This window comes from Variovorax sp. EL159 (assembly GCF_900100965.1).
Taxonomy (GTDB): Bacteria; Pseudomonadota; Gammaproteobacteria; order Burkholderiales; family Burkholderiaceae_C; genus Variovorax.
Map to the genome: position 1 here is coordinate 496,127 of NZ_FMUJ01000004.1, position 112,478 is coordinate 608,604.

The window sequence follows — 112,478 nt, forward strand, 5'->3', positions numbered from 1 at the left end:
CTGCGTGCCCTCAAGCTGCACGACGGCAAGACGCCGGTGCACCTGGTGCGCACCCATCGCGGCGTGGCCGCCGGCCAGCCCGACAGCCCGCGCCCGATGGCCGAGGCTTTCGACGAACACGCAGCGGTGCTCGCCCCCCGCGTCGTACTGGCCATGGGCCCCCTGGCCGCCCAGAGCCTCATGCAAAGCGGCGACCCGCTCGGCAAGCTGCGCGGCCGCGTCGTGCCGCTGGCATCGGCTGGTGGCGCGGCGGTGGTGGCGACGTATCACCCGGCCTATCTGCTGCGCAACCCCGCCGACAAGGCCCGCGCGTGGGCCGACCTTTGCCTCGCGGCCGAGCAGCACACGCCAACCCCCGGTTGAGGTCCGGGAGCGGCCGCCTAAAATCACGGCCCATGACTTTCCTCGACAAGCTGGCCGCTGCACAGCAAAAAAACAGCTCGTTGCTCTGCGTGGGGCTCGATCCGGAGCCCGCCAAGTTCCCCGGGGGATACAGGGACGACGCCAGCCGCATCTATGACTTCTGCGCGCGCATCGTCGATGCGACGGCCGACCTGGTCATCGCCTTCAAGCCCCAGATCGCCTATTTCGCGGCCCACCGCGCCGAAGCCCAGCTCGAACAGCTGATGGAGCACATGCGCCGCAACGCGCCCCACGTGCCCGTGATCCTCGACGCGAAGCGCGGCGACATCGGCTCCACCGCCGAGCAGTACGCCCTCGAAGCCTTCGAACGCTACGGCGCCGACGCGGTGACGCTGTCGCCCTTCATGGGTTTCGATTCGGTGGCGCCGTACCTCAAGCACGAAGGCAAGGGCGCCTTCCTGCTGTGCCGCACCAGCAACCCCGGCGGCTCCGACCTGCAGGGCCAGCGGCTGGCGGACATCGACGGCCAACCCTTCCTCTACGAGCACGTCGCCAGATTGGCGCAGGGGCCGTGGAACCTCAACGGCCAGCTCGGGCTGGTGGTGGGCGCGACCTACCCGGCCGAGATCGAGCGCGTGCGCGCGCTGGCGCCGACGGTGCCGCTGCTGATCCCGGGCGTCGGCGCCCAGGGCGGCGATGCGGTGGCCACGGTGCGCGCGGGTTGGCGCGCCGATGCACCGATCATCGTGAACTCGTCGCGGGCGATCTGCTACGCGTCGTCCGGCGAAGATTTCGCCGATGCGGCCAAGAACGCCGCACGGGCCACGCGCGACGCCCTGGAGGCAGCCAAGGCCTGAAAAGCCTGAGGGTCAGGCCCGGCGCAGACGGGTGAACGCCTCGAACTCCCAATTGCGCATCCCCAGCAGCAGCGTGTAGCCCTCGCGGTCCTTCGCGGCCAGCTTCTGGTCGGTCTGGTGCTGCTGCGCAAAGTCTTGCGCCACGCGCTGCAGCCGTTCGAGAAAAGCCGGCGCCAGTGAGCGGCTGATCTGGCCGTGCACCAGCAGCAGCCCTTCGGCCGGGCCGTCGAAGCCGCCGTTGTAGTAGTCGAGCACCACGTTCTCGCGGAAGAACTCCATCACCGGCCCGTGCGGCCGCCAGCGGAAGGTCTTGGCTAGCTTCAGGCGATACCGGTTCAGCGGGCGCAGCTCGATGATGCCGATGCGGTCCAGCTGCGCCAGGAAGCCGATGCACTCGGCTTCGCTCACCCGGTAGGCCGCCACGATCTGCTCCAGCGTCCACTGGCTCAGCACGCTGATCGCCACCAGCAGCAATTTCTTGTCCTTGACCACGGCCTTTTCCTGCTCGTGCGTCAGTTCCTTCAGCAGCGGCTGGGCGTCGGCCACGCGGCGGGCCAGTTCGGCGAAATCGATCTTCAGCGCCCGGCAGATGGCATCGACGCGCGACAGCGGCATGTCGCTCTTGGCCAGCATCCGCTTGACGCTGGATTCGGCCATGTCGAGCGACCGGGCCAGATCGGCGTAGGTCATGCGGGCGCTTTTGAGTTCGTTCTTGAGGGCGAGTACGAGGTCGACGGTGGTGCTCATGGTTTGAAGCGTACACGGGCGCGTGGGAGTATCGAAAGCGGATACCGAAAGGAGTGAATTGGTACCTCGTATCGATTTTCGATGCCCATGGGGAGGCCGGCCACTAAATTCCGCCGCTCGTCACCCACCACCGAGGAACGCCATGCTTCTGCCCTCCCTCAGCCGCCGCGAACGCGGGCTGCTTTTCACCTTCGCTCTGCTCACGCTGATCGCCGTCTTCGGCCCCGCCCTGCCGGCGGCCGACGTCGCCATCGCCTCGGTGTTCGCCGACGACCGTGCCTGGCATGGCCTGCCCAACGCCATGGACGTGCTGAGCAACCTGCCCTTCGTGCTGGTCGGCTTCTGGGGCCTGTACCGGCTGAACCGCATCGACCGCTCGCACCAGCAGGCGCTGTCGGTGTTTCCGCTGGCGCCGCCCGCCAGCGACCCGCCCGACAACTCGCTCGACTGCGCCTGGCTGTTCTTCGCAGGGCTGATCGCCACCGCCGCCGGCTCGGCCTTCTATCACCTCGTGCCCGACGCGCCCCGGCTCGCGGCCGACCGCGCCGGCATGGCGGTGGCCTTCGCGGGGCTGATGGGCGTGGCGGTGTGCGAACGCGTCAGCCAGCGCGCCGGCTGGCCTGTCGCCTGGTTCGTGCTGACGGCCGGCCTGCTGGCGGCCGAGGTGTTCCAGGAAACCGGCAACGTCCTGCCCTGGGCGCTGGTGCAGTTCGGCGGCATGGCGCTGGTGGTCACGATGGCGCTGTCCACGCCGATGCGCGGCGGGGTGGGCCTGAAACTCGGCTGGGTGATCGGCTTCTATGTGCTGGCCAAGGTCTTCGAGCTGACCGACCACCAGATCTATGCGTTCACGCAGCACACGATTTCGGGCCACACGCTCAAGCACATCACGGCCGCGCTGGCGGGCCTGCCGGTCTTGTGGGCCCTGCACAAGCTCGAGATGCGCTGGCAGGCGGCGCTGCGGCACAATCCAGCCGCAGCCGCGATGGCGGCCTGAGGAGAATTCTTCGAATGACAACCCCCGCCGCTGCCGCAGCCACCCCCGTGGTCCACGAAGCGAACGCCCACGCCAACCAGTTCGCCCTCCTCAAGCAGCGGCGCTTCGCGCCCTTCTTCTGGACCCAGTTCTCGGGCGCGGCGAACGACAACCTCTTCAAGTTCGCCTTCACCGTCATGGTGACCTACCAGCTGCAGCTGAGCTGGATGCCGCCGGCCATGGCGGGCCTGGTGATCGGCGCGCTGTTCATCCTGCCGTTCCTGCTGTTCTCGGCCACCTCGGGCCAGCTCACCGACAAGTTCGACAAGACGAAGATGATCCGCTTCGTCAAGAACCTCGAGATCGTCATCATGCTGCTCGCGGCCTGGGGCTTCGTGCGGGCCGACGCGGTGATCCTGCTGGGCTGCGTGTTCCTCATGGGGCTGCACTCCACGCTGTTCGGGCCGGTCAAGTTCGCCTACCTGCCGCAGGTGCTCGACGCGCGCGAGCTCACGGGCGGCAACGGCATGGTCGAGATGGGCACCTTCGTCGCCATCCTGCTCGGGCAGGTGGCGGGCGGCCTGCTGGTGGCGGTGCCGCAGATCGGCCACACGAGCGTGGCGGTGGCCTGCGTGCTGCTGGCGCTGGTGGGGCGCGGCGTGGCACAGGCGATTCCGCCGGCACCGGCCACCGACCCCGGCCTGGTCATCAACTGGAACCCCTTCAGCGAAACCTGGCGCAACCTGAAGCTGGCGCACGAGAACGTCGTGGTGTTCCGCTCGCTGTTGGGCATTTCGTGGATGTGGTTCTTCGGCGCGGTGTTCCTGAGCCAGTTCCCCAGCTTCGCCAAGGAAGTGCTGCACGGCGACGAGCAGGTGGCGTCGCTGCTGCTGGTGGTGTTCTCGGTGGGCATCGGCGTCGGCTCGTTGCTGTGCGAGACGCTCAGCCGCCGGCAGGTCGAGATCGGCCTGGTGCCGCTGGGCGCCATCGGCATGAGCGTGTTCGCGATCGACCTGTACTTTGCCTCGCGCGGCCTGCCGAAGGTGGCCGAGATGGGCATCGGCACCTTCGTGCACCAGAGCGCCCACTGGCGCGTGATGGCCGACCTGGCGCTGCTGTCGCTGTTCGCGGGCCTGTACAGCGTGCCCATGTACGCGCTGATCCAATTGCGCAGCCAGCCCACGCACCGCGCGCGCATCATCGCGGCGAACAACATCCTCAATGCGCTGTTCATGATCGGCAGCTCGATCCTGGCGGGCGCGCTGCTCGGCGCGGGCTTCAGCATTCCGCAGATCTTTTTGTTCACCGGCATCGCCAACGCGGTGGTGGCGTTCTACATCTTCATGCTGGTGCCCGAATACATGCTGCGCTTCGTGGCCTGGGTGCTGTCGCGCTTCGTCTACCGCTTCGACATCAAGGGCGACGAGCACATCCCGACCGAGGGCGCCGCCGTGCTGGTGTGCAACCACGTGAGCTTCATCGACGCGGTGCTGCTGATGGCGGCCAGCCCGCGCCCCATCCGCTTCATCATGGACCACCGCATCTTCAAGGTGCCGGTGCTGGGCTGGCTGTTCAAGCTGGCCAAGGCGATCCCGATCGCGCCGCAGAAGGAAGACCCGGCGGCCTACGAAGCGGCCTTTGCCAAGGCACTCGACGTGCTGCGCGAGGGCGACCTGCTCGCGATCTTCCCCGAGGGCTCGATCACCCGCGACGGCGCGCTGCAGCCCTTCAAGGGCGGCGTGATGAAGATCGTGGAGAGCGCCCGCGCCGAGGGCATCGAGCCGCCGGTGATCCCGATGGCGCTGACCAACCTGTGGGGCTCGTACTTCAGCCGCATCGAGCTGCGCGGCGGCGAACAGGTCGCGATGGCCAAGCCCTTCCGCCGCGGCTTCTTCAGCCGCGTGGGCCTGAACGTCGGCCATGCCGTGCCGCCGGCCGAGGTGCAGCCCGAATCGCTGCGCCAGCGCGTGAGCGGCCTGCTCGGCGCCTGACGCGTCTCCCTCTTCCCGGTGCGGTTCGCACCAGGAGGTATCGAATGCAGATACCCGTGGCGCCACAAGTCAGGACTGGTCGAAGCATTCGAGCCTCGCGGTGCGGAAGCGAACCATCATTCGCCCACCTTCACTGCGCCGCGAGGCCTTCATGCAAACCTTCTCCTCCTCGACCGTTTCCATTCACCGCGATTCGCGGTCCTGGAAATTCCGCAAGTCGATGGCCGTGGCCGTGCTGGCCGCCTGCGCCGTCTTCGCGGGCGCCACGCTGCCCTTGCAGGCGCGGGCGCAGAGCGATGCCTCCACCGCGCTGTCGCTGATGCCCGTGGCCTCGGTGCTGGTCGGCGCCTCGGCGGTCGGGGCTTCGGCCAACGCCGTGGTCGAGGTGCCTGCGGCGCTGTCGGTGGGCGGCTCGACGCTCACGGTGATGGCGGTCGAAGCCTCGGCCGATGGCACGGTGTACGTGCTCGAACGCGCCTCCGACGGTGCCCGCGCCAGCATCAAGGCGGCCGGCCGTGCCGCCGATGGCGTGTCCAAGGCCGTGGGCACCAGCGTGCTGGTCAGCGTGATCGGCACCGGTGTCGTGCTGTCGGCCGCCGGCGAGGTGCTGGCCTTCGTGCCCAACGCCGTTGGCCGCGCCCTGCTCCACAACGAGAGGCTGTCGTGAAACTCGCCGCCGTCGTTCCCGCGCTGCTGGCGCTCGCGCTGGCCTTGCCGCTGCAGGCCCAGGCCGGCCGTTCGTGCGAGCAGGTCAAGCCGACGCCCGCGCTGATCGTCAAGGGCATGGAACTGGCCGAGCGCACCTCGCAGGCGCTCGACGCCAGCGGCGCCCGCGTGGTGATCCTGGCGCGTGCCGGGCAGGACCTGAGCAAGTACGGCCTGCGCTATTCGCACCTGGGCATCGCCTACAAGACCGATGAAGGCCCGTGGCGCGTGGTGCACAAGCTCAACGAATGCGGCACGGCGGTGGCCTCGGTCTACCGGCAGGGGCTCGGCGAGTTCTTCCTCGACGACCTGTGGCGCTACGAGGCCGCCTGGGTCGTGCCCACGCCGCAGGTGCAGGCGCAGCTGATGGCCGCGCTCGGCGAGTCGCCCGCGCGCATCACGCGCATGAACGTCGCGCCCTACAGCCTCGTGAGCTACGCCTGGGGCCAGAAGTACCAGCAGTCGAACCAGTGGGCCGTCGAGACCCTGGCCGCGGCCATGGAGCCCGCCACCATCGGCAACCGCGCGCAGGCGCAGGCCTGGATGCAGTTCAAGGGCTACGAGCCGACCACGCTCAAGCTCGGCCCGCTGACCCGCCTGGGCGGGCGCGTGACTTCGGCCAACATCGCCTTCGACGACCATCCGAACGACAAGCGCTTCTCGGACCGCATCGAGACGGTGACGGTCGATTCGGTGTTCGCATGGCTGCCGCGCGCGGGGTTGGGCGCGGCACCGGTACAGCTCAGGCTGCAATGAAAAACAAGGAAGAAATGAAATGAGCAAATCCCTGCGCCTTTCCGAAAAATGGTTCCGCCGCGGCCTCTGGCTCGTGGCGCTGGTGTTCGCGAGCTTTCTCATCGGGCTCGGCAGCACGGTCGTGAATGACCTGCCGCAGGTCGAACGCATGCGCCAGCTCGAGGACTTCATCGACAAGCCCGCAGCCGCGCCGCTGCGCGACACGATCAAGGCCTCGGAGGCGGCCGAGTTGCAGGCCTCGCGCGACCTCGACCAGATCCAGCTGCAGCTCAATGCCGCGCAGCAGGCCAGCGCCAATGCGCGCGAGACCTTCGGCAACTGGATCGCCACCCGCCGCGCCACCGCGCAGCCCGACCAGGACACGGAGCTGGTCGCGCGCACCAAGGCGCTCGATGCGTTCAAGCAGAAGGAAGACGAGGTGCAGCGCCAGGTCAACGCGCAGCGCCAGATCGTGCTGGACGCGCGTCAGGCGGAGCAGCGTGCGCGCGAAGCCATGTCGGTGCTGGAGCGCGACGCGCAGGTCAAGCTCGATGCCGAATACCGCCGCGTGGAGCTGCGCGTGTTCCTCTATCGCCTTGCGCTCACGCTGCCGTTGCTGGTGGTGGCGGGCTGGCTGTTCGCGAAGAAGCGCAAGAGCACCTACTGGCCTTTCGTGTGGGGCTTCATCTTCTTCGCGCTGTTCGCCTTCTTCGTCGAGCTGGTGCCCTACCTGCCGAGCTACGGCGGCTATGTGCGCTACGTGGTGGGCATCGTGCTCACGGTGCTGGTGGGGCGCTATGCCATCGTTGCGCTCAATGCCTACCTGGCGCGCCAGAAGCTGGCCGAGCAGCAGCCCGACCAGGTGCGCCGCGAGGAACTGAGCTACGACGTCGCGCTGGCGCGGCTCGGCAAGAGCGTGTGCCCCGGCTGCGAGCGGCCGGTGGATCTGAAGAACGACGAGATCGACTTCTGCCCGCACTGCGGCATCGGCCTGTTCGACCACTGCGGCCAGTGCGAGACGCGAAAGAGCGCGTTCTCGAAGTTCTGCCATGCCTGCGGCACCTCGGCGCATGCGGCGGAGCCCGGTGGCGCCACGGCGCCGGCCTGAGGGGGCGCGGAGGCACCGTATCTCTCGCATCTCTCTAGTGCAAGCGGGGTATTTCGCACGCTGTGTGGCCATCTTTGATGAAGCTGTCGCCGCAAAGTGTTAGAACCTTGGCCTGCGCTGCATTTCGCACGCAGCCGGCGTTCACTTTCATGCGGCGCCCGGCCCCCACCACACACGACGAGGACCTCCTTCCATGAGCTTTTTCGGCAAGATTTTTTCCAAGATTTTTCCGTCGGCCAACGCCGCTGAAGTCGTCGCCGCACCGCCGGCGGCTGTACCGGACGCATCGGGCGCACCGGCCGTTGCGGCACCGCCGCCCTCGATCCCACTGGGCGACGTGCCTGCCATCCTGGACGCGATGCCTGGTGCCGCCGATCTGAACTGGCGCACCTCGATCGTCGACCTGCTCAAGTTGCTGGGCCTGGACAGCAGCCTTGCCGCGCGCAAGGAACTGGCCGGCGAAATTCTCTTCAGCGACGGCGAGCCGGGTTCGGCCGAATGGAACATCGGCCTGCACAAGCAGGTGATGAGCCGCATCGCCGCCAATGGCGGCACGCTGCCAGCCGAACTGCGCGACTGATCCGGTCTCCGGACCGCGCCAACAAAAAAGCCCGGCCATGCCGGGCTTTTTTGCTTTCCGCCTCTTTCTTGTTTCCTGCCTCGAAGAAGCGACGAAGAAGGGAAAGGAAGGCGAAGACTTTCAGGTCCAGCCCGCGTCCACCACGTAGTCCTGCGCGGTGCACATGCGCGAATCGTCGGCGGCCAGGAACAGCGCCATCGCCGCGATGTCCTCGGCCATCACCCGGCCCGGCAGGCACTGGGCCGCATCGATCTCGGCGCCCGATTCGGGCTTCACCCACAGCTTGATCTGCCGCTCGGTCATCACCCAGCCCGGCACCACCGAATTGACGCGGATGTTCTGCTTGCCCAGGTCGCGCGCCAGCGAACGCGTGAGGCCGCGCGCCGCCGCCTTGCAGGCCTGGTAGACCGGATAGCCCCGGCCCTTGATCATCCAGCTGATCGAGCCGAAGTTGACGATCGAGCCGCCGCCCAGCGCGCGCATGTCGTCGGCCACGGCCTGCGCCGCAAAGAACTGGTGCTTGAAGTTGACGGCCACGAGGCGGTCGAAGTCTTCGCTCGTGACGTCGGCCATCTCGTGGCGTCGGTCGTTGGCGGCGTTGTTCAGCAGCACGCCGATGGGCCCGAAGCGCGCGCGCACCGCGGCGATGGCGGCGGCCAGTGCCTGCGTGTCGGTCACGTCGCATGCCAGGAACAGCGCTGGGTGCTCGCCCTGCAACTGGGCCGCGAGCGCCGTGCCGGCGGCGGTGTCGAGATCGCAAAAGCCGACCTTCGCGCCCTGCGCGTGGAAGGCCCGCACCAGCGCCTCGCCGATGCCGCTGGCCCCGCCGGAAATGAAGACGGTGCGACCCGCCAGGGAAGGGTAGCGGGCGGTGTAGGCCGTGGAGGGAGAAGCGTTGGTCATGAGGATGAAGACAACAGCGACAAAGACAGTCGGCGAGCGTACCGGATATCTGCTTCCGGCGTGAATGGGCCCGCCGACCGGCGTATGGCTTCCGGCCTGTGGGCAGGCGGGCCCGGCAGGGCTACGCTACGTCGTCATGGACCCCTTCCGCCGCCGCGCCACCTTCGGCCTCCTGTTTCTCCCCGCCGCCTTCGTGGCGCGGCGGGTGCGCGCGCAGGCATCGGCGCCGGTACTGCTCTTCAAGGCGGTTTCGCCGCGCGACGACATTGTCGTGGGCATCGAGTCGGCCCAGCTCGGCGCGGGCACGACGCCGCCCGTGCAGCGCTTGGCCGCGATGCTGGCCGAAAAGGGGCAGCTCACGCTCTGGCAGTACGCGTCGCAGCACGACGCGGGTGGGGCGCTGGTGCAGGCGCCGCTCAAGCAGGTCGTGATCTTCAAGAACGAGCTGCTGCGCCTCGAACCCTATGCGACCCCGCTGCCGGTCAAGCCGCCGGGCGCCGCCGCAAAGCCCTAGACGCCGCGCGCGCGCTCGGCCTTGAAGCGCGCACGGAATTCCGTGAACGTGCCCGCATCGAGCGACTCGCGGATCTCGCGCATCAGGTTCAGGTAGTAGTGCAGGTTGTGGATGGTGCACAGCATCGGCCCGAGCATTTCGCCGCAGCGGTCCAGGTGGTGCAGGTAGGCGCGGCTGAAGCCTTCGCGCCCGCCGTCGTTCCAGCTCACGCCCGAGGTGCCCGCGCAGGCGTGGCAGGTGCAGCTCGGGTCCACCGGCTGCGGGTCGGTCTTGTGGCGCGCGTTGCGCATCTTCAGGTCGCCGAAGCGCGTGAACATCGTGCCGTTGCGCGCATTGCGCGTGGGCATCACGCAGTCGAACATGTCCACGCCGTCGGCCACGCCCTGCACCAGGTCTTCGGGCGTGCCCACGCCCATCAGGTAGCGCGGCTTGTTCGCGGGCAGCCGGTGCGGCGTGTGACCCATGATGTGCAGCATCTCTTCTTTCGGCTCGCCCACGCTCACGCCGCCGATGGCGTAGCCGGGGAAGTCCATGTCGACCAGCGCGGCCAGCGACTCTTCGCGCAGATTCTCGAACATGCCGCCCTGCACGATGCCGAACAGCGCGTTCGGGTTTTCGAGCCGCGCGAATTCGCTCTGGCAGCGCTTGGCCCAGCGCAGGCTCAGTTCCATCGAGCTGCGTGCCTCGGCCTCGGTCGTGATGTGGCCGTTGGTGTCGTAGGGCGTGCACTCGTCGAACTGCATCACGATGTCGCTGTTGAGCACCGTCTGGATCTGCATCGACACCTCGGGCGTGAGGAACAGCTTGTCGCCGTTGACGGGCGACGCGAACTTCACGCCCTCTTCGCTGATCTTGCGCATTGCGCCCAGCGACCACACCTGGAAGCCGCCCGAGTCGGTGAGGATGGGCTTGTCCCACTTCTCGAACTGGTGCAGCCCGCCGAAGCTGGCCATCACGTCGAGACCCGGGCGCATCCACAGGTGGAAAGTGTTGCCCAGGATGATCTGCGCGCCCATCTCTTCGAGGCTGCGCGGCATCACGCCCTTGACGGTGCCGTAGGTGCCCACGGGCATGAAGATCGGTGTCTGCACCTTGCCGTGGTTGAGCGTGAGCGTGCCGCGGCGCGCGTGGCTGTCGGGGTCGGTCTTGAGGAGGTCGAAGTTCAGCATGTCGTTCAGTCCTTGGTCCGTGCGAGCAGCATGGCGTCGCCGTAGCTGAAGAAGCGGTATTGATGGGCGATGGCGTGGGCATACAGCGCCATCACGCGCTCGTAGCCCGCGAAGGCCGAGACCAGCATCATCAGCGTGCTCTTGGGCAAATGGAAGTTGGTCACCAGCAGGTCGACGTGCTCGAACACAAAGCCCGGCGTGATGAAGATGCGCGTGTCGCCCGTGGCCTCGCCGCTCTTGGCCCACGACTCGAGCGTGCGCACGGTGGTCGTGCCGACCGCGACCACGCGGCCGCCGCGCGCCTTGCATTCGGCAATCGCGCGCTGCGTGGCTTCGGGCACTTCATAACGCTCGGCGTGCATCGTGTGCTCTGAAATGTTCTCGGTCTTCACCGGCTGGAAGGTGCCGGCGCCCACGTGCAGCGTGACGCTGGCACGCTGCACGCCGCGCGCTTCGAGTTCGGCCAGCAGGCCTTCGTCGAAATGCAGTGCGGCGGTCGGTGCGGCCACGGCGCCGGGCACGCGCGCGAACACCGTCTGGTAGCGGCTCTCGTCGTCGGCCGAGTCGGTGTGCGTGATGTAGGGCGGCAGCGGCACGTGGCCGCAGCGGGACATCAGCGCGTACGGGTCTTCGCCGGCGTCGCTCTCGAAGCCAAAGCGGAACAGCGCGCCGTCTTCCTCGGGCCAGCGGCCCAGCAGCGTGGCGCGAAAGCCGCCGACCATCTGCAGCGTGGTGCCCACCGGCGGCTTCTTGCTCACCTTCATGTGCGCGACCACCTCCTGGCCCTGCAGCACGCGCTCGACCAGCAGCTCGAGCTTGCCGCCGGTCGGCTTCTCGCCGAACAGGCGCGCCTTGACCACGCGCGTGTCGTTGAAGACCAGCAGGTCGCCCGCGCGCAGCAGCGAAGGCAGGTTCTTGAAGATGCGGTCGACCGGGGCGTCGCCTGTGCCGTCGAGCAGACGGGAGGATGTGCGTTCGGTGGCCGGGTGTTGTGCCACCAGCTCGGGTGGCAGGACGAAATCGAAATCGGAAAGCGTGAAGGCGCGCATGGTGCTTGAGGGCCGGACGGGCCCGTGCCAAGGAGGCGTGGGGAAAGGGACAGAGAAAACCGGAAGCGGGCGGGATTGTCCCATGGCCGGAAAACAGGGCATCGACACGGGGGTATCGGGGCCGTGTTGCCAAGGCAGAATCGACGGATGCCTGATTCACATGCCGCGCGCATCGCACCCCAGCCCGGCCCCTCCGAAGGCGAGCTCTTCAAGAAGATCCTGGGGAGCAAGTGGCAGGGCCTGCACCCCGACATCCGCCGGCGCTTCGACAAGAACCCGCTGCCGGGCAAGGCGCTGCATTACCTCGGCGCGCTCAGCGAGCTGCGCTGCTCGCGCTTCGGCAAGCTGCTGGGGCACCTGACGCAGCCGATGATCCAGGGCGCGCTCATTCCCTACAGCGACGCCAACTTTCCGGTGGAGATCCAGGTCTATGCCAAGCCGCAGGACCCGGCCATCTACAAGCAGCGCATCTACCGCCTGCATGGCCGCAAGCCGATCCAGTTCACCAGTTTCATGCGCGAGAGCGAGCGCGGCGAGGTGCTGGAGTACGTGGGCATGGGCCTGGGCATGAAGCTGGTGCTGAGCGTGGAACCCAGCGGCAACCTGCACTTTCAGAGCGACGGCTATTTCTGGGACGTGCTGGGCTGGCGCATTCCGCTGCCCGGCCTGTTCACGCCCGGCAAGACTTTTCTTTGGCACCACAACGAGACGCCGGAGCGCTTCAACATCCGCATCGAGATCCGGCACTGGCTGATGGGCACCACCTTCACCCAGGTCGGCGTGTTCGAGGAAGTCGCCGAGCCGAAGGCGGTGGCCGCATGACGATCGACACTCACCTGCTGGCGCTGCAGCTCATGGCCGCGCAGGGGCTGATGGGCGCGTTCGACACGCTCTATCACCACGAAGGCACCGAGGCGCTGGCGCAGCGCAACACCGCGCGGCGCGAGCTGTCCATCCATGCGGTGCGCTCGTCGATCTACTGCGCCATGTTCATCGGGCTGTCGTCGTGGGCCTGGCATGGCGTGTGGGCCTGGGTGCTGCTCGCGGTGTTCGGCGTCGAGATCGTGCTCACGCTGTGGGACTTCGTGGTGGAAGACGGCAGCCGCCTGTTGCCGCCCACCGAGCGCGTCACGCACACGGTGCTGGCCATCAATGCCGGCGCGTTCATCGCGCTGCTCGCCATGAACGCGGTGGACTGGGCCGCGCAGCCGACGGCGCTGGTGTGGCAGCCGCAAGGCTGGCTCGGTGCTTTCCTTGCGCTGTGCGGCGTGGGCGTGGGCATCTCGGGGTTGCGAGACGGGCTGGCGGCGCGTGCGCTGTTCCGCCGCACTGCGCAGGAAGAACAGCGCGCGGTCGACGCGCCGGTGCGCTTCGGCGGCAAGCCGCAGCGCGTGCTGGTGACGGGCGGCACCGGCTTCATCGGCCAGCTCCTGGTGCGCCATCTTGTGGCCGACGGCCATGCGGTCACGGTGTGGACGCGCGATGCGCGCTCGGCCGCCTGGGGCTTCGGCGGCGCGGTGCGCTGCGTGCAGGCGCTCGAACAGATCCCGGCGACGGACGATGTCGATGTGGTCATCAACCTGGCCGGTGCGCGCATCCTCGGCCAGCGCTGGAGCGAGCGGCGCCAGCGCCAGTTGATGCAAAGCCGCGCGGGCCTGACGAACACGCTGGTCGCATGGATCGCCACCCGACCGCGCAAGCCATGGCTGCTGCTGTCGGGCTCGGCCATCGGCTACTACGGCGTGCAGCCGCAGGGCGACACCGCCGAGCTGGCCGAAGACGCGCCGCCGCAGGACATCTTCATGTCGACGCTGTGCCAGGGCTGGGAGCAGGCGGCCCGTGGCGCCGTGGCGCACGGCGTGCACGTGGCCTGCATGCGCTTCGGCTTCGTGCTGGGCCACCAGGGGTCGCTGCCGCAACTGCTGCTGCCCGTGGCGCTCGGCATGGGCGGGCGCCTGGGCAGCGGGCGGCAGTGGCTGTCGTGGGTGCATGTGCATGACGTGATCCGCGCAATGGCGCACGTGTGGACGCTGACCGAACAGGCCGGCGACGGTGCGGCCGCGCAGGTCTTCAACTTCACCGCGCCCGGTGCGCTCACGCAGGAAGAATTCACCCGCGTGGCCGCCAGCGTGATGCACCGCCCCTGCTGGATGCCGACGCCCGCTGCGCCGGTCAAGCTGCTGCTGGGCGAGCAGGCCGACCTGCTGCTCGAAGGGCAGCGCGTGGTGCCCGCGCGTCTGCTGCAGACCGGGTTCCGCTTCGCGTTCCCCGATGCGCGCAGCGCCTTGACGGACCTTTGCCGCCCGCGCTAGAAACCCTGCCAGTGCCGCCCAAGAAAGCCCCGTCCCCCTCTGCAGCAGGCGCAGCCCCCGCAACGCCTGCTGCAACGCCGCCGCCGCAACCACCTGGCACCGGCCTGAGCCTGGTGCAGCGCGCATTGCGCAAGCTCGGCCTGGTGCGCGACATCGACTTCGCGCTCTACCTGCCGATGCGCTATGAGGACGAGACGCGCATCGTGCGGCTGGCCGACACGCGCGACGGCGACATGGCGCAGGTCGAGGGCGTGGTCACCGAATGCGAGGTGGTGTACCGCCCGCGCCGCCAGCTCATCGCGACCATCGACGACGGCAGCGACACCTGCCAGCTGCGCTTCTTCAACTTCTATCCGTCGCAGCAAAAGCAATTGGCGGTCGGCGCGCGGGTGCGCGTGCGCGGCGAGATGCGCGGCGGCTTCGTGGGGCGGCAGATCATGCATCCCACGGTGAAGGCGGCCGGCACTGCGCTGCCCAACGCGCTCACGCCGGTCTACTCGACCGTTGCCGGCCTGGCGCAACCGGTGCTGCGGCGCGAAGTGCGCTCGGGCCTGGCGCGCGCCGTGCTCGACGAAACGATCCCTGTGCAGATCGGCCTGCGCGGCGCGTGGGACCTGCGCGCCTCGCTCACCTTCCTGCACTACCCCACGCCCGACGTGGCGATGGCCACGCTCGAAGACCATAGCCATCCGGCGTGGCAGCGCATCAAGGCCGAAGAGCTGCTGGCGCAGCAGCTCTCGCAGCTGCAGGCCCGACTGGAACGCGCGGCACAGCGCGCGCCGGTGTTGCCTGCATCCGCCGAGCCGGTGGCGAGTTCGCTGCATGCGCAGTTGCTCGCGGTGCTGCCCTTCGGCTTGACCGGCGCGCAGCAACGCGTGGGCGAAGAGATCACGCGGGACCTCGGCCGCGAGATCCCGATGCACCGTTTGCTGCAAGGCGACGTGGGCTCGGGCAAGACGGTGGTGGCCGCGCTGGCGGCAGCACGCGCCATCGACGCGGGCTTCCAGTGCGCGCTGATGGCGCCGACCGAAATCCTCGCGGCCCAGCATTTCGGCAAGCTGGTCGGCTGGCTCGATCCGCTGCTGGCCGCGCGTGGCCTGCGCGTGGCGTGGCTCACCGGCAGCCAGAAGAAGAAAGAGCGCGATGCGATGTCGGCCGCCGTCGAAAGCGGCGAGGCCGCGCTGGTCATCGGCACGCACGCGGTCATCTCCGAGAAGGTGCGCTTCAAGAATCTCGCGCTGGCGATCATCGACGAGCAGCATCGCTTCGGTGTCGCGCAGCGCCTGGCGCTTCGAGGCAAGGCCGGCGGGCACCTCGAACCACACCTGCTGATGATGAGCGCCACGCCCATCCCGCGCACGCTGGCGATGAGCTACTACGCCGACCTCGACGTGTCCACGCTCGACGAGCTGCCGCCGGGCCGCACGCCCATCGTCACCAAGCTGGTGGCCGACCATCGGCGCGACGAGGTGATCGACCGCATCCAGGCGCAGATCTCGCAAGGCCGGCAGGTCTACTGGGTCTGTCCGCTGATCGAGGAAAGCGAGGCGGTCGATCTGCGCAACGCCACCGAGACGCGCGACGAACTGGCCGACACGCTGGGCGAAGCCATCCACGTCGACCTGCTGCATTCGCGCATGCCCACGGCCGAGAAGCAGGCGGTGATGGCGGCCTTTACCGCGAATGAAATCCAGGTGCTGGTGAGCACCACGGTGATCGAAGTGGGGGTCGACGTGCCCAACGCCTCGCTGATGGTGATCGAGCACGCCGAGCGCTTCGGCCTGTCGCAGTTGCACCAGTTGCGCGGTCGCGTGGGCCGTGGCGCGGCGGCCTCGGCCTGCGTGCTGCTCTATGCGCCGGGCGACAGCGGGCGCGTGGGCGAGGCGGCACGCGCGCGCCTCAAGGCCATGGCCGAGACCGGCGACGGCTTCGAGATTGCGCGGCGCGACCTGGAGATTCGCGGGCCCGGCGAGTTTCTCGGCGCCCGCCAGTCGGGTGCGCCACTGCTGCGCTTTGCCGACCTGACGACCGACACGCTGCTGCTCGACTGGGCACGCGAACTGGCGCCCGTGATGCTCAAGAAGCACCCCGACCTGGCCCAGCGCCACATCGACCGCTGGCTCGGCACCAAGGCCGAGTACCTCAAGGCCTGAGGACGGTCGTCAGCCTGCCGGGCGGCGCGTGAAAGCCAGGATCAGCCCGAAGCCGACCATCATGCTGCCGCTGACGCGGTTGAACCAGCGCATGGCGCGGCTGCCGTTGGCCATGCGGCGCATGCGCGCACCGAGCAGCGCATAGAGCGCAATGGCAACCAGCTCGAACACCAGGAAGGTCAGGCCCAGCAGCATGTAGCTCGATGCGTAAGCGCCAGGCACCACGAACTGCGGAAAGAAGGCGGTGAACACCAGGATGGCCTTCGGGTTGCCCGCCGCCACGGTGAACTCCTGGCGCGCCAGCGCGCGCAGCGAAGGCGGCGCGGACGCATCGCGCGCCTGCACCTCGGCCGTGGGGGCCGGGGCGCGCAGCAGGCGGATGCCGATCCACACGAGGTACGCGGCGCCGATGTACTTGATGATGTCGAAGGCCATCTCCGACGCCACCAGCACCGCGCCCATGCCCAGGCCCGCGATGGCGATCATGATCGCGAAGGCCAGCAGGCGCCCGCCGGCCGCGAGCACGGCAGGCGACACGCCATGCTTTGCGCCGTTGGTCACCGACAGCAGGTTGTTGGGGCCGAACGCCATGTTGATGGCGAAGCAGGCGGGCAGGAAGAGCAGGTAGGCAGACAGGGTCATGGCACGTATCCGTCGGCGTGGCGTGGCAGGGTCGGTCATTATTTCAGTTCACCCGAGGCACGCAATGACAACGAACCCACCCCTGAACATCCGCACCGCCGTGCGGGCGGACCTGCCCGCCATCGCCGCCATGCTGGCCGACGACGTGCTCGGCGCGTCGCGCGAGCGCCCCGGCGATCTCTCGGTCTACGAAAGCGCCTGGCGGCAGATGCAGGCGCAGGCCGGCAACGAGGTGCTGGTCGCGGTGGTGGGGTCGCAGGTCGTGGGCTGCCTGCAGCTCATCGTCATTCCGGGGCTGGCGCGGCAGGGCGCGCTGCGGGCGCAGATCGAGGGCGTGCGGGTGGCGTCCACCCATCGCGGGCAGGACATCGGCGAGCGCATGTTCGTCCACGCCATCGAGCGTGCCCGCGCGGCGGGCTGCCACCTCGTGCAGCTCACCACCGACAAGCGCCGCACCGACGCGCACCGCTTCTACGAGCGCCTGGGCTTCGAGGCCACGCACGAAGGCATGAAGCTGGAACTGGGCGCCGCGGCCGGGGCCCGCTAGCGCGCACAGTCAGCCGTCGATGCCGCCTTCGGGCATCTGGCGGGCGTAGACCGCGAGCACGATCCGCTCGGAGTGGATCAGGTAGTCGTTCAGCGCCACCGAGCCTTCGGCGAACTTGCCGGCCTCGATGAGCTCGAGCAGCTTGGTGTTCATGTCCACGTAGGGCGCGTGCAGGAACTCCGGGTCTTTCAGCAGGCCGAAGGCCAGCCGCAGCTCGACCAGGATGTGCGCGAACAGGGTGTTCAGCCGTTCGCTGTCGGCCAGTTCCACGATGGCCATGTGGAACTCCATGTTGGCCGTGCCCACGCCCAGCCAGTCGCCCGCTTCGCGGCACCGGTGCGCCATTTCGACCGCGTCGCGCATGTGCTTCTTGGCGGGGTGGCGCGGGTAGGCCTGCGCCAGCGCCTGGCATTCGATGAGGCGCCGCACGCGGTAGATGTCGATGATCGACGCGATGCTCGGCACCGCCACGAACACGCCGCGGTTGGGCGCGTGCTTGAGCAGCCCTTCCTTGGTCAGCGTGCGGAACACCTCGCGCAGGGTGTTGCGCGAAATCTCCAGGCTGTCGGCCAGCGCGGCCTCCGACAGCCGCTGCCCCGGCGAAAACTCGCCCTTGACGATCTTCTGGCGGATGAGCTCGGCCACCCGGTCGTTGAGTGTCAGCGCGCCGGCGGCCGGCGCGGCAGGGGAAGTGGGAGAGACCAGTCGGTTCATGCCGGGAGGGGGTGGAAAGGGAGCGTGGATGCCGCGCGCTCACCGGCCATGCCGACTGGGCGACACCGTCCCACAGGGCGCGGCGAGCCTGCTTTCTAACAGATTTCCGCGGCGCCAAGCCGCGCGCGGCGGGGCGCCGGCATGTGCACCAAAGGATGCTTTTTTCAGGGTTTCCATGGGGGCGTCCGGGCACCGTTGTTGGGCACACTACCGTAAATTGTTCAACAACTTGTTTGAAATGAGTGATTCATTGGAATTGAATTGCTCATTCATTGGCACGGGGTTTGCATCAATAGCTTCGCCGGCGCGCCCCGCGCAGGGTGGTTTCCGAATCCAAACGAAAGACCAACATGACTCCTGACATCCCTCTGTGGCCGCTGATCGGCGTGGCCGTGATCATTGCGGGGTTCATCCTGCGCTTCAATCCGATGCTGGTGGTGATCGTCACGGCCATCGTGACGGCGGTCGCCGCCGGCTTCGGCCCGATGGCGGTGCTGACGGCCATCGGCACCGGCTTCATCAAGACGCGCAACCTGCCGCTGATCATTCTTCTGCCGCTGGCGGTGATCGGGCTGCTGGAGCGGCACGGCCTGCGCCAGCACGCGCAGAACTGGATCAGCCGCATCAAGTCGGCCACCGCCGGCCGCCTGCTGATCGTCTACCTCGCCGCGCGCGAACTCACCGCGGCCATGGGTTTGACCAGCCTGGGCGGCCATCCGCAGATGGTGCGTCCGCTGCTCGCGCCGATGGCCGAAGGCGCCACCGAGACCCGCTACGGCAAGCTGCCCGACCGCATCCGCCACAAGCTGCGCGCCTACGCGGCGGCCACCGACAACGTGGGCCTGTTCTTCGGCGAAGACATCTTCGTGGCCTTCGGCGCCATCGTGCTGATGACCACCTTCCTGCACGAGGCCGGCATCGACGTCGAGCCGCTGCACATCGCGATGTGGGGCATTCCGACCGCCATCGCCGCCTTCGTCATCCACTCGTGGCGCCTGCGCCGGCTGGACCAGGCGCTGGCCCGCGAGCTGGGCGGTGACGCCGCCACCGCACCCTCGGCCGCCGTGCCCGCCAACGAAGGACGCTGATCATGATCCTGTCGATCCAGCACCTGTACATCCTGGTCGGCCTCATCCTCGCCATCACGGCGATCATGACGCTGACCGACACCAAGCACCCCAAGCGCTACACGAGCGCGCTGTTCTGGGGCCTCTATTCGCTGGTCTTCCTGATCGGCGACAAGCTGCCGCCCGCATGGGTCGGCGTCGGCGCCATCGCCATGGCCGTCATTGCCGGCATGCGCGGCGTGGGCGCGGGCAAGCACCGCGAGCCCACGCCCGAGCAATACCAGGCCAGCGCCACGCGCCTGGGCAACAAGCTGTTCATGCCCGCGCTGGCGATCCCGCTGGTCACCGTCATCGGCACCGTGCTGATGAGCAAGGTCAAGATCGGCGACGCCTTCCTGCTCGACCCCAAGAACACCACGCTGGTGAGCCTGGGCGTGGGCTGCGTGGTGGCGCTGGCGCTGGCCTGCTGGCTGACGCGCGAAACCCCGGTGCAGGGCATGCGCGAATCGCGCCGCCTGACCGACGCGCTCGGCTGGGCCGTGGTGCTGCCGCAGATGCTGGGCATGCTGGGCCTGGTGTTCTCCGACGCCGGCGTGGGCAAGGCGGTGGCGTACATCACCACCAGCTACATCAACATGGACATCCGCTTCGTGGCGGTGGTGGTCTACGTGCTGGGCATGGCGCTGTTCACCATCATCATGGGCAACGGCTTCGCGGCCTTCCCGGTGATGACGGGCGGCGTCGGCGTGCCGGTGCTGGTGGGCGTGTACCACGGCGACCCGGCCGTGATGGCGGCCATCGGCATGTTCTCGGGCTACTGCGGCACGCTCATGACGCCGATGGCGGCCAACTTCAACATCGTGCCTGCGGCGCTGCTGGAGCTGCCCGACAAGAACGCGGTGATCAAGGTGCAGATACCGACCGCGGCAGCCCTGCTGGTGGTCAACATCTTCCTGCTGTACTTCCTGATGTTCCGCTGATGGACCTGCGCAAGACGACAGACGGTTCGGCCCCGCGCGTGCTGGTCGCGGGCTTCGAGCCCTTCGAGAACGATCCCGTCAACCCCGCCTGGGAAATCGCGCGCGCGCTCGACGGCTGGACCTGCGAAGGCGCCACTGTGCAGGCGCTGCAGTTGCCCTGCGTGTTCGGCCGCGCCATCGACACGCTCGACGCCGCGTTGACAGGCCCGCCTCCGCAGCTGGTGCTGTGCCTCGGCGCGGCGGGCGGGCGCACTGAAATTTCGATGGAACGCGCCGCGCTGAACATCGACGACGCGCGCATCCCCGACAACGTCGGACAGCAGCCCATCGATCTTCCCGTGGTCAAGGACGGCCCGGCGGCCTACTTCACGACGCTGCCGATCAAGGCCATGGTGCGCGACATGCGCGCGGCGGGCCTGCCCGCGGCCGTGTCGAACAGTGCCGGCACTTTCGTGTGCAACCACATCTTCTACGCGCTGATGCATCGGCTCGCGACGCGTCCGGCGCTGGCGCACGCGCGCGGCGGCTTCATCCACGTGCCCTACCTGCCCGAGCAGGCGGCGTCCAAGCCGGGCGTGGCGAGCATGGCGCTGTCCACGCAGGTGGACGCGATGCGCGTGGCGATCCGCACCGCGCTCACGGTGCGCCATGACGTGCGCGAGACCGCAGGCCGCCTGCATTGACCCCAGGGCGTGCGCCGCACGCCGGAGACCAACGATGAACATCGACTTGAACAGCGACCTCGGCGAAAGCCTGGGGGTCTGGCGCATGGGCGACGACGCCGCCATGCTGGGTATCGTGAGCAGCGCCAACGTGGCCTGCGGCTTCCATGCGGGCGACCCCGCGGGCATCCTGCGCACGCTGCGCCAGGCGAAGGAGCGCGGCGTCGCGGTCGGCGCCCACGTGGCCTACCGCGACCTGGTGGGTTTCGGTCGCCGCAACATGGACGTGGACAGCGCCGACCTGCGCGCCGACGTGATCTACCAGATCGGCGCGCTGAAGGGCCTGGCCGCGGCGGCCGGCACCACCGTGCGCTACGTGAAGCCGCACGGCGCGCTCTACAACACCATCGCGCACGACGAGCGCCAGGCGCGCGACGTCATCGCGGCCATCCGCGAGATCGATCCCAACCTGTGCCTCGTGGCGCTGGCGGGTTCGCCGCTGCTGGGCTGGGCCGAGGCGCAGGGCCTGCGCGCGGTGGCCGAGGCTTTTGCCGACCGCGCCTACACGCCGCAGGGCACGCTGGTGTCGCGCCGCGAACCCGGCGCCGTGCTGCACGACGCGCAGGACGTGGCCGAGCGCATGCTGCGGCTGGCCAGCGAGGGCGTGGTCACCGCCATCGACGGCAGCGTGGTGCGCATCCAGGCCGATTCGGTCTGCGTGCATGGCGACAGCCCGGGCGCGGTCGAGATGGCGCGCCGGGTGCGCGAGCGGCTCGAGGCGGCCGGCGTGACGATCCAGCCCTTCGTTGCATCCACGGAAGCGGCCGCCGCATGACGATGCGCTTCCTGCCGGTCAACCTGAATGCGGTGCTGGTCGAACTCGACGACCTGGCCCAGACGCTCGCGCTGCTGGCGTCGCTGCGCGCCGAGCCCATCGCGGGCGTCGAAGAACTGGTGCCCGCCGCGCGCACCATCCTCGTCAGCTTTCGGCCCGCCGCGATTTCGGCAGCGGCGCTCGCACGCGAGATCGGGCAGCGCAGCCTGGACGCCCGCGAGACGCGCGTCGACAAGCGCATCGAGATTCCCGTGCGCTACACGGGCGAGGACCTGGTCGAAGTGGCCGGCCTGCTCGGCATCACGCCCGACGAAGTGGTGCGCCGCCACACGGGCAGCGACTACACCGTCGCCTTCACCGGCTTTGCGCCCGGCTTCGCTTACCTCGCCGGTGGCCACCCCAGCCTGAACGTGCCGCGGCGCGCGGTGCCGCGCACCCGCATTCCCGCGGGCGCGGTCGGGCTCGCGGGCAGCTTCAGCGGCGTGTACCCGCAGGCCAGCCCGGGCGGCTGGCAGATCATCGGTGTGACCGAGGCGCCGATGTGGGACCTGGCGCGTGAAACGCCGGCGCTGCTGCAGCCCGGCGATACGGTGCGCTTCGTGGATGTCACGGCGTCGCAGGTGTCGTTGCCTGTGGTTCAGCAAGCCGCGGTGGCGCCCGTGCCCGCCGTTGCCGAAGGTGGCTGTGCCTTCGAAGTGCGCGCCACCGGGCTGCAGGCGCTGTGGCAGGACCGTGGCCGCCACGGACAGGCGAAGCAGGGCGTGTCCGCCTCCGGCGCGATGGACCAGCAGGCGCTGCAGGCGGCGAATCGGCTGGTCGGCAATGCGTCCGACACGGCCTGCGTCGAGATCGCCTACGGCGGCTTCCAGTTCGCCTGCCGTGGCGAGGCCGTGATCGCCATCACCGGCGCCGACGGGCCGCTCACGCTGACCCGCGCCGATGGCGCGCAGTGGCCGTTGCCGCACCACCAGCCCGTCGCATTGGCCGATGGCGATGTCGTGACGCTGGGCGAGCCCAGCGCCGGCATCCGCAGCTACCTGGCGGTGCGGGGCGGCTTCGCCATTGCGCCCGTGCTCGGCAGTTGCGCCACCGACACGCTGGCCCGCATCGGCCCGCCCGCGTTGGCCACGGGCGACGTGCTGCCGGTGCGCGCGGTCGCATCCGGCGCCGTCGTCGGTGCACCTGAAGCAGCGCCGGTCGACCTGCCCACCGTGCACGAAGAGGTCGTGCTCGACATCGTGCTCGGCCCGCGTACCGACTGGTTCACGGCCGATGCGGTCGAGCGCCTGTGCGGCCAGCCGTGGCTGGTCACGCCGCAGTCGAACCGCGTGGGCATCCGGCTGGCGGGCGAGCAGGCACTGGTGCGCGCGAATGCGTCCGAGCTGCCCAGCGAGGGCACGGCCCGGGGCTCGATCCAGGTGCCGCCGAGCGGCCAGCCCGTGCTGTTCCTGGCCGATCACCCGCTGACCGGTGGCTACCCCGTGATCGCCTCCGTCGCCACCCACCACCTGGACCGGGCGGGGCAGATCCCCGTGAACGCGCGCGTCCGCTTCCAACCCATTGCGGGCCAGGGCTGCGGCCTCGACCCCGTCGAACCTTGAGATCGAGAGTCTTCCGATGAAAAAAGTCCTGATCGCCAACCGTGGCGAAATCGCCGTGCGCATCGCGCGTGCCTGTGCCGACTACGGCGTGCCATCGGTCGCCGTCTACGCCGACGCCGATCTGGATGCGCTGCACGCGCGCATGGCCGACGAGGCCTACGGCCTGGACGGCAACCGCCCCGCCGACACCTACCTGAACATCGGCAAGCTGCTCGCGGTCGCCAAGCGCAGCGGCGCCGACGCGGTGCACCCCGGCTACGGCTTTCTCTCCGAAAGCGCGGCCTTCGCGCAGGCGGTCATCGATGCCGGCCTGGTCTGGATCGGCCCGTCGCCGTCCGCCATCGCCCGCCTGGGCGACAAGGTGCAGGCGCGCAAGCTCGCGATGCAGGTCGGCGCGCCGCTGGTGGCCGGTACCGCCGATCCGGTGAAGGACGCGAGCGAGGTGCTCGCCTTCGCAGAGAAGCACGGCCTGCCGGTGGCCATCAAGGCCGCATTCGGCGGTGGTGGCCGCGGCATCAAGGTCGCGTGGCGCATGGACGAAGTGGCGGGGCTGTACGAGTCGGCCGTGCGCGAGGCCGTGACCGCCTTCGGTCGCGGCGAATGCTATGTCGAGCAGTTTCTCGACCGGCCGCGCCATGTCGAGGCGCAGGTCATCGCCGACACGCACGGCAACGTGGTGGTGCTCGGCACGCGCGACTGCTCGCTGCAGCGGCGCAACCAGAAGCTGGTGGAAGAGGCGCCCGCGCCCTTCCTCAGCGATGCGCAGCGCGAGCGCATCCACCAGTCGGCGCGCGACATCTGCGCGGAGGCTGGCTACACCGGTGCGGGCACGGTCGAGTTCATGCTCAGCGCGAGCGGTGCGATCTCGTTCCTCGAAGTCAACACGCGGCTGCAGGTCGAGCATCCGGTGACCGAGGAAACCACCGGCATCGACCTCGTGATCGAGCAGCTGCGCATTGCCGACGGCCTGCCGTTGTCGATCACGCAGACGCCGGCGCCGCGCGGCCATTCCTTCGAGTTCCGCATCAACGCCGAAGACGTGGGCCGTGGCTTTTTGCCTTCGCCGGGGCCGGTCAAGGTTTTCGACGCGCCCTCGGGTCCTGGCGTTCGCGTCGACACGGGCGTGGTGGCCGGCTCGACCGTGCCGGGCACTTTCGATTCGCTGATGGCCAAGCTGATCGTGACCGGCGCCACGCGTGCGCAGGCGATTGCGCGGGCGCGCCGTGCGCTCAAGGAATTCCGCATCGAGGGCCTGGCGACGGTGCTGCCGTTTCACCGCGCGGCCATGGCGCACCCGGACTTCGTTTCGGAAGACGCCTTCAAGGTGCACACGCGCTGGATCGAAACCGATTTTGCGAACACCGAGATCGCGGCCGAGCGGCCCGAGCCCATGTCGGACACCACGCTGCACCGCACGGCCATCGAGGTGGGCGGGCGCCGCATGTCGCTGGGTTTGCCGCCTGAGTTGCTGCGTGGGTTGTCGTCGGCCGCTGTTGGCGCTGCGGGTGCTGTGCCTTCGGCTGCGGCGCCGGTGGTGGATGCAGCCGCCGTGCCCGCGCCGGTCTCGGGCACCCTGCAGGGATGGAAGGTCGCCGATGGCGAGGAGGTCGCGCAAGGCACCGTCATCGCCGTGATGGAAGCGATGAAGATGGAGATGCAGGTCGTGGCGCATCGCGCGGGGCGCATCGCGATGTCGGCCGCGGCGGGGGCCTACGTGGCGGCGGGTGTGGCGATCGCGACCATCGGCTGAGGGCGCCCGGGGCCGGCGGCTTAAACCTAGTGGCTCCTAACAGAGTGTTAAAAAATATCGACGCATTTATTGGGGTTGGCGCCCATTCGTGCAGCGGATCTCGATTGCAGAGTGTTAAATCTCAAAACTAGATTTGATTCTGCCGTGCCCCGCTCCTAACAGAGTGTTAAAAATAGAGTGCAGATTGAAGCCAAACCTCTCTGTGCCGGAGCCATTCCTCTTGGAGGTGAGCCGCGGCGGTGTTGAGGTAGACAAACTGCCGCTAGGGCTGCTCGTTCAAGGCCGATTCCGGAATTTCCGCGTCAGACTGATTGCGGAAGTTTCGACGCCTGAAAGCTATGTCTGAGCTAAAGCTAATAGCAGTCATCTGCGACCGGATCAGCTCAGGCAAGCGTACGTACCGACGCTTAGACGTTATCCGCAGCGGCACAACACGCATTCTGGTCATCAAGTCAATTTACGACTTGATCAGATGTTTCCAAGGGGATGGTTTAGCGAGCCCACCATAGGATTCCGCACACGCTAATGAATCCTGCAGCGGCTGGCAAGATCACATGCAGCCGACAAATTAGGAGTGCTGCGAGCTTCCAACCCGGACCATGAGGTTGGAAGTGCTTCAGGTGATCTGGGAACTTTTGGTGCGGGCGTGTTGGGAGCGGCATCACAGCGTCAGGCATGAGTGAACATCACCTGATTGAACCAGCTTCGCCCAGGAGAAGGTGACGGCAGCAGACTTGCCGATACGGTAAGAGCCTAGCCGTAACGGTAGCGCCTAGCCGGACTACCGCTTTGAGTTCCCCGATCGCCTGCCCTTTTGCTCGACGCGCTTTGCGCGGATCGCGTCGTAAATAAGTCGGCTCGGATCCTCGGAGACTTGCGTGAACTTCGGCGGGAGGCGAGCGGCTAGGTCACGTGCGATAGATCGGTCCGAACCTGTCATCCGCTCCGCCTCCGCGAGCGCCCAGTCTTTGAGCGCTCGTGTGTGTCTGTGCCTTTCCAAGCCCCCCTTCCGTCCCCAATCTTCAGGGCCCTCCTCAGTAGCGTCGTCTTCACTGGAAGACTGAAGCGCCAAGAAGAGGGCTTGCCCGGCGGCCGCGGTGAGTTGAACCGCTTCTCTCGCGCTAACTCCCTGGACTAGAGCGTAGTCTTGCCAAGTGAATGCGGCGGCCGCGAGAACGATGGTTCGATCGACGTCAATAGGTGACAGCTCGGGATCTGCCTCCGAATCCCGGTAACGTGGGTCAATGCTAACGGGGCATTGCAGCGTGTCATATCGAAACCTTAGCCAATCTAAAAGCCATGTCGCGCTCCCACGATTTATGGTGCCAGCAGGCTCAGTGAATCCGCGAAAGTAGGCTTCGTCTGCGTAACCGATTCGATCACTCCCAATCGCCGCCAGCCACTCCCTCACCCGCGACGCATACTCAACGTCAGTGGACTCTGTTGCGGCCCAGAACACGTGATGGGCAACACAGAACATTCGAGACTTAACGATTTCAACGCGCGCGGCTCTCAAAGTCGCAGAGAATGCTTGAAGCGTCTCGCTGCCCGCCATTCCTTCTAGCGCAGTTTGCGCAAATGCAATCGACTCCCAGTGTTCTTCAAGACCTGCCGCCGGGAGCGCAAACAGCTTCGCTGGAGGCTCGGCGAGTTCTTCGAAGCTGCGAATCTCAAAGCAGTAGTTGTCACCCGTCGCGTATATCGGGAGGGACTCAATCACCGATCCCACGTTCGACCAGTAGTCAGAATGACTGCTTCCCCTGAGCAGATCCCTCAGGTGATTGGCAAGGTCTTCTACTTTGGAAAACATCGTTGAATCCGAGCTGCGTGGACGATGCCGTCTACTTCTGATCGGTAGATTCTGACCGAACTCAGAAGCGAATGGCTCTTTTCGCCCCAGACCTCGCACTTGGCGTCCTCCGCTGACCGACCGCAATCGCTGGATTGTGTTGAAAAACTCGGTCGTAGCGTTCGCGGATGCCCCGCGGCAAGAATCGACCTCTCAGATCGCCCCAGGATCGACGATCGCAACCCTCGGAATGGTTTGACCACCCCCACGAACGGGCCAAAGGGAGCACTACCCGAGTTTTTCAACAGAATCGCTGCGTAGCCGCCCTTCAGGATTGCCCGATCCAGACTGGCTGCTGACCTTGAGATCTCATAGCTGAGTGACTGCCGCGCGCGAAACCTGCCACTCAGTGGGTCGCCACACGCCTGTAGACACTATTCAGAGCCATGCATCATCCTCGCAACACGCCATCGCAAACGTCGACGGTGAGTTTCGAAGGGTCTTGTTCAAACGTACTTGCGGCGCCGGTTCTCGAACGCCGGCTTCGTGCCTTCCAGGATATTCACCACCGATTGGTTCAGGTTCAGCTCTTCGATGGCGCCAGCCTCATAGGAAATCTTGTTTGAGCCGTCGCGCTCCATGCTGCAGACAATGACCTGCTCGGCGTCACAGGCCACGGCGAGGTTGGCGTTGTGGGTGACCACTACAACTTGACGGTGTTGCTTGGCCCGCGTGATGACGCCGACCAGTAGGTTGTAGACGGTCTCGTTGTCCAGGTTTTCTTCAGGCTGGTCGAGGATGATGGGGATGCGGTCCAGGTCAACCAGCAGATAGAAGATGAGCAGCAACGCGCCTCGCTGACCGGGCGAGAGCCGCTCCAGTTCGACGCTTCCAAGCATCAAGCCATAACTCAGACCAGCGTACTCAAGCCCAAAGAGGAAGTCGTATAGCTGTGCTGCTGTCCTATCGGACTTGAGAATCGTTGCCGTGGCGACGGCACGGCGTTGACCGCCACGAACAGTGAAGGTCAATGCATCGTCTACGTCGGCGAGAAACGCCGTCAGGCCCGCATCGGTAGTGAGGTCATGCGCCGCAAGCAACTTGCTGGCGAGAGCCTTGGACTCCTCAAATCCTACGAACGACCCTGCGCTCTGCTTGATGAAGTCGAAGAGTCGCGCGACGAAGGCATCGAACGACAAGCGCACCGAGAACTGGACGCCCAGTGCTTCACGAATCTGCGGCTCGTCGTCTACCAGCGCCTGCACGGGGGCGAAGAGGCTCTTGAGCACGTCACCGCGCTTGCGCAATGTCCCCAGTATGGCCAGCGAAAGCTGAACTCGCTGTTTGCGCAGCTGAACCAGTTCGGCGCGCAGAGCCGGGATGTTCTTCAGCCTATGCCATTTGCCACGGAAGGACTCTTCTTTGTCAGCAGCACCAGTCGCTGCCGCCCACTCCTCCTCCCAGACCCGCAGAGCAAACAGAGCCTCCTGGTGCGCTTTCATCGGACCGTCGAGCTTGGACTGCTCTGTGGCTAACTCCGCCTTAAATTTGGCCAACTGTGTCGGGTGCGTCCCTTCAACATCCGGTTGAAGCAATGCTTCCTGTTCGGACAGCTTGGCTTTTGACGCTGTCTGCAGTTCACTCAAGGACACCGTATTGACGGTAAGCTGAATGACGTCTTCCAGCTTCAGGCCGAGTACTGTGAGGCGCTTCGACAGGTCTGCTTTGCTGTCCTCGAGTACCTTCTGAAGGGCGGCGACACGCTGAAGCACGTCGTCTATGGCGCGAATGCGCGTCCGCTGCAGGTCGGCTTCAGTCTGGGCCGCCGTCTGCTGCGTCTCGACTGCCGCGATGCGAGCGTTCAAGTCCGCGATGGCAGCCGCCGCAACTTTCGCGGGCTCGTCATCGGCCTGCGGTGCCGGCGGAACCGCGGGCCTCTTGTCGCGCAAGGCATGGAGACCGATGAGCGAAAGACGAACCGATTCCCGCGCACGGTCCTGCGCAGGCTGGTCCACATGCTCGATGAGCTGGATGATGCGAGCGTTTTTCGCTTTCAGGTCGGCTCGAATGGCCAATGCCTCTCGCTCGATAACGTCAGTGCGAAGCGCTATCAGTTCATCCAACGAGTCAGCCCCATCTCGTTCACTGACGGGGATGTGGGAAAAGATGACGGCGCGGAGCTCCCCCTGCAGCAAGCGGTCGTCGCCTTTGACGTGGTCGTTGCACAGCTCTTCGAAGTACCGCTGCGGCAGATACTTGACTCGCGGCACAGAACTGCTGGATCGACTGTCAGACAGGGCGCGCCACTCTGGATCCTTGGAGTCCTTAATCCATTCGAGTTGTGCCTCGAACGAGCTAGCCTTATTGTCCTTCGCCAACCGAAATCGCTGGTCGGAGAGGAAAGAGAAGTACCTTTCGTTCGGCGTGTCACCGAGTACCCCTATGACGTCAGCAAGGGCGCTTTTGCCGCTGCCCTTTCTGCCAATTAGCGCTACAAGGTCTTGATTCAGGGGAAGCGTGGTGTTGTCGAACCACGCGCCGGGCTCGGGGGCGCCAGCACGCTTGCGCACTTGGACGTTCTTGATGAAGAGCTGGGGGTTCTTCTGGACGAAGTCGACTTTGGGCGGCAACGCTCCGACGTGCGACCGGTTTGCCGGTTCCCGGCAAGCCTGCAGAAGCCCCGCGAACGTCGGAAGCGCCTTAATCCACGTGGGATTGCCTCCATGGAATTTTCCGTAGTCCGCGACGCGATGCGCATCACTGCCGCGAACGGCAAGCTTTGGGTGCTTGATAGCCGCTTGGAAATCGTTGAAGAAGCTGTCGTTGTCCGCAGTCTTGACCCCATTGAAGGCGCTCCGGGTTGCCTGGTTGGCGACCTCGAAGACTGCCTCCATCGCGAGCACCTCGCGCGGGAAAGAGTAGTGTTCCCGGAAGCGGATTTTGTTCACTCCGTCACTGGTGTCGAATGGCACGAACAGAATTGCATCACGCTCGCCAAAAGTACGCAAAGCCTCCCCAACCGATTCGGCAGTCACCTCTGCGCACTTTGAACCAGCCTGAAGCGCCGCCGCTTCATCGCTGTTGAGGATCGCGCGAGAAATCCCAAGCGTAGACAAGCGCTCGTCACTCAAGTTCTGGCGCGCCCATTCCACAAGGTAGCTGTCGGTCAACGGCTTCCCGCCCATGCTTAGCTTCAACTGGGTCTTGAAGGCGTTCAGCTTGTCGTCCGGCAACTCGGGGTTGAGCAGCACATGCATATTGAGCCGGAAGCTCCCTGGAGAAACCATCCTCAGCTCAATGCCTGGGAATAGGGTCGCCTTGCACTTCGTCGCTCCCGGCCGGCCGAGGTATTCACGCAGGGCGAGGACGCCGTCGAAGGTCCAGTAGTCCATGACCGCAACGGCGGCGCAGCCACTGTCATTGATGCCGGCAACGACTTGCTTCAGCAAATCGTCTCGGTCGGCAGCTGTGGCGGCATCGCGCAAGCGTTTGCCGCTCCATTGGTACGAGGCAGGCGTGTGGATGTGCAGATCCCACTTGCCCCAGGTTGCGCCCTGGTTCACGTCGTCTTCTCCCCCGGAAGTGATTAAACCAGCCAGGTGGACGAGCATTCTCGGCTTCGTCTTCCAGGCATCCCCGCGCCTTTCGAGTCGCGATGTTTCAAAGTGTAGCGGCTGCAAGAAGGGATCAGCCCCGTTTGCTGCATCGGCTGCCAGCTTAGCCACCATGCGAGCTACAGAGGCATCAGCGACCGCAACCTGGCCCAGACCGATCGCTCGCCCTATACGTCGCATCGGCGGCAACCGCTGCATACCTGCCTATCAGTCGGCCTCCAGGAGGTTTGATCGCCGTGAACGTCAAGAGCCGCTGGTGCCGTTGAAGTTCATCGGCCTTGCTCGACATCTCCGGATCCGCTTGAGGTCGCATTGGGCGGCTTTCTTCTGCTGGGGCGAGGAAAAATCTGACGGGGTTCGCCGGCGTTGATCAGTCGATGTGGTTCGGCTTGCTGTTCCAGCCAGTCGCGGTCATACCTCGTAAGCCACGCATAGGCCGCCCTCGGAATCTTCGGATAGCCATGTGGTGTTACGCGACGCTCTTTGTAAGCTTCTTCGGCGAGCGTGCGGTAGCGGGGGCCGTTTGGAGTGGCGCGCAGACCTGCTTCAGGAAACTGTTCTTTCAACCACATAAAGTCATACTGTTTTAGCCAATTCCAAATAGAGCGGTCGATATCAATTGCTGAGGATGAATTCCCTTTTTTCTTTCGCTTCGCTGCAACGGCTAGCTTGCGGTAGGCGGCTCTTTTCGTGGAGACTGCATGTCTCTCATTCTTTCGCGCGGTTGGAAAATGCCGAAGGAGCCACTCTCGGTCATATTGGAGCAGGAGCTCATAGACCGAACGGGCATGTAGTGCCAGTTGTTTCCTGCGCTTGATCCCCCCCTCACGGGCTGTCAATGCTGCTGCACGCATTTCAGGCAGCTTCGCGATACGCTGGTCACGGCGCCCGTTGCGCGGTGTGGAAGGTCGCTCGGTCTTCTTAGCCTTTTTCTTCGGGCTCTGTTTGCGCGCTTCCTCAAGCGCTGATGCGCACTCGACGGGAAGACGACATTCGAGTGCGTACAGAAGTGCAGCAGATACGCCCAAGACTGCCGCTGCGTCTCTGCGAGTTCCACCTTCGAAAAGAAGCTGCAATGTACCTGCAGGAAATCCTTCTTCTTCAACACATACGGCAGCGGCAACGATCCGTTCTTCGGCTACGTGTAGAGGGGGGGTGAAGAGGCCAAATGACTGAGCACGGTTTGGGATCGCGGCCTTCTCCCAGTCCTGCGGAGCTCTGCGAAGTGCGAAAGCGATCGATGCCACCCTGAGCGAGTGTGTGACGAAGCTGGGATAGCCCTCGAGACAGGCCGATATCGTGCTGGCACTCTTGTGACTTCTGAAGAATTCCTGCAGCGATTCAAGGTCTTTGAATCCCCATGCTGACATGAACTGTTCCAGCAGTTCCATCCGCCGGAATACCATGGAGTCGCGAGGGAACGCAATACTCACGAGGAGTTGTCTGTCTCGCGGGCGGAGTTCGGGGGCTTCGCCTCGATACATCTCTTGGATCAACCTTGCGGTCCAAGTGTATTCTTCACTCTGCTCGTAGGGGGAAATGTCGAGCAGCGGAAGAGGTGAAAACGTGCAGCGAGCACATCGCGAATGCGCTGGGCATAGCCTTTGTGAAGGTTGACAAGCAGGGCAGCAAGACCGCAGCCGTACTTCGTGCTTGGTGCAGTGACGAAGCAGAGGAACTTGGTGCAGCACGTGATAGTGACCGAAGCCGAATAGAGCGAAATCCTCCTCGAGGCATTCAAGGCATATCCGGTTCAGCTTCGGTCTGATCAGCCCGGAAGTCCCTCTTGGAACATGTGCGTTCGCGGCTCGCGCATCGCCGTTGATCAAGGCTTGGCGCCAGCGAACTTCGTCCTCTTCCTTCAAGAGCTTTCCCCAAATTCCCGCCTGAGAGTGTTTCGAAAGAAGCTCATCTGGAGTAACTGCGCTTTCGAAAATCTTCGCTGAAAAACTTCCTGCGTGCATGGCGTATGCGTTCTCCATCTTTACTGCCACACCGATCGATTCGTCCAGGTAGTCCGAATCTCGGTAGTGCCCGCAGGACTTGAACGCGATCAAGAGCGAGCGCAGCGTTGCGTCTTCAGGGAAGGATGGAATCACGGCGCCTCAACTAGCAGCTGGAAGATGACGGCTATGGAGCAAGAGGGCGAGATTTTCCTTGCGAACCCGACTTCTGTGCGCTTTTCCCTTTACCTGTTTTCTTGTTGGTCTTGCTCTCTGAAGCATCTGCTGGGCCGTCGCTCGTCGACTGAGCCTTGGTACTAGTGCTTTTGAACAAAGAGTACAAAGGCGACCCCTTCAGCAACTCGAGCGGTGGCCACCTCAGCTTCTGTGGAATCAGCGCCCAGCGCTCGCGAAAATATTCAACGGGCTGGTCCTTGAACTTGCCCAACGCCGCGTCGTTGCGTGCGACCAATGCAAGAATCAGGGGGCGAACACCTCGCATGACAGCGCCGCTGGCGGCTAGAAGGAGTACCTCCTTGTCGACGTAGTCTTTCCCCATCGCTATCGCCTTCATCAAAGCCTCCTTCCGAAGTCGAGCCAAATATGAGGGCGAACCTCCAGTCAAGATCCAAAGCAGAACGTGCAGGTGCTTGATCGGCTTGTCCTTGTTGGAATCAAAGACTGTGAAGCCCCACACATAAGTGACTAGATCCTTCCAACGCTCCGTTGCCCATGTGAGCTCGGGGTAGTACTCCCAAAGGCCTGCGGAAGTCAGGCGGCTCATGTTTTGACTGTTCGCTTCGAGCCCGGAGAACGCAAGCGGGTTGCCTACCAGGGCAACCGGAACGCCACTGTTCAGCAGACGCAAGAAGAAGCGCTGGAAAGCTTCACCAAGCACCGGGGTGTCCAGATTTCCCTCTTGTGCTTCTTCCACAAAAAGAAAGCTGCAGCGATGAAGCAGAAGCCAGTGAATAATCCAAACGAACTTGCTCTCAAGTTTTGTCACCTTTCCGAGTTGCGCCAAGTAGTTCTTCCCGAGGGCCTGGTCCATTGCGTGTGCAATCGACTCCAGCAATCCTCCGCGAGATGGATCAGGGGGCATCTCGGCCACCAACCAAACCAATTGCTTCAGTTCCAGGTAGCCCAGACTTTCATCGCCGTCTCGATGTATTACTTGAGGGAAGTGGGATAAGAATCTGGATAGGAACGATGACTTCCCGCCGCCAGTGGGACCTCGAATGATTGCGCCTTGAGCAGCGACCTTTGCGAATGGGATGTCATCCATCGTCTCGTGTGTTGCTGGATCCGCCGCGTACACCATGATCTTGTTGGCCTCGATGCGCGGGTCGCGATTTCGGATGCTCGAAAGCATGGCCATCTGCATCCGTGGCGCGGCCTCTGTTTCCTCGAGCTTCGGGACGAAAAAGCTTTCGATCTGAGTCACAGCTTCCAATCTCTGCCAGTCCTCAACTTCGGTCCCCACCGGAGTCTTCGGCCTATGCATCAGCAAGCGGCCCCACTCGCGTTCCGTGCGCATGCGAGGAAGGCCGAGCAAGAGTGGGTTATCGCCTGAGGCGCTGAACAAATCCTCCGCGCGTGATTTCGCTACTGCAGCCATGAGTCTCTGAGCTCCTGATATCGTTTGTTCTGCGATGAAGAGTCATCCCCAAGATCGACGAGGTCGTCGATGCTTGGTTCTGGGTCCGGGGGAACTGCATCCAGTCCGAGGGCGCGATTCCTTTTGGCATCGAGTTCGCTCTTGAGCGCCGCTCGCTTGTTGCCGGAGATGGTTTTCTTGCTTGGACGCGTGGGCAACTTTCCCTGTTCTTCTTGCTTGGCGCGCCGAGCTTGTTGATTGGTCTTTTCGTTCGAAACGACGCGCTCAGCTTCGACTTCATCACGAAGTCGGGCGGTGATGTATGCGGAGTACTTGTCAATACTGCAGATGGTCAGCCAGTCGACGAGAGAGAGCTCCTTGAGTTGCGGATCGTGTGTCTTCAGCGAGAGCTCCTTCATGCCATTCAGCTGAACATAGGCACAGCCAAGTCGCCCAGGGCTGAGCGCAAGATCAATGGGGATCACCTTCTTTCTTGCGCGAACGAGGATGTCAGTCTCATAGAGCCAGTCGGCTGAGTAGACGAGGCCAGGGATGAGTTCGCCAGTGGTCGATCGCGGATCGCGCAGATGAATGCCATCACCATGTACCACCGCGGAAAGCCTCGGCAAGCAGTGCGCTCTGAGAAGATCAAGATTCGCCGGGCTGCTGGCAAGGTAACCTTTCTCGATCTTCCAGAGCACGATCGCCTTGCGTGTAGGCAGGACTCCGTCCTGCCGCATCTCCATCGTCAGCAGATGGGGAACTGGTTCATGGTTGTTGTGCTGAAGAATGGCTTTGACAATGTGAATCAGATTCTGTCGATGTGTGCGGCATGCATCTTCCTCGCGTCGGCGCTCGCCGCGCTTTCGCCGCCGGCCCCGCGTGCTGCCATCGTTCCGATGGTCGACCTTGCGCTGAAGGTACCGGTGCTTTTTCTCAACCTTGTCCTTGGAAAGCGGAGAGAAGATCTTTGCGTAGGCATTCGAGATCTCTGACGCTTCCAGCGTCATGATGCTGTCGTCCTGCTTGATGTCCCCGTTGTCCCCCTTGACCTTCTTCGGCATGAAGGAGATCCAGTCGTCCTGCTCTATGGAGACGCCGATCTCCGAACAGAACGCAACATGGTCTTCGACACAGTTGAGCAACGCGAGCAGTCCGGTCAGGCTGCTGGACGATTCATGTCCCGAGTAGAACCCCAGGATGTACTCAGTGGAATCCTCTACAACCAGTGTTCGGTTGCTACTTGGGAGTGTCTGCAGGAGAGAGGCTGCACTCACCAGCGTCTGGTCCTCGGAACTGCTGTCGATGAAGGCTCTCAGTCCGAATACGTTTGCCCGTTCGAAGCCAGCATGGCGAATTGGCCGTTGGTGCCCGTCGAAGTGGGTCTGGCCAAGATTGATACGGCTTGGCTGGTCGGCGCGAGATATCGGTCCGTGAGTTTCGAACTGCGTCTGTGTGGGGCGCTCGCTTGCCCTCTTCAGCACGATTTTGGGTTTTCTGGAGTTGACGTATTCGACCTTGGCGGGGTAGTACTTTTCCATCGTGAGGTGGAATGCCTCCTCCATGGATACATCGGGTTTCTTGTATGTCTTGTAACCCTCGCGAAGCCATTGGCGATCGATGGGCTTGAGGTTGTAGCCGCGTAGCTTGATACGTTTGGCCCCTTCCTCGTTTTTCGCGGCCAGGTTGGATCTGCCAGGCTTGGTCGCGCAATACTTCTCTGCCCCCAGTTCGCCGCAGACGTCGAGATGCGGAAGGAGTGCGTTGCGATGCCCGAGTCCGAGCATGTGACGACGCAGGAGCTGCCGAATCTTGTCAGCGGGGACCTTCTTTAAACGAGCTTGTTTTTCGGCTTGTTCCCGTTCGAGACCACCTTCGGTGAGGGCGAAGATGTCATAGTCGGCAACGATGTCCTGTATGAGTGCATCGAGAGCGACGCGTTGTTCGAGCCACTTGGATGGCTTTGCGCGAGAGTAGGTGCGAACCAGTCGATCGGGTCGAACGTTTGCTTTCAGTTCATCGTCTGTGAGGCTCCAGTAAGGCGGAAAGCCAGCTTCGATCACGCTCAGGCAGCCGCTACTGATGTCGTTGCGAAAGTCTGCTGCTGCCTTTCGCAGGGGCGCTTTGATATAGAACTTGACCGCCTTGGATTCGACGAGGGCCTTGGCTTTTCCTTTTGATTTTGATCGTCCGGATTTCGTCGGAGGCCGGCTCTCTGGATAGCCGATCCACCAAATCGCGCTTCCATCCGGAACAACGCAGACGATGCGGCCTATCGGACGCCATCCGTCGGAAGTGCGCGACCGAATTTCCCGTCCACACCATTCGATCGGGATCTTTACGCGGGACATAAAAGCTCCTGCGCGACATGGGCTCGCAGGCGTCCACCATCGCGCTGCAGCAGCCTCGTCATCTGTATGGGTTTCAGCAGGTCCGCATCGATCAGGCCAGCCCAGGCCGCCATCCGAAAGCTCGCATGCCCAGTGACGAGATCCATGCCCGTGGACGATGCTGCGTGTTCGACGCAAGCATCTATCGGGTCACTGTCGCATCGACGCATGAAAGCGTGCGCGTAGTCGAAGATCCGCTGCGAAGTCCGAGCGCTCAGGATTTCTGATCGAAGAGGCTCGAGCCAGATAAGATTCTCGTGAAAGACGCTCGGCAGATAGTCTTCGTGAATGACGACCGAGTAGGCGCCGATGGCCTTCGCATACAGAGTTTCCAGGATGAGTCGTTCGCGCGTCCTGCCGTTCTTCGGTGCCTCGGCGATCTTTCTGGGCTTGCACTGGCAAAGGACGAGGCGGTCATCGGGCGGGATACCGAACCGAACCATCAAGTCGGTGGTGGCAATGAATGGAATCTTCGTGGCGTAGTAGCGGCCATGGCTGATGCCAGCTGCCTTCGCAATTTCCAACAGACCTGGTGCTTCTCCGAGGTCTCGGTCTCTGTCCGGATGCCATCCGGACAACGGAAGTCGATGCGGATCCGGCCACATCGGCATCTGCTCTCGCACTTCGGTGGCGCCGAGCCAGACGAAAATCCTGGCCACGCGATCCTCGTCGTCCGAGAGCAGGTGCAAGCCACGATGCGAGTACAGCGGCGTGTGTTCGACGTGCAGTGTGCTGACCGGCGAAGAGAGGTGACGCCGAATTCGCATCCATGCACAGTAGTTCTCACCGACACTCCCACCAACGCCAGCGTCGATCATGTCGTAGAGACGGTCCCATGTAACCTTGGTGTTCCGAGGTAGCACTAGCCCAATGGGCGCAGATGTCCGCCTGAGACCGCTCCAGTTCTTTTCTGGTATGTATGGGGAACCGAGCAGTGGATGTATGAACGGGGTCGCGGAATCAGGTTGGGGTACCGATCCAGAGGCTGGCGCTTGGGCGAAGCGCTTGGGGGCAACCTCGTACGGAGGGAAAGTTCGATAGCCCCCTTGGGGTGTTTCGCCCCGAGCGTTTTGTTTTCTTCGGCGCCGCGGGGCAGAATCGACGGGCGGTTCTTCCCCTGGCTCAGCTGTTCGCATTGCCATATCAAGTCCTTTGGCGCGCGCGCATCGCGCGCAGCGCATGGCCACGGGCTTGACTCAAGGCAGCGTAGTGGCGAAACTACGCCCAAGCTCCCCAGCTTGTTCCTCAAGCGAAGCCGAGTTCAAAAGCCAAGCGCTGCAACGCTTGGCTTTTGGCTTTTTGGTGCTGACTTAGCGGAGTCCCTCCTTCCTCATGGAGGGTGGCGAAGCGAACGATGGGAGTTCCGAGGGTGGCGGCTTCAGGCCCAATGCCACTGCGATGTGGTGCGACTCGCCTCGGCGTGCCCGGGACTGCCCATTCAACACCCTGTAGACGCTGGCTGCGCTGAATCCATTCGCGCGTGCCCACGTCGTGACCTCAAGACCCCTCGCAAAAAAGTCTTTACGGACCTGCTCGAGCGCAACCGAGTTGATGTGCGGGCTATCCATTGATTCGACGAAAAGTTGAGTAAATCCTAGCGAAACACTCAAATGTGAAGATGGGTGTTTACCCTTAGAGTTACGCATCTACGCCGATTACAAGAGAAGTACGCGCAAACATTTATTTTTTGCTAGTACTACGGCGCGAAGGAAATGGCGGCGACGGGAGTGCTGATCTCAACAGTCCGACAGATCGCCCTTTGGGCGACGGCGCGTTACCCTGCCTCGGAGAGGCCGGTGCCTCAGCTTGACACTTGGGCGTTTCTCCCTTGAAGGAGCCCGCGCTAATGTGGATCGTCGACTCCCCCCGTGCAGGGCGTTCGCTCCCGCAGTCACAGTCATGATGCTGGAGGTACGCAATGCCTTTTCGGACTCACGCGCCTTGCCGGCGTGCGAGCCGCCGCCGAAGTAGTGTCTGTCTAGATCGCGCGTAAGGCCCGCATCAAAAAAATGGAGAGTGTCAGACGCCTGATACTCAAGAGCCGGATGCCGAGGTCATTTCATCGTTCGAATATCAGTATTGATGAAGTTGAGCTGAATCCCTGCGATCACAGTTAAAGAGATCCCTGAACGAAAAACACCGAAGCGAGACCGCTTCGGTGTCGAGCTGGATCATCGTCCCCAGATGGGACCTGTGCGCTCGCCCTACGCGAGCTCCTTCTTGTAGGCGATCATTTCGATCTTCATGTTTTCATTCTTCGACGGCAGCGCGGCCACCCCCACGCAACACCGCGCCGGCTTGTGCCCGTTCATCGCCTTCAGATACACCTCGTTCACCGCGTCATAGTCGTCGACGTTCACGAGATAGACATTGACCTTAACTACATCCGCAAACGTCGCGTCGCACTCTTTAAGAATGTTGGCGAGATTTTTCATGCATTGAGACGTCTGATCGCGAATGTACAAAGGGAATTGACCGGTCTCTGGGTTATAGCCGGCTGTTCCCTTGGTGAAAATCCAGGGACCAACAATCGATGCGTGCGAGAATGGCCGGTCATGAGTGTGAGAATCTACTAGGCGAACGTCATTTTTCATGAAGGATCTCCGGTTGGTTGTGGTGTGTCATTTCCTGAGGCGCATGGTCCGTCGTTCGATCCATCGAATCGTTAGCGTCAATGGCCAACAGATGACGAAATAGGCTACTGCGACCGCAGTGAAAATCTCCAGCGGTCTGAACGTGGAAGATGACAGCTCAGTCGCCCTGCGGGTGATCTCAGGCACCGACAAAACGGACGCAAGCGAGGAGTACTTGATAAGCATCACGAAGTTCGATGCCAGTGGCGGAAGACTGGCCCAGAATGCTTGGGGCAATACGATGCGAGTGAACGTTTGGAGTCTGCTCAGCCCGAGAACTCTGGCCGCTTCCACGTGTCCTTTGGGTATGCCTTGAATACCCGCTCGATACACTTCGCCGATAAAGGCGGATGAGTAAATCGAAAGCCCGAGGATTGCAGCAAACATCGGTGAGATGTCGACTCCGAACGATATCGGAAGGACGTAGTAGTACCACAGCAGCTGAATCAGGATCGGGGTGTTGCGCACCAACTCCCCCAACATGATGCTGACAGATCGCACTAGCCTCCATCTGGACAGATCGAGTGATACCAGCACCAAGCCTCCCAGCATCGCCATCATGAGAGTGATCGCCGATATGACCAGAGTGCTCTGTAGGCCCGACAGCAGGAATGGGAGGTTGTCTCGGACAACATCCCATCTGAACGTGTACGTGCTCATACCCGATTGAGTGGCAGTGCCAAGGGTTACTTGGTGACCATGGGGCCAAGATTATGCTTCTCTGCATACTTCTTGAGCCGGCCATCGTTGCGGATCGTTCGCACGAACAGGTTGATGTAATTCAACCAAATCTGATCACCCGGAGCCACGACATAAGAATACGGTGTTACGGCGAGAGGTTCGGACGGAGCAATCAGCTTCGCCCAATCGAATTCCTTTCTGATTCTGACGCTGGCGGGATAGTCACTGATGTAGACATCCGCCTTGTTGGCCGCAAGTTCACTCAACATATCAGCCGGAGGCACCACACTTCGTTGTGTGGCCTTCTTCAGGTAGGTCTTCATGATGTCGTCCATGAAGCTCCCCAGCCCGGTGACAACCCGCACACCAGGTTGATCAACGTCAGCCCACTTCTGGATCTTGCTTCCGTCCTTCACGATGGCATACAGCCCAGACTCGAGGTAAGGATTGGAGAACTCGACAGCTTTGGCCCGCTTCAGAGTGGCGGCGACGGCAAACATTCCGATGTCGCACTTGTCGGCTTGAAGATCGGCAACGAAGGTCGAGAAATTCGTTTCGACGATTTCCAATTGAACGCCGAGTTCCTTCGCTAGTTCCTTGGAGAGATCGACATCTATTCCTTCAAGATCTCCAGTCTTGGGGTTTCGAAACGAAATGGCGTAATAGTTGGGAACTTGGCAGACTCGAACCTTCCCCTTTTGCGGGATCGAGGTCAGCTTCGAGACTTTCTGCTGTGCTTGGGCAGATGCTGGTCCAAAGATTGTGCAGGCGCTAATCGCGGTGGCGGCGAGGGCAGAAAGAATTTTCATTGGAGTCTCCTGTTTTATTGGTCAGAACATCATTTCAAGGAACTGCTTGGCTCTTTCGGTTTTGGGGGATTCAAAGAACTCGTCAGATCCACCTTCTTCGATCAGCTTCCCACCATCGAGAAATGCGATGCGCGTGCTTACGCTTCTGGCGAAGCCCATCTCATGGGTGACCACGATCATGGTCTGGCCTTCCTCGGCGAGCTTCTTTAATACGGCCAGAACTTCGTGACGAAGCTCGGGGTCGAGAGCAGACGTTGGTTCATCAAAGAGAATGACCTTCGGGTTCATTGCCAAAGCACGAGAGATCGCCACTCGCTGCTGCTGACCGCCTGAGAGCTGCGCCGGATATACGTCTCGCTTGCTCGCAATGCCGACTTTGTTCAGGATCTCAAGAGCGGATGAGATCGCGGCATCTCGCGGTATGCCGCGAACGCGAATCGGCGCTTCGATGACGTTCTGCAGAACGGTCATGTGCGGCCACAGATTGAATTGCTGAAACACCATCCCGATGTCCCATCTCATCAGTTTGGTGGCCGCCTGCGAATGGCTGCCGGAAGCTGCGCCAGCGACAGTCGTTCCGTTGACGCGAATCTCTCCAGAAGAAATTTCCTCAAGTAGCGCCAGGCATCTCAGAAAAGTTGTTTTGCCTGAGCCGGAAGGACCTATGAGACTGACGATCTCGCCTTCTTCGACGTTCAATGAAACGTCGTTGAGCACGGAAAGCGCGCCAAAACTCTTCTTGATATGACTCGCTTCGAGAATGGTTTTTCTAAATGCCGACACTTTGAAGTTCCGCAGTTTTGGTGATAGCCCCGTTGCAACAGATTAGGAGGGGATATCAGCCGGAGTGGAAGGTGCCAGATTGCGAACGCCGTGTTGCCTCAAATAGATCACCCAGCTGCTCGAACAAAAGAAAGCAGGAGCGGCCGCGAGCTTCCGCACAGCTCTTTACGCTTGGTGGTCGCAATTCGAAACCCGGAGCGTGCAGCCATCCAACGAGGCCCCGCCAGCGTGAGCCATCGACGCTGCTCAAACTCCTCGGGCGATTGCTGTCGCGCCGTGAACACGTTGACAGAGTTCGCCACGTGCTATCCGACCCGAGCGCGAGTTGACGCGCGAGCCGCAGCCAAAGCCGGACACGAGCGGGACGCGTACAAAACCAGCGTCATCAAGACGGCGCGACTACTTTCGGGAAAAAACCGGAACAATGGTTACGGTCTTGACCGTCACCCCGTTGGGAGACAACGAAGCGCCAACGGCTGCACATGGATGCGTTTCCACTTCGCCGAAATCGTTGACCGATACATTCCCCAGGCGCGGCCGATCGAGCCACGGGGGTACGGCTTGGACACGATGAACCACCCGGCGGCGTGTTCCGAACGATCTGTGCTCGTCTGATTGCAGCAAGATTGTGGCTGTACTGATTGCCCTTGATTCGCTAGCATGATTTCGCATTGCACGTCACGTGGTGTGCACGCTTGCACTTTGCACTGCGCCGCGATCAGAACAAATCGTGATGAGTGCTGGATGGTCTAGCGTTTTCGATATTGGACTTGGTGCGTGACAAGAAGATAAGCGCCCTTCGCCAGAGGCTGCAGGGCGAATTGCACGACGAATCCTGATGATCCTGCCGCTGCCACTCAAGTACTTTGCTGAAATCGCCAAGAGTGGGTCGGTGCGTCAGGCGTCAGAGGCGTTGTTCGTGGTACCCAGTGCGATCAGCCGGCAGATCGCCAATCTCGAGCGAGAGTTCGGCGCCGAGTTGTTTGAACGATCGCCGCGCGGCATGGTGCTGACAGCGGCAGGCCGCCTTCTTCTGGACTATGTCACCCAGAGCGAGGTTCAAGGACTGCTGGTTCGATCGGCCATTGATGACCTCGGCAATTTGCGCTGCGGCTTGGTACGGCTGGCAATCGTGGAGGCCGCCTCCATGAGCTTCATGCCCGATTTGCTAGTCGGCTTCGCGCGCGAGCATCCGAACATCGCGTTCCAACTGAGCGTGTGCGGAACGGCGCAGATCGTGGAATCGGTGGTGGATCACACGGTGGACATCGGCCTGGCTTTCAACGTACTCAACCGCGACGATGTCACGCTGCATGGGCGAATTTCGCAGCCACTGCAGGTCATCTGCGCGCCCACCCATGCACTCGCCGCGCGCTCTAGGGTTTCGATAAGCGACCTGATCGACTTCCGAGCTGCGGTGCCTGATCGTACGTTCGGTGTGCGATACCTTATTGATAGAGCGGCAGAAGAGGCCAAGGTCGAACTTCGAATAGCCTACGAGATGAATTCGCTGCAAGCGATCAAGAGCATCGTTCGGCGCTCCGACGTGATTGGCTTCATGCCTCCCATGACCTTTGCTCACGAACTCGAGGAAGGTTGGTTGCACGCGGTAGCGCTATCTGAACGGGCTTGCGAGGCTGCAACCATCGACGTGGTCACCTCGCGTCAGCGTAAGCTCCCGCTCGCCGCCACCGCCTTCTTGCAGTATCTCCTGACCTCAGTGCGAACACCCTCGCCTTGAGGCGCTGTAACGAACGTACCGCCGCCTCCTGCGGGGCGCCGCAAGTCAACCGCAGCGCGGGCCTTCACTTCCTTTGCCAAAGGGCTAACCCGGTGTTCTGTTTACCGCACCGCAGCGATCTCCTTTACATGACTTCCCGGGCGATTCAGTCGTAGGCCTAATCCGTCCGCCGCCCGAATGGAGGCGTGAAGGAGACAGGATGAAGACTGCGATTATTGGTTGCGGAGCCATCGGGCAACGCCTTTGCGAACTGGTGCCTCAACTGGTCCCCGAGGCCGGGCTGGCTGTGGTTGCCGAACGCCAGGAAGCACACGCCGCGCTTCGCGAACGTCTCGATTCGCGGGTACTGCTCGTGAGTTCCCCCGATGCGCTCATCGAAGCCGGCGTGACATTGGCCATCGAATGCGCGGGCCACGCGGCACTACGCGGGTACGGCCCGACGCTTCTGCGCCGTGGCATTGATCTGATGGTGGTGTCGGTGGGGGCGTTGGCCGATGCACCGACCGAGACGCTACTGCATCGCGCGGCCGTGGACGGCGGCTCGCAGATTCGAATTCCCTCTGGTGCGGCTGGTGGCCTGGACGTGCTCACCTCCGCCCGTTTGGCGGGTCTGGAGAGTGTGGCCTACCGCTGTGTCAAGCCGCCAGCCGCCTGGCAAGGAACACCCGCTCAGACCATGGTGGCTCTGGAGAGTCTGAGCGAATCAACGGTCTTTTACTCAGCCTCCGCTCGCGAAGCGGCGCGCCTGTTCCCACAGAACGCCAACTTCGCGGCGTCGGTCGCGCTGGCAGGTGTCGGATTCGACAACACCACCGTCGAGTTGTGTGCGGATCCGAAGGCCACGCGCAACACACACAGCGTGCACGCAAAGGGTGTGTTTGGCGACATCGCGTTTCAGATCAACGGCATTTCGTTGGCCACCAATGCGAAGACGTCGCTCCTCACGCCTTACAGCGTGGTGCGAATGCTCATGAACCTCTGCCGGCCGGTAGCGCTGGCCTAAACCCCCCGAACTTTTAGACAAGGTAGATCAAATGACAAAGAAATCTGACTCCATCATCAATCCGTTCAATGGGCAGATCGTGGGCGAAATGCCCGTGTCTGACGCCGACGATATCGAGCTCAGCATCGTGCGCGCTCAGAAGGCGTTCCAGGTGATGCGCAAGCTGCCGCGCTTCGTTCGCGCCGATATCCTGATGAAGGCTGCCGAGCTCGTCGCGAGTCGTCGCGACGAGTTCGCTCGAACCATCGCCGCGGAAGCAGGTAAGCCGCTGTATGACGCGCGCGGCGAGGTTGCGCGCAGTATCTTCAATCTCAAGAACGCCGCACAGGAGGCCCGTCACTCGGCCGGTGAGGAAATTCCGCTGGACCTGGACGCGGGAGTCTTCGAGTACCAGACGACCGATGCGCGAGGCGTGTCGACCAAGCTGGCTGACCTGGACCACAACGCGCTGGCCCAGATGCGCCGCCGCGTCGGTATCGCCCGTCGCTTCCCGATCGGCACGATCCTCGCCATCGCACCCTTCAACTTCCCGCTGAACTTAGTTCTGCACAAGGTCGCGCCGGCGATTGCCGCCGGCAACTCGGTGGTGCTCAAGCCGGCGCCGCAGACTCCGCTGACCAGCAAGCTGTTGCAGGAGGTGTTTCGTGATGCTGGCCTGCCCGATGGTGCTCTCGAGGTCTGCCACTGCTCCGTGCCGCTGGCCGAAGGCATGGTCAAGGACGAGCGCTTCGCGATGGTCACGTTCACTGGCAGCGCCAAGGTGGGCTGGCACATCAAATCCATCGCCGGTCGCAAGAAGGTCGCGCTCGAGCTTGGAGGCAACGGCGCCGTGATCGTTGCTGAGGACGCCGACCTGGATCTGGCGGCGACGCGTTGCGTGCGCGGCGGAATGGTGTACGGCGGCCAGTACTGCATCGGTGTCCAACGCATCCTCGTACATGCCTCGGTGCGCGAGGCCTTCGAGAAGAAGCTCGTGGAGAAGGTGCGCGCATGCCGTGTCGGCAACCCGATGGAAGAAGGCATCGATGTCGGCCCGGTCATCGACGAGAACTCGGCAAAACGCATCCAGGGATGGATCGACGAAGCGGTGGCTCAAGGCGCCCGCGAACTCGTGGGTGGACCGCGCGCGGGCGCCGTCGTTCAGCCGACCGTCCTGACAGATACGGTCAAGGGCATGAAGGTGGAAGACGAGGAGATCTTCGGCCCCGTCGTGACGCTCAACAGTTTCCGGACATTCGAGGAAGCAGTCGAGCGTGCGAACGACTCGCGCTACGGGCTGCAGGGTGGCATTTTCACCAACGACATCCGCCGAGCCTTCCAGGCCGTGGAGGACTGGGATGTGGGCGGTCTGATGATCAACGACGTTTCGATCTACCGCATCGACAACATGCCGTTCGGCGGCTGGAAGGAATCGGGTGTGGGGCGCGAGGGCACGCGCTACGCGATGGACGAGATGTCCGAGATCAAGTTGATGGTCATCAACTACGTGTGAAGCACCGCGCGAGCGGCCCTACTTAGAACCAGGAGACAACGAAATGTTTAAACGATCGAATTACTCGAGCAGCTGCGCCTGCGCAGCAACAGCTGCTATCTCTCGGGCTGCTCTGCGCGGTCTTCTGCTTGCGACCGCGGTACTTGGCCTCGGCCTCGGGCAAGTCAGCCACGCCCAGTCGCAGGTTATTCGCATCGGCGCGCCACTGCCGATGACGGGCGCGCTCTCGCCCGAGGGACTCCGCATGAAGCAGGGCAATGATCTGTGGGCTGAGACGGTCAACAAGGCCGGAGGAATCAAGGTGGGGAGCGGCCGCGCCAAGGTCGAGATGATCTATGTCGACTATCAGTCCAACACACCGAAGGCTGTGCAACTGGTGGACAAACTGATCACGCAGGACAAGGTCGACTTCATCTTCTCCCCGTTCGGGTCGGGAGCGACCAAGGCTTCGAGCGCAGTGACCGAGAAGAACGGCGTGCCCAACATCGCAGCCACAGCCTCGTCAGTTGAGGTCTTCGACCAGGGGCACAAGTACATCTTCGGTCTGCTCACACCGAACAACACGCTGATCGAGCCGACGGCCGAACTCGCCGCGACTCGCCTTCCGGCCAACGCCAGGGTGGCGATTCTCGCTCGCAACGATCTTTTTCCTACAGCGGTCGCCAACGAGCTTGAGAAGGTCGCGAAGAAGCGCAACTACGAAGTCGTCTACAACGAGAAGTACGCGATCGGTGCACTGGACCATGCGGGCGCGCTGGTTCAGATCAAGGCGGCCAAGCCGGACTGGATCTTCGTTTCGGGCTACACCAACGATCTGATACTCGTGCGTAAGCAGATGAAGGATGCGGGTCTGAACGCGCCCGTCGTGACGATGATCACCGGTCCGAGCTATCGAGAGTTCGTCGAGTCACTCGGCCCTCTCGCCGAGAACGTCAGCAGCGCGGTATGGTGGCACCCGGCGTCCAAGTACACCGGCACCGACATCTTCGGCTCGACTGCCAAGTACGTCGAAGCGTTCAAGGCGCGCTTCGGTACCGAACCGGACTATGCCAACGCGGTCGCTTCGCTCTCAGGCGTGGTGCTGCAGGCCGCCATCGAGAAGGTCGGATCAGTGGATCGCGCCGCAGTCCGCGACCAGCTCGCCAAACTGAAGATGGACACCTTCTATGGGCCCGTGGCCTTCGACCAGAAGGGAATGGTCAATTCGTACCTCCCGCCTGTGTTCCAGATTCAGGGCGGTAAGTCGGCGGTCCTGTATCCGCCAGCCATCGCCACCGGCAAGCTGCGCTGAGCGCACGCTGAGGGCTGTCATGGTACTTCTTCAAGTTCTGCTCAACGGTCTGCTGCTGGGCGGTATCTACGCATGCATCGGCGCAGGCTTCTCGCTCGTGTGGGGTGTGGTGAACATCATCAACATCTTGCACGGCTCGTTCATCGTGCTGGGCGGCTACGGGGCCTGGTACGCGTACGCGCACTGGGGCGTCCATCCGTTCATCGCGATGTTGCCGATCGGCCTACTCGGTTACGCCGGCGGATGGCTGCTGCAGCAATACGTCATACGTCACGTGATGGCCGCCAAGGTGCTCGTCACGCTGACGCTTACTTTCGGTCTGAACCTGCTCCTCAACAACTTGATGACCTTCGGTTTTTCCGCTGACTTCCGCAAGGTCGTGCTGCCGAGCCAGGAGCCCATCACATGGGCTGCGCTCACGTTGCCGGCGGATCGAACCCTAAGCATGCTTGCCGCGGTGGCAGTTGTCATGCTCACGCACGTTCTCATGACGCGCACGATGCTGGGGCGCTCGATCGTCGCGGTGCGCATGGATCCGCAGGCGGCGCAGTTGATGGGCGTCGACGTGCCGCGAACTTTTGCCGCAACGTTCGGCATCGGCACCGGGCTCGCATTGATCGCGGGCGCGATTCTTTCGCCGATCTTCCCGATATCGCCCGTTGCTGCGGACGGCTATCTGGGCAAGGCCTTCATCGTCTGCGTGCTCGGTGGTCTTGGCAGTCTGCCGGGCGTGCTCGCCGGCGGCGTGTTGTTGGGTGTGGTGGAAAGCGTGGGCAGCTATTTCCTTGGCTCGAGTCACGCGCTCACGCTGTCCTATGTGCTGCTGCTTGCATTCCTGCTTCTGCGGCCGCAAGGCCTGATGGGCAAGAAAGGGTTCGAATGAAACTGAACAATACCGTGTTCTGGGCGATCTTCGCCGGCAGCGTCATGCTGCTGACGATCGTCGGTGACAACTATTGGCTGCGCTTCGGCACCACGGTGGCGCTGTACGCCGCCCTTGCCAGCGCTTGGAACATCATCGGCGGCTTCACCGGCTACCCGTCGTTCGCGACCGCTGCCTTTTTCGGTCTGGGTGCCTACGCGTCGGCCATCGGCCAGATGCACGGCATCCCGATGCCGCTCGCATGGGCTCTGGCTGCGCTGATCGGCGGTGTGTTCGCGCTGCTGCTCGGGTTGGGCTTGCTGCGCTTGCGTGGCCACTACTTCGCCGTCGCGAGCCTGGTGGTTGCCGAGGTGTTCCGCGAGGTGATTACCGCCGGTGGTGACTTCACAGGCGGCGGGATGGGGCTCAACCTCGCGCTTCTGCCGATCTCGTCGTTGGCGCAGGCGCGACTCTTCCTGATCGTCTTCAGCACGCTCGCGGCGCTCTCCGCGTTGCTCTCCTTCTGGATCGTCGGCTCGCGCTTCGGCGTAGCCTTGCGCTGTATCGAGCAGAACGAAGACGCCGCGGCGATGATTGGCGTGGCCGTCACCCGCCACAAGGCGTTCGCGCTGGCGCTGTCGGCCGTGTTCGCTTCGGCCGGGGGGGCGGTGTACGCCAACTGGCTCAACTACATCGATCCGAGCGACGTCTTCAGCGTGCTCCTGTCGGTCAAGCCCATCGTGATCGCGCTAATCGGAGGTGTCGGCACCGTGGTTGGACCGTTTGCGGGCGCTGTCGCGCTGGCAGGCCTGGAAGAGCTGGTTATCAAGGGTGCGCTGGACCTCAACGGAGTCTTCCTCGGATTGGCGATCATTCTGCTGGTCCTGTTCATGCCGCGTGGCGTCATGGGCATTCTGTCGCCTGCTCGGCGTGCGAGAAAGGCATCCACGTGAAGGCGCCGCTTCTGCAGCTAGACGAGGTGTCGCTGTCATTCGGCGGCCTCAAGGCACTATCGAACGTGACTTTTCGGATCGATGCTGGCGAGATCGTGGGCCTGATCGGACCGAACGGTGCGGGCAAGACAACTCTCGTGAACGTGTGCAGCGGCGTTTTTCGCCCGTCACATGGCACCGTGCGATTCGAAGACCACGTGATCTCGGGAATGCGGCAAGACCAGGTGGCGCAGCGCGGGATGGCGCGAACCTTCCAGGTTGTCCAGCCATTTCCGGCGATGACCGTGCGCGAGAACGTGACGGCCGCCGCCCTCTTCGGAGGTGGAATTCGTCACGTGCCCGAGGCGCGCAAGTTCGCCGATGAGCAGCTCGAATTCGTCGGGCTGGCACCGCACGCCGACAAGAGTGCAGCGAATCTCTCGCTGGCTCATCGCAAACGCCTGGAACTGGCCAAGAGTCTTGCAATAAAGCCACGCCTGATCTGGCTCGACGAGGTGAATGCGGGACTCAACTCCGACGATCTGGAGAAGACGCTTCACCTGATCCGCAGCATCGCCGCACGCGGCATCACGATCGTGATGATCGAGCACCTCATGAAAGTCGTCATGGGTGTCAGCACGCGCATCCTGGTCCTCAAGAGCGGAACGCTGATCGCCGACGGACTGCCCATGGACGTGATCCGCGATCCGACCGTGGTCGAGGCCTATCTGGGAGGGCACTATGCTGAAGACGGGAGCCGCCGTGATGTCTGAACTGTTGCACGTCTCGAACTTGCACGCCGGCTATGGGGCGGTCAAGGTACTCCACGGTGTCGATCTGCGGGTTGACGCCGGTGAGGTGGTGGCGCTGATTGGCTCCAACGGAGCCGGTAAGTCGACACTGATGCGCGCGCTATCCGGTCTGACGAACTCTGGTCAGGGCACGGTACAGCTGGGCCAGGCTGCGCTGCATGCCATGCCTGCCCAGCGTCGCGTGGCTTCGGGCCTCATCCATGTGCCAGAAGGCCGACGCCTCTTTCGGTCGATGAGCGTCGAAGACAACCTGTTGATGGGTGCATACCTGCGTCGTGATCGTGCCGAGGTGCGAAGGACACTCGACACGGTCTACGGGATCTTCCCGAAGCTTCGCGAGCGCGCTCGACAGGACGCGACCACGATGTCCGGCGGCGAACAGCAGATGTGCGCGATCGGACGCGGCCTGATGGCCGATCCGCGCCTGTTGATGATCGACGAACTCTCGCTCGGCCTGTCCCCGCGGCTTGTCGGAGAACTTGCCGAGGCACTGCGTCGTGTCAATCAGCTGGGCGTCGCCATCTTGCTGGTCGAACAGGACGTCGGTACGGCGTTGAGTCTGTCGTCACGTGCCTACGTAATGGACCAGGGGCGCATTGCCCACTCTGGTCCTTCGCACTCGCTTGCGGGAGATCCAGCCGTTCGAGCCGCGTACATGGGCGGGGTGTAACTCCGCCCGCCGCGTGTTTCGCGTGGCCATTCTTCTCAATCTCATGAACTTGTTGGAGGTATGTTCAATGTTCAAGCGTTCCCTTTCAATCTCGGCACTGGCTGTCTCCGCTGCGTTCAACCTGCCGGCAATGGCCCATGAAGAAGTCACTTTCGCATACATCGAAGAGCCGCCGTTCGCGACAACGATCAACGGTCAGCCGGCCGGCTCGGACGTCGATGTCGCGCGGGCCGTTCTCGCCAGAATGGGCATCAAGAACGTGGAGGTGAAGAAGGTGGAGTTCGCTGAGCTGCTGCCCGGGGTAGCTTCCGGAAAGTGGACGATGAATACCGGTCTCTTCGTGACACCGGAGCGCTGCAGGATGGTCGCGTACTCCAATCCGATCTGGGCCCTGGTCGACGGCATGATCGTGCGCGCAGGCAACCCGAAGCGCGTGTCGAGCTACGCCTCTGTCGCTAAATCGGACGCGCGACTGGGCGTCGTCAAGGGAACCGTGCAGGTAGCCACCGCCAAGGCGGCCGGTGTTCCTGTCGAGCGCATCGTCGAGTTCGGAGCGCAGGAGGAGATCATTGCCGCGATCAAAGCAGGCCGCGTGGACGCCTACTCGAACTCAGCGCTGGGCCAGCGGGCGCTCCTTACTTCGCTGAAGGATTCGGATCTGGCGTTAGCTCAACCGTTCGAACCACCGACGGACAGCAACGGTCGCGCGAAGGCCGGGTTCGGTGCGTACTCGTTCAATCAGGCCAATGGTGCCTTCGTCGCTCGCTTCAATGCGGAGCTTGCGAAGTACCTCGGCTCCGACGAACACCGTGCGCTGCTGGCCAAGTACGGGTTCGTCGCCGACGAGATCACTCCGGCGCTGACGGCAAGGAGCGACGCTCTGTGTAAGTAGCCTGGGAGGCTGGTGAAACCCGCGATTCCCCAGATGTCTATGATCGCGATCTCGCGGGACTTCATATCGCTCAGTGCCTGACGGTATAGCGTTCAGCGATGAACACTACCGGTGTGCTGCACTGCACGCCATCATTCGGATGATGTAAGCCTCATGGACGATCTGCCGCATCTGTTCGAGGAACTCATGGCGTTTGTTGCAGTCGTCGACGCCGGCGGCTTCAACGCAGCGGGTAGCCGCTTCGGCCTGCCCCCTTCGAGCCTGAGTCGATCGGTTGCGGCGCTCGAGAAGCACCTCGGTGTAAGTCTGCTGGTGCGTACGTCGCGTAGATTTGAAGTGACTGCAACAGGCCGGCGCACCTATGACGATGCCGTTGCCACGCGCACAAGGTTGCAGGAGACGGTTGCGGCTGCGCGCGAGTCGCACGGTGTACCTTCAGGTACCCTGCGTGTTTCGTGCCCATTGGCGCTCGCGTCCACGGTCGTGGGACGAATCGCAATAGAGTTCATGGCCCGCCATCCAGGAGTGCGTGTCTCGATCGAGTCCACCGATGGCCGCGGACAACCCTTCAGTGAACCTGCGGACATCGCAATTCAGCCCAGCATCCGACCTCTGCGCGATTCCAGCATGGTCGCCCGCCGTCTCATCGATGTGCGCTATGTAGTGGTCGCCGCGCCGCATCTACAGCACGCCGTTCCAGCGGTGCCTGGTGGGCCCACGGAGTTCCCATGCTTCCCCGCAATCGGTTGGACTTTCTTTCCCAGTCCGGCACTCTGGTCCTTGCGGCATCGCGAACACGGACAGCATGCGATCGAGGTTGACGTGCGATTCACCACGGACAACTTGTTGCTGGTGCGTGAGGCCGCGCTCAAGGGCGTCGGCGTGGCGCAGTTGCCCTACGCCATGTGCAAGGAAGATATTGATCGCGGCGAACTGAACTTGGTCGCGCCTGATTGGCTGCCACTCCAGGTCGGCATCTATGTGCTCTACCCTTCGCGCCGCTCCCTCACGCTGGCGGGCCGGAAGTTCATCGACGCGCTCGTTGACGGAACGGCCTTGCTCGATAGAGGACCGGACTAGCGTTCCATCGTTCCGACGCAGCAACGCTGCATTCCACCCGTGCCCTTACGGGTGGTAGACGTACTTCCTAACATCCGGTTCAGCCGCAGTCCATGCGGCGCCTGAACGGCCCGCGCAACAGGCCGAGGTGTGAGCAACATACCGGAGACAAAATTGAAGAATCAGCGACGCCTTCTATTTCTTGGGCGCGTAGTAGCCCCGATGTTCGGACTCGCCCTGGCGGCTCTCGTGTCCTCTTGCGGAGGCGGAGGCGGAGGCGGAGGCGGAGGTGGTGGAAATGGCGGCAATGCGATACCTGCCTCTGCCTTCAGCTCGCGACCCGTAGCGACATCTTCTGGTGTGTTCCAGGGAATAGATTCGCCCTTGGGACGCGGAACTGAGTTCAGAGGAATCCGTTATGCAACCGCCCCCCGCTGGAACCCTCCCCAGGCGCCGGTCGCGGCAATTGACACCAAGGTTGCCAGCACATTTGGCGCCAACTGCCCCTCGGTCGGCGCTCCCAACGAGGCCGAGGACTGCTTGTTCTTGAACGTCTATGTCCCGCCCCACACGAAGGTCGACGCCCAGCTTCCTGTTCTTGTATTCAGCCATGGCGGCGGGTTTGTCTCCGGAAGCGGCCAACTCTATCCCGCAACGAGCCTGGCTGCCGACAACAACATGATCGTGGTCACGCTCAACTATCGGCTTGGCGCGCTGGGCTGGCTTAGCAACAGCAAGCTGGCAGCGTCTGTTGCCAATGAGTTTGAAGCCGTCGGGGACGCAGGGAACTACGGACTGATGGACCAGCAGTTCGCGCTGCGGTGGGTCAAGGACAACATCGCAGGCTTTGGTGGCGACCCCGCAAAGGTGACGTTCTCCGGAGAGTCCGCAGGCGGGATCAGTGTGCTTGCGACGCTCACATCCACCAATACAGCTCAGAACCTGTTCAGAGCCGCGATTGTCGAAAGCGGGTCGTTCTTCTACTACACATCGCAAAGCGCGTCGTCGCGCCAGGCGACCCTGGGTGCGGCCTTCGAGTCGGATCTCGGCTGCGATTCCGCATCCTGCCTGCGCTCAAAGACCGTGGCACAGGTGCTCGCCTCTCAAGGCCGGGTGTTTGGCCGCTACAACCTCGGTCCCGTACACAGTACAAAGCTCGTACCCATTGCACCGAAAGCGGCGTTCGAAACGGGCCAGTTCATCAAGGTCCCGGTGATGCAAGGCATCACTGCCAGCGAGGGACGCTTCTTCCTCTCGCGCCTGCTTGCGCCGCTGCCCACACCCGCGCAGATGCTAGCCGCAGGCGGACCGGCCAATTACGATTTGCAGAACCCGAACGGCTATTGCGGCACTGCCGGAGCTCCCGCAACGTGCACCTATTCGCAGATCATCGGGAAGGTGATGGCAAGTCCCACGCCGGACACAGTGGATGCCGCCTACCTGCGCATCATGAATCCCGCAGCCATCACATCAGACTTCCTGAGCTTGCTGGCGACTACCTATCCAGCGGCGAATTTCAAGAACACTTTCTTGAACAATGCGCCAAGCGCCGACATGGCCATATCTCAGCTGTGGGGCGACGCGATCGTCGCTTGTCCTGCACGCGCGGCGAACTCGGCCCTTGCTCGTTTCGTCCAGGTCTATGCATTCGAGCTGGATGACCCGGCAGCGCCACAAGCAGGCAACACGGTGGGGTTTCCGCTCGGTTCTCAACACACCGCTGAGTTGAGCTACCTCTACGACCTGGGAGCGGCCCTCAACACGGACCAGCAGCAACTGGCTCTGTCCATGCGGCGGTACTGGGGAAACTTTGTGACCAATCTCGATCCGAACGGCAACTCGTTGCCTTCATTCGATGCCTTCCCCGTCGCACAGATCTTCAGTCCAGGCGTTGGTCAGCTCAGGAGTGCCGCAGACCTTGATCAACGCCACTTCTGCAGCGGCATCTGGGATCGGATCCGCGCGGCGACTCCATAGGCAAGTAGCAAAAGGCGACAGCCCGACCAATCAGGCCAGGCTTGTGGAGCCAGCGATCAAGTTCCGTGAGAGCAGGCCGAGACGTCGAACACCGTCTTCGATCCGATCGCTCCACTCAGAACCAGCGCTCAACCGCAGGCAGTTGCGAAAGCGTCGGCTGGCGGAAAAAACATCACCCGGCGCAAAGCAGATACCTTGCTCCAGTGCTGCATCGAACAGTGCGCGCGAATCGAACCGTCTCGGCAGCTCCACCCAGATCATGAAGCCGCCCGCCGGCCGGCTTACCTTCGTGTCCGAGGGAAAACTCTCCTCGATTGCGCGCGTCATGCGCGAGATGTTCTCTTCAAGGAGACGGCGCAGGCGGCGCAAGTGCGCGTCGTAGGCGCCATTGGCCAAAAAATCCGTGATCGCGATCTGAGGCAGGATGGGATTGCACAGGCTGAACGCGAGCTTGCGCTCCATTACCCGCTGTGTGTAGGCGCCTGGTGCGATCCAGCCGACGCGATAGCCCGGCGCCAGAGTCTTCGAGAATGAGCTGCAGTAGATGGTATTGGCGCCGCCATCGAGCGCAATGAATGGCTTCGGCCGCTCGCGGCCAAAGTGGATGTCTCCGTAGACGTCGTCTTCGATCAGCGGCACGGCGCGCCGAGCAAGCAGCGCGAGGAGTGCCCGCTTGTCTGCCTCGACCATGGCCGAGCCGAGCGGATTGTTGAAAGTGGACGACAACACGCAAGCTGCAACTGGCCCGGTATCCAGCACGCGGGCGAGCGCGGCAATGTTGACGCCGTGCGTTGGATGGGTAGGCAGCTCCAGCGCCTTCAAGCCAAGTACTTCCAGGGTATGCAGGACGCCGAAATAGGTGGGAGCTTCGATTGCTATCGTATCGCCGCGCTTCGAGACAGCCATGAGTGCGAGCATCAGCGCCTCGGTGCACCCATTCGTGATGAAAAGGTCGTCTGGCGAGAGCGCGTGGTCGAAACGAAGGGCCCGCTTAGCGATCTCACGACGCAGGCTCGCCTCACCGCGTGGTGTGCCATATACGTTGTATTGTGAGCCGTGGTCACGCGCGGCACGCGCGAGAGCGAAGTCCAGCCGTTTCGATTGGAGAAGTTCGGAATCGGGAACCGCGCAGCCGAGTGGCACGAACGCCGAGTTCGATGCATGCTCGAGCAACGCGGCAACGGCCCCGCTGATGGAAACCGTGGAAGGTTTCGTGGGTGGTCGTGAGGTTGATGGCAGCGCAAGTGCGCTCCGCCGCGCCGGGGCGACATAGAAACCCGACTGAGGGCGTGCGACAAGGACTCCCCGGTTTTCTAGGAGACGGTATGCCTGAAGCACCGTAGAAACACTGAGGTGGTGCTGTTCGCTAACCGCTCGAACGGACGGCAGACGCGTTCCTGATGCAAGTGCACCATTAGCCACCATGTGCTCAATGAGCTCGGCCAACTGTTCGTAGCGGTGAGGCGCTTGCGTGTCCGGCGATGCGCGTCCGATCAATGGCAACGAAAGCCTGCCGTGCCGTGGAGTTGCAACGTAGAACCCTGACTGAGGACGTACGGTCAAGACGCCTTGTTCTTCGAGAAGGCGGTACGCCTGCAGTGCCGTGGATGTACTGATGCGATGCCGCTGGCTGACGCTGCGCACAGATGGCATACGTGCGCCAGGCGTGAGCTCGCCATTTTCGATCATCCCAGAGAACAGCTGTGCCAGTTGCTCATAGCGATTGGGAGTATGTGTATCCATGGGGTTCTCCTGGAAAGGCCGCGGCAATTGTCACTCCGCCAGCGGTATCGCATCAAGAGGAACTGTGATGGTTCAAATGACTGGTGACTGTGGCTGTTCTGGTTGGTCCGAACACTTTACCCTGCATGGCAATGGAACGAGAAAGTCGCGCGCAGCCATGGCGCAATGTGTGGGGTCCTTTGGCCTTCGCCTGTTCTTTCGAAACTCGATACGACGGAGATGCATATGCCTGGTACAGAACATCTGGAATTGAAAACACCATTCGGCCATCTGCGTGGGCTATGTGCGGATGGGGTGGCTTCTTTTCGCAGAGTGCCTTACAGCGCGGCTCCCGTCGGCGATAGGCGTTTTGAAATGCCGGGTACCGCTCCTCGCTGGCAAGGGGTGCGTGCAGCGACGGAGCCCGGTCCCATACCGCCTCAACTGGCCTCACGTCTCGATGCGGTTATGGGCGCCTACGAGGCCGAACAGAGCGAAGACTGTTTGCACCTGGATATCTGGACGACGCACAAGCCAGGTGACCTTGCGCCAGTGCTGGTGTTTATCCACGGCGGCGCGTTCATGACGGGAGGCGGATCGCTGCCTTGTTACGACGGAAGTGTTCTTGCGAAAGAGAACGGCCTGGTCGTTGTAAACATTTCCTACCGGTTGGGCATCCTCGGCTTCTGGCCTCAGCCAGACTTCGGAGGACTAAATCTTGCCCTTCACGATCAGCTCGCCGCTCTTCGCTGGATCAAGGAAGCGATCAGTTCTTTCGGTGGAGATCCCGAGCGGATCACCGTGATTGGCCAGTCCGCGGGCGCCTTCAGCATCGCCGCGCACCTCGGAACCGATCAAGGATCGCAGCTCTTCAAGCGAGCGATCATGATGAGTGCCCCTGTGGGCCTGATGTGCCCCACCGTGGATCAGGCGCGGCCGACCGCGGAGAAGGTCTTGCAGGTTCTTGGACTTGACTCTAAGAATCTGCAAAAGCTCCGCTCGATGCCGCTCGCGCTGATGTTCGAAGGACTGCGAACCTTAGCCAGCAAGCCGCCGGAAATCAAGGGAGACATCACTCCGTTGTTCATGCCCATCCTGGACGATGGAATTCTTCCCAATCAGCCAGCCGACTCCATTGCAATGGGAAGCGCGAAGTGGTGCGACGTCATGATAGGGGTGACCCGGGAAGAAGGCGCTGCGTTCACCATCACCAATACAGCGCTCGATGAAATGTCGGACGACGAGCTCCGGCAGATGTTTGACATCAGACTGGGAGTCGACGGCGAGGCAGCGCTCACGAAGCTCCGGTCTCAGCGCGTTCCCGCGACATCTCGCGCAATCTTGAATGAGCTCAACACAGACGACTTCTTCATCAGAAAGAGCCTGGACCTCGCAGCCACGCAATCGCATCTCGGTCGGAATGCATTCATCTATTCCTTCGACTGGCAGTCGCCGAACTCGGCGCTGGGCGCCTGTCACTGTATAGACCTTCCGTTCCTGTTCGGAAACATCGACGCCTGGAAGACGTCCCCAATGCTTCGTGGAGCGGATCTGGAGGAAGTCAAGGGGCTCAGCAGGTTGTATCGAAGCGCGATCGCTGCCTTTGCCGCAAACGGTGATCCGAATGGTAGAGGCCTTCCGCAATGGCCTGCCCACAAGTTAGATCGGGCTGTGCTGCATTTCGATCGTCGCATCCAAGCATGGGGCTACATCGGATAGATGCAGCGCTCAAACCGTATCGGTACAACCAAAAGTGCAAGGACATGACATGAAAACTCCCCAGGGCAGGTTTAACGAAAAGCGGCAGTCAGACACGGAAGGAGCCAGCACCTCCGAGTGGCGTGGGCGATTCCCTTACAGCGAGATCATCTCGCTGCTCGACGTGAATCGACCGCTCAATCTGGCGGAAAGTACGTCTCAAGATTTGACGGTTGGCGAGCTTCTCGATCTGGCCGATCTCTCGAGTATCAGGAAGTTGAAATTGGGCTATGGCAAATCTGCCGGTGCGGTTGAACTTCGCGAGGCCATCGCGGCTGTTTGCAAAGTTCCCGCCGAGCAGATCATCACGACGCAAGGCACTGCGCTCGGCCTCTTTCTTCTTGCTTTTGAAGTGTGCCGCCCTGGTGATGAAGCCGTCCTCGCGACACCGTGCTTTCCGCCGAGTCGTGACTGCCTGCTTGGTGCGGGGGTGAGTGTGCGCGAAGTCAAGTTGTCGTTCGAGAACGGCTTTCGGCTGGATCTTGATCGGATTGAGGCTAGCCTGTCGCCGAAGACCAAGTTGGTCAGTATTGCGTCACCGCAGAATCCAAGCGGCGTGCAAACCTCTCGAGCGGACATCGAACGCCTGCTTGGCTTGATGGAGAGGCGATCACCCGAAGCGTTGCTCTTTGTCGATGAAACCTATCGTGAGGCCACCTATGGTAGTGAGGTGGCCATGGAAAGCCTGGCGGGGATCGATCCGCGCGTCGTCACGGGCGCATCGGTATCCAAGGCGCTGGGCGCTCCGGGGCTGCGCACGGGTTGGCTCACTGTGATGGACGCCGATCTTCGGGCTCGTCTGACCATCGCCAAGATGAATACCGTGATTTCTGGGGCTGTGCTGGACGAGGCGCTCGCAGGCGTCCTGCTGCGCAACAGGGAGCAGGTACTCGCCCCGCGGCGTCAGATGCTTGCCGGTGCCCTCAAGGAACTGGCAACGTGGTGCGACGCCGAGAGCCGGCGTATTGAATGGGTACGGCCGAATGCAGGGGCGTTGTGTTGTCTGCGCATGCGCGCAGACGCATTGGACGAAACGGCAGTCTCCCGATTCTGGGATCTGCTGCCGGAGCATGACCTTCAACTCGCTTCCGGCGCATGGTTCGGCGAGAGCAACCGCGTCTTCCGGCTCGGTTTTGGCTATCTACCGCCGGATCGCCTTGGCTCTGCGCTCTCCGCACTTTCTGACGTCCTGGACGCAGTGACTATTTGATCGGGTACAACGATGAAGTTGGTGCGATTTGGGCCACAGGGCAAAGAGCGACCGGGAATTCTCGACTCGGCTGGTGTGGTACGAGACGCCAGCGCCTTGGTTGACGATTGGTCTGGAAAGGCCCTGAATGCGGAGTCCCTGAGCCAGATCTCGCGGCTCGACTTTTCCCGGTTGCCAGTCGCGCCAGAGGGTGCTCGCCTGGGCTGCCCCATTGGCGTGACGGGAAAGATCGTCTGTGTCGGATTGAACTACGCTGACCATGCTGCGGAGACCGGGTTTGAGGTTCCTGCGGAGCCTCTGGTCTTCTTCAAATCTCCAACGGCGTTGAGTGGGCCATTCGACCCTATCGTTGTTCCGAGGACGGCCAACGCCGTTGACTGGGAGGTCGAGCTTGCGGTGGTCATCGGCAGCACGGCTCGGAATGTCCGCCTTGAAGACTCTGCCTCGTACATCGCCGGCTTCGCTGTCGCCAACGATGTGACAGACCGGGGATGGCAGTTCGAGCGAGGTGGGCAGTGGAGCAAGGCCAAGAGCGCGGACACCTTTGCGCCACTCGGACCCTGGCTTGTGACACCAGAAGAGCTTCCCGAGTCCTTGGATCTAAAGATTTGGCTGAAGAAGAACGACGAGATCAGACAGGACAGTCGGACCGGCAAGTTGCTCTTCTCTGTCAACCAGATCATCGCCCACCTGAGCGAGTTCATGACCCTGCTTCCAGGGGATGTTCTCCTGACGGGAACGCCCCATGGCGTTGCTTTCAACAAGCCGCTGCCCGACTATCTGAAAGATGGTGACGTCATCGTGTGTGGCATTGACGGGCTTGGCTCGCAGCGCTGCACGATTCAAGAGGCCGTTGCTTGAAAGACCGGCTCCCACATACATCAAGAGGATCTTATGAAAGTACGTATTGCATACATTGATGAACCGCCCTTCTACTGGACCGGATCGGATCATCGCGCGACTGGTGCGGACATTGAGTTGGCCGATGTCGTGTTGAGGGCGGTCGGCGCCACGTCCATCGAACATCACCTGACCACATTCGAAGAGTTTCTACCCGGCGTGCAGGTCGGTCGCTGGGACATGAATGTTCCGATATTCGTGACACCCGAACGTGCGGAGCGCGTTGCATTCAGCCTGCCGGTCTGGACGCTCGGTGACGGCTTTCTGGTCCACCGGGGAAATTCGAAGGCGTTGACGAGCTACGCAGCACTGGCGGCACGCAGCGATGCACGGTTGGGTGTGATTCCCGGCCAGATTCAGATCAATGCAGCGAAGTCGGCCGGCGTGGCCGACAGCCAGCTCGTGGCGTTCAAGGACCAGCCAGAAGCGGTGGCGGCCCTGCTTGCAGGAAAGATCGACGCGTTTGCTGCAACCGCCATTGGAAACCGGGACACGGCAAGCAAGCACAGTGAGCTGGAGGCCGTCGCGCATGAAGCAGGCAAGGCGGCGAATTCGCCCGTCGGTGCTTTCTCCTTCAGCAAGGGCAATCACGCGCTCCTGCAAGCCGTGAACGATCAGCTTCGTGCGTACCTCGGGTCCGCCGGTCACCGCAAGCTGGTGGCCAAGTACGGGTTTACGGAAACCGAGATCGATGGCGTGGTTGCTCGCAAGGGATAGCTGGCAGCTCATGACTTTCCGTGATGCACAACGCCTTTCGGAAAGCGCCGACCAGAACAACTGTTGACTCGGATGACGTGTTGGAGATGAACATGAAGCGAACCCATGGCTACAAGGTGGTTGATGTCTTTACTCGTCGACCGCTTCTCGGCAATCCGGTTGCAGTGGTGCTGGATGTGCAGGATCTGAAAACTGACCAGATGCAGGCCATCGCGAACTGGACCAACCTATCCGAAACCACGTTCGTGCTGCCGCCTACGGTGGCCGGTGCCGACTATCGGCTACGGATCTTCACGCCGCGCAGCGAGCTGCCCTTTGCAGGCCACCCGACGCTCGGCAGCGCACACGCTGTCCTGGAAAGTGGGTTCGTCACCGCCAGACAAGAGGGACGATTGATTCAGGAATGCGGCATGGGCTTGGTTGAGGTGACTGTCGAGGAGCGGAGTGATGGCCGCCAGCTTGCATTCAGCTTGCCGACGGCGACGATCAATTCGCTCACCGCAGAAGACACAGAGGTGCTGGAAACAATTCTGGGCTGCAAGCTGGATGCGGGGACCGCACCAGGTGTCGTGAATGTCGGCCCCATCTGGGTTGTCGCACGGTTGCGTGATGCGGCCGCCGTGCTCGGTTTGCATCCTGATCTCGCAAGGTTGGCGGAGTTCGAGCGCCGCCTTGGTGTCACAGGCCTCACGGTGTTCGGCGCGCATCAGCATGGAGACGCTGACATCGAGGTGCGCACCTTCGCGCCGTCTTGCGGCGTGAACGAAGACCCCGTCTGTGGGAGCGGGAACGGGAGCGTCGCCGCCTTCCAGTGGGCGCGTGGGTTGCTGCCACCCGCCGGGAGCAGCTACCAGGCGACCCAAGGGCGGCTGGTCGGTCGGGACGGACGCGTGGAAGTGCACATCAGCGCGGACGGGCAAGTACGCGTCGGAGGGGCCTGCATCACCTGTCTGGAAGGCTCGCTTTCGCTCTAGCGGCCAAATCGCGGTCCCCATCTGGATGGGGCGGCACCAGCTGCTTTCCAACATTGTGAGGAATAAGGGGACGACGCGATGAGACAGAACTTCGACATGGGGGCTCTTTTGTTGCCTGCTGACGCAACCGATTTCATCTCGGTGACCAATCCCTTCGATGGAGTCGAAGTGGGAACCGTCGCGAACCTGTCGCCCGAAGATACCCGGCGGCTCGTTGACGCCGCGAAAGAAGGGGCGCGCATTTGCCGCAGCCTGTCTCGGTACGAGCGGGCGCGCATTCTCGAGAGCTGTGCTTCGCTGATTGAACGCGACGGGGAAACGTTCGCGCAGCTTATCGTCGCGGAAGCCGGGAAGACGATCAAGCAGGCCCGAAAGGAGGTACTGCGTTGCGTGAACACACTGAAGCTGTCTGCCGACGAGGCACGCCGTAACGCAGGAGAGGTCGTGCCGTTTGACGCGTACGCGGGGTCGGAAAACCGGCAAGGATGGTTCACTCGAGAGCCGCTGGGGATCATTGTGGCCATCACACCGTACAACGACCCGCTGAACCTGGTCGCGCACAAGCTGGGGCCGGCAATCGCCGGCGGCAATGCCGTGGTCCTGAAGCCGTCGGAGCTCGCTCCTCTCTCCGCCATCAGGCTCGTCGACTATCTCGTCACGGCCGGATTGCCATCGAATGCTGTGTCGATCGCGACAGGCGGAGCCGCGCTGGGCGAAGCACTGGTGTCGGCCAGGGACGTGAGGATGATCTCTTTTACCGGCGGGTTTACTACCGGGGAAAAGATCGCTCGATCCGCCGGCCTCAAGAAGCTCGCGATGGATCTGGGCGGAAATGCGCCGGTCATTGTCTTGAACGATTGTGACTTGGGCGATGCTGTTGCAGCATGTGTGTCCGGCGCCTTCTGGGCTGCGGGCCAGAACTGCGTCAGCACACAGCGCATCCTGATTCAAGCGTCCATCTATGACGAGTTCAAGAGGCGCTTCGTCGCGGCCACCGTGGCACTGAAGGCGGGAGATCCGGCCCAGCCGGACACGGACGTCGGGCCAATGATTTCAGCTCAGGCGGCGACGCGAGCGAGGAGCACTGTGGATGCTGCGATTCGCCTGGGTGCAAATCTGCTCTGCGGCAACACACAGAAAGGTTCGGTGTACTTCCCGACGGTGCTTGAGAACGTCAGCTTCGATTGCGATCTATGGACGCAGGAAGCATTCAGCCCGGTGGTCGTTCTTCAGCGCGTGGAGACACTGGATGAGGCCCTCGCGCTTGCCAACAGCCCCGAGTACAGCCTCCATGCTGGGATCTTCACGAACGACCTGCAGGCTGCTCTCAAGGCGGCCAATCAACTGGAAGCTGGCGGAATCATGATCAATGACTCTTCGGACTATCGATTCGATGGTATGCCATTCGGGGGAGGAAAGTATGGAAGCCTTGGCCGTGAAGGTGTCCGGTTTGCGTACGAGGAGATGACTCAACCGAAAGTGGTTTGCATCAGGAAAACGGAGCGATAGAGCTGACGAACCGAAGGCGGCAACGCCATCGAACAAGCAACCAAGCTGGAACACTCAGTCCCAGATTCTCATGCGAGGAGATACATGACAACGAACACCATTCAGCAGCGGCCCGACAAGAAGCAACCATTGAGCCTGTCATTCGACAGCCAAGCAGTGCATGCGGGGAATGTAGTTGACGCGACGACAGGTGCGATCCGAACGCCGATCGTCATGTCGAATTCTTACAAGTTGCCTGATGACCCATCTTCTCTCGATTGGTCAGACACTCAAACGCTGTTCTACACACGCTGCTCGGGCCACAACCAAATTGGCTTGGAACGCAAGCTGGCGGCGATGGAGCATGGTGAGGCGGCTGCTGCTTTCTGCACAGGCGTTGCTGCATTGCACGCCATCTTCTTCACTTTCCTCAAGAGTGGCGACCATGTGGTCGTGAGCGACGTGACCTATGAAGCGGTCTGGCGCCTCTTCAGTGAGTTGCTACCGCAGCGGTACGCTATTGAAGCGACCTTCGTGGACATCAGTGACCTGGCTGCGGTTCGCGCTGCCATGCGCCCGAACACGAAGCTGATCCACGCTGAAACCATTGCAAATCCGACGACGAAGGTGGCGGATGTGCGAGCACTTGCCGGGATCGCGCGCGAGGGTGGCGCCATGCTGTCGATCGATGCCACCTTTACACCACCACCGATGTTTCGCGGCATAGAGCACGGTGCGGACCTCGTTGTGCACGCGCTGACGAAGTACATCAACGGACACGGCGACGCGATGGGGGGGGCGGTCATTGGGCGGGCCGATCTGATCCATCGGCTAAAGGCCGACGCGCTCGTCGACGTCGGTGGCTCGCTCTCGCCATTCAATGCATGGCTCATCATGCGCGGCTCCGTGACGCTGCCTTTGCGCTTGCCGAGGCAGCTTTCCTCGGCCCAGAAGATCGCCGAATTCCTTGAGGGCGATTCAAGAGTGGCTTTCGTGATGTTCCCGGGCCTTCCCTCCCATCCTCAGCACGAGCTCTCGTTGCGCCAGTTTGGAAGCATGGGGCACGGTGCCGTCATGGCATTCGCCGTCAAGGGGGATCCTGACGCGCAGAATCGTTTCGTGGCGAATCTGCGGCTCATTACCTCGGCGGTGTCGCTTGGTCATGACGAAACTCTGATCGTGCACGTCGGCAAGGATGGGCGAGGCGGTTCGGAATGCTATCCGGATGTATTCCGTGAATACGGTCACCTGCGGTTGTCGGTCGGCCTGGAAGATCCGGCCGATCTGCTTGCCGACATCAAGGCCGCGCTCGACGAGACATTCGCTCGGTCGGCGGCGTGAGGCTAACGCGGGACATGGCGATGCCCTTCCAGAAGGTTTGCCTGGATGCGCAGAAGGTGCTGCTGTGTGAGCTCACGAGCGCGCTCCAGGTCGCGGCGGCGTAGCGCCTCAAGGATCTCGCGATGGTCGCGTTGGTAGCGCAGGCGATTCTCGGGGGTGAGACTACGCTGCTTAAGCTTGCCCCACAGTTGACTGCCTCGCGCGCGGCCAATCAACTCGTACATCTCGCAGACGAGCGGATTGCGGGTGGAATGCGCGAGCGTACGGTGGAAGCCCTCGTCTCCGGCTTCGAATTCGGCGGCGCTGTGTGCGCTTTCGGAGGCATCGAGGTGGGCCTCCATCGTATCGAAGTCGCGGGTCGTGGCGTTGTGCACGATGAGATCAACCATCGCTACCTCGAAGAGCAGTCGGGCTTGCATCACGTCGGATGGGCTGACCTCTTCGGCCTGGATCTCCGAACGGCCAGCGAATGCGTGAGTGATGACCGTGCCGCTGCCGACCGTGCGTTCGATCAGCCCTTGCGCTTTCAGTTCGGCAAGCACCTTCCGCACGGCGCTGCGCGACATGTCTAGTTGCTCTACCCACTCTCGTTCGGTCGGGAGCCGCTCTCAGAGGCCTGACTCGCTGCTGTTCAGGCGTTCGAGGATGAGTTGTCGCATGCGATCGGCAGCTTCGCGGGATTGGGTTCGGGTGCGCATCATGACCAATTCTTGTTATTTGCGACCAATTTAGATATTGGTTGCTCGTGTCTTCCGATTAATTTACATTTCTTTGGTCCTAATTCCCTTTTATTTTAATACCAATCATGAAATTGGTCACATTTATCAAAAACAGGAAAACTTGTATCGGCCGCCTCGATGCTGATGGCCATGCAGTTCAGGACTTGAGCTCCATCGTGCCCGAGCAACCAGGCGACATGCTCGCCTTCATACGCGGCGCGAGCCAGAGCCTGGCCGTCGCGGCGCGCTGTGAAGCTGCGTGGACGCCCATTGAAAGCGTGGAACTGGTTGCGCCGATCAACCGCCCCGCGCGCAATATTTTTTGTGTTGGCAAGAACTATCGCGAGCACGCAAAGGAGTTCAACGCCAGCGGCTTCGATTCCTCTGCGAAGGAGGTCGTGCCAGAGCGACCAGTGATCTTTACCAAAGCTCCGAGCACGGTGATCGGACAGGGGGCAGAGATTCCCTCATACCTCGACTACACCAGCTCGACAGATTACGAGGGAGAACTTGCCGTTGTGATTGGTCTGGGCGGGCGTGGCATTGCCAAGGCAGATGCAATGCAGCACGTCTACGGCTACACGATCGTCAATGATGTCACCGCTCGCACTCTCCAGCAATCGCACCGTCAGTGGTTCGTCGGAAAGAGCATCGACGGCTTCTGTCCGATGGGTCCCACGCTTGTCACGGCTGACGAGATCCCGGACCCTACAGCACTCCGCCTGAGCACGCGTGTCAACGGAGAACTGCGTCAAGACGCCGGCGTATCCGAGCTGATCTTCGACATTCCGACGCTGATTGCAGACATCAGCCGCACCATGACACTGGAGCCGGGCGATCTGATCGCCACGGGTACATGTGCCGGCGTGGGTATTGGCTTCACGCCACCGAGGTTTCTGAAGCCTGGCGATGTGGTCGAAGTCGAGATCCAGCCGATTGGGGTGCTGCGCAACCCGGTGGCGTAAGCAAGTGCCGGTGGATTGATATCACCGCCGCAGGAAAAGAACGCATACCCAGGAGACAAACCATGCGCAGCTTCCTCGTTGCCGGCTTCGTAGCCATTCTCTCCTCGCTTGGCCCTGGTCTCGCAGTTGCCCAAGGAGGCTATCCGGACAGACCCATCACCATGATCGTGCCATTCCCGCCGGGCGGGGTCGCCGACACGGTAGCTCGACCGGTGGCAGAGGCCCTCTCTCGAGAACTCAAGCAACCCGTCGTGATCGAGAACAGGGCGGGTGCTGGCGGGGCGCTAGGCATTGGCATAGCAGCGCGCGCGCAACCCGACGGCCACACCGTGTTGTTCAGCCTGTCCTCGATCTCGATCCTGCCTGAGGCCGACAAGATCCTGGATCGCAAGCCTGCCTACCAACTCAATCAGCTCAAGCCCATTGCGCGCTTCACGGCCGATCCAACCGTGCTTGTCGTGCGTGTCGACGCACCATGGAAGACGCTCGCGGAGTTCGTCGAGGACGTGCGGAAGAATCCGGCCAAGTACAACTACGGCAGTTCGGGAAACTACGGGACGATGCACGTTCCGATGGAGATGCTGAAGTCGGCAGCGCATTTCCGTATGACCCACATTCCCTTCACCGGGGCCGGGCCTGCGGTGGTGGCGTTGCTCAGCGAGCAAGTTGATGCGCTCGCGACGGGCCCCTCAACAGTGGTGCAGCACATCAAGTCCGGCAAGCTGCGCGCCTTGGCGCATTGGGGCGAGCACCCCGTGCAGTCGTTGCCGGGTGTACCGAGCCTTGCTGAACTTGGCTACCCCTCCGCGCAGTTTGCACAGTGGTCAGCGTTGTTCGTACCCGCGGGAGCATCTGACGCGGTGGTGCTGCGCCTGCGCGAGGCATCGCGCAAGATTGCTTCCGATCCCGCGCTACAGCAGACCGTTGAGCGGTCTGGTAGTCCAGTCGCGTATCTGGACGCACCGCAGTTTCAGGCCTACTGGGACAAGGATGCGAGCGTGATGACTGAGGCTGTCAGGCGCATCGGGAAAGTGGAGTAGCTGAGGATGCACAAGTTTCGGCGCAGGAACGCGCTCGGTGTTCTGACTGCTGCGATGGTCGCTGCCGCTATACCGAGCTACCTCGCGGCGCTCCCAACAGGAGGAATCATGAGACCGATTGCAAGTGGTCGTCACCACGCATCGTTTGAGTTTGGGGATCTGAAGATCATCGCCCTGAGGGATGGGTATGTAGACATGCCGCCGACAAGGTTGCGGCAGAAATCCGGAGACACTTTCGACACACTGCCTGCCAACATCCCTCTCGTGGGCGGTCAGCTGCGACTGTCTGTGAACGCCTACCTGATCATTGAGGGCAAGCGGCGTGTCCTGATCGATACCGGCGCCTCCAACAGTTGGCATCCCACCATGGGCGCTTTGCTCGAGGGCCTGCAAGAGGCAGGTATCGACAGGAAAGACGTCACGCATGTTGCGCTGACCCATACGCATGAGGACCATGTGAATGGACTCATCGCGCCAGACGGCTCAGAGGCCTTTTCGCGAGCCGTCCAGATCTTTGTTCCGAAAGAAGAGATGTCGGCGTTCACCGGTCGACTCGCGCAGTTGAAGGATCGCGTTACGCCAATCGACGACAAATTTGCCATCAGCGAGAGGATTACGACGGTCAAGGCGGCGGGGCACTCGGCAGGGCACACAGCCTATGACGTGGTGAGCAGCGCTGGGCACCTGCTGGTGTGGGGAGACATTGTTCATGTTCCCTCAATTCAATTCGAGTACCCGGAAATTGCGTGGGAGTTCGATGACGACCAAGCCAGAGCGCGTGGCGCTCGACAGGTACTCATGGAGCTGGCTGCTCGGCCGAACTACCTCATAGCGGGAGCACACCTGGACTTTCCTGGGATCGGGCATGTGGTGCGTCGCGACGATAAATTCGTCTTCAAGGCGATCTGACTCATGGCGGATCTACTCGGCCACTTGCAGAAAGACCCGGGCTTGGGAATGAGTCCGAGAAGGAAGATCTAGCAATGCAACAGAACAGACCCGCCATCGATGCGATCATGGAGCGCTATCAGGCGTGGATGCAGGCGATTCGCGATGGCGACCTCGAGGCGATCCTCGACATATATGCCGAGGACGCGACCTACATGCCCCCGGGAAAACCTGCTTTCTCAGGCAAACAAGCATTGCGCGAGATCTGGGAAAGTTACCTTCAACGCGAGGAGTTTGTTGCTCACTACTCTCCCACGATCCACATTTCAAAAGCTGGCGACATGGCCTACGACATCGGCCGCTATCGGATCACCATGAAGAAGGACGGTCGCTCCGTGGCGTTCGAAGGAAAATATGTCGTTGTCTGGAAGCTCATTGCGCAACGATGGAAGGCGGTGGTCGACATGGACAACGACAACGGGCCGTCTGCATAGCGCGCGACTCAGCGCGCCGCGACCGCCTGAATCTCGACAAGCAGGTTGTCCTCCGCGAGCCCAGCGACGATGACCATGGTTGTCGCGGCGGCATGACCTGCGAATCGACGTTCGCGCTCCTTGCGGTAGAGGGGCACGAGGTCGGGTCGCGTAATAAATCCGTCGACCTTGACCAAGTCGGTCACTTCCATTCCTGCATCTGCCAGTACCGCGAGCAGGTTGTCCCACGCCAGCTTGATCTGGTCCTGAGGATCACTTGGAACAACGCCGCCAGGTGTGACGCCCACTTGGCCTGAAATGTGAAGCCAGCGCGCGCCGGCGGGTGCCGAAGCGCCGTGGCTATAGCAGGAGAACGGTGGCGCGATGTCGGTGGGGTTGTGCAACTTGATGGTCATAGTCGGTTCTTTCGAATTCAGAGCTTCACCGCAGATCGCGATGCCTACCCATTGGCGACCATCCGCATGGTCACCTCAGGACTTTCTTTGTCAGCGCAAACTCGAACCCCATTGAACCGCTCCAGTGATGGCAGAGTTCGATGCACTTCCTCCATCATTGCAATGGCCGCAGGAGAAAGAGATCGACCCGATCGCGTAAGAACGCCTACCGTACGAAACAGTATGGGCTCCTCGAGCAACCGAAAACTTAAGCAATCCAACGGCGCCCGTCGTGCAGCGAGTGCAGACATTGCGCAAACTCCAGCACAGCGGCTCAACAGTGTCGCTATCGTTGAGGTGTTGGAAACTCGGTATCGCGGATCTCTGATCTCTGCGCTCAGGACACCGGTCTGTGTCAGCTGATGCTGCATTCCAAGATCCGGACTGAATCCAACAATCCGGTAGTGATGCAACTCTTCCCACTGGACCGCGCCGGAACGCTGCGCCAGCGGGTGGTCGGGCGCCATCACCACCCCATAGGTATCCTCAAACAAGGGCTTGAAATCCAATTGTCCGTTGGGCTCCCATGGGCTGCAAATACCGAAATCGACGTCGCCGCTCAAGATGCGTTGCTCAACGGCCTCCGAATTGTCTTCGCGAAGATACAGATCGACGCCAGGGCACCTCTCGATAAAGGCCGCCGATGCCTCCGACAGGAGCAAGGCCATTACCGATGGAACGGCTCCGACACCGAGTTTTCCTCGCTCTCGCTTTCCCAATGCTCGCATCTCCTTGATCGAGGAATCGAAGTCGTGCAGCAGGCGACGAGCCGTGGGAAGGAATTCTTCAGCTGCACCGGTCAGTTCAAGCCGTCGCGTTGACCGGTCAAACATCTTCAGCCCCAGATGCTGCTCCAGATGCTGGATCGTCAAGCTGAGCGCTGACTGGGTGACGAACAGGAGTTCCGCTGCTTGTGTGAGGCTGCGGTGCTCAGCCACCGTCACGAAGGCTCGAAGGTGCCGAATGGAAGGAGGTTTCCCCGGATGGCTATTGCTCATCGTCTAGTCTCATGCGGTACCTGCGATGCGTCTCGGCCGATGAATGAGGCCCTGGAGAAGTACGCGCTCAGATCAGTCGATTCTGAGGAGTCTAGTCATTGCCCTTCGCAGCTTGCGCGAAGAATTGGCATCTGTGACATTGCCTTTCTTCCAAGGCGCTCTGAAGATTTCCAATCGCCCTCAAGCCTCGGCCGGCATCACGGCAGGTACGACAATCGATCCCGTCAGATAGAGCTTGCAGGATCCCGAAAGACGTACGCGATCCGCTCGAACAAAGCAGGCCACCTGCCCACCTCTGTGCGAGAGCTGCCGGGCATCCAAATCGGCCTTGCCAAGACGACGCCCCCAAAAAGGAGCAAGAGTGCAATGGGAGGTCCCGGTGACCGGGTCCTCCGGGACGCCTTTTGCCGGCGCAAAGTATCGGGAGACAAAATCGCAATCACTGCCGGCTGCGGTCACGATGAGCCCCGGGAGTGGAAGCCTCATGACAGCCATCAGGTCCGGCTTGACTGCCGAAACCGCCGCCTCGTCTTCGAGCACGCATACGTAGCGATCAACGCTCTCCCAGACTTCCTGGATGTTCGTCTGCAGTACGGCCTCCAACTGTGCCTTGGATATTGACGTCGAAGTGATTGGTCGGGCCGGCAGATCGAGCACATAGTCGTCCGCGTTGACACTGACATGAAGAGAGCCGCTGGCGGTAGCCAGCTCAACCACCGCGCCGTCGCTAACCAGGCCCAGAGCCTTATGCATCACGGCAATCGTCGCCAGCGTCGCATGCCCGCATAGAGGCACTTCTACGTTCGGAGTGAACCAGCGCAAAGGGACTGGGTATTCCGCGAGGCGAAAGAAAGCCGTTTCCGAAAGGTTGTTCTCGGCTGCGATCGCTTGCAACAAATCATCCGATGGCCATGCGCCATCAATCGCAACTACCGCGGCAGGATTTCCTCGAAACGATACACCAGTGAAAGCGTCGAGCTGCCAGATGGAGAAGGTCGTATCACCAGTCATTTGTGAGATATTTCTTGACGCCAACGGCTTCGAGTCCATGCGTGAGTTGGCTCAGCGCACGAGCACAGGAGTAAGCGCCTCAATGTGCGACGCTACGCCCTCAAGAGCACTTGCGTAAGCACTCGGGCTCGGCACTTCTTGCCTCAACAGAAGGCCAATCGCGATCACACGTTCGCGGGCGACTTTTCCGCGCGCCAGGACCTCAAGTTTTCTCAGCAACTGAGAATCCGTGAACGAGCGGCTCGGATCTCCATCGGCGGTATCTCTTTGCTCCTGGTACGACTGCCCGTCACGCGTTCGGATCAGAACGCAGGTTGGCGTTGCGAATGGATAGAGGTGGTCCAAGTCCGGATCGTGTTCGAGCTCAACGCGTTCTGCCAAGCCGATCACCTGAGGGTCATCGAGTACGAAACTTTCAAGAGGAAGCAAAGCCTCCTTGCCCCGTACGAGCGCTGCAGCAACGGCAAAAGGCAGACTGAACTGAGCAGACTCAAACGAAGTCGGCCTTGCCTCATTCGGCAGTTCAATCGCCGTCCGGAAAGTACGAATCGTGATCTGATCAATATGCTCCGTGGCGATCCCTTCGCGCTGGGCAATGGTCACGGCAGCATCGATCGGTGCGTGCGCAAGGCGGCAGCACGTGTATTGCTTGAAGTAGGTCCTGCCAAAGACAAGCGTGCCGAACGGAGCAAGCTCGAGCTGAAGAACGTCATAGATGCCGGTACTTTCGATGGCGTCCGGATCGCCGCGGTAGCCCTGCGCGGCCAGTAGCGCAGAGGTCACCCCAGATAGCAAGCCGAAGGGCACGCCTTCCTTGATGTGGCCAGTCATCTGCATTCGCGATCCGGCCGGGCCCAGCATAGGGGCACTATGCACGGCGAGCGAGATGGCGTTCTCGAGCATCGCCTCATCCAATCCAAGACACACCCCTGTGGCAACGGCTGCACCAACCCCTGCCCACCGTCCGGATGCGGAGAAAGGCGGAGTCTCCGCCGCACCGAGCCGGGCGCCAATCTCGCATCCGGCCAGAACTGCATGCGTAAACGTCGCGGATGAAACGCCAGCCCGTGCGCCGTAGGCCGCGGCCGCCGGGATCACGGCTGCACCCAGATGGCCACGCGCGGATCGATTTCCGTCGTCGACGTCCAGAGCGGACATTGCGCTCGAGTTCACGAAGGCGGCGCCAAGGGTGTTCAGACCCACCATGCCTCCAAACCACGCCCGCACGCTTCCGGGCCCGAGGGCTTCCGCAGCAAACTGCGTTGCCATGCGGGCGGCGCTGGAATCGCACCCGGCCACCGCGGCCGCGGCAGCGTCGAGGAGACACTGCCTGATCAGCTTCTGATTGGCATCTTCCTCGACCTCCGTCTTCAGCTGGAGCGCCAGGGAAGCCAGTACGCGCGCTACTTTGAACGCCATACGCCGAGATCTGGTTGCATTCGGGATCTCAGTGCGCGCGGATGTCCGCAACGAACTTCTGCGCACGAGGATGAACGGGCGACGCAAAGAATTCCGAGGGTGATGCCCGTTCCAGGACTTCACCATCGGCGATGAACCAGACACGATCCGCGACGTCCCGCGCGAAGCCCATCTCGTGCGTCACGCACATCATCGTCATGCCATCGTTCGCCAGCTGCTTCATCACCTGAAGCACTTCACCAACCATCTCCGGATCAAGAGCGCTAGTCGGCTCATCGAACAACATGACGGGAGGGTTCATCGCCAATGCCCGCGCAATCGCCACCCGTTGCTGTTGTCCGCCCGAAAGCTGCCCTGGGAAGGCGCCAGCCTTGTGTTTCAACCCGACCTTGTCGAGCAACTGCATGGCCCGCTCGTGAGCCTCTTTCTTCGGAATACCAAGGACACTGATGGGGGCCAGCGCGACGTTGTCTCTTGCGCTGAGGTGCGGAAAGAGATTGAACTGCTGGAAGACAAAGCCGATCCCGCTACGAAGCTTGTTCACCGACGTTGCGCTGGCGTTGACATTGACTTCCCCAACAACAATCCGTCCCTTGTCGATGGGTTCCAGGCGATTGACCGTGCGAATCAATGTCGATTTGCCGGACCCAGATGGCCCGCAGATCACCACCACTTCACCACGGCTGACACGCTCGTTCACGTTCTTGAGAACATGGTGCTCACCGTACCACTTGTTGACTTCGGAGAATTCGATCATGACGAGATACCTGCGAGCGAGGGGTTCGTGGGAATTGGGGTAGCTGCCTGACCCATTCGCTTGCGCAACACCCTGCGCTCCAGAAGGCGCGAGATTCGACTCAGGGAGTAGCAGAGGACGAAGTAGATGGCGGCGAGAATGAAATAGACCTCGAATGGACGGGTCAGAAGTTGTGCATTGATACTGTTCGCGGAGAAGGTCACCTCGTGCGCACCGATGATGTGTGCCAGGGACGTGTTCTTCACGATCAGCACGAACTGGTTCATCATGCTCGGCAAGCAGTTGAACAAGGCTTGAGGAAGGATCACCTTCAAGAGCGTCATTGCATAGCTCATCCCCAACGATCGGGCCGCCTCGGTCTGCCCCTTGGGGAGAGCGCCCAGTGCCGCACGAATCGCTTCGCCAAGATAGGCGCCCTCGTAGATCACCAGTGCACAGATCACTGTCACCGTGGCCGATGCCTTCACTCCCGTCAGGAGTGGCAGCATGAAATACGACCAGAAGATGATCAGCAACAGTGGGAGCCCACGAACGGCGGTTACGTAGACCGAAGCCACCCGACGGACGGCAGGGATCGGACTGCTGCGTGCGAGTGCAACGATCACTGCGACCGGAAATGCGAGCAACAGCGCGGCCAGCGACATCGCAAGCGTCAACGCCAATCCGCCCAGAGGGCCATCGGGGTACTGCCCCACGAGGAGCAACTGGCCATATTGCGAAAGTATTTCGATCACGTGTGCTTCCTTCAGCGTCCGGCGTGGGTTGATTTCTCCAACCAGCTACCGATCCCCATCAGCGTCAGGGTGCAGGCCAGGTAGATGACTGTCGGGGTCAGGTAGGAGGGAAAGGTCGCGTACGTCTCGCCATCCAGTTGGCGCGCCACGTACATCAAGTCGTTGACACCGATCACCAACGCCAGGCTCGTTGTTTTCAACAAGCTCAACGACTGGCTGACCAGAGCGGGAGCCGCCCCTCGAACAGCCTGGGGCACAACCACCAGCCGCATCGCCTTGAAAAATCCCATGCCCAACGCGCGGGCAGCTTCGGCTTGCCCGGAGGACACCGCTCGGATGCCACTGCGCAGATCCTCGGAGATGTACGCCGCCGCGTTCAGCGAGAGTGCGACGACGGCGAAGAAGAAGGCGCTTAGATGCGCATTTGTCCAGGCGTGCCAAGAGGCAGGCAAGATCTCGGGGACGCCAAAGTACCAGACGAAGATCTGCACGATGCTGGGAACGTTGCGGTGGTACTCGACGAAAGCGCCAACCAATGTCGATGGAATGCGCCCCGACATCCGCAGCACGACGAGCACGGCACCCAGTGCGTACGCGGCAATTGCAGAGACGATGAACAGTTGCAGCGTCGTGGCGAACCCGCGAAGGAATAGCAACTGGACATCGGGCTCGGCGAGCACCGAGAAGGATTGAAGGTTCATGGTCGACGCCTCCGAGGATCCGGTTGCGTAGGGATCACTGCTGGAATTCGGTCACAGCGGTCACCTTCTTGTCCCGTGTGAGCTTGTATTCCGTGGTGGGGCCGTACCAGCGGTCCCAGATCGTCTGCAGGCGCCCGGAACTCTCAAGCTTGTCCAGGGCGACGTTCACAGCTGAAAGCAGCGCCGGCTCTCCCTTGCGTACGCCAATGCAGTCGTACTCCCAAAACAGCGCCTCGTCCAGGAACTCGGTCTGGCCGTTGGAGCGATTGTGAAAGCCGATGCCCGCGCTCTTGACCATCGACATTCCTTGTACCTTGTCCTGCATGAGCGCGAGGTATGAGGCAGGGCCATTGTCGAGCGCTATCACCTCTGTGCTCTTCAGCTTCTGGCGCGCGAAGACTTCGGATGTCGACCCGCGATTGGCGCTGACCTTCTTGCCAGCCAGGTCGGCGAAGCTCTTGATGCCGGAATCCTTCTTGACCAGAACTGAGACCGGAACAGACATGTAGGCGGACGAGAAGTCGATTTGCTTCGCTCGGGGAACCGTGTAGGCCAGCGAAGCGGTCATCACATCCACGTGTCCGGTCACAAGCGACGGAATGCGTGCATCGACGGACACAGCCTTCAACTCGAGCTTCACACCCAGGTCCTGGGCGATCGCACCACAGATGTCTACATCCAGACCTACAAGACTGCGGGTTTTCGGATCCTCATATCCGAGAGGAACAAGATCACCGAGAACACCGCATATCAGTACGCCGCGCGATTTGACATCCGAGAGTCCGTCAGCCCAGGCAGACGACATTCCGATGGTCAGGCCGAGGATTGCAAAAATCAGTCTTTTCATACATGTCTCCGTTAGAAATAGAATTTATTGGGCGATTGGGTACGCTCTGATCAAGCGGTCTTCTCCATTGCTTGCGAGCTTTTTCTGGAATCTCGCGAGCATCTGGCCGAGCTCTTTATGATCATTTGCGTCCAGGGCCGGGCCGGGGGCACGCACGCGCGCGGTCGCGATGAGCCCACGACGACGAAAGATTTCCTTGCGTATCGCCAAACCGATGCCGGGCTGCTGCTCGTGGCGAATCAGAGGCAACAACAAGTCATACAAGTCCTCTGCCGATTCGGATTGCCCATCGAAGAATCGACGACAAACCTCTATCAACATCTCGGGGAACGCCACGCCCGTATTGGCACCATCGACCCCGCGGTGCAGCTCTTGCGGCAGGTGGATACCGCTGTTACCGACCAGGATGCTCACGCGATCTCGCCCGCCTGCGGCCTCTTGGGCTCTCAGCGCAGAGACCTTCTTGAGCGCGGACCCTTCTTCGTGCTTGACGACCTTGATGCTCCGATGCTCCTTGAGCAGCTTGTCGAGAAGGCTCGCGGAAAGGTAAACACCGGAGTTCTGCGGGTAGTCCTGCAAGACGATGGGAACGTCATCGCCAATGCTTTTGATGAGGCCCTGGAAGAAGTTCGCCACTTGATCGTCGGTCCTCAATCCGCCGGCGGGTGGAAGCATGATCCCGGAGGCGCCGGCATTCATTGCCTCGTGCACAAACTCTCTCAGGTTGTCGAAGCCGACATGGCTCGCTCCAACGATGACTTGTGCTTGCCCATCAATTCGACCGAGTGCACGCCTCAGAATCTGCATGCTTTCCTGTGCGGAGAGCTTTGTCGCTTCACCGAGTACACCGAGATAGGTCACACCCGGAACACCGCAGGAGATGAGGTGATCCGTCAGGCGGTCGAGGCTTGCGAAATCAACCGCTCCGTCGTCCGAGAAAGGAGTGACGGCGATTGGGTAGACCCCACGCGCTTGGGTGGTGAGAAGATTTGTGCTCATGCTGTCCTACGATGGATGAAACTGGCTGTGGAACAGGACTTCAAAGCTTCGACCAAGGCGCCGAGACGACCAGCTGGTTCTCTTGCCGCTGGATGTATTTCCCAGCGGCCGTCTTCTTTTTGTATTCGATCCAATCTGGATCTTTTTCCATGGCGGCACGCCTGCTTTGCCTGTCCGCGGCGTCCTTGTAGCCCCAGAGATGGACTACTTGATTGAGCTCGCCTACTTCGGAGATGAAGTAGCCGAGCGGATCGCCTACATGACGACGCTGCACTGGGAGGCCATGCGATTCATAGACCTCGAGATATGCCTTGAGCAACCCTGGGAAGACCGTATAGGTACGGATATCGACCAACATTCGCTTTTCCTCATCTGCTTGATTCGGAGAACTTTAGGCAGCGGTATGGTTCGAATCAATCGATTAATTTCGCTGGATTCACGAGAAAAAACGATGGTTGCGCCGCCATAAAAAAGCACAGCGGCCATCGTCCCTTTTATCGGTCGATGAATCTTCTGGACGAACAAGTTCTCCGCGATCGCCGCATCGCAGCGGTCACGGGATTCGATACAACGGATGGCCGCTGCTGCGGCTGGCCCGACTCAGGAAACCTGGACGATAGCCTCTACTTCCACAGTCATGCCATTGGGAAGCGACCCCATTCCCACAGCGGATCGGGCGTGCCGGCCTGCCTCTCCGAACACGTCGACGAGCAGCGCGGAACAGCCGTCGATGACCTTGAAATGCTCGGTAAAGGTCGGCTCTGCATTGACCATGCCGAGGAGCTTGACGACCGCACGCACCCGATGCAATTCACCCAATGCTTCCTTCAAGGTTGCGAGCATGTTCAACCCAGTCAGTTGGGCATCTGCATAGGCGCCGGCAATCTGATCTGCGGAGCTGATCCTGCCCACTCGGTACGTGTTGTCGGGCAATCGGGGGCCGTGGCCTGCAAGAAAAATCAGGTCCCCTACACGCCGGTAGGCAATGTAGTTGGCTCGTGGGGGCAGCGGCGCGGGGAGGGTCAAGCCCAACGAGGCCAGGCGTTCTTCGGGTGTCATCGGTCAATCCTTCATTGAAGGTTTCGCGTGATTGCATCGGCGGTGGAGCGCCGCGCTCAAAGCTGAAAACCCCGCGGAAAGATGTCGGAGGAATCGAGCATGAATTCCGAAGTCCCGACAATCCATGCACGTCCGGTGATCTGGGGAATAACGGCCGGGATTCCATCCACGGTGGCAACGCCTATCAATCTCCCCTCGAACCGAGATCTGATGAGTGACTCGCAGACGAGCGGCTCGTCCAATCCAAGCTCGCCTCTCGCGTGCGCCAGGGCCATTCGCACAGACGTGCCGGTCCCGCACGGAGAACGGTCAAAGTATCTTGGCTCCTTCACCATGAGGTTGCGCGCCGGCCGGGGTCCGACGGGAGCCTCGGTGAAGAGCGATGACCGCAAGGCCCCAAGGTCGACGCCCGCCGGTGACTGGAACGGCACCTGCTCGCGCGTTGCGGCAACGATCTGGAGTCCGAGATCGATGAAGCGATTCAGGTTCTCCGGCTCGATGCGCATCCCCAGTTGCGCCACGTCGACCATCGCATACACATTGCCGCCGTATGCCAGGTCGACGGTGATGTCTCCGAAGCCCTGCACCTGCACGCGCGCGTCGCGCGCCAAAATATAGGTGGGAACGTTGGTGAAGGTCACATCGAGCGCCTTGCGCCCTTCCACACGGACCTTCGTCACAATCAGGCCGGCGGCTGTGTCCAACCGGACCTCGGTGAAGGGCGCCCTGGCCTCCACCAATCCACGCTCGACGAGCATGGTAACCAGGCCGATCGTTCCATGACCGCACATCGGCCAGAATCCGCCTCCGCTCATGTAGATCACGCCGAAATCGGCGTCCGCACGGGCCGGCGGCGTGAGGATCGCGTACATCATCGGGCCGTGGCCTCGAGGTTCGCTCACGAGGAGATCGCGCACCCATTCGAGATTTCCCCTGGCCCACGCGAGCCGCTCGGCCATCGAATTGCCAGGAATGGGCGGCAAGCCTTCGACCACGACACGCAGAGGCATGCCCTCGGCATGCGTGTCCACGGTCTTTACATATACGGGTGCAAACATCTAGTGGTCTTTCATTGGAATGCGCGATCGTTGGGGCTTGCGAACGCCTCGCGCAACTGATCGGACAGCGGGAAATTCAAGTTGATGCCCTTGGGGGGTATCGGGGACATGAACCACTTCTTGTACAGTTCTGTCGCCTTGCCCGAGGTCATGAAGGGGGTAAGCGTCTCGTTCACGAAGGCGCGAAACTGCGGATCATCCTTGCGCATTACCAGTGCGTAGGCTTCGAAGGACTGGGGTTTTCCAACGACTTCGTAGTCCTTGGCATTCGGGGACTTGGCGAGCTGCCCGTAGAGGAGCGCGTCGTCGATGAAAAAGCCCGCAGCCCTTCCGGTCTCCAGCGTGAGAAACGACTCGGCATGGTCCTTGGCGCTGATGATGTTCATGCGCATGTTGTTCTTACTGTTCATCTCGCGCAGGATCTGCTCGGGCGTCGTACCTTGGGTCGTTACGACGTTCTTCCCGATGAGATCCGTAAATTCGCGGACGCCCGAATTCTTTTTCACGAGCAATCGTGTGCCAATGACGAACGTGGTGTTGGAGAACGCCACCTGCTTCTGGCGAGCCAGATTGTTCGTGGTCGATCCGCATTCAAGGTCCACGGTTCCATTGCTGATCAACGGCAGCCGGCTCAGCGGTGTCGTCGGAACCTCCTTCACAACCAGATTAGGAAGGTTCAACTTCTGCTTCAGCGCTGCGACCACAAGCCCGCACAACTCGGCGGAGTAGCCGATGATCTTCTGGTTGTCGTCGTAGTACGAGAACGGAACTGCGGATTCGCGGACTCCGAGTGTGAAGACCCCGCTTTTCTTGACCTTTTCCAGTGTCCCGCCCTCCTGTGCAACCGCGGAACCCGCGAGCAGGGACGCAAACAGGATCAGCGAAGGAATAGTGAGCTTCATGGTGATTTCCGGCGTTTGATTGAAGAGATTAGGTCTGCTAGACCGCCTATGACTTCGCGCTGCTTCTTTGCAGAGCCTTGACCCCTGCGGAAGCAAGCAAAGAAATGATGAGATAGACACTTCCCGCGAAAAGAATCATGCCCACCGTCGTGCTGTCACGATCAGCAATGTTTTTCGACGTACGGAAGAAATCGGCGAGCCCGATGACATACACCAAGGAGGTGTCCTGAAACAGGGCGACGCCCTGTGTCAGAAGAGCTGGAACCGTGGCGCGCATCGCCTGTGGGAGCACGATGAGGCGCATGGCCTTGAGATAAGACATGCCCAGCGCCTGCGCCGCGTTGAGCTGGCCGCGCGGGACTGCCTGAATGCCGGCGCGGATGATCTCGGCGAAGTACGCGGCTTCGAAAAGGCAAAAAGCCACCATAGCCGAGACCAGCCGGATATCTGTGCGAGGGGAGAGATCGAAGACGCTTTGAATCAGCTGCGGAACCATCAGGAAAAACCACAGCAGCACCATCACGAGTGGAACGGATCGCATGACCGTCACGTAAGTGTGCGCAAACAAGGCAATGGGCTTAAACGATGAGAGCCGCATGACCGCAAGTACTGCGCCCCACGCGATACCGACGCCCACAGCAACTGCGGTGATCTTGAGCGTCACCACCATTCCCGTTGCCAGCGCGGGCAGCGAGTTGGACAACGCCTGAAGGAAGTCGAGGATGACCATCATTTGCCTCCGATATAGCCGGGAAGCCGCAACGATTTCTCGAGGAAGCGCATGGAGAACATGACGATCATGTTGATCGTCACGTAGATCAGCGTGGCTACGATGAACGACTCATAGGGATGCGCCGTGTATTCGCTCACCTGCTGAGACTGAGCGGAGAGATCGAGCAATCCGATCGTGGAGGCGACGGCCGAGTTCTTGAACACATTGACGAACTCGGAACTCAGTGGTGGGATGGCCACCCGGAACGCGACGGGCAGCAGCACATAGCGGTAGGCCTGGGAGAGCGTCAAACCCATCGCGAGCGCGGCGGCGCGCTGGCCGCGCGGCAGGGTGCCGATGCCCGAGCGAACGTGCTCGCATACGCGGGCCCCCATGTACAGGCCGATGCAAAGCACGGAGGCGGTCAACATCTGCGTGTTGGAGGGCAGTTCCTTGAACCAGGTGCCGAGGCCCGCTGGCACGACTTCCGGCATGACGAAGTACCACGCGAAGAGCTGCACGATGACCGGCACATTGCGGAACACCGCGACGTACACGGTTCCGATGGACGTGAGCCATTTGTTCGGGACCGTACGCAGGATCCCCATCAGAGTGCCGATGGCGAGTGCGATCACGATCGCCAAAAGGCCGAGAACCACGGTGTTGTAGAGGCCGGCAAGAAGCCAGTCGAGATAGTTCGACGGCTCGCCCGTGGAGACGGGCTCCAGAAAGACGCTCCAATTCCATGAATAGGTCTGAGACATAGATCGCCTAGGTGTCCTGCTGTTGCCTGCGCTGTCACATGTAAGGTGCCGTCAACGCCGCACCCTTGAACCGATCGGAGAAGCCTCCCGCGTAGCCATGATCAGTGATGGAGGATTCTGGAGAGGAACAGCTTTGCCCGCTCCGTGCGACCTTCACTGTTGCCGAAGAACTCTTCCGACGGCGTGTCTTCGAGAATCCTGCCTTCGTCCATGAAAATGACCCGGTCGGCCACGCTGCGAGCGAAGCCCATTTCATGGGTTACGCAAATCATCGTCGTCCCCTCGCTCGCGAGCTGCACCATGACGTCCAGCACCTCGCTCACCATTTCGGGGTCGAGTGCCGACGTCGGCTCATCGAAGAGCATGCAGATCGGCCCCATTGACAGCGCGCGTGCGATTGCGGCGCGCTGCTGCTGGCCACCAGACAGCTGGGCGGGATATTTGTATGCATGGCTCTTGAGTCCGACACGCTCGAGCAGCGCGAGTCCCGTTGCCGCCGCCTCATCCTTGCTGCGGCCCAGCACCTTGATCTGCGCAATGGACAAGTTCTCGATGATGGAAAGATGCGGAAAGAGCTCGAAGTTCTGGAAGACCATCCCTACTTGCGAGCGAAGCTTGGACATGTCGGTCTTGCGGTCACCCACGGATATGCCATTGACCGTGATGCTGCCTTGATTGATGGGCTCCAACCCGTTGATGGTCTTGATGAGGGTGGATTTGCCCGAACCTGAAGGTCCGCACACCACCACGACCTCACCTTTTTCCACCCGTGTCGTACAGTCGGTTAGAACTTTGAAGACACCGTATTGCTTCGATACGTGGTTGATGTCGATCATGATGGTCCTGCGTGGAGCGAGAGGGTGATGTGGTCGGGTCAGGACATCGCGAGTTCGTCGCAAGCAAGCAGGATGCGGCGGCATGCCTTCTCAAGCACCTGCATCGGTGCAGCGAACGACAGCCGGATCGCCGGCGACCCGCCGTACGCAGCGCCGTGCACCGTCGCGACGAGATGCTCCTCGAGCAGGTGTGTCGCAAGATCCTCGTCCGACTCGATGCGTCGTCCCTTCTTCGTCGTGGTCCCCATGAGTCCTTGGCACGACACATACACAAAGAATGCGCCTTGCGGGATGGGGCACTGAAGTCCCTTTCCTTTTTGCAGCATGGAGACGACCAGATCCCTTCTTGCCTGGTACTGCTGCAGCCATTCGCCGAAAAAGGCTCTGGTGCCGTTCAGTGCGGCTAGCGCGGCAGCCTGGGTCACCGAGGACGGGTTGCCACTCGTCTGGGATTGAAGCGTGCCGATGGCCTTGATCAACGCAGCAGGGCCGCCGGCATAGCCCAGTCTCCACCCCGTCATCGAGAACGACTTGGAAACCGCGTTGACCGTGACCGTCCGATGCGCGAGTTGCGGATTGGCCTGGGCGAACGATGTGAACCTCGTGCCGTCGAACACGAGGTATTCGTAGACGTCGTCGGTCAATATATGGACGTCAGGAAACTCGGCAAGCACGCGGCCGAGGGCCTGGAGTTCCGCCTCCGTGTAGACGGCCCCTGTCGGGTTGCTTGGGGAATTGATGAGCAGCCACTTCGTTCGTGGCGTGATGGCTTGCCGAAGCTGCACAGGGCTGATCTTGTACCCTTGCTCAGGTGTCGCCAGAACGAATACGGGCGTGCCTCCGTTGAAACGAACGATGTCCGGATACGAAACCCAGTAAGGCGCCGGGATGATGACCTCGTCTCCCTCGTTCACGGTGCAGGTCAGTACATTGAACAGAACCTGCTTTGCACCTGCGCCAACGGTGATCTCGTTCGGCGCGTATGCCAGCCCGTTCTCTCGCCTGAATTTGTCGCTGATGGCCTGTTTCAGTGCGGCAGTTCCGTCGACTGCGGTGTACTTGGTCTCGCCCCCGAGCATCGCCGCATGAGCTGCTTCGATGATGTGAGGCGGTGTCGAGAAATCGGGTTCGCCTGCAGTCAGGTTGCACACGTCCTTGCCCGAGGCGATCAAGTCTCGTGCGCGCCCCAGTGCCACCAGGCTGGGAGAAGGGGCGATACGATCAAGTCGATCCGCGAGGAAGCTCATGGGAAAAGTCCTTGCTCCGTAGTGGAATAGCGGATGTCCAGCGCGCTTCAGCGCGCCTGGAGCGAACGCCGATAGCGCTCTTCGTTTTCTTGGTTCATCGGGTACAACCCCGTCAGCGGCTGCCCACCCTGAACTTCTTGCAGGATCCACGCTTCCAGCAACTCTTGCTCTGCCGCGATCTCGGCGACTTCCTCCACCATCGTCACTGGAATCACGATGGCGCCATCGTCATCGGCCACGATGACGTCTCCCGGGAAGATCGCGACGCCACCACAGGAGATCGGCTGATCCCACCCAACGAATGCGAGTTGCGCAACGGCCGGAGGTGCGGCAATGCCGCTGCACCAGACCGGCAATTCGCTGGAGATGACGCCGACACGATCCCGAACCACGCCATCACTGATGAGTCCCTTGACGCCACGAGCCCGCATGCGGGCGCACAGGATGTCGCCGAAGATGCCAGCGTCCGTGCGTCCCAGCGCATCGGCAATCGCGATGCATCCGGGGGGCATGCTTTCAACGGCGGCGCGGGTCGAAGTGGGAGAAGACCACGCCGCGGGCGTGTTGATGTCTTCACGGCCGGAGATGAATCTCATGGTGAACGCAGGTCCCGCGACTCTCGGCTGGCCTGCGACAAGAGGCGTACTGCCGCGGATCCAGACGTTGCGAATCCCCTTCTTGAAAAGCACCGTGGTCAGAGTAGCCGTCGTGGCACTCGCCAGCTTGGCCAACACTCGATCGTCGTACACCATATTCATCCTTTAGATGCTCGGGATCAGCCCACCGTCCACCCGGACAATGGAACCTGTGACATAAGAGGCCTGCGAGCTGGCGAGGAACGATGCGACGTTTGCATACTCTTCCGGTGTTCCATATCGACCAGTGGGAATGCTTGCAACGCTTTCAGCGGCCACTTCCTCGACCGACCGCCCCTCGCGCCTGGCTTTTTCGGCATCGAGAAACTGGATGCGGCCTGTCGCGATACGGCCTGGAACGATCATGTTCACCGTGATGCCATGTGACGCTACTTCGCGAGCGAGTGTTTTCGACCAGCCCACCAGTGCGCTTCGCAGGGAGTTCGACAAGCCCAGATTGGGAATCGGCGCAATCACGCCCGACGACGCGCTGGTGATCACCCGTCCCCACTGCTTCGAGCGCATGCCGGCAAGCACCTTGTCCGTGATGGCGATCACGGGCTGGACCATCTTTCCGAAGTTGAAAGCCCAGACGTCCTGGTCGATGCCGGAGATCGGCGACGGCGATGGGCCGCCGGTGTTGTTCACCAGGATGTCGATGGGCCCCACGTGCTTGGTGATGACCGCCAAATTTGCATCGATCGCACGCAGGTCCGTGATGTCCCAGACATGCGAGAAAACACCATGGCCGAATTCGCTCAACCGCTTGGCGACGGCGTCGAGCTCGGTTGCATTGATGTCCGCGATGGCAACGTTGCAACCCTCGCGGCCCAGCGACTGAGCGATGGCGGAGCCCAGGCCACCAGCGCCGCCGAGTACCAGTGCCGTCTTTCCATTGATCCCGAAGTCCATCTTGTTTCCCCAAGTTTTCTGCACCAGAGGAGCCGGATGTTAGGAAGCGATTCGACTTTCCACAATGGAATTGTTTTCGATATAAACATTCCAAAAAGGAAAATAATGGACGCAAGTGCAACCGTGTTTCGAAATGCAGTAAGTTGCAAAACTGGAATGTCGGATGCGTTTCAGTTGCCCTTTTGGCAAATTCCGCTATAGAGTCGAGCATTACCTTTTCGGGTCAGCCTGTGGTCACTCTGAAGCAGTTGGAAGCATTCTTCTGGGCGATCGAACTGGGGAGCCTCGAGGAGGCCGCCAGCCGGCTTCACACCACACAGTCCGCGATTTCAAAGCGCGTGCAGGAACTTGAATCCGCGCTCGGCATTCCGCTGTTCGATCGCAGCAAGCGGCGTGTCCATGCCACGGCGTACGGGCAGGAGATCCTCCCGCTCATCGCCGAGATGCTGAATCTGCGAACTCGCCTGATTGATATTGCGACCGCGAAAGAGCATCCGCCACGTACCCTTCGGCTGGGAGTGACAGACCTTACCGCTCTGACCTGGCTCCCACAGTTGATACAGCGCGTTCGATCAAGCCATCCGCATGTCACGCTTGAGCCGATCGTCGATACGAGTACGCTACTAGTGGAACGGCTTCGATCTGCGCAGCTTGACCTCGTTGTGGTTCCTGACGCGTTTCGCGAACCACAGTTTGATACCGTGCCACTGGACTCCGTCGAGTACGCGTGGATGTGCAGCCCGAGCTACCTGCCTGAGCAGACCAGCATGAAGCTCCAGGAGCTTCAGAACTTCACCATCATCAGCCAACTCCATGGTTCGGGTCTGGGCCAGATCATGAAACGTTGGTTGTCGGAAAACCAAGTGAGTACGGAAGGCGGACTCTCAAGCAGTAACCTCACGGCGATTGCCTCGCTCACACTTTCAGGGATGGGAATCAGCTACCTTCCCAGGAAAATCTTCGATGACGTTGTCCAATCGGGTCAGCTTCAAATCATCAAGACTACGCCGGCGATACCACGCATCCCCTACGCGCTGATGTACCGAAAAGGCGCCGCAGATGAGCTTCTGCGCTTCGTAACGTCTGTCGTGACGGATACATGCGACTTCGCACGGATGCTACCCGGCTACTTTACGACCAGCGTGCCGCGATCTTCGACCCGCTGAGGACAACGGCAGCTGTTACATGCCTCGGTGTGTGGGGCGGGCCACCGATTGCGCCGCCGTTTCCGGGATTTGGTGGCCTCGAGCGCAAGCCAGGTCGCGAGTTTCTCGGCGTAGGGATCGAGCTTTCTTGAGCTCATCCGCTTGGCATACCGCGGCGCTTCTTCGCCCGCTCTCAGGTACTTCTGTAACGTGTTGCGAGACAGGCCTGTACACCTTGCAATCTCGCGGATGGATATCCTGGCCTCGAGTCGCGGGCAATCGTGCGCGCGAACCCTCATATTGCAGTGGCATTGCGCTATTGCGTGGCAAGGCGTTCCGCAATCTCACGCGCACTGAGATCTCGGATCGACGCAAGCTTTTCAAGCTGCGCCACCCGCGGACGCGCCTTGCCTTGTTCCCAGTAATAAATCGTTTGCCCGGACACGCCAACCAGTTGTCCATAGATCGCCGCGGACAACCCGAGCTTGGCCCGGTGTGCCGCCAACCTGGTTGCGCTGAATCGGCGCTTCGTGCTCGTTGTCGCCCCATCATCCGAGCCAGGCCCTGCGGCAGGGCGCGTCACGCCCTTCGCAACACGGCGCAATTCCTTCTCGAGCGCATTCACTTGGCGACGTAGCTCAGCAATTGACGCGCGATGCGCGATGGATGCTTTCTTGAGCGTTTCGATCTCAGCGCGCACTTCTTTGCGAGCAACACGGGAGATCTCGGTTTTGAAGATCGAGGCGATATTTGGCATGGGCACATTGTGCCGTCTCGTTGCAACACCTACCCGTTGCTCGCCAGCGCCGAGCCCCCACCAATAGCCAAGAGATCAGGAAACCACAGAGCGGCAGCTACCGCCCATGCCAGAGCGTGATTGCTGACGCCTTTAAGGCTCCTGAAATTTCTTTTCCAGCAGTTCAAGCTCCGAAACATACGCCTCAGACAAGGAGCCCTGTATCGGAGCCACCAGTGGCAGGGGGAACAAAGGGAAACAAGCCGTAGCGACCACTGTGAGGGTTCTTGCCGAACATCTGCACCTGCTCAAGCGCCGCAATTGCTGTTGGAGGATCAGAATTCTCCACAACGATTACTTGTCGGTCCGTTGGGAGCGATTGAAGATAACTGTAAAACTGCTCATTCAAGTCCGTACCAGTTAGATCATCTTCCTTCCCGTCAGGCTTGCGATATGCGAGAAGCGGTGAATCAAGAATGACGAACCCTGGATGCGGCGTACCGTTTTCCCTGCAGTAGTCGAGCAGCCCAAGCGTAAAGGCCGCATGGGTAACGGCCCGCAGGCCTTTTCCTCGCGCAGTGCGTTGTTTACCTGCGATGACAAGGTCACGTGACTTGGCATCGAAGTGAACAGGTCCGACGTCGGGGAAATGCCACGCCTTGAGGATTGCTTCCACGGACTGCGCGAAGCCCTCCGCCACAGCAGTCGGAATGTCGCCTTGAATCGGTGTACTCGCCCCACGCTCTTCTTGGGCATTTTCCAGTTCGGCGCGGCGGCGCTCCATGTCTTGGACCGTTGCATACAAGGCGATCGCCTGTCGGACTTCGCCGCGTTTGTCCGCGAACTCAGAATAGGATGCCCGGAGCTTTGCAAGCTTCGACGAAATGAGGCCATCGACTTGACCGGAGATCTCCTTCAGTTCAGCGACCACTGTAGGCATACGGCGATCAAAGCTTGCCCCCTCCCTGTGTAGCTCTCTGATCGTGTTTGCGAGCTCACCACGCAACAACTCAATCTTGGATATTTCCTTTCGAGCGGCATCGACAATCGCGTCGACATTGCCGTCGCATTCCTCATCGACATGATGATGCGCAGGGTCCGCTCCGCAGAGCGGACAACGAGACGATCCTAAGATTCCAAAAAGAGTTCCACCTTCTTCGATCGCTCTTAGCCGTTCAATATCGGAGTTGTAGTGCCTATCCAGCAAGCTGAACCGCGCCAGAAGCGTCCCGACTTCGTTCCGACGATCTCTGCTTTCTTCGAGCTTCTTGCGAAGTTCGCGGCGACGACCCGCAGCCTCTTGGAACGCTGCTTCTGTGGACTCCAGTTGAACTGCATGCTGGCTGAGTGACGAGTCGATTTTTCGAAGCTGATCTTCTAGTTCTCTTGGGCTCTTCGTCAGCTCTTTCAGCTGGTCGCGATAGTCATCCAGGAGCTGATCCAGAAGCTGCATTTGCGCTTCGCGTGATAGTTCTTCGGGCTCCTGTGGCGCATTTGGAACAAGCGCGGAATCATCCACGCCAGTCAACAGCAACTTGAACGTCGCAGTGTTGGGCGTATTTGCGGTTGGGTTCCCATCATGTAAGGGCGAACGCTGCTGTGTGATCTCTGTTTCAGTGACGATCATCAGCCGCGCGACATTGCGAAAGCTGAGGCTATTGGTTTCGCCACGCACGTTCTTTCGAACGCGCTTTCCCGCCAAGCCACATTGCTGCAGCAAGAACATCGAAAGGTTGCTCTCGCTCTTCTCACTGTGCTTCTCGGCGAGGAGCTTGGGTTGAACCTCGATGCCTGGCGGAGCGTCGTATCGCTCTTCGTACAGATTGAAGCTACCGCCATCGATGCTGCGCACCAGCGTGAACGCTTGCCCCTGCAGGTTTTCAATTCCAAGTAGAACTTGGTTGTACCCGGTGCGTTCAGGAATCTCACGTAGCGCTAGGTTACCCCCCATCATGAAGTCGAGGGCTTCGACGATGAAGGATTTTCCGGTGTCCGATGCCCCATAGAGAACATTTAGCCCCGGACCGAAGGCGATGCTGGAAGGGGGCTTCTGCGGCCCAAAGAAAGCCAGTCGACGTACTTGGAATCCGGGCGAAATTGTGCTCACACGCCTCCTCCAAAGCTACGCTCGACGCTTTGAAATTCCTCGACCCACTCGTCAAAAAACTTGCGCATGACTGCCCGAAACTGTTGATCCGCGTAGCCGCCGAATGATTCGACAAGCCATGCTGCCCGCTCCTTGAGCGAGACCAGATAGGTTGTGGTCAGTGATGCCAGAAACGGTGCGGCGTTTTCGCCTGCACTGTATTTGAAGCCTTCATCTGAAATCTCCCGCACAACCAAGTCACGCGTCATCATGAGGAGAAGCGCTTCTTCGACCAGCTTGCGCCGAACGAGCAATTCGGCAGAGTGCAGCGGCGACGGTGGATGCAAGCTCTCAGGCCCGCCAACGTCCCCTGTGTGAACAAGAAGGTAGTCGAATGCAACGAGTCGTTGCAGATCAAAAGTCTGAGGATAGGCCGCGCCAAGAGTCGCCACTGCACGCATTCCGGCCTCGAGAGGACCATTGAACGTCACGGGATTCCGCTCCTGCTTCATCAGGTGGACCATTTCAGTCGATCCTCATTGGCAAGTTGATGGCAGACGCCATCGCGGTCCTTCGGATTCGAACAAGAGATCAGCGGATTCGCAGTGATCTGCAGTTCACGTGCTGCCTTGGTGACCTCGCATACACGGACGTAGCCATCAGCATGACTGGCATCGTGTATGTCAACAACACCGTTGTAGATGTCGTCCTGAAAAGCTTCGAACGTGCCTGCCGGTACGGAGTCACGGGCAAAGACGCGAAGCGCTTCGGCCTGATAGAAGGCTTCACGCTGGCGAATGAAATGACCGTTCAATTTCGGCCAGGTCTTCAGCGTGCCGGGATCGGAAACTGGCGCCTTCGTGTGATCAGCATAGGCGTCGAGCAGATGCGACACGTATTTGCTCTCTCCGGGAGCAATCATTGAGGGCGCCGAAGATCCTACGGGACGTGGCGGTAGCCCCCCGCCGAACCGAGCGGTATGTACAGGGGTTTCCCGATGATCCTCAATCAGTTCGAGAGCCGTCTTCGCGTCAAAGATCGAAAAATCGAAGGCTTGTACATACGCGAGAAGTTCACCCTCAAGCGATATCTCTTGTGTGCTGGTGATTGCTGCGCGAATGCGCTTTTCCCAGTTCGCTATTACCTCAGCCTTCAACTTCGTAGCATCGCTCAAGAGGGCCAACAGCTTGGTTCCCGCTCCTTTCGGAGCTACAAAGAAGTAATGTCGAGGAACGCGGTAAGCCTTGTTGAACGAATACCAGATGATCTTGCCGAATTCGGCCCAAACATCGCTTGGCCTAAGCGCGTGGTCATAGTGTTTACACTGGTAGTTGTCCCACACACCCTGAAGCTTCTGGGCATCGACAAACCCCGCCACATCGATACCGCGATCTCCTGCCCCCGTAAAGCGTTGTACTTGGACGTAGCGCTTCTTCAAACAGTAGTGCGCCCACTCGTGCACAAAGTCCTCCCACGGGTCTGGTGAATACAGAAGCAACTGCTGCTGCGGTGGAATGAGAGGTCCATGGGTGATGCCCGTAGCCGTGGTCTGCACGGGAGACGGTGCCGGAGCCAGTATGTCCGTCAAACTGCCGGTCATACGGAACGTGTTGTAGCCAGAGGCACGAATACCACGATAGCGGTCTGAGCGTTGGTTCTTTGCCTCGATGGGCAAGCGAGACTTTGGGCCTCGGTGGGGTTTATGGATGCATTCTTGGTCTCAACTACAGCACGAGCGCGTCTGCGGTGGTCAAAAAGCATGCGGGTCTGGATAGGGGCTGGGAGGGCATACCCGAGGCGGATCGCATTGGTACTGGGAGTCACTCCGCCCTGCTCCTTCAGTCGAGCGAAAATTTTGACGTGGGAGAGCGCTTCATTCGGTTCCAGCATCAGTCTCCCGCCTCCGGTAGTTGTGTAAACGTTGTCATCCAGTAGTTCTTCTTTTCCCGCCCGCTATTGCAGAGCTACATCTGACCCCAGGGGCCAACGGCGTGTTGTAAAGCGGGTACGTACATTCCATGGGTCCGTACTTCAATTTTCCCACTAGGCCGCCCCCACCTCGCCGTGAACGCGCGCTCGGAGCGAGACGATAGTCGACCAGGCGAACGTGCACAAGCCTCCTCCTTACGGTTTGTCAAAGTGTCCCGTCTAGGCAGTTAAGACGGACTGCAGCGGCGAACGCACGCTCCGCGCAACTGGGGCAGGGCAAACAGTAACATCACGCAATGCCCAACCGCCCAATCCTTCCGTTCGATGACTACCAGCGTATCTACCAGGTGATCTACAGCGTGCTGCAGGCATCTGGCGTAGCGAACACGCCTCGCGCCTGCTTCTTTTTCACCGTCGTCGGTGTACTTCTGCTACGGGACCACTATCGGATGCCGGCGACAATTTCAGCAGGAGCCGTTGCGATGATGGTCGATGATCGCACCTCTACGATCGCCGTGTACGGCCGGCAGTCCGACGGACTACTCACCAGCGACCTTGAGGCCTTTCACGCTTGGGTCGAGTGCGAGGGTTGGGTAATCGACTTCATGGCACCCATCATGGGTGAAGCCATGCGAGAAGACGGCTTCACGATGAAATTGCCTCGACGCATGCTTCAAAAGCCACTCTCAACTATCAAGCACTCGCCCAGCGAGATCGAGCGTGAGGGAGATATCTGCTTAAGTCACAACCGCGAGCTCACGGAAGCGCTCACCGATGGCCTTTCCACGAGCGCAACAGATCTCATCAAAGTCTGCGAGGCCTGGTTTCGGCGCCCACCACGGTTACTAAAGCCGATGGAGATGGGAGACAGTCACGGCCCTACAAAGAAGCTGATCTTGAGGGCGCCAACAATCGAAGGAGTTTGGTAGAAACGCATCCTCGCCCGGTGTGTTATCGATGGAAGAATCGGCCGTTGAGATCTCTTTCAGATCGAGCGCTTCGCGAATCGCGGACTCCTCACTCCCACTCGTTTGAGATTAATCGTTAATGGACTTTTCTTCCCTACGGGCCCTGCTGCGGCCTTTTGTTGGTGAGTTGAAGGACAACTGCACGAACACGACGATGCCGGAGTACTGCATCCAGTTGGGGCTGCCCACACCACCAGAGGAGCCCGACAAGCGCAGTCGCCTTCATGGAGCGTTCGATGCTCTGTCCAACAGTGCCATACCTGGGTTCGCGCAGCGCCTAATCGACCTTCGCATGCTACAGCCTGAACTGCGCAATCGGGTCCAGGATTTGCTTTGGGTGGACAGCTCGATCATAGAAATTCCTAAGCGCAGCCGACGCGAGCTTGCTCGAGAGCTGCAGGCCTTCGAGTTGTTTCATCATTGGGAAAACTTCCGTCAGCTGATTCAAGACGTCTTCGTTCTTGAAAACAACCTGCGAGCGGTCTTGATGGGGTGGTCAGGCGGCATCTTGGATGAAGTGCACAAGCATTTCGTGAGGAATCCAGAGGACGCCGACGTTGAAGCGCTGTTTGACAACTTGAAGGCATTCGATCTTTCCGACAAACGATTTACTCTTTTTCTAGAAGGGCTCGTCTCCGCCGACGTGCAGGTAGATACCGAGGCCCAAGTCATCATCGTTGCTGCAGCGAACCGAGTGCTGCTCAAATGTGGCGCTGAATTGCGTCAGACCGGGGAGGCCGGTGGCTACCCTGTATTTAGCGTTGTCGCGTTGCGAAGCGCGCGAGGACGACCAAAGAACCTTATCTTTGCCTCGATCAATCAGAAACCCGACATCAGACTTCGCGATGCAGTCAACAACGACATCGAAATCGTGTCGAACCCCGACGATGTCTTGGTCTATGACCGACCGCTCGGAGCCGGCGGCTTATCTTGGCGAGAGCTGCAGAACTGGTGGACAGAGACGATGGGGGAGTTCGATTCCGACCGCGCAAAGAAGAGCCTGTATCGGCGCCTTGTTGAAAGCCTACCAATTTCGTCACCACCGCAGCGGCGCTTGTTCGAATCGTATTTTCGGGAATTTGGTTCGGCGATACCCATCTTGCCGGCCTTATTACCAGAAGTTTGGCTTCACTGGGATCCGAAAACCGTTGAGCAGCGCGGAGCCCACGCGCTATTAACACACCGCATGGACTTCTTGATGCTATTACCCGCAGGCGGGCGCGTGGTCATAGAAGTCGACGGTGTGCAGCACTACGCCCAGTCCGATGGCCAAGCGGACCCACGCTTGTATGCCCATCTGGCGGCCGGCGAGCGCGAACTGAAGCTCGCGGGCTACGAGGTGTACCGCTTCGGAGGTGCAGAGCTTCAGCCTTCCAACGTGGCAGAGGTTGCCAAGTCCTTTTTCCATGCGCTTTTCAAACGCCACGGCATCGCTTGGCACTGAATAAGGTCTTAGTTCAGGGTGCATCCGCGCTCGGCCTTTGAAAATGAAATCACCAAGAGAGTTCAGGCAGCGTCGCGCTGCTCAACAGCGAAGTGCTCAGATTGAGCGGCCCCTACATTGCGAACAGCTCGTTTCCTGGAATACGGGGGCAAGATCGGCCACGAATATCTCGCCAACGTATCATGGTGTTCACACGCTATTGCCGACCAAACGTTGTCGTCAGGAGGAGAGCTCATGGCCCAGATTGCTTGTCTTGGGTGGGGATCGCTGATTTGGGATCGGCGCGGCCTTCCCATTCAATCGGACTGGTTGGATGATGGACCGCTTGTTGCTGTTGACTTCTTACGGCAATCAAAGGATGGTCGGATGACGCTCGTGTTGGATAGCTCTGCCATGTCGGTCCGTTCTCTGTGGGCAAGGATGATTACGACAGATCTGACGCAAGCACGTGAGGACCTGCGCATCCGCGAGAGAGTACCCGTGTCTACAGCTGGAAAATACATCGGAAGCTGGTCGCTTGGCGAACAGTTTCCATCGACCATCACTGACTTAGAGGCATGGGCGCAAAGCCAAAACCTCCAGCATGTGATCTGGACCGCGTTGCCCGCAAAGTTCGGTGGGATTGAAACAACGCCGTCTTCAGACGTTGTGCTTGACTACCTTCACAAGCTGACAGGCCCCGCACGAGACGAGGCGGAGCGCTATGTACGGCGAGCCCCACGCCAGATCGACACTCAGTTGCGTCAACGGATCGATTCGGAACTGAATTGGACTGCAACCGATGCTTGGTAAGCATACAAGGCGAATGTTGATGTCGTTGATGACTGGGCTTGGGAGCATGTATGTCGTGGGATGAAGCGGCGCCGACTTATCGACCCTGCCCATGCGGAGCGGGAAGATATGCAGTCATCTCGCGATTCGACGACTGGAATCGCTCTGATGAGCGCTGGGAGATGCATTGCCCCGCTTGCGCCACGAAATACGACCTGTATGTCCGTAACTACACCGAGCGCAAAGGCATGGCGGCGACATTTCGTGGCTGGGCCTTGCGCAACCTCTTGGGTGAACTCGCCGCTGCCGGTGCGAAGCTTAATGACGCCAAACAGAGCCTGGCCACCTTTGCCAGCGCACAGTTCGGTGACCACTGGCAGGCCTACTTCGCGGGAAAAACAAAAAAGGCCATCTGGAGCGAACTTACCGAAAGTGGAAAGTGCTACCCCAGCTTGAAGACCTTCTACACCCAGACCCGCAAGTCCGGCTTGGAGCATATTCTGACGGAATACTTCAGCTACCAGGGACTTCCCAAGGTTGTTCGCATTCTCGGCTTGTCACCTCAGTCGGAATTGGCTAGGCAGTTAGAGGAAACCGAGCACCTGGAGAGCGAGTTGAAAGAGATGGATGGCAACGTGCGCGAACATGCGCTTGGCTGAGCGCCGCACCGCGAAGTGCTCACTACTCATTCGTCAACCTGGACTCCTTCACCGAGGGTGCGATCCGATCAACTGCGGACCTGGAGCTTGCGGTCAGCAACGTCGAAAATCCGATTGCGAGTATCTACGACTGACGGATTTAGCATCCCGACTCCATACAGAGAGCGATGGAAATAATCTCGAGAGGTTTTGCTGTGACCGCCCCAACTCTTCCTGCGCTGAAGGCCCTGTTCGCCAAATCGCGAAACCTTTGCGCGTTCCCGGGCTGCGCTGCCCCCGTTGTAGAGGAATCGGGAACTGTGACCGCAGAGATTTGCCACATACGAGCGCTCAATACTGGCGGGCCGCGCTACGAAAAATCTCAATCACCGGAAAAGCGCAACGCCGCGTCCAATCTCATCCTCATGTGCGGCCGGCATCACAAGATCATCGACACAGAAACCCGCAAGTACACCGCTGACGTACTTCTTGCGATGAAGCTGCAGCACGAAGAGAGAGGAGTGACGGAGATTTCTCCACAGGTTACCCGCGTGGCCGAGCAACTCTTGGCCAACTACACCCGCATCTCTGTCGTGAACAACAAGGGAAACATTGCCATCCACAGTCCCGGGGCGGTTCAGGCCAACACCATCAACTTCACCACCACCCGGCAGAAGGTTTCGGTAGCTCCGCCGGCGGGGACCATCGGCGCATCGGCATCCATGTCGTCTTACTGTTCCTACCTGATCGACAGGTATCAACAGTATCAAAAGGGCGATCCCACTGGTAAAACCGACTTCAAGTACCAAGCCATCCATCTGGCCTTGAAGCGCCAATTCAAGGGGCCTTGGAAACTCCTGGATGAAGCATTCTTTACTGACCTCGTTGCCTTTCTGCAGGCCCGGATTGACGCAACGTTCATCGGTCGCCTAAACAGATCCAAAGGCATTCGGAACTATCACTCGTTCGACGAGATGCCTCGAAAACCCGGGATGAGCTAGCTGAGCACTGAGGCAAGGATCTTGCAAGAATGTCTGTCCGACAACGAGGCTTCGGCGACAGCCGTTCCACAACCTGCAACACGACCTTGTCCAACGCCCTATGGGACTATCCATTGCAAAGAATGTTCTGTACTACATCTACGTGCTTCGAGTCGAAGGGGGCCGTTGGTACGTCGGCTCGACCCTAAACTTCGAACGAAGGGTGCGCAGCCATTTTGGGAGAGGCGGAGCTGTGGCAACCAAAGAGCTACGAGCGCTGGCGATCGAGGAAGTATTCGAGCTTCGCGACTATCAGATTCGTACGGACTGTGCTCACGAGCGAGCAGAGGTAATCATTGCTCAACGTTACGCGCAGGCGTATGGAATGCACTCGGTTCGTGGTGCAAAGCATGGAAAAGGGGGGGACGACCTGCCATCCCCAGGAAACCTGCGGGACATTGAGCGCTACAACAAGTTTGCAGGCACCGAACAGGGGATTCAGCTTCTGGCTGTTCTGCGCAAAGTGGATCCTCTCGAGCTCTTGCCCAACAAGCTCGATGGTGCGCTGAAACAGCTTGCTCCCAAGGTGGAAATAAGCCTGTAGCGCTCGCAGCAAGTAACGTTCCATGTGGGACTGGAGAGAATAGAGAGTTTCACCAGTTGTTGCCTCCGATGGGTGACTCCAGATTGATGACCAGACAAGGATCGAACGCCTTGTTCTCGATCCTGCCGCTCCAGTTCACGTAGCCGCGCGGATTGCTCACGACTCGGCAAGAGCGAACTCGATAGTCGAACTGCTGATGTGTGTGTCCGTGGACCCAGAGCACGGGCACATCAAAGAATGCATCCGGAAGCTCGGTGACGAAGGCGCCTGAGGCCCAATCATCGGCGTAGCGCTGCGCGAGTGAGCCGCGATGGGGCGCATGGTGCGTCACAACCACCGTCTGTCCAGCGAACGGTTCCGAAAGCTTGTCGCGCAGCCAGGCTCGCTGCGCCTGGTGAATCCGCAGCGTGTCTTGTGCCTGGAGTTTTCGTCCTTGTTTGAAGCGCCAGGTATCAGGTTCTGCCGACTCGTCAGGTGCCCGGATCAGCGTGTAATCGTTCAGCAGATTGGTCGCCGTCTTCATGGCACGGGCCGAGTCACGGATCAGCCCTTCGGGTGTCTCGATGGCGAGCGCGAAATCGGTCCACAGCGTCGCGCCGAGGAACCGTACGGCGCCGATCACCAGTTCGTCACCGTCGAGCAGATGGACATTGCTGCCGTCGGCCGCGCGGCGTGCTTCGGCCAGCGTCGTGTCCAACCGACCGTCGTAGTACTCGTGGTTGCCCAGCAGATATACCACGGGCCTGCCTCGAAAGCGATCCGCCGCCCACTGGACGGCGCGCTTGGCCGGGGAATGAATGTCACCAGCGAGAATGGCGACATCGAATTCGAGATCGGGTGCCGGCTCGAACGGCGCGAATTCAAGGTGAAGGTCTGAAAGGATCAACACTTTCATTGGATCGCTCCTTCGAAGCGCGCGCGAAGCTCGGCACTGGCCTTGTCGTCGAAGCCAGTGAACGAGCCGCACACCACCAGATGGTCCTTGCAGAGACCGAATTGCCAGTAGGCGTCGTCGAGTGCGACCCAGGGCTCGTCGGTCGCATCGTGAAGCTGGAGCCAGGCAAGGATTTCTCCTTCTCGCTTCTTGTACGGAGGGGGAAGCCCAAAGCCCGAATGAGGCGTGGCCCCAAGAATCCGGGCCCGGATGTCGCTGGAGAACGGTTTCAGCAGAGTCTTGTAGAGAAGCTGTTCGCGCCAGGATGAGCTGATCACGATGTTCACATGCGGGAACTCGCGCAGCAACGTCTCCAGGCGTGGCAGGAAGCAGAAGTCGGCGCCGCCGTTGAGGACGTGATCTTCCCCCTCTGGGTGCAGCACGCCGTCGAAGTCGAGGAACAGGATCACCCTGAACCTCTCAAGCCGTTCCTATCGCGCCTCATACGACGCCGCCGTGCTGGATGGCATTGAGCATCAATCGGACCTTTTCCGAGTCGCCTCCAACAGCGAACGCTGCGGGCGTCTGGCCGTCGAGCAGCTCATGAGGTTTGTCCAGCCAGGTTCGGGCCTCTGCGCCAAAGACCTGGGTAGCGAGATCCAACAAGTCTTGTGGAAGACCATCCGACTCAAGCCGCCCCTGCGAGTGCAGCGGCCATGCCAGGTGCGAGCCCATGTCGACCCCGAAGGCACGGAAAGGCGCCGCGGCGGTCATCAGGCCCTCGCCGAGATAGTCGATGTTCTGATGGTGGTGGCCATGGACCACCAGTTCGACGCCAAGCTTTTCGGCGAGCTCGTTGATCACCTGCCAGCCGTGCGGGTGAACCGCCGGCGCCTCGTGCGTCACCAGAATGTCGGCAGATGGGTGCCTGAGCAGCTGTTGGTAGTCGGCCGGGAAGATGGAGGACCGGTGCTTGCGGGAGATGCCGTCGCGCCACCGTTCCTCGCGCTTCATGGTGCGGCGCATGGCGTCGCTCGACTGGAAGGCGGCCTTCTCGATCGGCTGCCGCGGATCCCAGATCTTGCTGCGAAAGATCCCGCCCAGGGCTGCGACCTTGTACCCGGCGATCTCGACGATGCGCCCGTGCAGGTTGCGGTCGGCGAGCTCTGATCCCCACAGGTTATCGTAGTCGGCATCGGAGTCCGTGTCGTGGTTCCCGTGGATGAACCAGATCTCGGTGAGATCCAGGATCGGCCTTAGCTCGACGTGCAGAGGCCGGCGCGCCTGGATGTCGCCTAGCAGCACGGTCGCCTCTGGCCGAAGGCGCTCGACCGCGGCGATCACCGGATCGAGATCGCCGTGCGGGTCGCCGAAGAACATGAGCTTGGGCTTCGACTGGTTGTACTCGGATCGCGCATGGAGGTCCGACGAGAAGAGCGAGTTCATTTCATATGCCGATGGCGATTCATCGTTCAGCCGCGAACCGCAGGAAGTGCGAGCGCAGCTCCTGGAAGCTGTCCTGGTCGAATGCCTGTTTGGGATCGGTGAGCACGAGCCGCGCGAAGCCCGCTTCAAAGCTCTCAGGCCAATCGTCGAGCGCGACCCACTCTGCGACACGGCGGCCATTCCCATCGAGCCAGGCCTGGATTTCCAACTGGCGACGGTAGTGGACGGTCGCATTGGGGTCGATCTGCGGTGTCGCGCCGATGATCCTATGCCGAATGTCAGCACTGAAGTAGCGCTGCAGCTGCTCGATGCTTTCGGCCAGCCGCCAATCCGAGGAAATGACGACATCGACAGACTCGAATTCCCGAAGGAGCGCTTCCAGCCGCGGCAAATGGCTGAAAAACCTGCTGCTGAACGAGTAGTCCACGCCGACAGGATGAAGAACACCATCGATATCTAGGAACAGCAGTTCGCTGGAGTCCCCTGTGCGGCCAAGGGCATCATGGCGCGACGTCGCTTCCGCCATGGATAGATGGCAAGTGCAAGACGTCGTCATCCAACAAACCCCGCTTGGAAGGACTCAAGGAGATTGAGCACATCGGCAACTCGCCCCTCGGCTACCAGCGACCCGGCGGTCCTGTTGTCAAACGGCGCGAGTGGCTCGTTCCTGTACCAGAGGATGGCCGCCTCGGGGTCCGCGCCCGAGACCACAGTCGCGGCAGCCAACACTTGCTGGATCGTGCGGGTAGATGGCTGGATGTCACTCATAGCTCGACCACAAGCTCGGGGTTGAACTGCTTGTTCTCCTGGTCGCGGCCATGCCGCAAGTACCCCCGGGGGTTGCACACCACCCGGCAGTTGCCGGCTTCGTAGTCGAGGCTCGCGTGGACGTGGCCGTGAACCCAGAGCGAGGGCACATCGAAGAAGAAGCTTGGGAGCTCGCTCACAAAGGATGCGGACAGCCAGTCGGACTGGTAGTGCGGCGCGAGAGAATTCCGATGCGGGGCGTGGTGGGTCACGACCACAGTCGGGCCGTCGAAGGGCTCGGCCAACTTCTGGGCCAGCCAGGCGCGGTCACTCTGATGGAGCGTTCGCGTGTCTTCGGGTAGCAGGCGGCGCTTTTTTGACTTGGCTGATGCCGCGGGTGCGTCGGAGGACTCCTGCACCTCGGCCCATCGGATCGATGAGTAGTCGTTGAGATGGACTTTGGCCGCCTTCATGGCCAGCTCGGTGTCTACCAGCAACCCCGTCTTGGTCTGGATCGGCAGTTCGAAGTCCGTCCACAGCGTGCAACCCAAAAACCGGACGTCGGCGATCACAGCCTCGCCGGGCGCCAGGAGGTGCACGTTGCACGATCTCGCGGTGAGCGCCATTTCCTTGAGCGAGGTCTGCAGAATGCCCTCAAAGAATTCGTGATTGCCCGGGACAAAAATGATCGGGACCGTCCCTCCGAAGTTCTCCGCCTGCCGGGCCCAGCGCAAGGCCCTGGAGCCGGGCACGGAGATGTCCCCGGCAAGGATCACGACGTCGTAGTCGACCTTCGGGACGAGAAAGGTGCCGTACTCGAGGTGAAGGTCTGAAAGGATGAGCAGCTTCACATCGGTAGGCCCATTTCTTCAGTAGCGCATTCAAGGCATCAAGATCGAGAGCTTGGCGTTCCATGCCTCGCCATCGGACCTGGAGGGCACGGCGACCCGGATCGTCGGGCGATCGAAGTCACTGGTCTCGAAGAGGAAGTGCACATGCTGAAAGCGAAACCCCGGATTCCCGGGATATTCGGTCCACTTGAGCTGCCATGTCCGGAAGTAGTCGAAATCGACCGTCCGGGCTTTCTTTCCCCGACTGATGATGCAGGCCTTGCGGGCATCCGTATCGAACAGGATGCAGGTTCCGTCCCAATCGCCCAGCATGCGCCGGGGATCGACCGGGAAGAAGCTCGCGCTCGATGCTTGGCCTTGTTCCTGGAGCATCTGCTCGCGCCCGGCCTGGATCGAGCGAGGCGAGGCGATCCAGGCCCAGTAGAAGAGCGCCAGTGCGATGGCGAGCATCGCCAGGAGCGGGAGTGTCACGAGCGAGTCTCCTGATGCCAACGTGAATGAGTGCTTTCTCTCAACGGCAAGCCGGTGGTGTCCTGAAGTGGTGGTTCAAAGCGCGGCGTATCTCGTCGAAAACTTGATCGGTCGTCCGGCATAGCTAAATCACCAAGATCTGCGATCCTGTTATCGATGGGAGGCTGTGTCGGCTCTGCTTTCATTCGTCGTCCTGTGTAGTGCCAGCTGTAAAAAGACGCGGACTTCGCCGGGAGCCGCGATGAGTCGAGGCGCTTCAGCGTGAGATCTGAAGAATAGTCGAATTTCCACTATTTCAAAACGAACTTCAGGGTGCGGGCCACAAGGAAGTGGCTCATGCAGAAGACGATTTACAGCCGGCAAAGTAAGCTGGTGACGACTCTCTTACGAGAGTTCAGGCAAGCGAGGGAAATGACCCAGGAGGAACTGGCCAAGAAACTTGGCATAACCCAAAGTGACCTCAGCAAAGTTGAGCGGGGAGCTCGGCGCATCGACTTTGTTGAACTGAGGCATTGGGCAGCCGCAGTGGGTATTGATATGGGACTTTTCGTCGCCGAGTTTGAGGCGAGGCTTGAAGCCGCGTCTGTGGCAGCGCAGGTGCCCAGGCGCAATCACTAGTGCGTTGACCACGCTCAGTCGAGGCAGAGCGTGGGGCGCCCCGCGATGGGCGCCGGAATACTGCTCTAGTTGAAGGAATGACTTGATTTCATGCGCAGTCTCCGGTGCTGGCTTCGCTGGCAATGCGTGAGAATTTTTCCTTCAATGTGAGTGTCTACTGTGGCATTCGCGCCGAATTTTCCACAGAATTTTTTGACACTCTGTTATTCCGCGTTTTTGCTCGAATTCTCGATTTTTCACACTCTGTTGGGAAATTTGACACTCTGTTAGGAGCCTATAAAACCCCGCTCGTGCCGGGTCACACATGCTTGCGCATAATTGACGCAAGCTATGACTCTCACCGAACTCAAATACATCGTCGCAGTAGCCCGCGAACGGCACTTCGGCAAGGCGGCCGAGGCCTGCTACGTCTCCCAACCGACCCTCTCGGTGGCCATCAAGAAACTCGAGGACGAGCTCGAGGTCAAGCTCTTCGAGCGCAGCGCCGGCGAAGTGACCGTCACGCCGCTCGGCGAGCAGATCGTGCAGCAGGCGCAAAGCGTGCTCGACCAGGCCGCCAGCATCAAGGAAATCGCCAAGCGCGGCAAAGACCCGCTGGCCGGCCCGCTCAATCTGGGCGTTATCTACACCATCGGGCCGTACCTGCTGCCCGACCTGGTACGCCAGGTGATCGCGCGTACACCGCAGATGCCGCTGGTGCTGCAGGAGAACTTCACCGCCAAGCTGCTCGAGATGCTGCGCGCCGGCGAGATCGACTGCGCCATCATGGCCGAGCCCTTTCCCGACACGGGCCTTGCGATGGCGCCGCTGTACGACGAGCCCTTCATGGCGGCGCTGCCGACCAAACACAAGTTTGCCGACCGCGAATCGATCACCTCCGAAGAGCTGCAGAACGAAACGATGCTGCTGCTGGGCACGGGCCATTGCTTTCGCGACCATGTGCTCGAGGTGTGCCCCGAGTTCGCGCGCTTCTCCAGCAATGCCGAAGGCATCCGCAAGAGCTTCGAGGGCTCGTCGCTCGAAACCATCAAGCACATGGTGGCCTCGGGCATGGGCGTGACGCTGGTGCCGCGCCTGTCGGTGCCGGCCGAGGCGCTCAAGCCCAAGGTCAAGGGCCGCAAGGAGCCCGAGCAGATGGTGCGCTACCTGCCGGTGCGCGATGCGCACGACCGCGATCCGCCCACGCGCCGCGTGGTGCTCGCATGGCGCCGCACCTTCACGCGCTATGAAGCCATTGCCGCGCTGCGCAACGCGATCTATGCGTGCGAGCTGCCGGGCGTCAAGCGTCTCTCATAGAGATTCGAGGAATTGGCCTACGCGGCGGCTGTTTTGAATCGCTCATCGCTGGGATAGAGTGAGGCTGTTGCGAAGCCGCAGCGCGGCTTCGAGAATCACTCGTTCACATCCCAACTTGAAGAAAGAGTTCTCGCCATGGCCAAAGCCTCGAAGAAATCGTCGCCCGCTTCCTCCGCCGGCAAGGTGCCCAAGAAGGGCCGCGCCGTGGTCGCGCAGGAGTCGGGCAGCCGCAACGCGCCGATCATCAACATCGGCATCGAACGCCAGGACCGCGCGGCCATTGCCGAAGGCCTGAGCCGCGTGCTGGCCGACACGTACACGCTGTACCTCACCACGCACAACTTCCACTGGAACGTGACGGGCCCGCACTTCAACTCGCTGCACGCGATGTTCATGGGCCAGTACACCGAGCTGTGGAACTCCACCGACGTGCTCGCGGAACGCATCCGCGCCCTTGGCCACTACGCGCCAGGCTCGTACGCCGAGTTCAGCAAGATCGCCACCGTGCCCGACGTGCCGCAAACACCGCCCAAGGCCATGGACATGGTGCGCATCCTGGTGAAGGGCCACGAGACCGTGTCGCGCATCGCACGCGAATTCATCCCCGTGGCCGAAGAAGCCGGCGACGATCCGACGGCCGACATGCTGACCGCGCGTTGCACCGTGCACGACCAGACCGCCTGGATGCTGCGTTCGCTGCTGGAAGACTGAGCGCACCCCGGCGTCTTCGCGAAACCCCAAGAGCGGCACAATGGCCGCTCTTTTTTTGCCCGCCCGTTCGGCCACCCGCATGCTTGCCCGTCGTTTTGCGCTCTACCTCGACCTGATCCGCTGGAACCGCCCCGCCGGCTGGCTGCTGCTGTTGTGGCCCACGCTGGGTGCGCTCTGGTTCGCCGCCGACGGCTGGCCGGGCTTGCACCTGGTCGTGGTGTTCACGCTCGGTACCTTCCTGATGCGCAGCGCGGGCTGCTGCGTGAACGATGTGGCCGACCGCGATTTCGACCGCCACGTGAAGCGCACCGCCCAGCGCCCCGTGACCAGCGGTGCGATGTCGGTCAAGGAAGCGCTGGGCCTCGGCGTGGTGCTGGCGCTGGTGTCTTTCGGGCTCGTGCTCACCACCAACCGCACGACGGTGCTGTGGTCGTTCGCGGCGCTGGCGATCACGCTGATCTATCCCTTCGCCAAGCGCTTCGTGTCGATCCCGCAGGCGGTGCTGGGCATCGCCTTCAGCTTCGGCATTCCGATGGCATTCGCGGCCGTGCAGTCGACGGTGCCGTGGTTTGCCTGGCTGCTGCTCGCGGGCAACCTGTTCTGGGTGCTGGCCTACGACACCGAATACGCGATGGTCGACCGCGACGACGACCTCAAGATCGGCATGAAGACCTCGGCCATCACCTTCGGCCGTTTCGATGTGGCGGCGGTGATGCTGAGCTACGCGATCTTCCTGGCGGTCTGGATCTGGGCCGGCAGCAGCCGTTCTCTAGGCGCGCTGTTCTACGCGGGCATCGCCGCAGCTGTGGCGCAGGCGTTCTGGCATTGGCGCCTGATCCGCGAGCGCACGCGCGAGGGTTGCTTCAAGGCCTTCCGCGAGAACCACTGGCTGGGCTTCGCGGTGTTCGTCGGCATCGTGGCCGGCTACGCGATTCGCTAGCCGCTAGCCGCTAGCCGCGCGGCTGCGCCTGCAGCCGCTCGAGTTCGTCGAGCACGAGCTGGCGCTGCAGCTTCGTCGGCATGGCGCGCGGCCGCAGCGCGTAGGTGGCGCCGATGCCTTCCACCAGTGCGATCAGCCGGGACATGGCAAAGGCAAGGTCGGTTTTCGCGGGGATCTGCCCGTCGGCCTGCAGCTGCACGAGCTCTCGCATCATGTCGTCTTCGTACACGCGGTAGTGGCGCTGCTGCATCTTCGCGATGACGGGTGAACGCAGCGCTTCGCTCTGCAGCACGATCGAGAGCTTCCAGCCGAAGGCGGTGTGGGGCTTGAGCGGCAGGCATGACAGCAGCATGCGTTCGAGCCGCCGGCCGGCCGGCGCGCGCTCGATGGCGGCACGGTAGTCATCGAACAGGCCGCGATAAAGGCGTTCGATCATCTCTTCCAGGATCGCTTCCTTCGTGGGGAAGTGGTGCATCACGATGCCCGTGGTGAACCCGATCTCGCCGGCGATGGAGCGGATCGTGACCGCGGCCAGCCCGCCCGTGGCGGCCATGCGCCAGGCGGCGTGGACGATGGCTTCGCGCCTGTCGGCCTGTGGCTTCGGTGCCTGTGCTTCTGTTGTCTTTCCCAAGGTAACGCTCTCCGGTGTGCGACGACTCTACAGGAGGATGGCGGTCTGTCGAATCCCTATTGCGCATCCACATAACGCTTGTTATATTTTATCGAAAACATAACAAGTGTTATGTGAACGCCGAAAAACCGAAGGAGACGAAGACCCCATGCAGACCGCTGAAACCTCACCATCGACCGCCGCCGCACTGGCCCGAATGCAACAGAAGATCGGCCAGGAGGGCGTGTCCGAGTGGCACCGCATCACCCAGGACATGGTCGACCGCTACGCGGATCTGTCGGGCGACGGCACCGGCGAATGGATTCATCTCGACCCGCAGCGCGCGGCCCGTGAGGCCTCTTACGGCGGCACCATCGTGCAGGGCTTCTTCCAGGTGTCGCACCTCATCAAGCTGAGCGGCGAGGCCATGCGCACGCTGGTGTCCTTCGACATGAACCATGCGCTGAACTACGGCTTCGACCGGCTGCGCTTCGTGCGGCCGATGCCAGTCGGCGCGCGCTTCCGGGCGCGCGTGCGCATCTCGGAGGTCACGTCCAGGCCCAACGACAGCTTCCTGCTGAAGGAAGAGGTGCTGCTCGAGCTGGAAGACGGCACCGTCACGCTGGCCGCCGACTGGTTGTTCTTTCTCGGGCCGCGTGCGCTGACCGAGAGCGGGGAGCCGGACCATGCCGTTGCCTGAACTGCCCCGCGCCGACGCCTGGCTGGCGCACCACGCACGCACCCGCGGCGACACCGACGCATGGGTCGACGGCGATCAACACATCTCGTTCGCCCAGGCGCAAGCGTGGGTCGATGCACTGGCGAGCGCGCTGCTGGCGCACGGGCTCGCGCCGGGCCAGCGCGTGGCCGTCTACGCCAAGCCTTGCCCCGCGTTCATGGCGCTGTTTCTTGCGATCTCCAGCGTCGGTGGCATCTACGTGGGCCTGAACCCCAAGTACACCGAGGCAGAGCTTGCGGTGATCATGGCCGACTGCAAGCCCACGCTGCTGTTCGGCCTGCTCGATGCCGAACCGGCGCATGTGCGCAAGATCGAGGCGCTGGCCGAGCGCGCGGATGGCACCTGCTGGGTCGTGTCGGGCCGCAGGCTCGACGCCTTTGCTAAGACCGGCAAGGACGTGGTGCCCGAGCGCCTGCAGGCGGCGCGCGATGCCGTGCGCGGGCAAGACACGGCGCTGCTGGTCTACACCTCGGGCACGACCGGCACGCCGAAGGGCGCGCAGCTCACGCACCGCGGCATCGTGTTCATCGCGCCGGTCACGAATGACCCGGTGCACTTCGGTGTCGAGGGGCAGGGGCGCACCCTGTGCAACCTGCCGGTCAATCATGTCGGTTGCGTGGTGGACCTGTGCACCAACTGCGTGGTGACGGGAACGACCGTGGTGTTCCAGCCCGACTTCGACCCCGACGCGATGCTGCAGGCCATCGAGACGCATCGCCTGACCATGATCGGCGGCGTGCCCGCGATGTTCCTTGCCATCAGCCGTTCGCCGCGCTTTCGCAGCACCGATTATTCGAGCCTGCAGAAGATCATCCTGGCCGGCAACCAGCCGCCGCTGCCGCTGGTGCGGCTGCTGCAGGAGGTGACGGGCCGGCCCGTGATGAACGGCTACGGGCTGACCGAGGCGATGGGTTTCTCGACCTTCACCGATTTGGACGACGACGCCGAGACCATCGCCGGCACCGTCGGCCGCTTCGATTCGCGCATCGGATGGCGCGTGGCAGATGATGCGGGGCGCCCTTGTCCGAAGGGCACCGCCGGCGAGATCCAGCTGCATGGCGATTGGCTCTTCACGGGCTACTTCCAGCGACCGGACGCCACCGCCGAGGCCTTCGCGGAAGGCGGCTGGTTCCGCACCGGCGACATCGCCGTCGTGACGCCCGAAGGCCGCGTCAGGCTGGTGGGTCGCAGGAAGGAGATGTTCAAGTCGGGCGGCTACAACGTCTACCCGCTCGAGATCGAACAGGCCCTGGAAGCGCTCGCGCCGGTGACGATGGCCGTGGTGGTGCCGGTGCCGGACGACGAGTACGTCGAGGTGGGCTATGCCTTCGTCGTCACGCAGCAGCCGGACGACAGCCCCGGCGCACTGAAGGCCATGCTGCGCGAGCGGCTGGCCAACTACAAACTGCCCAAGCACATCGAGATCGTCCGCGACCTGCCGATGCTGCCCATCGGCAAGGTCGACCGGCTGGCGCTCAAGGCGCGCGCCCGCACCGCCGTGGCAGGGCGCGAGCCGCTTGCCGTGTTCCCCGCCGAACCGAGGCCCGCATGACCATCACCACACCGATCGCGGCCACGCAGCCGCTGGCCTTGCGCGTGCGCGTGGCCTATGGGTTCGCCACGTTGGGCACCGGCAGCTTCCTGGTGGTGCCGCAGCTCTTTCTGCTGTTCTTCATGACCGACCACCTGGGCATCGCGGCCGCGTGGGCGTCGTTCACGCTGCTGCTGCCCAAGCTGTGGGAGTTTTTGACCGACCCGTACATCGGGCTGCGCTCGGACCGCGCCGAAACGCGCTGGGGCCGGCGCCACCCGTTCATGCTGCTGGGCGCGGTGCTGTTGTCGAGCGGCATCGCGCTGGTGTTCAACGTGCCGGCGCTCGATACGCCGCAGGCCCGCTGGGTCTATGTGACGCTCATGTTCGTGTTGGCGACGACGGGCTATGCGCTGTTCAGCGTGCCGTACACCGCGTTGCTCGGTGAGATCACCGGCGACCGGCATGAACGCACGCGCCTCGTCGCGCTGCGCATGGGCTTCCTGGGCCTGAGCCTGCTGATCGCCGCCGTGGGCTGGCCCGAGGTGCTGAAGGCGCTGGGCGGCACGGCAAAAGCCTATGGCGTGGTCGGGTGGGGCGTGGGCGCCCTGTGCCTCATCGCCATGCTGGTCACCGTGCTCGGCACGCGCCGCATGCCGCTGCTGCAGGGCGCGACGGACGCGACGAGCCTGTCGGCGCAGCTGCGCACGGTGCTGGGCGAACGGGCCTTCGTGATGCTGGCGCTGGCCTACGGGCTGCAGATGCTGGCGCAGAGCGCCAACTCGACCATGCTGGCCTACGTGGGCAAGTACCTGAGCCCACTGGGCGGCAACTTCCTCGCGCTGTACTTCGGCGTGATGACGCTGGCGAGCGTGATCGCGATGGTGCTCTGGTCGATGGTGGCGCGGCGCCTGCCCAAGCGCACCTGCTTTGCGCTGGGAACCTGCATCGGCGTGGTCGGCTTCCTGGTGTCGGTGCTGGGCCTGTCGACGTCGATGGCCGTGCTGGTGATCGGCGCGGTGCTGGCGGGTGTCGGCTTTTCGGCGGGGCAGGTCTTCGGCTTCTCGCTGCTGCCGGATGTGATCGACGAGCACCGGCGGCACAGTGGTAAGAACCGCGACGGTGCCTTCACGGGCGTGTGGGTCGGCTGGGAAAAGATCGGGCTGGCGCTGGGCGCCATGCTGTCGGGGCTGGTGCTGGGGTGGAGCGGCTTCATTCCATCGACCGGCGAGGCCGTGGCGCAGCCGGCTTCAGCGCTCGCCGCAATGATGTGGCTGTTCGGCATCGTGCCCGCGCTGCTGATGGCGGCGTCGCTGCTGCCGCTGTTTTCGCGCAGCCTGCGGGTGGTGGAGGCCGTCCCGGTGCCGGCCTGACGAATGTCGGCTTGCGCGTGCGCTCAGCCGCGGCCGAATTCCTCGCCCAACTCGGCCGCGCGCTTCTGCGCCGCGCGGATCGCGGTCTTGAACTGCGCCTTGACGTCCGCGCCCTGCAGCGAGGTGATGGCCGCGTAGGTGGTGCCGCCCTTGGAGGTCACGCGCTCGCGCAGCACCGAGGGCGGCTCGGTCGCGCTGTGTGCGAGTGCCGAGGCGCCGGTGAAGGTGCCGATGGCCAGCCGCTGGGCCTGGTCGGGCGTCAGGCCCATCTCGACGCCGGCTTCGGTCATCGCCTCGATGAAATAGAACACGTAGGCCGGGCCCGAGCCCGACATCGCGGTCACCGCGTCGAGCGCGGGTTCGGCGTCGACCCAGATCAGCTCGCCGGTGGGCGCCAGCAGTTGCGCGACAAGAGCCCTGTCCGCGCTCGCGACGGCCGGGCGCGCAAAAAGGCCGGTCATGCCCTTGCCCACCAGTGCGGGCGTGTTGGGCATGGCGCGCACCACGCGCTCGGTGCCGAGCCAGCGGGCGATGCTGTCTGACGGGATGCCCGCGGCCACGCTCAGGTGCAAGGCGTTCGCGGCAAATGCGCGCACCGACTTGGCCGCCTCGGCGAAGGTCTGGGGTTTCACCGCCCACACCACGACGGCGCAGCGCGAGAGGCTGTCGCCGGCCTCGGCCTTCGCCACGATGCCGAAGGACTGCGCCAGCTTCGTGCGGGCTTCCTCGAAGGGTTCGACCACCTCGAACGCGTCCGCCGGGGCGCCTTGCTGGATCAGCCCGCCGATGATGGCGCTCGCCATGTTGCCGCCGCCGATGAAGGCGACGGGCGGCAGCGGCGCGGGGGCGGTGCGGGGGAGGAAGGTCACGGCGATGGTCATGGTCGGTCGGTGTATTCGAAGGCAGCGAACTGGGTGACTTGCAGGGGATTGAAATTGTCGTCGCTCACGACCACCAGCATGCGCTTGCCATTGGGCAGCGGCGGCCCCCAGCACATGCCCTCGGTGTTGTCGAGGCGGGACAGGCCGAGCGCGGCGAAGTCGGCCACGAGGGTCTTGGCGGCCGGCCTGTGGTTGCCGGCCGCCAATGCATCGACGGCCAGCACGTCGCCGGCCGCGCGGGTGTCTATCTCATAGAGCCGCAGCGAATTGCCGGTGCCTGCCGCATAGGCGCGCTCCAGCACCAGCATGCGGTGGGCGTCGAGCATGAGGATCTCGCTCACGCCGTTGTCGGCGTAGGTGCCCGGAACCAGCGGGCGCAGCGGGATGGCGTCGGGTACATAGGCGATCTGGCGGGTGGCTTTTCCGGTTTCCAGGTCGAGCTGGGTGAAGCGGCAGGGGCCGCCCGGGGCGCCTGTGGTCGGCACGGGGCCGTCCTGGATCAGGGCGTTTTCCATCCCCAGCCAGGCGAACCGGCCGTCGGGGGTGAGGGCCAGGCCCTCGAAAGTCAGGTTGTCGCGCGGACCGCGGCGCTCCGTCGGGTCGGCGGCGAACATCGCGGGCAGGGCGAATTCGCGCAAGAAGCGGCCGTCGCGCGCTGATTCATACAGTGCGGGGCCGAAACCGCGGGCGATGTCGCCTTCGCTGGTCCACAACACGGTGTTGGTGCCGGGCCGCAATCGGAGGGCCTCGGGGTCGGGGACCGGAAGGCCGTCGAGGGCCTGGCGCCGATTGGGCCAGGGGCCACCGCCCGGGCGTTGCAGCAGCACCACGCCCGTGGGGGTGGGCGGAGCGGCCTCCGGCTGAGGCCAGCGGGCGACGTAATAGCGGATGGGTGCCAAGTCTGACCGGTCATCGCTGATGAGCAGGTACTCACCTCGCGACGGATCGTAGTCGATGCCCGAGAGGCCTCCGGCCGAGGTGCCCTCTATTGAAGGACGGTGCGGCCAGCGTGTTTCCGCGATGCGTCTCAGCCGGCCGGGGTCTGGCGTTGGGGTTGCGCTCCCGCAATCGCCCAGGCCCAGCGCCAGCAGTCCCGTCGCGCCCGCCAGGAGGCGACGGCGGGCAAGCACAGGGGCCGACAAGGGGGAATTCGCAGGATTGCGCACGCCCCGGAGTCTAGTGCCAGCGCATGGTGGTGTAATGGGGTTGTTGACATCAGCACGACTGCGTGCAACAATCGCGGGCTTCGCTTCCAAAAGGCGAAGCTTTCAGCCCAAAGCGGAAGTGCCTCGAGTGGTTCGAGGTGCAGACGACGGGCCCAAGACTGACCGCGGTGCTTCCCTCCTGGAGGCACATCGGTACAAGTTGGGAATATCAAGAAATGATCCAAACTGAATCCCGGCTCGAAGTGGCCGACAACACGGGCGCGAAATCCGTCCTGTGTATCAAGGTGCTCGGTGGCTCCAAGCGGCGTTATGCCAGCGTGGGCGACGTCATCAAGGTCAGCATCAAGGAAGCCGCTCCACGTGGTCGCGTCAAGAAGGGCGAGATCTACAGTGCAGTGGTGGTCCGTACCGCCAAGGGCATCCGTCGCGCCGACGGTTCGCTCGTCAAATTCGACGGCAACGCTGCAGTGTTGCTCAACGCCAAGCTGGAGCCTATCGGCACCCGCATCTTCGGACCGGTGACGCGCGAGCTGCGCACCGAAAAGTTCATGAAGATCGTGTCGCTGGCCCCTGAAGTTCTGTAAGGACAACAACGCCATGAACAAGATTCGCAAAGGCGACCAGGTCATCGTGTTGGCCGGTCGTGACAAGGGCAAGCGCGGCACCGTGTCGCTCCGCAAGGACGACTCGCACGTCGTCATCGACGGCCTGAACCTCGTCAAGAAGCACACCAAGCCGAACCCCCTGAAGGGTACGACCGGTGGCATCGTCGAGAAGTCCATGCCCATTCACCAATCCAACGTGGCGATCTTCAATGCCGCGACCGGCAAGGCCGATCGCGTGGGCATCAAGATCACCCAGGGTGCCGACGGCAAGCGCGTGGCTGTTCGCGTCTTCAAGTCGAGCGGCGACGAAATCAAGTTCGCCTAAGAGGTACTCACATGGCACGTCTCCAACAACACTATCGCGAAAAGATCGCGAAAGACCTGACGGAAAAGTTCGGCTACACATCGCCGATGCAGGTTCCGCGCCTCACCAAGATCACCCTGAACATGGGCGTGGGTGAAGCAGTCGCCGACAAGAAGGTTCTCGACAACGCTGTCGCCGACCTGACCAAGATCGCTGGCCAGAAGCCTGTGGTCACCAAGTCGAAGAAGGCTATCGCCGGTTTCAAGATCCGCGAAAACCAGCCGATCGGCTGCATGGTCACGCTGCGTGGCGTGCACATGTACGAATTCCTGGACCGCTTCGTGACCATCGCGCTGCCGCGCGTTCGCGACTTCCGTGGTATCTCCGGCCGTGCATTCGATGGCCGTGGCAACTACAACATCGGCGTCAAGGAACAGATCATTTTCCCTGAGATCGAGTACGACAAGGTCGATGCCCTGCGCGGTCTCAATATCAGCATCACGACGACGGCCAAGACCGACGAAGAAGCCAAGGCGCTTCTCGCTGGTTTCCGTTTCCCGTTCAAGAACTGAGGTGATCTGTGGCTAAAGCATCTTTGATCCAGCGCGAACTCAAGCGCGACAAGCTGGTTGCCAAGTTCGCTGCGAAGCACGCGGAACTGAAGGCAATTTCCAACGACGTGAAGAAGAGCGACGAAGAGCGCGCTGCTGCCCGCCTGGGCCTGCAGAAGCTCCCGCGCAACGCGAACCCCACGCGTCAGCGCAACCGTTGCGAAATCACCGGTCGCCCCCGTGGCACCTTCCGTCAATTCGGTCTGGCTCGCGCCAAGATCCGCGAACTGGCTTTCAATGGTGACATCCCCGGTGTCACCAAGGCCAGCTGGTAAGCCAGGCAGGAGCAAACAACATGAGCATGAGTGATCCCATTGCCGACCTGCTGACGCGTATCCGTAACGCGCAGATGGTGGCGAAGCCCACCGTGTCGGTCCCGTCTTCCAAGGTGAAGATCGCGATCGCACAAGTCCTGAAGGACGAGGGCTACATCGACGGCTTCCAGGTCAAGACCGAAGCCGGCAAGAGCGAACTTGAAATCTCGCTGAAGTACTACGCTGGTCGTCCGGTCATCGAGCGCATTGAGCGCGTGAGCCGTCCCGGCCTGCGTGTCTACAAGGCCAGCAGTTCCATTCCGCAAGTCCAGAACGGCCTCGGCGTTGCGATCGTCACGACCCCCAAGGGCGTGATGACCGACCGCAAGGCACGCGCTACCGGTGTCGGTGGCGAAGTTCTGTGCTACGTCGCCTAACCGAGACATCGAGGAGTTACTGAAATGTCCCGAGTAGGAAAAATGCCGATCACCATCCCCGCAGGCGTGGATGTGTCGATCAAGGAAGACCAGATCAGCGTCAAGGGCACGGGCGGCACGCTCAACCTGGCACGCAATGCGCTGGTCAAGGTCGTCAGCAATGACGGCAAGCTGAGCTTCGAGCCCGCCAACGAGTCGCGTGAAGCGAATGCGATGAGCGGTACCGTGCGCCAGCTGGTGAACAACATGGTGGTTGGCGTGACCAAGGGCTTCGAGAAGAAGCTCAATCTGGTCGGCGTTGGCTACAAGGCTGCAGCGTCCAGTAACAAGCTGAACCTGCAAGTCGGTTACTCGCACCCGGTCAACATCGACATGCCGCAAGGCATCACGGTGGCCACCGCGACCCCGACCGAAATCGTGATCAAGGGTGCTGACCGTCAGCGCGTTGGTCAAATCGCCGCTGAGATCCGCGCTGTTCGTCCGCCAGAGCCCTACAAGGGCAAGGGCATCCGCTATGCGGACGAGAAGATCGTGATCAAAG

General features: G+C 61.8%; 112 protein-coding genes and 2 pseudogenes (2 of these 114 running past the window's edge). 61 read left to right on the forward strand and 53 right to left on the reverse strand.

Annotation, left to right across the window (positions count from 1 at the left end; all coding sequences use genetic code 11):
• Positions 1-363, forward strand: the 3' end of a protein-coding gene (locus BLQ28_RS19435; protein ID WP_093242794.1) for a uracil-DNA glycosylase family protein. It extends 438 nt beyond the left edge of the window; 363 of the gene's 801 nt are visible here — the last part of the coding sequence; the start codon falls outside the window, past its left edge; its stop codon occupies positions 361-363.
• Positions 364-395: 32 nt separating this feature from the next.
• The gene (gene pyrF, locus BLQ28_RS19440) at positions 396-1,220 is read left to right on the forward strand and encodes an orotidine-5'-phosphate decarboxylase (RefSeq protein WP_093242796.1); all 825 of its coding nucleotides are present in this window, start codon (positions 396-398) and stop codon (positions 1,218-1,220) included.
• A gap of 12 nt (positions 1,221-1,232) precedes the next feature.
• Here the strand turns inward: pyrF and BLQ28_RS19445 are convergent, their stop codons facing one another.
• Positions 1,233-1,967 carry a helix-turn-helix domain-containing protein gene (locus tag BLQ28_RS19445; protein ID WP_093242799.1) on the reverse strand — a complete coding sequence of 245 codons (735 nt, stop codon included), beginning with the start codon at positions 1,965-1,967 and terminating at the stop codon, positions 1,233-1,235.
• Positions 1,968-2,109: 142 nt separating this feature from the next.
• Here BLQ28_RS19445 and BLQ28_RS19450 point away from each other — a divergent pair, with 142 nt between their 5' ends.
• From BLQ28_RS19450 to BLQ28_RS19475, 6 genes are all read left to right on the forward strand, one after another.
• Entirely contained in the window at positions 2,110-2,964 is an 855-nt protein-coding gene (locus BLQ28_RS19450; protein WP_093242802.1) for a hypothetical protein, read from the forward strand.
• A gap of 14 nt (positions 2,965-2,978) precedes the next feature.
• Positions 2,979-4,934 carry an MFS transporter gene (locus BLQ28_RS19455; protein WP_093242804.1) on the forward strand — a complete coding sequence of 652 codons (1,956 nt, stop codon included), beginning with the start codon at positions 2,979-2,981 and terminating at the stop codon, positions 4,932-4,934.
• A 151-nt stretch (positions 4,935-5,085) separates the two neighbouring features.
• Complete coding sequence (locus BLQ28_RS19460; RefSeq protein WP_093243444.1) at positions 5,086-5,601, forward strand: hypothetical protein; 516 nt, start codon at positions 5,086-5,088, stop codon at positions 5,599-5,601.
• A complete protein-coding gene (locus BLQ28_RS19465; RefSeq protein WP_093242806.1) occupies positions 5,598-6,395 on the forward strand; it encodes a DUF2145 domain-containing protein in 798 nt (265 codons plus the stop codon). The genes BLQ28_RS19460 and BLQ28_RS19465 overlap by 4 nt, the downstream gene beginning before the upstream one ends.
• A gap of 19 nt (positions 6,396-6,414) precedes the next feature.
• Positions 6,415-7,482 carry a zinc ribbon domain-containing protein gene (locus BLQ28_RS19470; protein WP_093242808.1) on the forward strand — a complete coding sequence of 356 codons (1,068 nt, stop codon included), beginning with the start codon at positions 6,415-6,417 and terminating at the stop codon, positions 7,480-7,482.
• A 193-nt stretch (positions 7,483-7,675) separates the two neighbouring features.
• Positions 7,676-8,062, forward strand: coding sequence for a DUF3597 domain-containing protein (locus BLQ28_RS19475; protein ID WP_093242810.1), 387 nt, complete (start codon positions 7,676-7,678; stop codon positions 8,060-8,062).
• A 120-nt stretch (positions 8,063-8,182) separates the two neighbouring features.
• On the opposite strand, the gene BLQ28_RS19480 is transcribed toward BLQ28_RS19475, so the two are convergent.
• The gene (locus BLQ28_RS19480) at positions 8,183-8,965 is read right to left on the reverse strand and encodes an SDR family NAD(P)-dependent oxidoreductase (protein ID WP_093242812.1); all 783 of its coding nucleotides are present in this window, start codon (positions 8,963-8,965) and stop codon (positions 8,183-8,185) included.
• 136 nt (positions 8,966-9,101) lie between these two features.
• Between BLQ28_RS19480 and BLQ28_RS19485 the strand changes: the two genes are divergently transcribed.
• Complete coding sequence (locus BLQ28_RS19485) at positions 9,102-9,479, forward strand: hypothetical protein (protein ID WP_093242814.1); 378 nt, start codon at positions 9,102-9,104, stop codon at positions 9,477-9,479.
• Here BLQ28_RS19485 and tgt read toward each other — a convergent pair.
• Entirely contained in the window at positions 9,476-10,648 is a 1,173-nt protein-coding gene (gene tgt / locus BLQ28_RS19490; RefSeq protein ID WP_093242816.1) for a tRNA guanosine(34) transglycosylase Tgt, read from the reverse strand. The genes BLQ28_RS19485 and tgt overlap by 4 nt on opposite strands.
• A gap of 5 nt (positions 10,649-10,653) precedes the next feature.
• On the reverse strand, positions 10,654-11,697 hold the full coding sequence (gene queA / locus BLQ28_RS19495) for a tRNA preQ1(34) S-adenosylmethionine ribosyltransferase-isomerase QueA (RefSeq protein WP_093242818.1): 1,044 nt from the start codon (positions 11,695-11,697) through the stop codon (positions 10,654-10,656).
• Positions 11,698-11,844: 147 nt separating this feature from the next.
• On the opposite strand from queA, the gene BLQ28_RS19500 reads away from it, so the two are divergent.
• From BLQ28_RS19500 to recG, 3 genes are read left to right on the forward strand one after another with little or no spacing between them, the layout of a single operon-like run.
• Positions 11,845-12,519, forward strand: coding sequence for a DUF4166 domain-containing protein (locus tag BLQ28_RS19500; protein ID WP_093242820.1), 675 nt, complete (start codon positions 11,845-11,847; stop codon positions 12,517-12,519).
• A complete protein-coding gene (locus tag BLQ28_RS19505; protein WP_093242822.1) occupies positions 12,516-14,009 on the forward strand; it encodes a TIGR01777 family oxidoreductase in 1,494 nt (497 codons plus the stop codon). The genes BLQ28_RS19500 and BLQ28_RS19505 overlap by 4 nt, the downstream gene beginning before the upstream one ends.
• 11 nt (positions 14,010-14,020) lie before the next feature.
• Positions 14,021-16,162: an ATP-dependent DNA helicase RecG gene (recG, locus tag BLQ28_RS19510; RefSeq protein WP_256327368.1), complete on the forward strand. Its 2,142-nt coding sequence runs from the start codon at positions 14,021-14,023 to the stop codon at positions 16,160-16,162.
• A 9-nt stretch (positions 16,163-16,171) separates the two neighbouring features.
• Here the strand turns inward: recG and BLQ28_RS19515 are convergent, their stop codons facing one another.
• Positions 16,172-16,804 (reverse strand): LysE family translocator, encoded by a 633-nt coding sequence (locus tag BLQ28_RS19515; RefSeq protein WP_093242826.1) that lies wholly within the window; start codon positions 16,802-16,804, stop codon positions 16,172-16,174.
• A 64-nt stretch (positions 16,805-16,868) separates the two neighbouring features.
• Here BLQ28_RS19515 and BLQ28_RS19520 point away from each other — a divergent pair, with 64 nt between their 5' ends.
• Positions 16,869-17,351: a GNAT family N-acetyltransferase gene (locus BLQ28_RS19520; RefSeq protein ID WP_093242829.1), complete on the forward strand. Its 483-nt coding sequence runs from the start codon at positions 16,869-16,871 to the stop codon at positions 17,349-17,351.
• 9 nt (positions 17,352-17,360) lie between these two features.
• Here BLQ28_RS19520 and BLQ28_RS19525 read toward each other — a convergent pair whose 3' ends face one another.
• Complete coding sequence (locus BLQ28_RS19525) at positions 17,361-18,065, reverse strand: GntR family transcriptional regulator (RefSeq protein WP_256327369.1); 705 nt, start codon at positions 18,063-18,065, stop codon at positions 17,361-17,363.
• 350 nt (positions 18,066-18,415) lie between these two features.
• Here BLQ28_RS19525 and BLQ28_RS19530 point away from each other — a divergent pair, with 350 nt between their 5' ends.
• From BLQ28_RS19530 to BLQ28_RS19555, 6 genes are read left to right on the forward strand one after another with little or no spacing between them, the layout of a single operon-like run.
• The gene (locus BLQ28_RS19530; protein ID WP_093242831.1) at positions 18,416-19,153 is read left to right on the forward strand and encodes a DUF969 domain-containing protein; all 738 of its coding nucleotides are present in this window, start codon (positions 18,416-18,418) and stop codon (positions 19,151-19,153) included.
• Positions 19,154-19,155: 2 nt separating this feature from the next.
• Positions 19,156-20,112 (forward strand): DUF979 domain-containing protein, encoded by a 957-nt coding sequence (locus BLQ28_RS19535; RefSeq protein WP_093242833.1) that lies wholly within the window; start codon positions 19,156-19,158, stop codon positions 20,110-20,112.
• Positions 20,112-20,795: a pyroglutamyl-peptidase I gene (gene pcp / locus BLQ28_RS19540; RefSeq protein ID WP_093242836.1), complete on the forward strand. Its 684-nt coding sequence runs from the start codon at positions 20,112-20,114 to the stop codon at positions 20,793-20,795. Before BLQ28_RS19535 ends, pcp begins: the two co-directional genes overlap by 1 nt.
• A gap of 34 nt (positions 20,796-20,829) precedes the next feature.
• A complete protein-coding gene (locus BLQ28_RS19545) occupies positions 20,830-21,609 on the forward strand; it encodes a LamB/YcsF family protein (protein WP_093242838.1) in 780 nt (259 codons plus the stop codon).
• A gap of 2 nt (positions 21,610-21,611) precedes the next feature.
• On the forward strand, positions 21,612-23,210 hold the full coding sequence (locus BLQ28_RS19550) for a 5-oxoprolinase subunit B/C family protein (RefSeq protein ID WP_093243446.1): 1,599 nt from the start codon (positions 21,612-21,614) through the stop codon (positions 23,208-23,210).
• 16 nt (positions 23,211-23,226) lie between these two features.
• Positions 23,227-24,960, forward strand: coding sequence for an acetyl/propionyl/methylcrotonyl-CoA carboxylase subunit alpha (locus tag BLQ28_RS19555; RefSeq protein ID WP_093242840.1), 1,734 nt, complete (start codon positions 23,227-23,229; stop codon positions 24,958-24,960).
• A 781-nt stretch (positions 24,961-25,741) separates the two neighbouring features.
• On the opposite strand, the gene BLQ28_RS19560 is transcribed toward BLQ28_RS19555, so the two are convergent.
• The 11 genes from BLQ28_RS19560 to BLQ28_RS19610 form a co-directional block, all read right to left on the reverse strand.
• Positions 25,742-26,770 carry a hypothetical protein gene (locus BLQ28_RS19560; RefSeq protein WP_093242842.1) on the reverse strand — a complete coding sequence of 343 codons (1,029 nt, stop codon included), beginning with the start codon at positions 26,768-26,770 and terminating at the stop codon, positions 25,742-25,744.
• A gap of 485 nt (positions 26,771-27,255) precedes the next feature.
• On the reverse strand, positions 27,256-30,360 hold the full coding sequence (locus BLQ28_RS19565; protein WP_256327370.1) for a TrlF family AAA-like ATPase: 3,105 nt from the start codon (positions 30,358-30,360) through the stop codon (positions 27,256-27,258).
• A gap of 272 nt (positions 30,361-30,632) precedes the next feature.
• Entirely contained in the window at positions 30,633-32,462 is a 1,830-nt protein-coding gene (locus tag BLQ28_RS32685) for a TniQ family protein (protein ID WP_143012517.1), read from the reverse strand.
• 31 nt (positions 32,463-32,493) lie between these two features.
• A complete protein-coding gene (locus tag BLQ28_RS19570; protein WP_093242844.1) occupies positions 32,494-33,924 on the reverse strand; it encodes a P-loop NTPase family protein in 1,431 nt (476 codons plus the stop codon).
• Complete coding sequence (locus tag BLQ28_RS19575; RefSeq protein ID WP_143012518.1) at positions 33,912-36,254, reverse strand: hypothetical protein; 2,343 nt, start codon at positions 36,252-36,254, stop codon at positions 33,912-33,914. Before BLQ28_RS19575 ends, BLQ28_RS19570 begins: the two co-directional genes overlap by 13 nt.
• Complete coding sequence (locus tag BLQ28_RS32690; protein ID WP_176801166.1) at positions 36,242-37,111, reverse strand: PDDEXK family nuclease; 870 nt, start codon at positions 37,109-37,111, stop codon at positions 36,242-36,244. Before BLQ28_RS32690 ends, BLQ28_RS19575 begins: the two co-directional genes overlap by 13 nt.
• Positions 37,112-37,603: 492 nt before the next feature.
• Entirely contained in the window at positions 37,604-37,939 is a 336-nt protein-coding gene (locus BLQ28_RS19590; RefSeq protein WP_371126688.1) for a DNA-binding protein, read from the reverse strand.
• A gap of 558 nt (positions 37,940-38,497) precedes the next feature.
• Positions 38,498-38,887: a RidA family protein gene (locus BLQ28_RS19595; RefSeq protein WP_093242855.1), complete on the reverse strand. Its 390-nt coding sequence runs from the start codon at positions 38,885-38,887 to the stop codon at positions 38,498-38,500.
• 27 nt (positions 38,888-38,914) lie between these two features.
• The gene (locus BLQ28_RS19600) at positions 38,915-39,586 is read right to left on the reverse strand and encodes an amino acid ABC transporter permease (protein WP_093242858.1); all 672 of its coding nucleotides are present in this window, start codon (positions 39,584-39,586) and stop codon (positions 38,915-38,917) included.
• Between the two features lie 26 nt (positions 39,587-39,612).
• The gene (locus BLQ28_RS19605; RefSeq protein ID WP_093242860.1) at positions 39,613-40,416 is read right to left on the reverse strand and encodes an ABC transporter substrate-binding protein; all 804 of its coding nucleotides are present in this window, start codon (positions 40,414-40,416) and stop codon (positions 39,613-39,615) included.
• A gap of 21 nt (positions 40,417-40,437) precedes the next feature.
• On the reverse strand, positions 40,438-41,178 hold the full coding sequence (locus tag BLQ28_RS19610) for an amino acid ABC transporter ATP-binding protein (protein WP_093243450.1): 741 nt from the start codon (positions 41,176-41,178) through the stop codon (positions 40,438-40,440).
• Positions 41,179-42,037: 859 nt separating this feature from the next.
• Here BLQ28_RS19610 and BLQ28_RS19615 point away from each other — a divergent pair.
• From BLQ28_RS19615 to BLQ28_RS19665, 11 genes are all read left to right on the forward strand, one after another.
• Positions 42,038-42,940: a LysR family transcriptional regulator gene (locus BLQ28_RS19615; protein WP_093242862.1), complete on the forward strand. Its 903-nt coding sequence runs from the start codon at positions 42,038-42,040 to the stop codon at positions 42,938-42,940.
• Between the two features lie 199 nt (positions 42,941-43,139).
• The gene (locus BLQ28_RS19620) at positions 43,140-43,943 is read left to right on the forward strand and encodes an aspartate dehydrogenase (protein ID WP_093242864.1); all 804 of its coding nucleotides are present in this window, start codon (positions 43,140-43,142) and stop codon (positions 43,941-43,943) included.
• A 31-nt stretch (positions 43,944-43,974) separates the two neighbouring features.
• Positions 43,975-45,435: an aldehyde dehydrogenase family protein gene (locus BLQ28_RS19625; protein WP_093242866.1), complete on the forward strand. Its 1,461-nt coding sequence runs from the start codon at positions 43,975-43,977 to the stop codon at positions 45,433-45,435.
• 43 nt (positions 45,436-45,478) lie between these two features.
• The gene (locus tag BLQ28_RS19630; RefSeq protein ID WP_093242868.1) at positions 45,479-46,726 is read left to right on the forward strand and encodes an amino acid ABC transporter substrate-binding protein; all 1,248 of its coding nucleotides are present in this window, start codon (positions 45,479-45,481) and stop codon (positions 46,724-46,726) included.
• A 19-nt stretch (positions 46,727-46,745) separates the two neighbouring features.
• The gene (locus BLQ28_RS19635; protein ID WP_093242870.1) at positions 46,746-47,609 is read left to right on the forward strand and encodes a branched-chain amino acid ABC transporter permease; all 864 of its coding nucleotides are present in this window, start codon (positions 46,746-46,748) and stop codon (positions 47,607-47,609) included.
• Positions 47,606-48,541 carry a branched-chain amino acid ABC transporter permease gene (locus BLQ28_RS19640; RefSeq protein ID WP_093242873.1) on the forward strand — a complete coding sequence of 312 codons (936 nt, stop codon included), beginning with the start codon at positions 47,606-47,608 and terminating at the stop codon, positions 48,539-48,541. Before BLQ28_RS19635 ends, BLQ28_RS19640 begins: the two co-directional genes overlap by 4 nt.
• Positions 48,538-49,293, forward strand: a complete 756-nt coding sequence (locus BLQ28_RS19645; RefSeq protein WP_093059779.1) for an ABC transporter ATP-binding protein — start codon at positions 48,538-48,540, stop codon at positions 49,291-49,293. Before BLQ28_RS19640 ends, BLQ28_RS19645 begins: the two co-directional genes overlap by 4 nt.
• Positions 49,286-50,002 (forward strand): ABC transporter ATP-binding protein, encoded by a 717-nt coding sequence (locus tag BLQ28_RS19650; RefSeq protein WP_093242876.1) that lies wholly within the window; start codon positions 49,286-49,288, stop codon positions 50,000-50,002. The genes BLQ28_RS19645 and BLQ28_RS19650 overlap by 8 nt, the downstream gene beginning before the upstream one ends.
• 67 nt (positions 50,003-50,069) lie before the next feature.
• Entirely contained in the window at positions 50,070-50,894 is an 825-nt protein-coding gene (locus BLQ28_RS19655) for a transporter substrate-binding domain-containing protein (RefSeq protein ID WP_176801167.1), read from the forward strand.
• Positions 50,895-51,047: 153 nt separating this feature from the next.
• Entirely contained in the window at positions 51,048-51,974 is a 927-nt protein-coding gene (locus BLQ28_RS19660) for a LysR substrate-binding domain-containing protein (protein ID WP_093242881.1), read from the forward strand.
• A gap of 201 nt (positions 51,975-52,175) precedes the next feature.
• On the forward strand, positions 52,176-53,930 hold the full coding sequence (locus tag BLQ28_RS19665; RefSeq protein ID WP_093242883.1) for a carboxylesterase family protein: 1,755 nt from the start codon (positions 52,176-52,178) through the stop codon (positions 53,928-53,930).
• A 30-nt stretch (positions 53,931-53,960) separates the two neighbouring features.
• Here BLQ28_RS19665 and BLQ28_RS19670 read toward each other — a convergent pair whose 3' ends face one another.
• Positions 53,961-55,673, reverse strand: coding sequence for an aminotransferase class I/II-fold pyridoxal phosphate-dependent enzyme (locus BLQ28_RS19670; protein ID WP_093242885.1), 1,713 nt, complete (start codon positions 55,671-55,673; stop codon positions 53,961-53,963).
• A 225-nt stretch (positions 55,674-55,898) separates the two neighbouring features.
• Between BLQ28_RS19670 and BLQ28_RS19675 the strand changes: the two genes are divergently transcribed.
• The 7 genes from BLQ28_RS19675 to BLQ28_RS19705 all read left to right on the forward strand — a co-directional run bounded on the left by BLQ28_RS19675 (position 55,899) and on the right by BLQ28_RS19705 (position 64,040).
• Positions 55,899-57,371 (forward strand): carboxylesterase/lipase family protein, encoded by a 1,473-nt coding sequence (locus tag BLQ28_RS19675; RefSeq protein WP_093243452.1) that lies wholly within the window; start codon positions 55,899-55,901, stop codon positions 57,369-57,371.
• 49 nt (positions 57,372-57,420) lie between these two features.
• The gene (locus BLQ28_RS19680) at positions 57,421-58,620 is read left to right on the forward strand and encodes a pyridoxal phosphate-dependent aminotransferase (RefSeq protein ID WP_093242887.1); all 1,200 of its coding nucleotides are present in this window, start codon (positions 57,421-57,423) and stop codon (positions 58,618-58,620) included.
• Positions 58,621-58,632: 12 nt separating this feature from the next.
• A complete protein-coding gene (locus tag BLQ28_RS19685) occupies positions 58,633-59,481 on the forward strand; it encodes a fumarylacetoacetate hydrolase family protein (RefSeq protein WP_093242889.1) in 849 nt (282 codons plus the stop codon).
• Between the two features lie 33 nt (positions 59,482-59,514).
• Positions 59,515-60,237, forward strand: coding sequence for a transporter substrate-binding domain-containing protein (locus BLQ28_RS19690; RefSeq protein WP_093242891.1), 723 nt, complete (start codon positions 59,515-59,517; stop codon positions 60,235-60,237).
• Positions 60,238-60,260: 23 nt separating this feature from the next.
• Positions 60,261-61,211 carry a PhzF family phenazine biosynthesis protein gene (locus tag BLQ28_RS19695; protein ID WP_256327371.1) on the forward strand — a complete coding sequence of 317 codons (951 nt, stop codon included), beginning with the start codon at positions 60,261-60,263 and terminating at the stop codon, positions 61,209-61,211.
• A 78-nt stretch (positions 61,212-61,289) separates the two neighbouring features.
• A complete protein-coding gene (locus BLQ28_RS19700; RefSeq protein ID WP_256327372.1) occupies positions 61,290-62,720 on the forward strand; it encodes an aldehyde dehydrogenase family protein in 1,431 nt (476 codons plus the stop codon).
• An 84-nt stretch (positions 62,721-62,804) separates the two neighbouring features.
• Positions 62,805-64,040, forward strand: coding sequence for a trans-sulfuration enzyme family protein (locus BLQ28_RS19705; RefSeq protein WP_093242893.1), 1,236 nt, complete (start codon positions 62,805-62,807; stop codon positions 64,038-64,040).
• A gap of 2 nt (positions 64,041-64,042) precedes the next feature.
• On the opposite strand, the gene BLQ28_RS19710 is transcribed toward BLQ28_RS19705, so the two are convergent.
• Both BLQ28_RS19710 and BLQ28_RS33320 read right to left on the reverse strand, forming a co-directional pair.
• Positions 64,043-64,459 (reverse strand): FadR/GntR family transcriptional regulator, encoded by a 417-nt coding sequence (locus BLQ28_RS19710; RefSeq protein ID WP_256327395.1) that lies wholly within the window; start codon positions 64,457-64,459, stop codon positions 64,043-64,045.
• A 72-nt stretch (positions 64,460-64,531) separates the two neighbouring features.
• Positions 64,532-64,636, reverse strand: a pseudogene (locus BLQ28_RS33320) (GntR family transcriptional regulator); the annotation flags it as partial.
• A gap of 209 nt (positions 64,637-64,845) precedes the next feature.
• On the opposite strand from BLQ28_RS33320, the gene BLQ28_RS19715 reads away from it, so the two are divergent.
• The 4 genes from BLQ28_RS19715 to BLQ28_RS19730 all read left to right on the forward strand — a co-directional run bounded on the left by BLQ28_RS19715 (position 64,846) and on the right by BLQ28_RS19730 (position 68,146).
• Positions 64,846-65,724 (forward strand): fumarylacetoacetate hydrolase family protein, encoded by an 879-nt coding sequence (locus BLQ28_RS19715; protein ID WP_093242897.1) that lies wholly within the window; start codon positions 64,846-64,848, stop codon positions 65,722-65,724.
• Between the two features lie 62 nt (positions 65,725-65,786).
• Positions 65,787-66,764 (forward strand): tripartite tricarboxylate transporter substrate binding protein, encoded by a 978-nt coding sequence (locus BLQ28_RS19720; RefSeq protein WP_093242899.1) that lies wholly within the window; start codon positions 65,787-65,789, stop codon positions 66,762-66,764.
• A 108-nt stretch (positions 66,765-66,872) separates the two neighbouring features.
• Positions 66,873-67,673, forward strand: coding sequence for an MBL fold metallo-hydrolase (locus BLQ28_RS19725; RefSeq protein WP_093243457.1), 801 nt, complete (start codon positions 66,873-66,875; stop codon positions 67,671-67,673).
• Between the two features lie 74 nt (positions 67,674-67,747).
• Positions 67,748-68,146 carry a YybH family protein gene (locus tag BLQ28_RS19730; RefSeq protein WP_093242901.1) on the forward strand — a complete coding sequence of 133 codons (399 nt, stop codon included), beginning with the start codon at positions 67,748-67,750 and terminating at the stop codon, positions 68,144-68,146.
• An 8-nt stretch (positions 68,147-68,154) separates the two neighbouring features.
• Here BLQ28_RS19730 and BLQ28_RS19735 read toward each other — a convergent pair whose 3' ends face one another.
• The 19 genes from BLQ28_RS19735 to BLQ28_RS19825 all read right to left on the reverse strand — a co-directional run bounded on the left by BLQ28_RS19735 (position 68,155) and on the right by BLQ28_RS19825 (position 84,171).
• Positions 68,155-68,541 (reverse strand): RidA family protein, encoded by a 387-nt coding sequence (locus BLQ28_RS19735; protein ID WP_093242903.1) that lies wholly within the window; start codon positions 68,539-68,541, stop codon positions 68,155-68,157.
• Positions 68,542-68,585: 44 nt separating this feature from the next.
• Entirely contained in the window at positions 68,586-69,578 is a 993-nt protein-coding gene (locus BLQ28_RS19740; protein WP_093242905.1) for a LysR family transcriptional regulator, read from the reverse strand.
• A 180-nt stretch (positions 69,579-69,758) separates the two neighbouring features.
• Positions 69,759-70,589, reverse strand: coding sequence for a PhzF family phenazine biosynthesis protein (locus BLQ28_RS19745; RefSeq protein ID WP_093242907.1), 831 nt, complete (start codon positions 70,587-70,589; stop codon positions 69,759-69,761).
• A gap of 51 nt (positions 70,590-70,640) precedes the next feature.
• Positions 70,641-72,008 carry an MmgE/PrpD family protein gene (locus BLQ28_RS19750; protein ID WP_176801169.1) on the reverse strand — a complete coding sequence of 456 codons (1,368 nt, stop codon included), beginning with the start codon at positions 72,006-72,008 and terminating at the stop codon, positions 70,641-70,643.
• A gap of 28 nt (positions 72,009-72,036) precedes the next feature.
• Complete coding sequence (locus BLQ28_RS19755) at positions 72,037-72,765, reverse strand: amino acid ABC transporter ATP-binding protein (protein ID WP_093242911.1); 729 nt, start codon at positions 72,763-72,765, stop codon at positions 72,037-72,039.
• Positions 72,762-73,499, reverse strand: a complete 738-nt coding sequence (locus BLQ28_RS19760; RefSeq protein WP_093242913.1) for an amino acid ABC transporter permease — start codon at positions 73,497-73,499, stop codon at positions 72,762-72,764. The genes BLQ28_RS19755 and BLQ28_RS19760 overlap by 4 nt, the downstream gene beginning before the upstream one ends.
• 11 nt (positions 73,500-73,510) lie before the next feature.
• On the reverse strand, positions 73,511-74,200 hold the full coding sequence (locus BLQ28_RS19765) for an amino acid ABC transporter permease (RefSeq protein WP_093242915.1): 690 nt from the start codon (positions 74,198-74,200) through the stop codon (positions 73,511-73,513).
• A 34-nt stretch (positions 74,201-74,234) separates the two neighbouring features.
• Positions 74,235-75,047, reverse strand: coding sequence for a transporter substrate-binding domain-containing protein (locus BLQ28_RS19770; RefSeq protein ID WP_093242917.1), 813 nt, complete (start codon positions 75,045-75,047; stop codon positions 74,235-74,237).
• Between the two features lie 24 nt (positions 75,048-75,071).
• Entirely contained in the window at positions 75,072-76,046 is a 975-nt protein-coding gene (locus BLQ28_RS19775) for a dihydrodipicolinate synthase family protein (RefSeq protein WP_093242919.1), read from the reverse strand.
• Between the two features lie 40 nt (positions 76,047-76,086).
• Positions 76,087-76,404 (reverse strand): NIPSNAP family protein, encoded by a 318-nt coding sequence (locus BLQ28_RS19780; protein ID WP_093242922.1) that lies wholly within the window; start codon positions 76,402-76,404, stop codon positions 76,087-76,089.
• A 242-nt stretch (positions 76,405-76,646) separates the two neighbouring features.
• Positions 76,647-77,105 (reverse strand): RidA family protein, encoded by a 459-nt coding sequence (locus tag BLQ28_RS19785; protein ID WP_093242924.1) that lies wholly within the window; start codon positions 77,103-77,105, stop codon positions 76,647-76,649.
• A gap of 56 nt (positions 77,106-77,161) precedes the next feature.
• Entirely contained in the window at positions 77,162-78,136 is a 975-nt protein-coding gene (locus BLQ28_RS19790; protein ID WP_218121946.1) for a proline racemase family protein, read from the reverse strand.
• Positions 78,137-78,174: 38 nt separating this feature from the next.
• The gene (locus BLQ28_RS19795) at positions 78,175-79,065 is read right to left on the reverse strand and encodes a transporter substrate-binding domain-containing protein (protein WP_093242929.1); all 891 of its coding nucleotides are present in this window, start codon (positions 79,063-79,065) and stop codon (positions 78,175-78,177) included.
• A gap of 46 nt (positions 79,066-79,111) precedes the next feature.
• Positions 79,112-79,798, reverse strand: a complete 687-nt coding sequence (locus BLQ28_RS19800; protein WP_371126689.1) for an ABC transporter permease subunit — start codon at positions 79,796-79,798, stop codon at positions 79,112-79,114.
• Positions 79,795-80,541 (reverse strand): amino acid ABC transporter permease, encoded by a 747-nt coding sequence (locus BLQ28_RS19805; RefSeq protein ID WP_093242931.1) that lies wholly within the window; start codon positions 80,539-80,541, stop codon positions 79,795-79,797. The genes BLQ28_RS19800 and BLQ28_RS19805 overlap by 4 nt, the downstream gene beginning before the upstream one ends.
• Before the next feature lie 101 nt (positions 80,542-80,642).
• The gene (locus tag BLQ28_RS19810) at positions 80,643-81,377 is read right to left on the reverse strand and encodes an amino acid ABC transporter ATP-binding protein (protein WP_093242933.1); all 735 of its coding nucleotides are present in this window, start codon (positions 81,375-81,377) and stop codon (positions 80,643-80,645) included.
• A gap of 38 nt (positions 81,378-81,415) precedes the next feature.
• The gene (locus tag BLQ28_RS19815; protein ID WP_093242935.1) at positions 81,416-82,624 is read right to left on the reverse strand and encodes a pyridoxal phosphate-dependent aminotransferase; all 1,209 of its coding nucleotides are present in this window, start codon (positions 82,622-82,624) and stop codon (positions 81,416-81,418) included.
• A 47-nt stretch (positions 82,625-82,671) separates the two neighbouring features.
• The gene (locus tag BLQ28_RS19820; protein ID WP_176801178.1) at positions 82,672-83,376 is read right to left on the reverse strand and encodes a ribonuclease activity regulator RraA; all 705 of its coding nucleotides are present in this window, start codon (positions 83,374-83,376) and stop codon (positions 82,672-82,674) included.
• 9 nt (positions 83,377-83,385) lie between these two features.
• Positions 83,386-84,171 carry an SDR family oxidoreductase gene (locus BLQ28_RS19825; protein ID WP_093242939.1) on the reverse strand — a complete coding sequence of 262 codons (786 nt, stop codon included), beginning with the start codon at positions 84,169-84,171 and terminating at the stop codon, positions 83,386-83,388.
• Between the two features lie 143 nt (positions 84,172-84,314).
• Between BLQ28_RS19825 and BLQ28_RS19830 the strand changes: the two genes are divergently transcribed.
• Complete coding sequence (locus BLQ28_RS19830; RefSeq protein ID WP_093242941.1) at positions 84,315-85,337, forward strand: LysR family transcriptional regulator; 1,023 nt, start codon at positions 84,315-84,317, stop codon at positions 85,335-85,337.
• Positions 85,338-85,387: 50 nt separating this feature from the next.
• Here BLQ28_RS19830 and BLQ28_RS33325 read toward each other — a convergent pair.
• The 5 genes and pseudogenes from BLQ28_RS33325 to BLQ28_RS19850 form a co-directional block, all read right to left on the reverse strand.
• Positions 85,388-85,615: pseudogene (locus BLQ28_RS33325) on the reverse strand (hypothetical protein); the annotation flags it as partial.
• Between the two features lie 17 nt (positions 85,616-85,632).
• On the reverse strand, positions 85,633-86,073 hold the full coding sequence (locus BLQ28_RS19835) for a helix-turn-helix transcriptional regulator (RefSeq protein ID WP_093242943.1): 441 nt from the start codon (positions 86,071-86,073) through the stop codon (positions 85,633-85,635).
• Positions 86,074-86,257: 184 nt separating this feature from the next.
• Positions 86,258-88,159: an AAA family ATPase gene (locus BLQ28_RS19840; RefSeq protein WP_093242945.1), complete on the reverse strand. Its 1,902-nt coding sequence runs from the start codon at positions 88,157-88,159 to the stop codon at positions 86,258-86,260.
• Positions 88,156-88,662, reverse strand: a complete 507-nt coding sequence (locus BLQ28_RS19845) for an ABC-three component system middle component 2 (protein ID WP_093242947.1) — start codon at positions 88,660-88,662, stop codon at positions 88,156-88,158. The genes BLQ28_RS19840 and BLQ28_RS19845 overlap by 4 nt, the downstream gene beginning before the upstream one ends.
• The gene (locus tag BLQ28_RS19850) at positions 88,650-89,813 is read right to left on the reverse strand and encodes an ABC-three component system protein (protein ID WP_256327373.1); all 1,164 of its coding nucleotides are present in this window, start codon (positions 89,811-89,813) and stop codon (positions 88,650-88,652) included. The genes BLQ28_RS19845 and BLQ28_RS19850 overlap by 13 nt, the downstream gene beginning before the upstream one ends.
• A 550-nt stretch (positions 89,814-90,363) precedes the next feature.
• On the opposite strand from BLQ28_RS19850, the gene BLQ28_RS19855 reads away from it, so the two are divergent.
• The 6 genes from BLQ28_RS19855 (at position 90,364) to BLQ28_RS19875 (ending at position 95,472) form a co-directional block, all read left to right on the forward strand.
• Entirely contained in the window at positions 90,364-90,996 is a 633-nt protein-coding gene (locus BLQ28_RS19855) for a DUF2026 family protein (RefSeq protein ID WP_093242951.1), read from the forward strand.
• Positions 90,997-91,114: 118 nt separating this feature from the next.
• Complete coding sequence (locus BLQ28_RS19860) at positions 91,115-92,479, forward strand: AbiJ-related protein (protein ID WP_093242954.1); 1,365 nt, start codon at positions 91,115-91,117, stop codon at positions 92,477-92,479.
• Between the two features lie 234 nt (positions 92,480-92,713).
• Positions 92,714-93,271: a hypothetical protein gene (locus BLQ28_RS32695; protein ID WP_143012521.1), complete on the forward strand. Its 558-nt coding sequence runs from the start codon at positions 92,714-92,716 to the stop codon at positions 93,269-93,271.
• Between the two features lie 50 nt (positions 93,272-93,321).
• A complete protein-coding gene (locus tag BLQ28_RS19865; protein WP_143012522.1) occupies positions 93,322-93,909 on the forward strand; it encodes a hypothetical protein in 588 nt (195 codons plus the stop codon).
• Between the two features lie 167 nt (positions 93,910-94,076).
• Positions 94,077-94,889, forward strand: a complete 813-nt coding sequence (locus BLQ28_RS19870) for an HNH endonuclease signature motif containing protein (RefSeq protein WP_143012523.1) — start codon at positions 94,077-94,079, stop codon at positions 94,887-94,889.
• Positions 94,890-94,989: 100 nt separating this feature from the next.
• Positions 94,990-95,472 (forward strand): GIY-YIG nuclease family protein, encoded by a 483-nt coding sequence (locus BLQ28_RS19875; protein ID WP_093242961.1) that lies wholly within the window; start codon positions 94,990-94,992, stop codon positions 95,470-95,472.
• Between the two features lie 49 nt (positions 95,473-95,521).
• Here BLQ28_RS19875 and BLQ28_RS19880 read toward each other — a convergent pair whose 3' ends face one another.
• The 6 genes from BLQ28_RS19880 to BLQ28_RS19910 all read right to left on the reverse strand — a co-directional run bounded on the left by BLQ28_RS19880 (position 95,522) and on the right by BLQ28_RS19910 (position 99,840).
• Positions 95,522-96,367, reverse strand: a complete 846-nt coding sequence (locus BLQ28_RS19880; protein ID WP_093242963.1) for a metallophosphoesterase — start codon at positions 96,365-96,367, stop codon at positions 95,522-95,524.
• Entirely contained in the window at positions 96,364-96,816 is a 453-nt protein-coding gene (locus tag BLQ28_RS19885; RefSeq protein ID WP_093242965.1) for an HAD domain-containing protein, read from the reverse strand. Before BLQ28_RS19885 ends, BLQ28_RS19880 begins: the two co-directional genes overlap by 4 nt.
• A gap of 31 nt (positions 96,817-96,847) precedes the next feature.
• Positions 96,848-97,792, reverse strand: a complete 945-nt coding sequence (locus BLQ28_RS19890; protein WP_093242967.1) for a metallophosphoesterase — start codon at positions 97,790-97,792, stop codon at positions 96,848-96,850.
• A gap of 19 nt (positions 97,793-97,811) precedes the next feature.
• Complete coding sequence (locus BLQ28_RS19895; RefSeq protein WP_093242969.1) at positions 97,812-98,318, reverse strand: HAD domain-containing protein; 507 nt, start codon at positions 98,316-98,318, stop codon at positions 97,812-97,814.
• A gap of 238 nt (positions 98,319-98,556) precedes the next feature.
• Positions 98,557-99,390 carry a metallophosphoesterase gene (locus tag BLQ28_RS19905; protein WP_093242973.1) on the reverse strand — a complete coding sequence of 278 codons (834 nt, stop codon included), beginning with the start codon at positions 99,388-99,390 and terminating at the stop codon, positions 98,557-98,559.
• A 30-nt stretch (positions 99,391-99,420) separates the two neighbouring features.
• Positions 99,421-99,840 carry a hypothetical protein gene (locus tag BLQ28_RS19910; protein ID WP_093243461.1) on the reverse strand — a complete coding sequence of 140 codons (420 nt, stop codon included), beginning with the start codon at positions 99,838-99,840 and terminating at the stop codon, positions 99,421-99,423.
• 357 nt (positions 99,841-100,197) lie between these two features.
• Between BLQ28_RS19910 and BLQ28_RS19915 the strand changes: the two genes are divergently transcribed.
• The 4 genes from BLQ28_RS19915 (at position 100,198) to ubiA (ending at position 103,426) form a co-directional block, all read left to right on the forward strand.
• Complete coding sequence (locus BLQ28_RS19915) at positions 100,198-100,479, forward strand: helix-turn-helix domain-containing protein (RefSeq protein WP_093242975.1); 282 nt, start codon at positions 100,198-100,200, stop codon at positions 100,477-100,479.
• Between the two features lie 330 nt (positions 100,480-100,809).
• Positions 100,810-101,775 (forward strand): LysR substrate-binding domain-containing protein, encoded by a 966-nt coding sequence (locus tag BLQ28_RS19920; RefSeq protein WP_021012935.1) that lies wholly within the window; start codon positions 100,810-100,812, stop codon positions 101,773-101,775.
• 135 nt (positions 101,776-101,910) lie between these two features.
• Positions 101,911-102,486 (forward strand): Dps family protein, encoded by a 576-nt coding sequence (locus tag BLQ28_RS19925; RefSeq protein WP_093242977.1) that lies wholly within the window; start codon positions 101,911-101,913, stop codon positions 102,484-102,486.
• 79 nt (positions 102,487-102,565) lie between these two features.
• Complete coding sequence (ubiA, locus tag BLQ28_RS19930) at positions 102,566-103,426, forward strand: 4-hydroxybenzoate octaprenyltransferase (RefSeq protein WP_093243463.1); 861 nt, start codon at positions 102,566-102,568, stop codon at positions 103,424-103,426.
• Between the two features lie 10 nt (positions 103,427-103,436).
• Here ubiA and BLQ28_RS19935 read toward each other — a convergent pair whose 3' ends face one another.
• Positions 103,437-104,057, reverse strand: a complete 621-nt coding sequence (locus BLQ28_RS19935) for a TetR/AcrR family transcriptional regulator (RefSeq protein ID WP_093242980.1) — start codon at positions 104,055-104,057, stop codon at positions 103,437-103,439.
• Positions 104,058-104,205: 148 nt separating this feature from the next.
• On the opposite strand from BLQ28_RS19935, the gene BLQ28_RS19940 reads away from it, so the two are divergent.
• Genes BLQ28_RS19940 through BLQ28_RS19950 form a run of 3 tightly spaced genes read left to right on the forward strand, consistent with a single transcriptional unit; the run spans position 104,206 to position 107,679 of the window.
• Complete coding sequence (locus tag BLQ28_RS19940) at positions 104,206-104,736, forward strand: MaoC/PaaZ C-terminal domain-containing protein (protein WP_093242982.1); 531 nt, start codon at positions 104,206-104,208, stop codon at positions 104,734-104,736.
• A complete protein-coding gene (locus BLQ28_RS19945) occupies positions 104,723-106,327 on the forward strand; it encodes a class I adenylate-forming enzyme family protein (protein WP_093242985.1) in 1,605 nt (534 codons plus the stop codon). The genes BLQ28_RS19940 and BLQ28_RS19945 overlap by 14 nt, the downstream gene beginning before the upstream one ends.
• The gene (locus tag BLQ28_RS19950; protein WP_093242987.1) at positions 106,324-107,679 is read left to right on the forward strand and encodes an MFS transporter; all 1,356 of its coding nucleotides are present in this window, start codon (positions 106,324-106,326) and stop codon (positions 107,677-107,679) included. The genes BLQ28_RS19945 and BLQ28_RS19950 overlap by 4 nt, the downstream gene beginning before the upstream one ends.
• 23 nt (positions 107,680-107,702) lie before the next feature.
• On the opposite strand, the gene proC is transcribed toward BLQ28_RS19950, so the two are convergent.
• Together proC and BLQ28_RS19960 are read right to left on the reverse strand one after the other, a co-directional pair.
• Positions 107,703-108,560 carry a pyrroline-5-carboxylate reductase gene (gene proC / locus BLQ28_RS19955; RefSeq protein WP_093242989.1) on the reverse strand — a complete coding sequence of 286 codons (858 nt, stop codon included), beginning with the start codon at positions 108,558-108,560 and terminating at the stop codon, positions 107,703-107,705.
• The gene (locus tag BLQ28_RS19960; RefSeq protein ID WP_093242991.1) at positions 108,557-109,702 is read right to left on the reverse strand and encodes an esterase-like activity of phytase family protein; all 1,146 of its coding nucleotides are present in this window, start codon (positions 109,700-109,702) and stop codon (positions 108,557-108,559) included. Before BLQ28_RS19960 ends, proC begins: the two co-directional genes overlap by 4 nt.
• A 239-nt stretch (positions 109,703-109,941) precedes the next feature.
• Between BLQ28_RS19960 and rplN the strand changes: the two genes are divergently transcribed.
• The 6 genes in view from rplN to rplF are tightly spaced (at most 24 nt apart) and all read left to right on the forward strand, a layout consistent with a single transcriptional unit that may run on beyond the window.
• Positions 109,942-110,310, forward strand: coding sequence for a 50S ribosomal protein L14 (rplN, locus tag BLQ28_RS19965; protein ID WP_009124801.1), 369 nt, complete (start codon positions 109,942-109,944; stop codon positions 110,308-110,310).
• A gap of 13 nt (positions 110,311-110,323) precedes the next feature.
• Complete coding sequence (rplX, locus tag BLQ28_RS19970; protein WP_093242993.1) at positions 110,324-110,656, forward strand: 50S ribosomal protein L24; 333 nt, start codon at positions 110,324-110,326, stop codon at positions 110,654-110,656.
• Between the two features lie 11 nt (positions 110,657-110,667).
• Positions 110,668-111,207: a 50S ribosomal protein L5 gene (gene rplE / locus BLQ28_RS19975; RefSeq protein ID WP_093196100.1), complete on the forward strand. Its 540-nt coding sequence runs from the start codon at positions 110,668-110,670 to the stop codon at positions 111,205-111,207.
• A gap of 8 nt (positions 111,208-111,215) precedes the next feature.
• On the forward strand, positions 111,216-111,521 hold the full coding sequence (gene rpsN, locus BLQ28_RS19980; RefSeq protein ID WP_042577476.1) for a 30S ribosomal protein S14: 306 nt from the start codon (positions 111,216-111,218) through the stop codon (positions 111,519-111,521).
• A 20-nt stretch (positions 111,522-111,541) separates the two neighbouring features.
• A complete protein-coding gene (rpsH, locus tag BLQ28_RS19985) occupies positions 111,542-111,937 on the forward strand; it encodes a 30S ribosomal protein S8 (protein WP_093242995.1) in 396 nt (131 codons plus the stop codon).
• 24 nt (positions 111,938-111,961) lie between these two features.
• Positions 111,962-112,478 carry the 5' portion of a 50S ribosomal protein L6 gene (gene rplF, locus BLQ28_RS19990; protein ID WP_093242997.1) on the forward strand. It continues 17 nt past the right edge of the window, so only the first 517 of its 534 coding nucleotides appear in the window; it begins with the start codon at positions 111,962-111,964; the stop codon falls past the right edge of the window.

Bases quoted from the DNA above. Each gene is read 5' to 3' on its own strand.
- pyrF (WP_093242796.1), top strand. From the start codon at position 396: ATGACTTTCCTCGACAAGCTGGCCGCTGCACAGCAAAAAAACAGCTCG.
- BLQ28_RS19445 (WP_093242799.1), bottom strand. From the start codon at position 1,967: ATGAGCACCACCGTCGACCTCGTACTCGCCCTCAAGAACGAACTCAAA.
- BLQ28_RS19450 (WP_093242802.1), top strand. From the start codon at position 2,110: ATGCTTCTGCCCTCCCTCAGCCGCCGCGAACGCGGGCTGCTTTTCACC.
- BLQ28_RS19455 (WP_093242804.1), top strand. From the start codon at position 2,979: ATGACAACCCCCGCCGCTGCCGCAGCCACCCCCGTGGTCCACGAAGCG.
- BLQ28_RS19460 (WP_093243444.1), top strand. From the start codon at position 5,086: ATGCAAACCTTCTCCTCCTCGACCGTTTCCATTCACCGCGATTCGCGG.
- BLQ28_RS19470 (WP_093242808.1), top strand. From the start codon at position 6,415: ATGAGCAAATCCCTGCGCCTTTCCGAAAAATGGTTCCGCCGCGGCCTC.
- BLQ28_RS19475 (WP_093242810.1), top strand. From the start codon at position 7,676: ATGAGCTTTTTCGGCAAGATTTTTTCCAAGATTTTTCCGTCGGCCAAC.
- BLQ28_RS19480 (WP_093242812.1), bottom strand. From the start codon at position 8,965: ATGACCAACGCTTCTCCCTCCACGGCCTACACCGCCCGCTACCCTTCC.
- BLQ28_RS19485 (WP_093242814.1), top strand. From the start codon at position 9,102: ATGGACCCCTTCCGCCGCCGCGCCACCTTCGGCCTCCTGTTTCTCCCC.
- tgt (WP_093242816.1), bottom strand. From the start codon at position 10,648: ATGCTGAACTTCGACCTCCTCAAGACCGACCCCGACAGCCACGCGCGC.
- queA (WP_093242818.1), bottom strand. From the start codon at position 11,697: ATGCGCGCCTTCACGCTTTCCGATTTCGATTTCGTCCTGCCACCCGAG.
- BLQ28_RS19500 (WP_093242820.1), top strand. From the start codon at position 11,845: ATGCCTGATTCACATGCCGCGCGCATCGCACCCCAGCCCGGCCCCTCC.
- BLQ28_RS19505 (WP_093242822.1), top strand. From the start codon at position 12,516: ATGACGATCGACACTCACCTGCTGGCGCTGCAGCTCATGGCCGCGCAG.
- BLQ28_RS19515 (WP_093242826.1), bottom strand. From the start codon at position 16,804: ATGACCCTGTCTGCCTACCTGCTCTTCCTGCCCGCCTGCTTCGCCATC.
- BLQ28_RS19520 (WP_093242829.1), top strand. From the start codon at position 16,869: ATGACAACGAACCCACCCCTGAACATCCGCACCGCCGTGCGGGCGGAC.
- BLQ28_RS19525 (WP_256327369.1), bottom strand. From the start codon at position 18,065: ATGAACCGACTGGTCTCTCCCACTTCCCCTGCCGCGCCGGCCGCCGGC.
- BLQ28_RS19530 (WP_093242831.1), top strand. From the start codon at position 18,416: ATGACTCCTGACATCCCTCTGTGGCCGCTGATCGGCGTGGCCGTGATC.
- BLQ28_RS19535 (WP_093242833.1), top strand. From the start codon at position 19,156: ATGATCCTGTCGATCCAGCACCTGTACATCCTGGTCGGCCTCATCCTC.
- pcp (WP_093242836.1), top strand. From the start codon at position 20,112: ATGGACCTGCGCAAGACGACAGACGGTTCGGCCCCGCGCGTGCTGGTC.
- BLQ28_RS19545 (WP_093242838.1), top strand. From the start codon at position 20,830: ATGAACATCGACTTGAACAGCGACCTCGGCGAAAGCCTGGGGGTCTGG.
- BLQ28_RS19550 (WP_093243446.1), top strand. From the start codon at position 21,612: ATGCGCTTCCTGCCGGTCAACCTGAATGCGGTGCTGGTCGAACTCGAC.
- BLQ28_RS19555 (WP_093242840.1), top strand. From the start codon at position 23,227: ATGAAAAAAGTCCTGATCGCCAACCGTGGCGAAATCGCCGTGCGCATC.
- BLQ28_RS19560 (WP_093242842.1), bottom strand. From the start codon at position 26,770: ATGTTTTCCAAAGTAGAAGACCTTGCCAATCACCTGAGGGATCTGCTC.
- BLQ28_RS19565 (WP_256327370.1), bottom strand. From the start codon at position 30,360: ATGCTCGTCCACCTGGCTGGTTTAATCACTTCCGGGGGAGAAGACGAC.
- BLQ28_RS19570 (WP_093242844.1), bottom strand. From the start codon at position 33,924: ATGGCTGCAGTAGCGAAATCACGCGCGGAGGATTTGTTCAGCGCCTCA.
- BLQ28_RS19575 (WP_143012518.1), bottom strand. From the start codon at position 36,254: ATGTCCCGCGTAAAGATCCCGATCGAATGGTGTGGACGGGAAATTCGG.
- BLQ28_RS32690 (WP_176801166.1), bottom strand. From the start codon at position 37,111: ATGATCGACGCTGGCGTTGGTGGGAGTGTCGGTGAGAACTACTGTGCA.
- BLQ28_RS19590 (WP_371126688.1), bottom strand. From the start codon at position 37,939: ATGCGTAACTCTAAGGGTAAACACCCATCTTCACATTTGAGTGTTTCG.
- BLQ28_RS19595 (WP_093242855.1), bottom strand. From the start codon at position 38,887: ATGAAAAATGACGTTCGCCTAGTAGATTCTCACACTCATGACCGGCCA.
- BLQ28_RS19600 (WP_093242858.1), bottom strand. From the start codon at position 39,586: ATGAGCACGTACACGTTCAGATGGGATGTTGTCCGAGACAACCTCCCA.
- BLQ28_RS19605 (WP_093242860.1), bottom strand. From the start codon at position 40,416: ATGAAAATTCTTTCTGCCCTCGCCGCCACCGCGATTAGCGCCTGCACA.
- BLQ28_RS19615 (WP_093242862.1), top strand. From the start codon at position 42,038: ATGATCCTGCCGCTGCCACTCAAGTACTTTGCTGAAATCGCCAAGAGT.
- BLQ28_RS19620 (WP_093242864.1), top strand. From the start codon at position 43,140: ATGAAGACTGCGATTATTGGTTGCGGAGCCATCGGGCAACGCCTTTGC.
- BLQ28_RS19625 (WP_093242866.1), top strand. From the start codon at position 43,975: ATGACAAAGAAATCTGACTCCATCATCAATCCGTTCAATGGGCAGATC.
- BLQ28_RS19630 (WP_093242868.1), top strand. From the start codon at position 45,479: ATGTTTAAACGATCGAATTACTCGAGCAGCTGCGCCTGCGCAGCAACA.
- BLQ28_RS19635 (WP_093242870.1), top strand. From the start codon at position 46,746: ATGGTACTTCTTCAAGTTCTGCTCAACGGTCTGCTGCTGGGCGGTATC.
- BLQ28_RS19640 (WP_093242873.1), top strand. From the start codon at position 47,606: ATGAAACTGAACAATACCGTGTTCTGGGCGATCTTCGCCGGCAGCGTC.
- BLQ28_RS19650 (WP_093242876.1), top strand. From the start codon at position 49,286: ATGTCTGAACTGTTGCACGTCTCGAACTTGCACGCCGGCTATGGGGCG.
- BLQ28_RS19655 (WP_176801167.1), top strand. From the start codon at position 50,070: ATGTTCAAGCGTTCCCTTTCAATCTCGGCACTGGCTGTCTCCGCTGCG.
- BLQ28_RS19660 (WP_093242881.1), top strand. From the start codon at position 51,048: ATGGACGATCTGCCGCATCTGTTCGAGGAACTCATGGCGTTTGTTGCA.
- BLQ28_RS19665 (WP_093242883.1), top strand. From the start codon at position 52,176: ATGTTCGGACTCGCCCTGGCGGCTCTCGTGTCCTCTTGCGGAGGCGGA.
- BLQ28_RS19670 (WP_093242885.1), bottom strand. From the start codon at position 55,673: ATGGATACACATACTCCCAATCGCTATGAGCAACTGGCACAGCTGTTC.
- BLQ28_RS19675 (WP_093243452.1), top strand. From the start codon at position 55,899: ATGCCTGGTACAGAACATCTGGAATTGAAAACACCATTCGGCCATCTG.
- BLQ28_RS19680 (WP_093242887.1), top strand. From the start codon at position 57,421: ATGAAAACTCCCCAGGGCAGGTTTAACGAAAAGCGGCAGTCAGACACG.
- BLQ28_RS19685 (WP_093242889.1), top strand. From the start codon at position 58,633: ATGAAGTTGGTGCGATTTGGGCCACAGGGCAAAGAGCGACCGGGAATT.
- BLQ28_RS19690 (WP_093242891.1), top strand. From the start codon at position 59,515: ATGAAAGTACGTATTGCATACATTGATGAACCGCCCTTCTACTGGACC.
- BLQ28_RS19695 (WP_256327371.1), top strand. From the start codon at position 60,261: ATGCACAACGCCTTTCGGAAAGCGCCGACCAGAACAACTGTTGACTCG.
- BLQ28_RS19700 (WP_256327372.1), top strand. From the start codon at position 61,290: ATGAGACAGAACTTCGACATGGGGGCTCTTTTGTTGCCTGCTGACGCA.
- BLQ28_RS19705 (WP_093242893.1), top strand. From the start codon at position 62,805: ATGACAACGAACACCATTCAGCAGCGGCCCGACAAGAAGCAACCATTG.
- BLQ28_RS19710 (WP_256327395.1), bottom strand. From the start codon at position 64,459: ATGCAAGCCCGACTGCTCTTCGAGGTAGCGATGGTTGATCTCATCGTG.
- BLQ28_RS19715 (WP_093242897.1), top strand. From the start codon at position 64,846: ATGAAATTGGTCACATTTATCAAAAACAGGAAAACTTGTATCGGCCGC.
- BLQ28_RS19720 (WP_093242899.1), top strand. From the start codon at position 65,787: ATGCGCAGCTTCCTCGTTGCCGGCTTCGTAGCCATTCTCTCCTCGCTT.
- BLQ28_RS19725 (WP_093243457.1), top strand. From the start codon at position 66,873: ATGAGACCGATTGCAAGTGGTCGTCACCACGCATCGTTTGAGTTTGGG.
- BLQ28_RS19730 (WP_093242901.1), top strand. From the start codon at position 67,748: ATGCAACAGAACAGACCCGCCATCGATGCGATCATGGAGCGCTATCAG.
- BLQ28_RS19735 (WP_093242903.1), bottom strand. From the start codon at position 68,541: ATGACCATCAAGTTGCACAACCCCACCGACATCGCGCCACCGTTCTCC.
- BLQ28_RS19740 (WP_093242905.1), bottom strand. From the start codon at position 69,578: ATGAGCAATAGCCATCCGGGGAAACCTCCTTCCATTCGGCACCTTCGA.
- BLQ28_RS19745 (WP_093242907.1), bottom strand. From the start codon at position 70,589: ATGACTGGTGATACGACCTTCTCCATCTGGCAGCTCGACGCTTTCACT.
- BLQ28_RS19750 (WP_176801169.1), bottom strand. From the start codon at position 72,008: ATGGCGTTCAAAGTAGCGCGCGTACTGGCTTCCCTGGCGCTCCAGCTG.
- BLQ28_RS19755 (WP_093242911.1), bottom strand. From the start codon at position 72,765: ATGATCGAATTCTCCGAAGTCAACAAGTGGTACGGTGAGCACCATGTT.
- BLQ28_RS19765 (WP_093242915.1), bottom strand. From the start codon at position 74,200: ATGAACCTTCAATCCTTCTCGGTGCTCGCCGAGCCCGATGTCCAGTTG.
- BLQ28_RS19770 (WP_093242917.1), bottom strand. From the start codon at position 75,047: ATGAAAAGACTGATTTTTGCAATCCTCGGCCTGACCATCGGAATGTCG.
- BLQ28_RS19775 (WP_093242919.1), bottom strand. From the start codon at position 76,046: ATGAGCACAAATCTTCTCACCACCCAAGCGCGTGGGGTCTACCCAATC.
- BLQ28_RS19780 (WP_093242922.1), bottom strand. From the start codon at position 76,404: ATGTTGGTCGATATCCGTACCTATACGGTCTTCCCAGGGTTGCTCAAG.
- BLQ28_RS19785 (WP_093242924.1), bottom strand. From the start codon at position 77,105: ATGACACCCGAAGAACGCCTGGCCTCGTTGGGCTTGACCCTCCCCGCG.
- BLQ28_RS19795 (WP_093242929.1), bottom strand. From the start codon at position 79,065: ATGAAGCTCACTATTCCTTCGCTGATCCTGTTTGCGTCCCTGCTCGCG.
- BLQ28_RS19800 (WP_371126689.1), bottom strand. From the start codon at position 79,798: ATGATGGTCATCCTCGACTTCCTTCAGGCGTTGTCCAACTCGCTGCCC.
- BLQ28_RS19805 (WP_093242931.1), bottom strand. From the start codon at position 80,541: ATGTCTCAGACCTATTCATGGAATTGGAGCGTCTTTCTGGAGCCCGTC.
- BLQ28_RS19810 (WP_093242933.1), bottom strand. From the start codon at position 81,377: ATGATCGACATCAACCACGTATCGAAGCAATACGGTGTCTTCAAAGTT.
- BLQ28_RS19815 (WP_093242935.1), bottom strand. From the start codon at position 82,624: ATGAGCTTCCTCGCGGATCGACTTGATCGTATCGCCCCTTCTCCCAGC.
- BLQ28_RS19820 (WP_176801178.1), bottom strand. From the start codon at position 83,376: ATGGTGTACGACGATCGAGTGTTGGCCAAGCTGGCGAGTGCCACGACG.
- BLQ28_RS19825 (WP_093242939.1), bottom strand. From the start codon at position 84,171: ATGGACTTCGGGATCAATGGAAAGACGGCACTGGTACTCGGCGGCGCT.
- BLQ28_RS19835 (WP_093242943.1), bottom strand. From the start codon at position 86,073: ATGCCAAATATCGCCTCGATCTTCAAAACCGAGATCTCCCGTGTTGCT.
- BLQ28_RS19845 (WP_093242947.1), bottom strand. From the start codon at position 88,662: ATGGTCCACCTGATGAAGCAGGAGCGGAATCCCGTGACGTTCAATGGT.
- BLQ28_RS19855 (WP_093242951.1), top strand. From the start codon at position 90,364: ATGCCCAACCGCCCAATCCTTCCGTTCGATGACTACCAGCGTATCTAC.
- BLQ28_RS19860 (WP_093242954.1), top strand. From the start codon at position 91,115: ATGGACTTTTCTTCCCTACGGGCCCTGCTGCGGCCTTTTGTTGGTGAG.
- BLQ28_RS32695 (WP_143012521.1), top strand. From the start codon at position 92,714: ATGGCCCAGATTGCTTGTCTTGGGTGGGGATCGCTGATTTGGGATCGG.
- BLQ28_RS19865 (WP_143012522.1), top strand. From the start codon at position 93,322: ATGTCGTGGGATGAAGCGGCGCCGACTTATCGACCCTGCCCATGCGGA.
- BLQ28_RS19870 (WP_143012523.1), top strand. From the start codon at position 94,077: ATGGAAATAATCTCGAGAGGTTTTGCTGTGACCGCCCCAACTCTTCCT.
- BLQ28_RS19875 (WP_093242961.1), top strand. From the start codon at position 94,990: ATGGGACTATCCATTGCAAAGAATGTTCTGTACTACATCTACGTGCTT.
- BLQ28_RS19880 (WP_093242963.1), bottom strand. From the start codon at position 96,367: ATGAAAGTGTTGATCCTTTCAGACCTTCACCTTGAATTCGCGCCGTTC.
- BLQ28_RS19890 (WP_093242967.1), bottom strand. From the start codon at position 97,792: ATGAACTCGCTCTTCTCGTCGGACCTCCATGCGCGATCCGAGTACAAC.
- BLQ28_RS19895 (WP_093242969.1), bottom strand. From the start codon at position 98,318: ATGGCGGAAGCGACGTCGCGCCATGATGCCCTTGGCCGCACAGGGGAC.
- BLQ28_RS19910 (WP_093243461.1), bottom strand. From the start codon at position 99,840: ATGCTCGCCATCGCACTGGCGCTCTTCTACTGGGCCTGGATCGCCTCG.
- BLQ28_RS19915 (WP_093242975.1), top strand. From the start codon at position 100,198: ATGCAGAAGACGATTTACAGCCGGCAAAGTAAGCTGGTGACGACTCTC.
- BLQ28_RS19920 (WP_021012935.1), top strand. From the start codon at position 100,810: ATGACTCTCACCGAACTCAAATACATCGTCGCAGTAGCCCGCGAACGG.
- BLQ28_RS19925 (WP_093242977.1), top strand. From the start codon at position 101,911: ATGGCCAAAGCCTCGAAGAAATCGTCGCCCGCTTCCTCCGCCGGCAAG.
- ubiA (WP_093243463.1), top strand. From the start codon at position 102,566: ATGCTTGCCCGTCGTTTTGCGCTCTACCTCGACCTGATCCGCTGGAAC.
- BLQ28_RS19940 (WP_093242982.1), top strand. From the start codon at position 104,206: ATGCAGACCGCTGAAACCTCACCATCGACCGCCGCCGCACTGGCCCGA.
- BLQ28_RS19945 (WP_093242985.1), top strand. From the start codon at position 104,723: ATGCCGTTGCCTGAACTGCCCCGCGCCGACGCCTGGCTGGCGCACCAC.
- BLQ28_RS19950 (WP_093242987.1), top strand. From the start codon at position 106,324: ATGACCATCACCACACCGATCGCGGCCACGCAGCCGCTGGCCTTGCGC.
- proC (WP_093242989.1), bottom strand. From the start codon at position 108,560: ATGACCATCGCCGTGACCTTCCTCCCCCGCACCGCCCCCGCGCCGCTG.
- rplN (WP_009124801.1), top strand. From the start codon at position 109,942: ATGATCCAAACTGAATCCCGGCTCGAAGTGGCCGACAACACGGGCGCG.
- rplX (WP_093242993.1), top strand. From the start codon at position 110,324: ATGAACAAGATTCGCAAAGGCGACCAGGTCATCGTGTTGGCCGGTCGT.
- rplE (WP_093196100.1), top strand. From the start codon at position 110,668: ATGGCACGTCTCCAACAACACTATCGCGAAAAGATCGCGAAAGACCTG.
- rpsH (WP_093242995.1), top strand. From the start codon at position 111,542: ATGAGCATGAGTGATCCCATTGCCGACCTGCTGACGCGTATCCGTAAC.